113 protein-coding genes, 1 tRNA gene and 3 pseudogenes (1 of these 117 running past the window's edge) are annotated in these 115343 nt (G+C 46.3%); 78 read left to right on the plus strand and 39 right to left on the minus strand.

The genetic code is table 11. The features are described from left to right. The 5 genes from GCWU000321_RS06440 to GCWU000321_RS09600 form a co-directional block, all read left to right on the plus strand. Nucleotides 1-403, plus strand: the 3' portion of a protein-coding gene (locus GCWU000321_RS06440) for a coiled-coil domain-containing protein (RefSeq protein WP_169303247.1). Its footprint begins 80 nt before the window's first position; only the last 403 of its 483 coding nucleotides appear in the window; the start codon falls outside the window, past its left edge; its stop codon occupies nt 401-403. 274 nt (nt 404-677) lie between these two features. Beyond that, nucleotides 678-953: a hypothetical protein gene (locus tag GCWU000321_RS06445; RefSeq protein WP_007070340.1), complete on the plus strand. Its 276-nt coding sequence runs from the start codon at nt 678-680 to the stop codon at nt 951-953. Nucleotides 954-981: 28 nt separating this feature from the next. Beyond that, nucleotides 982-1182: a hypothetical protein gene (locus GCWU000321_RS06450; RefSeq protein ID WP_040381433.1), complete on the plus strand. Its 201-nt coding sequence runs from the start codon at nt 982-984 to the stop codon at nt 1180-1182. Nucleotides 1183-1198: 16 nt separating this feature from the next. After that, on the plus strand, nt 1199-2071 hold the full coding sequence (locus GCWU000321_RS06455; RefSeq protein WP_040381436.1) for a hypothetical protein: 873 nt from the start codon (nt 1199-1201) through the stop codon (nt 2069-2071). After that, entirely contained in the window at nt 2071-2247 is a 177-nt protein-coding gene (locus GCWU000321_RS09600; RefSeq protein ID WP_007070343.1) for a hypothetical protein, read from the plus strand. The genes GCWU000321_RS06455 and GCWU000321_RS09600 overlap by 1 nt, the downstream gene beginning before the upstream one ends. A gap of 428 nt (nt 2248-2675) precedes the next feature. On the opposite strand, the gene GCWU000321_RS06460 is transcribed toward GCWU000321_RS09600, so the two are convergent. The 3 genes from GCWU000321_RS06460 to GCWU000321_RS06465 form a co-directional block, all read right to left on the minus strand. Then, the gene (locus GCWU000321_RS06460) at nt 2676-3230 is read right to left on the minus strand and encodes an SHOCT domain-containing protein (protein WP_007070344.1); all 555 of its coding nucleotides are present in this window, start codon (nt 3228-3230) and stop codon (nt 2676-2678) included. Between the two features lie 273 nt (nt 3231-3503). Beyond that, entirely contained in the window at nt 3504-3632 is a 129-nt protein-coding gene (locus GCWU000321_RS09860) for a hypothetical protein (RefSeq protein WP_007070345.1), read from the minus strand. Between the two features lie 161 nt (nt 3633-3793). Continuing rightward, nucleotides 3794-5131 carry an MATE family efflux transporter gene (locus GCWU000321_RS06465; protein WP_007070347.1) on the minus strand — a complete coding sequence of 446 codons (1338 nt, stop codon included), beginning with the start codon at nt 5129-5131 and terminating at the stop codon, nt 3794-3796. 271 nt (nt 5132-5402) lie between these two features. On the opposite strand from GCWU000321_RS06465, the gene GCWU000321_RS06470 reads away from it, so the two are divergent. Then, nucleotides 5403-6116 carry an NAD(P)H-dependent oxidoreductase gene (locus GCWU000321_RS06470; RefSeq protein WP_040381439.1) on the plus strand — a complete coding sequence of 238 codons (714 nt, stop codon included), beginning with the start codon at nt 5403-5405 and terminating at the stop codon, nt 6114-6116. Nucleotides 6117-6338: 222 nt separating this feature from the next. On the opposite strand, the pseudogene tnpA reads toward GCWU000321_RS06470, so the two are convergent. The 5 genes and pseudogenes from tnpA to GCWU000321_RS06490 all read right to left on the minus strand — a co-directional run. Continuing rightward, nucleotides 6339-6692, minus strand: a pseudogene (tnpA, locus tag GCWU000321_RS06475) (IS200/IS605 family transposase); the annotation flags it as partial. A gap of 40 nt (nt 6693-6732) precedes the next feature. Beyond that, nucleotides 6733-7773 carry an IS30 family transposase gene (locus tag GCWU000321_RS06480; protein ID WP_007070269.1) on the minus strand — a complete coding sequence of 347 codons (1041 nt, stop codon included), beginning with the start codon at nt 7771-7773 and terminating at the stop codon, nt 6733-6735. Between the two features lie 94 nt (nt 7774-7867). Continuing rightward, a pseudogene (locus GCWU000321_RS09395) lies at nt 7868-7989 on the minus strand (transposase); the annotation flags it as partial. A gap of 185 nt (nt 7990-8174) precedes the next feature. Next, complete coding sequence (gene larAH10 / locus GCWU000321_RS06485; RefSeq protein ID WP_040381441.1) at nt 8175-9479, minus strand: NPN-dependent 2-hydroxyacid racemase, LarAH10 family; 1305 nt, start codon at nt 9477-9479, stop codon at nt 8175-8177. Between the two features lie 39 nt (nt 9480-9518). Continuing rightward, nucleotides 9519-9848: a cupin domain-containing protein gene (locus GCWU000321_RS06490; RefSeq protein WP_007070352.1), complete on the minus strand. Its 330-nt coding sequence runs from the start codon at nt 9846-9848 to the stop codon at nt 9519-9521. A 257-nt stretch (nt 9849-10105) separates the two neighbouring features. Between GCWU000321_RS06490 and GCWU000321_RS06495 the strand changes: the two genes are divergently transcribed. Continuing rightward, nucleotides 10106-10723, plus strand: coding sequence for a nitroreductase family protein (locus tag GCWU000321_RS06495; RefSeq protein WP_007070353.1), 618 nt, complete (start codon nt 10106-10108; stop codon nt 10721-10723). Nucleotides 10724-10867: 144 nt separating this feature from the next. On the opposite strand, the gene GCWU000321_RS09720 is transcribed toward GCWU000321_RS06495, so the two are convergent. The 10 genes from GCWU000321_RS09720 to GCWU000321_RS06540 all read right to left on the minus strand — a co-directional run bounded on the left by GCWU000321_RS09720 (nt 10868) and on the right by GCWU000321_RS06540 (nt 17439). Next, nucleotides 10868-11158 (minus strand): GNAT family N-acetyltransferase, encoded by a 291-nt coding sequence (locus GCWU000321_RS09720; protein ID WP_007070354.1) that lies wholly within the window; start codon nt 11156-11158, stop codon nt 10868-10870. Then, on the minus strand, nt 11155-11352 hold the full coding sequence (locus GCWU000321_RS09725) for a hypothetical protein (RefSeq protein ID WP_007070355.1): 198 nt from the start codon (nt 11350-11352) through the stop codon (nt 11155-11157). Before GCWU000321_RS09725 ends, GCWU000321_RS09720 begins: the two co-directional genes overlap by 4 nt. 31 nt (nt 11353-11383) lie before the next feature. Beyond that, nucleotides 11384-11563 carry a CD1845 family protein gene (locus GCWU000321_RS09815; protein WP_007070356.1) on the minus strand — a complete coding sequence of 60 codons (180 nt, stop codon included), beginning with the start codon at nt 11561-11563 and terminating at the stop codon, nt 11384-11386. Then, a complete protein-coding gene (locus GCWU000321_RS06505; RefSeq protein WP_007070357.1) occupies nt 11538-11669 on the minus strand; it encodes a hypothetical protein in 132 nt (43 codons plus the stop codon). The genes GCWU000321_RS09815 and GCWU000321_RS06505 overlap by 26 nt, the downstream gene beginning before the upstream one ends. Next, complete coding sequence (locus GCWU000321_RS06510; protein WP_007070358.1) at nt 11659-12528, minus strand: BRO family protein; 870 nt, start codon at nt 12526-12528, stop codon at nt 11659-11661. The genes GCWU000321_RS06505 and GCWU000321_RS06510 overlap by 11 nt, the downstream gene beginning before the upstream one ends. Nucleotides 12529-13125: 597 nt before the next feature. After that, the gene (locus GCWU000321_RS06520) at nt 13126-13830 is read right to left on the minus strand and encodes an amino acid ABC transporter permease (RefSeq protein ID WP_007070361.1); all 705 of its coding nucleotides are present in this window, start codon (nt 13828-13830) and stop codon (nt 13126-13128) included. Then, nucleotides 13827-14525 carry an amino acid ABC transporter permease gene (locus GCWU000321_RS06525; RefSeq protein WP_007070362.1) on the minus strand — a complete coding sequence of 233 codons (699 nt, stop codon included), beginning with the start codon at nt 14523-14525 and terminating at the stop codon, nt 13827-13829. The genes GCWU000321_RS06520 and GCWU000321_RS06525 overlap by 4 nt, the downstream gene beginning before the upstream one ends. A gap of 38 nt (nt 14526-14563) precedes the next feature. Further along, complete coding sequence (locus tag GCWU000321_RS06530; RefSeq protein WP_040381984.1) at nt 14564-15319, minus strand: amino acid ABC transporter ATP-binding protein; 756 nt, start codon at nt 15317-15319, stop codon at nt 14564-14566. A gap of 362 nt (nt 15320-15681) precedes the next feature. Beyond that, the gene (locus GCWU000321_RS06535) at nt 15682-16389 is read right to left on the minus strand and encodes a hypothetical protein (RefSeq protein WP_007070364.1); all 708 of its coding nucleotides are present in this window, start codon (nt 16387-16389) and stop codon (nt 15682-15684) included. A gap of 15 nt (nt 16390-16404) precedes the next feature. Further along, the gene (locus GCWU000321_RS06540) at nt 16405-17439 is read right to left on the minus strand and encodes an NAD/NADP octopine/nopaline dehydrogenase family protein (protein WP_007070365.1); all 1035 of its coding nucleotides are present in this window, start codon (nt 17437-17439) and stop codon (nt 16405-16407) included. Nucleotides 17440-17529: 90 nt separating this feature from the next. On the opposite strand from GCWU000321_RS06540, the gene GCWU000321_RS09510 reads away from it, so the two are divergent. Together GCWU000321_RS09510 and deoC are read left to right on the plus strand one after the other, a co-directional pair. Next, nucleotides 17530-18303, plus strand: coding sequence for a helix-turn-helix domain-containing protein (locus tag GCWU000321_RS09510; protein WP_007070366.1), 774 nt, complete (start codon nt 17530-17532; stop codon nt 18301-18303). A 188-nt stretch (nt 18304-18491) separates the two neighbouring features. Further along, entirely contained in the window at nt 18492-19151 is a 660-nt protein-coding gene (gene deoC / locus GCWU000321_RS06550; protein WP_040381986.1) for a deoxyribose-phosphate aldolase, read from the plus strand. Here deoC and GCWU000321_RS06555 read toward each other — a convergent pair. The 5 genes from GCWU000321_RS06555 to GCWU000321_RS06575 all read right to left on the minus strand — a co-directional run bounded on the left by GCWU000321_RS06555 (nt 19127) and on the right by GCWU000321_RS06575 (nt 24711). Then, nucleotides 19127-20242 carry a metal ABC transporter permease gene (locus GCWU000321_RS06555; protein ID WP_040381445.1) on the minus strand — a complete coding sequence of 372 codons (1116 nt, stop codon included), beginning with the start codon at nt 20240-20242 and terminating at the stop codon, nt 19127-19129. The genes deoC and GCWU000321_RS06555 overlap by 25 nt on opposite strands. Continuing rightward, the gene (locus GCWU000321_RS06560) at nt 20239-21153 is read right to left on the minus strand and encodes a metal ABC transporter permease (protein ID WP_007070370.1); all 915 of its coding nucleotides are present in this window, start codon (nt 21151-21153) and stop codon (nt 20239-20241) included. The genes GCWU000321_RS06555 and GCWU000321_RS06560 overlap by 4 nt, the downstream gene beginning before the upstream one ends. A 2-nt stretch (nt 21154-21155) precedes the next feature. Next, nucleotides 21156-21884 (minus strand): metal ABC transporter ATP-binding protein, encoded by a 729-nt coding sequence (locus GCWU000321_RS06565; RefSeq protein ID WP_007070371.1) that lies wholly within the window; start codon nt 21882-21884, stop codon nt 21156-21158. Nucleotides 21885-21969: 85 nt separating this feature from the next. Then, nucleotides 21970-22920 carry a metal ABC transporter solute-binding protein, Zn/Mn family gene (locus tag GCWU000321_RS06570; protein ID WP_007070372.1) on the minus strand — a complete coding sequence of 317 codons (951 nt, stop codon included), beginning with the start codon at nt 22918-22920 and terminating at the stop codon, nt 21970-21972. Between the two features lie 351 nt (nt 22921-23271). Continuing rightward, nucleotides 23272-24711, minus strand: coding sequence for a class I adenylate-forming enzyme family protein (locus GCWU000321_RS06575; protein WP_007070373.1), 1440 nt, complete (start codon nt 24709-24711; stop codon nt 23272-23274). Nucleotides 24712-24836: 125 nt separating this feature from the next. On the opposite strand from GCWU000321_RS06575, the gene GCWU000321_RS06580 reads away from it, so the two are divergent. The 4 genes from GCWU000321_RS06580 to GCWU000321_RS06595 all read left to right on the plus strand — a co-directional run bounded on the left by GCWU000321_RS06580 (nt 24837) and on the right by GCWU000321_RS06595 (nt 29061). Further along, nucleotides 24837-25355: a hypothetical protein gene (locus GCWU000321_RS06580; protein ID WP_007070374.1), complete on the plus strand. Its 519-nt coding sequence runs from the start codon at nt 24837-24839 to the stop codon at nt 25353-25355. 218 nt (nt 25356-25573) lie between these two features. Then, entirely contained in the window at nt 25574-27454 is a 1881-nt protein-coding gene (gene mnmG, locus GCWU000321_RS06585) for a tRNA uridine-5-carboxymethylaminomethyl(34) synthesis enzyme MnmG (protein WP_007070376.1), read from the plus strand. 204 nt (nt 27455-27658) lie between these two features. Further along, nucleotides 27659-28204, plus strand: coding sequence for a hypothetical protein (locus GCWU000321_RS06590; RefSeq protein WP_007070377.1), 546 nt, complete (start codon nt 27659-27661; stop codon nt 28202-28204). A 119-nt stretch (nt 28205-28323) separates the two neighbouring features. Next, entirely contained in the window at nt 28324-29061 is a 738-nt protein-coding gene (locus GCWU000321_RS06595) for a hypothetical protein (protein ID WP_156777752.1), read from the plus strand. Between the two features lie 545 nt (nt 29062-29606). Here the strand turns inward: GCWU000321_RS06595 and GCWU000321_RS06600 are convergent. From GCWU000321_RS06600 to GCWU000321_RS06610, 3 genes are all read right to left on the minus strand, one after another. Next, nucleotides 29607-30509 (minus strand): prephenate dehydrogenase, encoded by a 903-nt coding sequence (locus tag GCWU000321_RS06600; RefSeq protein WP_338131587.1) that lies wholly within the window; start codon nt 30507-30509, stop codon nt 29607-29609. A 126-nt stretch (nt 30510-30635) separates the two neighbouring features. After that, nucleotides 30636-31709 carry a 3-dehydroquinate synthase family protein gene (locus tag GCWU000321_RS06605; RefSeq protein ID WP_007070380.1) on the minus strand — a complete coding sequence of 358 codons (1074 nt, stop codon included), beginning with the start codon at nt 31707-31709 and terminating at the stop codon, nt 30636-30638. A gap of 174 nt (nt 31710-31883) precedes the next feature. Beyond that, a tRNA-Arg gene (locus tag GCWU000321_RS06610) sits at nt 31884-31960 on the minus strand. Between the two features lie 921 nt (nt 31961-32881). On the opposite strand from GCWU000321_RS06610, the gene GCWU000321_RS06620 reads away from it, so the two are divergent. From GCWU000321_RS06620 to GCWU000321_RS09220, 22 genes are all read left to right on the plus strand, one after another. Beyond that, nucleotides 32882-33784 carry a DUF2156 domain-containing protein gene (locus GCWU000321_RS06620; RefSeq protein WP_007070384.1) on the plus strand — a complete coding sequence of 301 codons (903 nt, stop codon included), beginning with the start codon at nt 32882-32884 and terminating at the stop codon, nt 33782-33784. A 7-nt stretch (nt 33785-33791) separates the two neighbouring features. Beyond that, nucleotides 33792-35045 (plus strand): GNAT family N-acetyltransferase, encoded by a 1254-nt coding sequence (locus tag GCWU000321_RS06625; RefSeq protein ID WP_007070385.1) that lies wholly within the window; start codon nt 33792-33794, stop codon nt 35043-35045. A 616-nt stretch (nt 35046-35661) separates the two neighbouring features. Continuing rightward, nucleotides 35662-35931, plus strand: coding sequence for a GIY-YIG nuclease family protein (locus GCWU000321_RS06630; RefSeq protein ID WP_007070386.1), 270 nt, complete (start codon nt 35662-35664; stop codon nt 35929-35931). Beyond that, the gene (locus GCWU000321_RS06635; protein ID WP_007070387.1) at nt 35928-36551 is read left to right on the plus strand and encodes a DUF2232 domain-containing protein; all 624 of its coding nucleotides are present in this window, start codon (nt 35928-35930) and stop codon (nt 36549-36551) included. Before GCWU000321_RS06630 ends, GCWU000321_RS06635 begins: the two co-directional genes overlap by 4 nt. Nucleotides 36552-36576: 25 nt before the next feature. Next, entirely contained in the window at nt 36577-36756 is a 180-nt protein-coding gene (locus GCWU000321_RS06640; protein WP_007070388.1) for a hypothetical protein, read from the plus strand. A gap of 16 nt (nt 36757-36772) precedes the next feature. Beyond that, the gene (locus GCWU000321_RS06645) at nt 36773-37936 is read left to right on the plus strand and encodes a glycosyltransferase family 9 protein (RefSeq protein ID WP_007070389.1); all 1164 of its coding nucleotides are present in this window, start codon (nt 36773-36775) and stop codon (nt 37934-37936) included. Continuing rightward, entirely contained in the window at nt 37914-38906 is a 993-nt protein-coding gene (gene rfaE1, locus GCWU000321_RS06650; protein WP_007070390.1) for a D-glycero-beta-D-manno-heptose-7-phosphate kinase, read from the plus strand. Before GCWU000321_RS06645 ends, rfaE1 begins: the two co-directional genes overlap by 23 nt. 42 nt (nt 38907-38948) lie before the next feature. Then, a complete protein-coding gene (gene rfaD / locus GCWU000321_RS06655; protein WP_007070391.1) occupies nt 38949-39935 on the plus strand; it encodes an ADP-glyceromanno-heptose 6-epimerase in 987 nt (328 codons plus the stop codon). A 237-nt stretch (nt 39936-40172) separates the two neighbouring features. Continuing rightward, nucleotides 40173-41072 carry a VirK/YbjX family protein gene (locus tag GCWU000321_RS06660; RefSeq protein WP_007070393.1) on the plus strand — a complete coding sequence of 300 codons (900 nt, stop codon included), beginning with the start codon at nt 40173-40175 and terminating at the stop codon, nt 41070-41072. 88 nt (nt 41073-41160) lie between these two features. Beyond that, a complete protein-coding gene (locus GCWU000321_RS06665; protein ID WP_040381449.1) occupies nt 41161-41922 on the plus strand; it encodes a glycosyltransferase family 2 protein in 762 nt (253 codons plus the stop codon). 10 nt (nt 41923-41932) lie between these two features. Further along, entirely contained in the window at nt 41933-43060 is a 1128-nt protein-coding gene (locus GCWU000321_RS06670; protein ID WP_040381450.1) for a glycosyltransferase family protein, read from the plus strand. Between the two features lie 13 nt (nt 43061-43073). Continuing rightward, nucleotides 43074-44297 (plus strand): O-antigen ligase family protein, encoded by a 1224-nt coding sequence (locus GCWU000321_RS06675; protein ID WP_007070396.1) that lies wholly within the window; start codon nt 43074-43076, stop codon nt 44295-44297. Beyond that, nucleotides 44297-45475: a glycosyltransferase gene (locus GCWU000321_RS06680; RefSeq protein WP_007070397.1), complete on the plus strand. Its 1179-nt coding sequence runs from the start codon at nt 44297-44299 to the stop codon at nt 45473-45475. The genes GCWU000321_RS06675 and GCWU000321_RS06680 overlap by 1 nt, the downstream gene beginning before the upstream one ends. A gap of 161 nt (nt 45476-45636) precedes the next feature. Continuing rightward, entirely contained in the window at nt 45637-47649 is a 2013-nt protein-coding gene (locus GCWU000321_RS06685; RefSeq protein WP_007070398.1) for an LTA synthase family protein, read from the plus strand. Between the two features lie 3 nt (nt 47650-47652). Next, nucleotides 47653-49554, plus strand: a complete 1902-nt coding sequence (locus tag GCWU000321_RS06690; protein ID WP_007070399.1) for an LTA synthase family protein — start codon at nt 47653-47655, stop codon at nt 49552-49554. A 142-nt stretch (nt 49555-49696) separates the two neighbouring features. Then, the gene (locus GCWU000321_RS06695; RefSeq protein WP_007070400.1) at nt 49697-50590 is read left to right on the plus strand and encodes an aldo/keto reductase; all 894 of its coding nucleotides are present in this window, start codon (nt 49697-49699) and stop codon (nt 50588-50590) included. 1020 nt (nt 50591-51610) lie between these two features. Continuing rightward, on the plus strand, nt 51611-54493 hold the full coding sequence (locus GCWU000321_RS09215; protein WP_007070402.1) for an ESPR-type extended signal peptide-containing protein: 2883 nt from the start codon (nt 51611-51613) through the stop codon (nt 54491-54493). 554 nt (nt 54494-55047) lie between these two features. Continuing rightward, the gene (locus GCWU000321_RS06710; protein ID WP_007070404.1) at nt 55048-55257 is read left to right on the plus strand and encodes a DUF2922 domain-containing protein; all 210 of its coding nucleotides are present in this window, start codon (nt 55048-55050) and stop codon (nt 55255-55257) included. Between the two features lie 51 nt (nt 55258-55308). Then, the gene (locus GCWU000321_RS06715; RefSeq protein ID WP_007070405.1) at nt 55309-55524 is read left to right on the plus strand and encodes a DUF1659 domain-containing protein; all 216 of its coding nucleotides are present in this window, start codon (nt 55309-55311) and stop codon (nt 55522-55524) included. Between the two features lie 263 nt (nt 55525-55787). Continuing rightward, complete coding sequence (locus tag GCWU000321_RS06720; RefSeq protein ID WP_007070407.1) at nt 55788-56021, plus strand: DUF739 family protein; 234 nt, start codon at nt 55788-55790, stop codon at nt 56019-56021. 15 nt (nt 56022-56036) lie between these two features. Further along, nucleotides 56037-56540: a phage holin family protein gene (locus tag GCWU000321_RS06725; RefSeq protein WP_007070408.1), complete on the plus strand. Its 504-nt coding sequence runs from the start codon at nt 56037-56039 to the stop codon at nt 56538-56540. Between the two features lie 47 nt (nt 56541-56587). Continuing rightward, nucleotides 56588-57139, plus strand: a complete 552-nt coding sequence (locus GCWU000321_RS09220) for an N-acetylmuramoyl-L-alanine amidase (protein ID WP_169303248.1) — start codon at nt 56588-56590, stop codon at nt 57137-57139. Nucleotides 57140-57338: 199 nt separating this feature from the next. On the opposite strand, the pseudogene GCWU000321_RS06735 reads toward GCWU000321_RS09220, so the two are convergent. The 8 genes and pseudogenes from GCWU000321_RS06735 to udp all read right to left on the minus strand — a co-directional run. Further along, nucleotides 57339-58979: pseudogene (locus tag GCWU000321_RS06735) on the minus strand (malolactic enzyme); the annotation flags it as partial. A gap of 339 nt (nt 58980-59318) precedes the next feature. Continuing rightward, a complete protein-coding gene (locus GCWU000321_RS06740; RefSeq protein WP_007070411.1) occupies nt 59319-59990 on the minus strand; it encodes an energy transducer TonB in 672 nt (223 codons plus the stop codon). Further along, nucleotides 59991-60812: a metal ABC transporter permease gene (locus tag GCWU000321_RS06745; protein ID WP_007070412.1), complete on the minus strand. Its 822-nt coding sequence runs from the start codon at nt 60810-60812 to the stop codon at nt 59991-59993. Then, nucleotides 60809-61516 (minus strand): metal ABC transporter ATP-binding protein, encoded by a 708-nt coding sequence (locus GCWU000321_RS06750; RefSeq protein ID WP_007070413.1) that lies wholly within the window; start codon nt 61514-61516, stop codon nt 60809-60811. The genes GCWU000321_RS06745 and GCWU000321_RS06750 overlap by 4 nt, the downstream gene beginning before the upstream one ends. Then, nucleotides 61516-62583: a metal ABC transporter substrate-binding protein gene (locus GCWU000321_RS06755; protein ID WP_007070414.1), complete on the minus strand. Its 1068-nt coding sequence runs from the start codon at nt 62581-62583 to the stop codon at nt 61516-61518. Before GCWU000321_RS06755 ends, GCWU000321_RS06750 begins: the two co-directional genes overlap by 1 nt. A gap of 49 nt (nt 62584-62632) precedes the next feature. After that, nucleotides 62633-62947 carry a hypothetical protein gene (locus GCWU000321_RS09615; RefSeq protein WP_007070415.1) on the minus strand — a complete coding sequence of 105 codons (315 nt, stop codon included), beginning with the start codon at nt 62945-62947 and terminating at the stop codon, nt 62633-62635. A 73-nt stretch (nt 62948-63020) separates the two neighbouring features. Further along, entirely contained in the window at nt 63021-63413 is a 393-nt protein-coding gene (locus tag GCWU000321_RS06765; protein WP_007070416.1) for a Fur family transcriptional regulator, read from the minus strand. Between the two features lie 95 nt (nt 63414-63508). After that, complete coding sequence (gene udp, locus GCWU000321_RS06770; protein ID WP_007070417.1) at nt 63509-64321, minus strand: uridine phosphorylase; 813 nt, start codon at nt 64319-64321, stop codon at nt 63509-63511. A gap of 437 nt (nt 64322-64758) precedes the next feature. Here udp and mnmE point away from each other — a divergent pair, with 437 nt between their 5' ends. The 4 genes from mnmE to GCWU000321_RS06790 all read left to right on the plus strand — a co-directional run bounded on the left by mnmE (nt 64759) and on the right by GCWU000321_RS06790 (nt 68622). Then, nucleotides 64759-66138: a tRNA uridine-5-carboxymethylaminomethyl(34) synthesis GTPase MnmE gene (gene mnmE / locus GCWU000321_RS06775; protein WP_040381995.1), complete on the plus strand. Its 1380-nt coding sequence runs from the start codon at nt 64759-64761 to the stop codon at nt 66136-66138. 176 nt (nt 66139-66314) lie between these two features. Continuing rightward, entirely contained in the window at nt 66315-66734 is a 420-nt protein-coding gene (locus tag GCWU000321_RS06780) for a DUF4418 family protein (protein ID WP_007070419.1), read from the plus strand. Next, complete coding sequence (locus GCWU000321_RS06785; RefSeq protein ID WP_007070420.1) at nt 66724-67926, plus strand: ABC transporter permease; 1203 nt, start codon at nt 66724-66726, stop codon at nt 67924-67926. Before GCWU000321_RS06780 ends, GCWU000321_RS06785 begins: the two co-directional genes overlap by 11 nt. Further along, nucleotides 67927-68622, plus strand: coding sequence for an ABC transporter ATP-binding protein (locus GCWU000321_RS06790; protein ID WP_007070421.1), 696 nt, complete (start codon nt 67927-67929; stop codon nt 68620-68622). Here the strand turns inward: GCWU000321_RS06790 and GCWU000321_RS09620 are convergent. Next, nucleotides 68613-68951, minus strand: coding sequence for a hypothetical protein (locus GCWU000321_RS09620; protein WP_007070422.1), 339 nt, complete (start codon nt 68949-68951; stop codon nt 68613-68615). The genes GCWU000321_RS06790 and GCWU000321_RS09620 overlap by 10 nt on opposite strands. A 376-nt stretch (nt 68952-69327) precedes the next feature. Here GCWU000321_RS09620 and GCWU000321_RS06795 point away from each other — a divergent pair, with 376 nt between their 5' ends. The 23 genes from GCWU000321_RS06795 to GCWU000321_RS06905 all read left to right on the plus strand — a co-directional run bounded on the left by GCWU000321_RS06795 (nt 69328) and on the right by GCWU000321_RS06905 (nt 90987). Next, on the plus strand, nt 69328-70989 hold the full coding sequence (locus GCWU000321_RS06795) for a WG repeat-containing protein (RefSeq protein ID WP_007070424.1): 1662 nt from the start codon (nt 69328-69330) through the stop codon (nt 70987-70989). Between the two features lie 495 nt (nt 70990-71484). Then, nucleotides 71485-72279 carry a thymidylate synthase gene (locus tag GCWU000321_RS06800; RefSeq protein WP_007070427.1) on the plus strand — a complete coding sequence of 265 codons (795 nt, stop codon included), beginning with the start codon at nt 71485-71487 and terminating at the stop codon, nt 72277-72279. Further along, nucleotides 72276-72755: a dihydrofolate reductase gene (locus tag GCWU000321_RS06805; RefSeq protein ID WP_007070428.1), complete on the plus strand. Its 480-nt coding sequence runs from the start codon at nt 72276-72278 to the stop codon at nt 72753-72755. The genes GCWU000321_RS06800 and GCWU000321_RS06805 overlap by 4 nt, the downstream gene beginning before the upstream one ends. Nucleotides 72756-72822: 67 nt before the next feature. After that, complete coding sequence (locus GCWU000321_RS06810; RefSeq protein ID WP_007070429.1) at nt 72823-73188, plus strand: hypothetical protein; 366 nt, start codon at nt 72823-72825, stop codon at nt 73186-73188. Next, the gene (locus tag GCWU000321_RS06815) at nt 73185-73727 is read left to right on the plus strand and encodes a hypothetical protein (protein ID WP_007070430.1); all 543 of its coding nucleotides are present in this window, start codon (nt 73185-73187) and stop codon (nt 73725-73727) included. Before GCWU000321_RS06810 ends, GCWU000321_RS06815 begins: the two co-directional genes overlap by 4 nt. Next, nucleotides 73727-74137 carry a hypothetical protein gene (locus tag GCWU000321_RS06820; RefSeq protein ID WP_007070431.1) on the plus strand — a complete coding sequence of 137 codons (411 nt, stop codon included), beginning with the start codon at nt 73727-73729 and terminating at the stop codon, nt 74135-74137. Before GCWU000321_RS06815 ends, GCWU000321_RS06820 begins: the two co-directional genes overlap by 1 nt. After that, on the plus strand, nt 74134-75594 hold the full coding sequence (locus tag GCWU000321_RS06825; protein WP_007070432.1) for a PilN domain-containing protein: 1461 nt from the start codon (nt 74134-74136) through the stop codon (nt 75592-75594). Before GCWU000321_RS06820 ends, GCWU000321_RS06825 begins: the two co-directional genes overlap by 4 nt. Beyond that, on the plus strand, nt 75591-76145 hold the full coding sequence (locus tag GCWU000321_RS06830; RefSeq protein WP_007070433.1) for a hypothetical protein: 555 nt from the start codon (nt 75591-75593) through the stop codon (nt 76143-76145). Before GCWU000321_RS06825 ends, GCWU000321_RS06830 begins: the two co-directional genes overlap by 4 nt. Continuing rightward, nucleotides 76096-76602 (plus strand): shikimate kinase, encoded by a 507-nt coding sequence (locus GCWU000321_RS06835; RefSeq protein ID WP_050754528.1) that lies wholly within the window; start codon nt 76096-76098, stop codon nt 76600-76602. Before GCWU000321_RS06830 ends, GCWU000321_RS06835 begins: the two co-directional genes overlap by 50 nt. A 67-nt stretch (nt 76603-76669) precedes the next feature. After that, the gene (locus tag GCWU000321_RS06840; RefSeq protein ID WP_156777753.1) at nt 76670-77032 is read left to right on the plus strand and encodes a four helix bundle protein; all 363 of its coding nucleotides are present in this window, start codon (nt 76670-76672) and stop codon (nt 77030-77032) included. Between the two features lie 96 nt (nt 77033-77128). After that, the gene (locus tag GCWU000321_RS06845) at nt 77129-78124 is read left to right on the plus strand and encodes an ATP-dependent 6-phosphofructokinase (RefSeq protein WP_007070436.1); all 996 of its coding nucleotides are present in this window, start codon (nt 77129-77131) and stop codon (nt 78122-78124) included. A 617-nt stretch (nt 78125-78741) separates the two neighbouring features. Then, on the plus strand, nt 78742-80199 hold the full coding sequence (wbaP, locus tag GCWU000321_RS06850; RefSeq protein WP_244835079.1) for an undecaprenyl-phosphate galactose phosphotransferase WbaP: 1458 nt from the start codon (nt 78742-78744) through the stop codon (nt 80197-80199). Nucleotides 80200-80362: 163 nt separating this feature from the next. Further along, nucleotides 80363-81061: a nucleotidyltransferase family protein gene (locus GCWU000321_RS06855; RefSeq protein ID WP_007070440.1), complete on the plus strand. Its 699-nt coding sequence runs from the start codon at nt 80363-80365 to the stop codon at nt 81059-81061. After that, nucleotides 81058-82026, plus strand: coding sequence for a GHMP family kinase ATP-binding protein (locus GCWU000321_RS06860; RefSeq protein WP_007070441.1), 969 nt, complete (start codon nt 81058-81060; stop codon nt 82024-82026). The genes GCWU000321_RS06855 and GCWU000321_RS06860 overlap by 4 nt, the downstream gene beginning before the upstream one ends. Before the next feature lie 6 nt (nt 82027-82032). Further along, nucleotides 82033-82563: a D-glycero-alpha-D-manno-heptose-1,7-bisphosphate 7-phosphatase gene (locus GCWU000321_RS09410; RefSeq protein ID WP_007070442.1), complete on the plus strand. Its 531-nt coding sequence runs from the start codon at nt 82033-82035 to the stop codon at nt 82561-82563. After that, entirely contained in the window at nt 82560-83534 is a 975-nt protein-coding gene (gene galE, locus GCWU000321_RS06870; protein WP_007070443.1) for a UDP-glucose 4-epimerase GalE, read from the plus strand. Before GCWU000321_RS09410 ends, galE begins: the two co-directional genes overlap by 4 nt. After that, the gene (locus GCWU000321_RS06875) at nt 83506-84132 is read left to right on the plus strand and encodes an SIS domain-containing protein (protein WP_007070444.1); all 627 of its coding nucleotides are present in this window, start codon (nt 83506-83508) and stop codon (nt 84130-84132) included. Before galE ends, GCWU000321_RS06875 begins: the two co-directional genes overlap by 29 nt. Nucleotides 84133-84145: 13 nt before the next feature. After that, entirely contained in the window at nt 84146-85252 is a 1107-nt protein-coding gene (gene glf / locus GCWU000321_RS06880) for a UDP-galactopyranose mutase (RefSeq protein ID WP_040381456.1), read from the plus strand. Nucleotides 85253-85262: 10 nt separating this feature from the next. Further along, the gene (locus tag GCWU000321_RS06885) at nt 85263-86024 is read left to right on the plus strand and encodes a DUF4422 domain-containing protein (protein WP_007070446.1); all 762 of its coding nucleotides are present in this window, start codon (nt 85263-85265) and stop codon (nt 86022-86024) included. Between the two features lie 154 nt (nt 86025-86178). After that, nucleotides 86179-87261 (plus strand): glycosyltransferase family 2 protein, encoded by a 1083-nt coding sequence (locus tag GCWU000321_RS09230; protein ID WP_156777754.1) that lies wholly within the window; start codon nt 86179-86181, stop codon nt 87259-87261. A gap of 267 nt (nt 87262-87528) precedes the next feature. Next, nucleotides 87529-88320 carry a glycosyltransferase family 32 protein gene (locus GCWU000321_RS06895; RefSeq protein WP_040381459.1) on the plus strand — a complete coding sequence of 264 codons (792 nt, stop codon included), beginning with the start codon at nt 87529-87531 and terminating at the stop codon, nt 88318-88320. A gap of 61 nt (nt 88321-88381) precedes the next feature. Then, the gene (locus GCWU000321_RS06900) at nt 88382-89416 is read left to right on the plus strand and encodes a glycosyltransferase (RefSeq protein ID WP_007070449.1); all 1035 of its coding nucleotides are present in this window, start codon (nt 88382-88384) and stop codon (nt 89414-89416) included. A gap of 32 nt (nt 89417-89448) precedes the next feature. Further along, nucleotides 89449-90987 carry an O-antigen ligase family protein gene (locus GCWU000321_RS06905; protein WP_040381461.1) on the plus strand — a complete coding sequence of 513 codons (1539 nt, stop codon included), beginning with the start codon at nt 89449-89451 and terminating at the stop codon, nt 90985-90987. 532 nt (nt 90988-91519) lie between these two features. Here GCWU000321_RS06905 and GCWU000321_RS09885 read toward each other — a convergent pair. Continuing rightward, complete coding sequence (locus GCWU000321_RS09885) at nt 91520-91657, minus strand: plasmid partitioning/stability family protein (protein ID WP_156777795.1); 138 nt, start codon at nt 91655-91657, stop codon at nt 91520-91522. 109 nt (nt 91658-91766) lie between these two features. Here GCWU000321_RS09885 and GCWU000321_RS06915 point away from each other — a divergent pair, with 109 nt between their 5' ends. The 9 genes from GCWU000321_RS06915 to GCWU000321_RS06955 all read left to right on the plus strand — a co-directional run bounded on the left by GCWU000321_RS06915 (nt 91767) and on the right by GCWU000321_RS06955 (nt 99855). Then, complete coding sequence (locus tag GCWU000321_RS06915) at nt 91767-93017, plus strand: flippase (RefSeq protein WP_007070452.1); 1251 nt, start codon at nt 91767-91769, stop codon at nt 93015-93017. A 57-nt stretch (nt 93018-93074) separates the two neighbouring features. Continuing rightward, the gene (locus tag GCWU000321_RS06920) at nt 93075-94115 is read left to right on the plus strand and encodes an acyltransferase family protein (RefSeq protein WP_007070453.1); all 1041 of its coding nucleotides are present in this window, start codon (nt 93075-93077) and stop codon (nt 94113-94115) included. A gap of 411 nt (nt 94116-94526) precedes the next feature. Beyond that, the gene (locus GCWU000321_RS06925) at nt 94527-95678 is read left to right on the plus strand and encodes an AAA family ATPase (protein ID WP_244835082.1); all 1152 of its coding nucleotides are present in this window, start codon (nt 94527-94529) and stop codon (nt 95676-95678) included. Between the two features lie 58 nt (nt 95679-95736). Beyond that, nucleotides 95737-96297 (plus strand): hypothetical protein, encoded by a 561-nt coding sequence (locus GCWU000321_RS06930; RefSeq protein WP_244835084.1) that lies wholly within the window; start codon nt 95737-95739, stop codon nt 96295-96297. Between the two features lie 29 nt (nt 96298-96326). After that, nucleotides 96327-96548: a hypothetical protein gene (locus tag GCWU000321_RS06935; RefSeq protein ID WP_007070456.1), complete on the plus strand. Its 222-nt coding sequence runs from the start codon at nt 96327-96329 to the stop codon at nt 96546-96548. Between the two features lie 44 nt (nt 96549-96592). Further along, complete coding sequence (locus GCWU000321_RS06940; protein ID WP_007070457.1) at nt 96593-97507, plus strand: HAD family hydrolase; 915 nt, start codon at nt 96593-96595, stop codon at nt 97505-97507. A 12-nt stretch (nt 97508-97519) separates the two neighbouring features. Continuing rightward, nucleotides 97520-98338, plus strand: coding sequence for a hypothetical protein (locus GCWU000321_RS06945; RefSeq protein ID WP_040381462.1), 819 nt, complete (start codon nt 97520-97522; stop codon nt 98336-98338). 62 nt (nt 98339-98400) lie between these two features. Next, nucleotides 98401-98967, plus strand: a complete 567-nt coding sequence (locus tag GCWU000321_RS06950) for a flavin reductase family protein (RefSeq protein WP_040381463.1) — start codon at nt 98401-98403, stop codon at nt 98965-98967. A gap of 411 nt (nt 98968-99378) precedes the next feature. Continuing rightward, the gene (locus tag GCWU000321_RS06955; RefSeq protein WP_007070460.1) at nt 99379-99855 is read left to right on the plus strand and encodes an MlaD family protein; all 477 of its coding nucleotides are present in this window, start codon (nt 99379-99381) and stop codon (nt 99853-99855) included. Nucleotides 99856-99909: 54 nt separating this feature from the next. On the opposite strand, the gene GCWU000321_RS06960 is transcribed toward GCWU000321_RS06955, so the two are convergent. Further along, nucleotides 99910-100893 carry a YitT family protein gene (locus GCWU000321_RS06960; RefSeq protein ID WP_244835086.1) on the minus strand — a complete coding sequence of 328 codons (984 nt, stop codon included), beginning with the start codon at nt 100891-100893 and terminating at the stop codon, nt 99910-99912. A gap of 325 nt (nt 100894-101218) precedes the next feature. Here GCWU000321_RS06960 and GCWU000321_RS06965 point away from each other — a divergent pair, with 325 nt between their 5' ends. The 5 genes from GCWU000321_RS06965 to GCWU000321_RS06985 all read left to right on the plus strand — a co-directional run bounded on the left by GCWU000321_RS06965 (nt 101219) and on the right by GCWU000321_RS06985 (nt 106411). Beyond that, nucleotides 101219-101668: a Fur family transcriptional regulator gene (locus tag GCWU000321_RS06965; RefSeq protein ID WP_007070463.1), complete on the plus strand. Its 450-nt coding sequence runs from the start codon at nt 101219-101221 to the stop codon at nt 101666-101668. A 296-nt stretch (nt 101669-101964) separates the two neighbouring features. Further along, nucleotides 101965-103284 carry an SPFH domain-containing protein gene (locus GCWU000321_RS06970; RefSeq protein ID WP_007070465.1) on the plus strand — a complete coding sequence of 440 codons (1320 nt, stop codon included), beginning with the start codon at nt 101965-101967 and terminating at the stop codon, nt 103282-103284. A gap of 116 nt (nt 103285-103400) precedes the next feature. Continuing rightward, the gene (locus GCWU000321_RS06975) at nt 103401-104510 is read left to right on the plus strand and encodes a TFIIB-type zinc ribbon-containing protein (protein WP_040382008.1); all 1110 of its coding nucleotides are present in this window, start codon (nt 103401-103403) and stop codon (nt 104508-104510) included. A 12-nt stretch (nt 104511-104522) separates the two neighbouring features. Then, a complete protein-coding gene (locus GCWU000321_RS06980; protein WP_007070468.1) occupies nt 104523-105308 on the plus strand; it encodes a TPM domain-containing protein in 786 nt (261 codons plus the stop codon). A 74-nt stretch (nt 105309-105382) separates the two neighbouring features. Further along, the gene (locus GCWU000321_RS06985; RefSeq protein ID WP_007070469.1) at nt 105383-106411 is read left to right on the plus strand and encodes a M48 family metalloprotease; all 1029 of its coding nucleotides are present in this window, start codon (nt 105383-105385) and stop codon (nt 106409-106411) included. A gap of 283 nt (nt 106412-106694) precedes the next feature. Here GCWU000321_RS06985 and GCWU000321_RS06990 read toward each other — a convergent pair whose 3' ends face one another. Together GCWU000321_RS06990 and trkA are read right to left on the minus strand one after the other, a co-directional pair. Beyond that, nucleotides 106695-108143 (minus strand): TrkH family potassium uptake protein, encoded by a 1449-nt coding sequence (locus GCWU000321_RS06990; RefSeq protein ID WP_007070470.1) that lies wholly within the window; start codon nt 108141-108143, stop codon nt 106695-106697. After that, nucleotides 108140-109492, minus strand: a complete 1353-nt coding sequence (trkA, locus tag GCWU000321_RS06995) for a Trk system potassium transporter TrkA (RefSeq protein ID WP_007070471.1) — start codon at nt 109490-109492, stop codon at nt 108140-108142. The genes GCWU000321_RS06990 and trkA overlap by 4 nt, the downstream gene beginning before the upstream one ends. Nucleotides 109493-109764: 272 nt before the next feature. Here trkA and GCWU000321_RS09630 point away from each other — a divergent pair, with 272 nt between their 5' ends. Next, a complete protein-coding gene (locus GCWU000321_RS09630; protein WP_156777755.1) occupies nt 109765-109929 on the plus strand; it encodes a hypothetical protein in 165 nt (54 codons plus the stop codon). A 762-nt stretch (nt 109930-110691) separates the two neighbouring features. Further along, on the plus strand, nt 110692-114894 hold the full coding sequence (locus tag GCWU000321_RS07010; protein ID WP_007070475.1) for an ESPR-type extended signal peptide-containing protein: 4203 nt from the start codon (nt 110692-110694) through the stop codon (nt 114892-114894). The last annotated feature ends 449 nt before the right edge of the window (nt 114895-115343 follow it).

Consider the following 115343-nt stretch of genomic DNA (forward strand, 5'->3'; position numbering starts at 1 on the left):
ACCTCAGGTGACGGAAACGGTAACGATGCAAAGGACGCAGTACGATGGGCTCAAGAGTATAGCAAGCAATCAGCAGATGCGGTTAGATCAGCTGGAAAGCAAATTAAATCAGCTGGAGAGCAACTCGACAGAAGCATCTCAAGAGTTGACCGAGCTGCAGAATCAGCTGACAGAGTGCAGAAAAGAATTGATAGAAACGCAGAAACAATTGCAGAGTGCAGAGATATCATTGCAGACAGCAGAAGAGAACTTGATGAAGCTGCAGATATCTTTAGACAAGTTGACGAAGAAAATCGATGACCTGACGCATGACCTGAAGCTTGCTAAGCGGCAAAGAAACCTCTGGTCATACATCGCAGGAGCTGTGGCAACGGGCTGGTTGATAGACAAATTAAGTAATTGACGGGGTGGGAAACTGCCCCCTTTTTTTATTGCATAAATTAATTTATAGTGGTATTATATAGACGTCAGAGGGAAACCTCTGTGGGTTTAAATAATCTAAAAAAGGAAAAGGAGCAGGGAGAAATCCTTGCTCTTTTTCTGTTGCACTATATAAAAAATAATTATAACAAAACATCTTGAAAATGTATTGACTAATCAAAAATGATATTGTAATATATAATCAAGAAAGGGCGAGAGGTCCTACAGATTATTTAAACCCACAGGAGGAAAATGAAATGGCTAAATTTTACGACGGGAAAGAACTTATTGAAATCAGAATGGTAGATAGCAATAGCGGTGTCAATTTTGAAGATGATTTTTTCGAAGTAGGAGGACTGAAATACAATGAAGCTCTTGAAGCTTATATTGTCGACGACATCTATTACCTAATTGATTACGCACAATCTTATGCAGACGGGAGTAATACTGATATAGATTATGAGATTGATGATGCCGGAAATGTAATTCTTCCGGATGTTGATGTCTTCGTAAGCGATGCAGAAAAAATATAAATTTAAGCAAAACAAGGAGGAAAACAAAATGATTAGAAACATCGGAATTGAAGAAGGCGGAAGAATTTTAACAGATGGAAACCGGACAATAAAATTTGAAAGAGTAGACCGCGGATATGAAATGTATGAGCTAAGCGGGAACAGATATACCCGCTGCGGCATAGTAAATGCCGACGAAGAGACAGAAAATGAAGATTTGTGGGCAATGGCCACAGATGAATTATATTAAGAGGGGAGAAAGAAAAATGAAAGTAAGAATGTATAGAAACTATGATAAATTCCCGTACGAGAGTGATCATCACGGGAACTTTAACGGAAGAATGATATTCACATTCTTCCGCCCGATTGGAAGGGAGTTCGACTGTATACTGGTCGAGCTCACGGAAGGATACAAACCACTATCGCTGGAAAAGTACGAACACTACAGCGGATGGCAGATGGAGTTAGATCAGGTCGTAAAAAAAGAAGAAGACGGAATGTACAACACTCGCGGATTAACTATGAGGTTTTTCGATGAGAAAAACTGGGACTACGTAAACGTTCCCAAAGGGTGGCTCGATACTTATGCAAAGGAAGATACGGTGCCGGAACTTTGCGGTCGTGAAAATATACCGATTAAATTTATCAGAGTTGAATATTCAACGGTAGAAGAACTCGCTGAAAAATTTAATTGCGAATATATAAAACCGACAGATGAGTTTTATGCCAGCTTCCGAAAAAGAATAAATGAATATATAAGCGCTTATAAAAAGTGGAAAGATGTGAAAGAAGAGGTTAACCGCAGATCAGTTACGACATTCGAAACTCTAAAAGAAAGAGTTGAACTCAAATCAAACTGGCACGAAAAAACATACATCGGAAACCCTGGCGATTACGTATTAAATATAGGAGAGAACCGGTATCTTATACTCGGAGTTATAGCTGCAGAAGACACTTCACCGAGCAGCGAGCATATGTTGCTCAATGTACAATCTTTTAATCCGGACGACCGGGAAACTCGTTTACCCGCGGTAGGACTTCCGGAAAACACACCTGCGGAGATAATTGACATGATAGAAAAAGAATCTACACGCCGAGACGTATTAATAAGCAGTCATGGAGAGGAGGATTGGGGCTAATGGCGGAAAATAAAAAAATCAGTGCGAACTGGGGCGGGCGCCGTAAAGGGTCCGGCGCTAAAAGAACACTGCCGCCGGGCGCCAGAACACGGTCTGTCAGGATGACCGACGAAGAATGTGAAAAGGTGAAAGACTTTTTGAAAAAAATGAGAGAAAAAAATGAAAACGGTAGATAAAATAAAAAGAGCGATATCATTATCGCTCTTTTTAATTTTGTGACTCATATTGCTTTTTTAATAAGCGGAATTTTGAAATGTAGAATAAGTGGCAATCTACATGATTTCCCTTGGGTCACCAGAATATGTTTATCCGAACCCCCCATTTTACAGAATTTTGTAAGATGGGGAGTTCGTTTTTATAATTGTACGGTTATGCTCTAAAAAGCTTTCCTATATGAAGTCCGGTCTTCATTCAATAGATTTTTATGCTGCTGATCGGATGAATGCCGAGCATGGATAACGGCTTTTGCTGTATTAAAAAACAGCCTCCTTTAAAAAGTAGGTCGGCTGTGTGCTATTCTCATAAACGTAATCAGCTTCGGTTGGAGTATTACATTCCCGCTGTCGTATTAACGGTACAATAGCGGGATTTTTTTATATTGCAATTATAATTTCTCTATTAACTTTTCTCGTTTTCCCGCGTACTCCTCTTCAGTTAGAACCCCTGCATCGTAAAGCTGTTTTAGCTTCAGCAGAGTCTCTGCCGCAGTGGCCGCATTCGCTACGGCTTCTTTTTCTGCAGCTTCTTCGGCTTCTGCCATCTCTACAAGTTTTGCTGCCTCGGCCCGGATACTTTCGACATCCGACCCGGCAGGGGCAGCAAACTGGAAGGTGGTAAATTCTTCCGGAGACATTTCAATAGCGCATCGGCGGCTTTCCGTAAATACGCAAGCCACTGTACACTGTTTTGCTCGGCCTTTGAGAAGAATACCGGCAATAGCTCCGATAGGGCCGAGGATAACAGCACCTAAGAACCCCCACCCCATCGATGGGCCAAATTTAAATTTATTTTCTTCAGTGATTCGTTCCCAGACTTCCAGATCCTTGTCGACACGGATAACGCGGAACTTCCCGCTTTTATCTGTATAACCTAAAACTATATTTTTACCGGTATTATTAATTTCAACTTTTTTAGCGAAATTGGCACCTATTACTTTCATACTTGTTTCTCCTCAATAAAAGTTATTGAATATCAGATTGCATAGAACGGCTAATCCTAAAATTCTAATACTTTGGCAGTTAAACCGATTGAGTTGTATCGGTATGCATCTTGGATTTTCCGATACAAGCATTATACCGCCTGCCGATTATAAAATCGTTTCAAACAGACTTTTTTATTATTAATTTCCACGCAGACGATTTTGCCGTTTGGAGCGTATAGTGCTATAAATTGATTTCTCCTTTATAAAACTAATGAGTTTTGAAAGGATATATTATTCGGCAGCCAGTCCCAAGATTTTTACACTTTTCAGTTTAAACCGGGTAAGGACAGGTGCTTCAAAGGGGTGTACTTCGGTAATTATTTTTTGATTGAAAGAAAGTTCTTCAGAAAAATTCATCATTGTCTCCGCAAATAAGAAAACTTATTTTAACGGCTGCCATTTAAATTATAATACAGGAAAAAGCAAAAGAATATTTTCTCGTGATTTCGTGGCCGGAAGTAAGAAATATTTCAAATATATCTGCCGGTAAAAAACCGCCATCCGATGGACAGCGGGCATATTTACGCCAGTTTTTCAATCATTTTATTCCATCCGGCTTTTTGGAGGCGGTGAAGCAGGACAGTCGCGCAAGAGGCGCGGATGCATTGGTCAAGTAAAAGGGCGCACCATGCGCCGACAAGGCCCCATCCCATGACAAAAAGGAAGAATGCTGTCATGATAGGACGGAGAATCGTGATGCTTACGAAAGCATACGCCGCAACAGAAGCGGTCTTTCCGCTGCCGCGCAGGATACCTGCACAGACGAGGGCATGTCCTGCCGGAAAATTCACAACAGCGCAGATAAGCATAGCGATGCCGCTCATAGCAAGCGCTTCGGGATCGGAAGAATAGAAGGAAAAGATTTCTTCTCTGAAAACGGCAGTGAGGGTGAACGCGGCGGTGGAACAGATCAGAGTCCATTTAATGCCTGCCCGTTTAAACGCGTGCCATTCGGTTTCCGATTTTTTGCCGATAGACTGCCCTGCGGTGACCATGCTCGCTTTGCCGAATCCTACGATGTAGTCCCAGTAAATATCGGCAATATTCATACAGATACTGTGGACGGCAAAGGGAATCGTGCCAAGGCTCGCAGCCATGCGGGTGAAAAGAACCATGCCTATACGCTCAAAACCCTGTTCACTGAAAACAGAAAGGAAAATAGGTGTGACTTTTTTGAAATACGCTTGGTCGGGAATGAAAGAACCTCCTTCAAGAAGGTGGTCTTTTTTCATAAGATAAATCGTCCAGCACAGACTGAAAATGGTGCTTATGACCGTGCCGATTGCCGCGCCGGCGACACCCATGGCAGGAATCGGCCCCATGCCGAAGATCAGGATGAAATTCATGATGACATTCACTATATTTCCCAGAATATTTGTCTTCATGATGATTGCTGTCTGGCCGAAGCCAAGCTGGACTGCCTGGAAAAAGAGGGTGAATGAAGAAATAAAAACGGAAAGCAGCGCAATATTTCCATAAGCGAGAGCTTCCGCCATATATTCTGTCTTTGCGCCCATAAGGTAGAAAATATCTTCGAGGAACAGATAAAAGATACTATGGATGAACAGAAGGACGATGGCTCCGATGAAAATAGATTTCTTCAGGATATCGGAGGCGTTTGTCCTGTCATTCCGTCCGGCGTCCCGGGAAACAAGAAGAGTCACGGAGGAAGCAAGAGAACGGGTAAAGCAGAGAATGACGAGCCGCGGCTGGAGGAAAATACTGACCGCCGCAATGGAAACAGCCCCCAAGGTGCCGACCATGATTAAATCCGCGGAAGCGAGGAGAATCATGAAGAGACCTTCTAGCGCCGCAGGCAATGCGATCTTTAAATATTTTTTATCGTAACTCCGAATCATATATGCCCCATGATTAAATATTTTTAAAATTGTCGATTTAATATATGTACATTTTACTTCTTTTGTTCAGTATTTGCAAATGATAGAATACTTTTCTCCAGAAAAACTAAAGAAGCGGTAAAAAAATATATCCTTATACTTAATACTTATGGGATGCTAACTGGGATGGGTATGAAAAAAGAGAAGAAATGAAATCTATATTGACAAAATTCGAAAACGAAGATAATCTTAGGGCACAAACAGTATTATAACAGTTATGAAGGAGTGCCTTATGAATCATGGAGAATCAACCGTTATTGAAACGGTCAATGCGGCAAAACCAAATTTTAACAAAGAAAAACTGCTGAACGCTATGAAGTACCGCTATGCGACAAAAAGATTCAGCGAAAAAACTATTCCGCCGGAAGACTTTGAAGTGCTTTTGGAAACGGCCCGTCTGGCTCCGACTTCTTTCGGACTGGAAACGTGGAAAATACTTGTCATTCAGGACAAAACGCTTCGTGAAGAAATGAAGGAATTCGGATGGGGCATTAAGGACAAACTGGATGCCAGCCATTTCGTGGTATTCCTGGCACGGAAAAAAGCAGATATCACTTTCGGCTCGGATTACATCAGGCATATGCTGAAGGACGTCCACCAGGTACCTGATGAAGTCTATGAATTTTACAGAAACGCTTACGGTAATTTCTCAGAAAATGATTTCAAAACGCTGGAAAGCGAACGGAGCGCTTTTGACTGGGCGGGGAAACAGGCGTACATCGTCATGGCACATATGATGGCCGTGGCAGCGCTCATGGGAATTGATTCGTGCCCCTTGGAAGGATTTATACCCAAGGAGATGGATAGGCTTTTGGGAGAAGAGCACGGCCTTTTCGATACGGAACATTTCGGGATCGCCGTGATGGCAGCTTTCGGATACCGCGGAGAAGATGTTCATCGGAATAAGACCCGCCGTCCGCTCAGCGAATCAGTTCTTTGGAAGTAATATCAGTATGCTTTAGATCACTGTGGATTTATAGAAGTCCGGCGGTCTTTCTACAGGAATGAAAGAAATATAGCAGTGCCCTTGTCTTTTAAATTTTGTCAGGACTCATATTCGTGCATCAAAGAGAAACCCACCGGCATAGCCGGTGGTTCTTCTTATGCGGCCCAAGGGCCTATCTTACCAGCGGCGCGTCTACGCGCTTGCGGCCTGTTCACTTGCATCCTACTTCTTGCTACCCGTAAACGGGTCTTCAAAATTCAATGTTAATTCCTCACTCATTGCATCTTCTTTTAACTGGTTTTCTATATATCTTTCTATCACTTTCTCTTGTTTCCCCACCGTACTCACATAGTATCCTCTACACCAAAACTGTCTATTCCTATACTTATACTTCATGTTTCCCCATTTCTCATATATCATTAAGCTGCTTTTCCCTTTCAAGAATCCCATAAATCCTGAGATGCTATACTTTGGCGGTATTTCTAACATCATATGTATATGATCTGGACAAGCTTCAGCCGATAATACAGTTACTCCTTTCCATTTACAAAGTTCACGTAGTATTTGTCCTATTTCACTAAATTGCAATATCAAATCGGACAGTCACACAGAAAAATTATGTAGCGGATGAAAATCGGGCAATCTGCTCCTTGAAAAGCTCTTCCGGTGTGTGATAACCAAGTAGACGCCGTGGAAGTCTGTTAATCCAATCTTGCACTTTTTGTACCACGTATTCTGGTACAGCACTTATATCCTTCCCTTTGGGGATGAAGCGGCGTACCAGGGAGTTATGCTTCTCATTCGTTCCACGCTCCCCTGAAGAATATGGATGGGCAAAATAGACTTTTCCTTCCTTAAATAATTTGCTTAAACCACTGAACTCACTTCCGTTGTCGCTGGTAATACTCCGGAATACTTTGGGGAATAAGCTGCCGTATTGGTGTCGCAATATTTCAAGTCCTTTCCTAACACCTTCTTTTGTCTTTCCCGATATTTTGATGACATGGCGGCAGCGTGTCATCCGTTCGTCTAGGGAAAGAAGGACTTCCCCTGCTTTGCGTTTTCCCACAATGGTATCGATTTCCCAATGGCCGAACTCCTGCCGGCCATTAACGACTTGTGGGCGTTGCTCAATACTGTCTCCCAGGATACGCCGGTTCTTACGGCAATGGTGTTTCTTTGGTCTCCGCCTTATACGAAGAGGGAGATCGATATTTTTGATAGAAATAAGGCCAAGGTCGATATAGTTGTAAATCGTCTTTGTGCAGAGTATAACCGGGAACATATTTTGAAGTTTGGCCCTGCCACAGATGGAGTCAGGAGAAAATTTGTTTTGCAACACTTCTTTTTCAAGATATTTGAGAAAAGGTGCGGTTGTCGATAATTTGAAAGGTTTGCGGGAAGCCTCTCGACGTCTCATGTAGACGAGTTGTCCCGTATCAGCAAAGTATCTCTTGTAGTACGTCAGGTCACTGCGCATCTGGTCTACAGTACCGCGTTTCAACTCTTCGTATAGGGTAGAACGAGCAATCCCAACTTGCTTTGCAATATGGACTTTGGGAATTCTTTGTTCTATAAGAGCCTGGATTTGCCCGCGCTGATAAGGCGTCAAGTGTTGGAAAGAACGTTTCTTTGTGTTAGAATGCTGTTGAGACATGCAGGATACCCCTTTCAGTAGATATATTGGTCAAATTCATCTTACTACAGGTTTTCCTGCTTGTCTTTTTATGTGTCCGATTTCATTTTACAACTAACCTTTGTCCTATTTCATATCTTTTCTGTCCATAAAATACCTTCCTCCGATATTTAGGGGCAAATACTACGTGATACTTACAATCCATTTTGTATGTGCTAAACTATGTTCATATGACATGTTGAAAAGCCTCCTTCTATTAATTAAAACTGCAGTTTACAGGCCGCAATTTTATATTAATACTTAGGAGGCTTTTTTATATCAAAGACTCAACGCTAAAGCTCAACTGAACCCCTGGTCTAACCAGGGGTTTTCTTTTTTCAAAAAAGAGCAGATTTTCAAAAGGCTGCTCCTTTTACGTGGGATCATTCCAGGAAAGGGACGACGGCGCTGCCGTGGGGGATGATATTGATGGTGTAGTCCGTCTTACCTTCTTTCTCTAATTGTTTCTTTGCCAGTTCCCAGGCTTCCTGTACGGTGGCGACGGGGATCTGCGGCGTTTTTTTCCGGATGATGTCGAAATTTTCCGGTTTTGTTACGAAGTAGATAGTATGGGTCGTAGCGGTGATGAGGTTTTCAAAAGCGACAAAGAAGGGGATAGTAAAGCATTTACGGAGAGCTTTTTCCATGTCTTCCAGATTATCGTATTTGAAACTGTCCAGGTAGACCGGCGGTTCCATGATGTCATCCGCTTCGATCATAGTGATGATGATGCCGCCCTTTTTTGTTGCCATGTCGGATGACGTGTAGCACTTCGTTCCCTGGTAAAGATTGGTGTCTTTCGGGTAGCCTCCCGCGCTGACGATGGTCACGTCGGCTTTCTGTTTCATGGGAACTTTCTGCATACGGTATGTTTCTTTTGCGCCTGCCGCCCATGCTTCATAGGGGTCTCCGCCGACCATGCCCGACACTTCGCCGTCAGCGTTGATAAGGGAATGGACGAGGAAACAGGGGTGGAGCATGTCGCAGCCTTCCTGCATATCTTCGCTGACCGGATTTCCTTCGGTTTTAAGGACATGGGAATCGGGATTCAGGCCGGAGCCGACTTCGTCGCCCAGGGCGTGGCAGTGGTTCTGCTGGATGGTATCCCACCCTGCTACGCCGGGAAGGACAAGTTTGCGTCCGCCGCCGAAGCCTGCTATGTCATGGGTGGAAAGAGCGTTCAGGAGAATGACTTTGTCCGCTTCCGCGACGCGTTTATTCAGCCATACTTCCGTGCCGCGGGTGGTCACGCCCATATGGGTGAGCATGTTTTTATCCCGGCAGTCATGCTGGTACATGGTAATGCGTCGCGCCACTTCTTCTCCCACACATTCGATATTTTCCGCTTCGCTGTGCGCCCTGTGGGTACCCTGGGCGAAAACGATGAAAATGTCTTCATCAGGAATTCCTGCGAGGTTCAGTTCATTGACCACATGGACGGTGAAATCGCGGGCATGGTTCCACGCGCGGGTGATGTCGGCGATGATAAGGCAGACCTTGTCGCCCTTTTGTACTTTTTCGGCAAGCGGCGCGGAGCCGATGGGGCGGCGCATACATTCGACAGTCGCTTCTTTAATATCGCAGGCAGCTGTCGGTACACCTTCCAATACGTCGGATACATGCTCTTCAGGGAGCATGACCGTCTGGAACCCGCGGCCGAAAGGAAGTTTGTATTCTTTTAAAGCCATAATGAATCTCCTTTATTAAACCATATTTTTACAGCAATTTCACGACGGAATGATGAGCGCCATGAATTTCAGGTCGCCGTCTCCCGTATTTTCAAGCCCGTGGCAGTGGCCATCGGCGCAGTATGTCGTGTCACTCGCATGGACTTCATAGGTCTTTCCGTCGTCGGTGTAAAGACCTGTTCCGGCAAGGATGTAGTAGGACTCTGCATTTCCCCTATGCCAGTGGATGCCAAGCGAAGCGCCTTCAGGAATGGTGACTTCCGCATACATTTGAATTTTTTCATTTTTCTGTTCATCGGTCAGAAGCGGCCGGAGAGTCACTTCGCCTTTTCCTCCGAAAGCGTTTTTGCGGATGATCGGTTCAAGCATGGCAGTTCTCCTTTCCAATGATAAGTTTCTTTTATTATATGACAGAACGCGATGTAAAAACATATAATAATAAAAAGAAATCAAGGAGGATTGGAGTACCGCGGAGAATATGGCGCTTATCACTGGGGGACCGGGAATCGGCAGCAAAACATGTTTCTTCTAAACCGTCCGGGGGTCACTTGCAGTATAAATCACATTTGTTTATAATAAAACGCATATATGAGAAGAATATGTAATAGAAAAAGGAAGTCGGAAACGTGATACATGAAATAAAAGCGCGCCGCAGCACACGGCGTTTCATCAAAAAGAACATCCCAGAGGAAGATCTGCATGCTCTTTTGGAAGCAGCCTCCTGGGCGCCGTCGGAGCATAATGAGCAGCCCTGGCGCTTTGTGGTCGTCCGCGGAGACGCGCGGAAAGAAGTGGTCCGCGCTCTGAAGGAAGGCATCAAAAGGAACCGGAGCGATAAAGAGGCCATTTTCGGAAAAGGGTATGAAAAATATATCCCCGCCGCGATTTATACGGCCCGCGTACTGGAACAGGCGCCGGTCATCGTCTTCTTTATCAACAGCAAGGGGAAAGACTACTACGGCGAATTTCCCATAGACGAGTATCTGATGGAAATGGCGGACATCCAGTCGGTGAGCGCGGCGATCCAGAATATGTGCCTGGAAGCGACGGCGAGGAATATCGGGACGCTGTGGACCTGCAATATTTTCTTTGCTTATGACGAACTGAAAAAATGGCTGAATGTGGAAGGGGAAATGGTGGCGGCCATCGCCCTGGGGTACACAGACAGAGAAATCCAACCGCTCCCGCGGAAACCGCTTTCCGAAACGGTGACCTACCGCGGTGAATATCCGAAGGAAGAATAAAACAGCGGCCATATGTCATGCCTGTGAAGCATCTCGAAAGGGGTGCTTTTTTTGTGCTACCTCATAAATCTTTCTGTTAAGCTGCCAAAGCTTGAATTTGCGTTATCTCAGTATTCAGTTTTATTCAGCTTGACAAACTGGGAGTTATCGATTTTCAATCATCAATTCTTTGCATTTCCATTCTTCTCCCAAAACATAATATGTTTCTGTCTTATCAAGAATTACATCATCAAAACCAACTGATTTGTAACAGAAATATGCAGATTCATTATTTTCAAAAACACTTAGTGAAACCTTTTTTGCGCCATAAATTTCAAATGCAAACTTTAAACCTAACTGAAGCATCCTTTTTCCATATCCTTTGCCACGCTTTGAAGGGTCAACAACTATAAAGCCAAACCTCAACTCATCAAAGCTTTCTGAAAGTCTTCTCATTGAAAAAAAACTACGATCTTATCATCTTCAATAGCTGTAAAAGCCATTAGATTATTAACAAAACTAAATTTCTCTTTTGTTATCGGATATTTGCCCAAAATACCCGCTGACCATTTATAAAAAGCTATTTCATCTTTACTCCAAGAAAGAATTATATCTGTATCGTTTATATTATAAGGCTTTAATCTCAACATTATTACTTATCCCCGTCAAATTCAAATTTGTCTACACCGCTTTAATCTTCTTCTCATTTATCAATTCAATAAATGCTATCACAGTTGCTCCTATCATCGGTAGTTCATAAGGATTTAGTAAAAATCTGATGATTAGTGCTTCTATTCCTGCTTTTGTATTGTAGCATGAAGAAATGAACCTTATGCTACGAATTCTCTGTATCAGGATCATTTTTACAGTTGGATTTTTCTTTATCTTCAATCAGAATCCTTGGTTCTATTTTTATCTCTTTATCTTTGCCAAGCCAAGTTAGTTCCAGTTTTTGTTTACTTGCCATTGTTCGTATCTCCTTTATCTATGGTCTTTGTGACACCATCAATCAGCTTCCCGAAGTCTATGGCATTTTTTGAAGTGATGACAGGTTTTCCCGTTTCCGCTTCTATTTCCCGTCTGGCATTTCCGGCAATTTTCCCACCGCGTTTTGCCACTTTTTTATTTTCTTCCAAACCTTGTGGATTGGCGGATTCTGCGATATCCTTTGTGGCGGTTTCAGCCAGCATATTTAATATCAATTCGGTAGTGGACATATTGTCCCGCAGGTTTTCCTTTTTTAAACCTTTCAAATCTTTATACTGCCTTGTGGTCATTCCGCTCCAGGCCTTTGAAATTTCATTGGTAAGAATCGCATATTCTTTGCCTTCTGTCACGCCGTGGTCTTGCCAGGAGTCGGTCAGTTCTTTTCTGACCTGGATCGCCTGCAGTCTTTGATTGATCCATTCTCTTGTGTACCCTTTTTTCAGGTAGGTTTCTAAAGCCCTGTCTATTGTAAGTTCAGGATCGATGGTTTCATCCACTCTCTCTTTTCCTACTTCCGCCAGCCACATTTTGAAGGGCTCCGCTTTAGGTGAGGGAATCGACTGGATGATACGGAATAGACCTTGCATATCAGCGACATCTGTTTCGCGCATTTTTCCATCCGGTGCTTTCAATTTTAACTGTACGATATTCTCGTACAGTTGGTCTGCACCCTCTTCCTCTTTCATTTTTCTTTTAAGATCACTCCAGTATCTTCTTGGATTTTTGCTATCAGTCAAAACGTTCACTACATCTATGATGCTGAAATACCACTCTTCTTTTTCATTGTTCCAGATAGAACGGATCCGGTTTCCTTCAAATAATTTTACGTCATTACCCATGATTCATCATCCTCCGGTATGAATTCCAAAACATCATTAGGTGTACGGTCCAAAGGGATACAAGTACATTTCAGTTTATCCAAAGCAATATTATCTATTTCGTAATTGGATAAGGGCATTGGAAGAAATTTTTGTATCACGCATTGCATCCTGATTGGTCAAATCTTTTTCTATCATCCAGTGTAAAAGTTTTTGTGACTAATTGCCAGAGCATTCTTCCATCCATCGTTTTATATATTATGTCACGCTTATATGATTTTATCTATCATGTCCGGTGGTGTACTTATATAAAACACGATAGACTTCATAATTTTTCGAGACGGCTTAGCAGAAGAATGCAAAGAGAAATTCTCTTTTACCGGGGCATGCCCGATCGGGGATCTGTGAAGCATCTCGAAAGGGGTGCTTTTTTGTGTGTTGAAACAGGGCGATATTTTTTAGAATGGTATCGGAACATGAATTTATGAAAATAGCGAAAGATAAAAAACTTGCAACAGAATAAAATAAAAAAAGAATGAAGATTCCTTTTTGGGGATTTCCATTCTTTTTCATTGAAAGCAGTATATTTGGCTGCAGTCCTTTGATTTCCTGCCGGATCTATTTGTTGAAGCCTTTGCCGCGGAGTTTCTTTTCCCACCGGTCGAAGAGGAAGGTGAGGAGTATGGCCAGTCCCCAGTAGGCGATGGCGTCCGCGATGTACGGTTCCATGCGCCGATTGTAGAGGGCAGAGAAGATATCCGCTTTGGCGAACATGTCTACGACTTTGACTGTGAAGACAAGGGCGAGGAGTTTGATGGTTTTCAGATAGTATGTGAAGAAGGCGGGAAGCGCCACGACAAAGGCCTGGGGAAGGACGATTCTTGTGAAAGCGCGGAAAGAGGTCATGCCCATGGCGACGGCTGCTTCATACTGGCCGTGGTCTACGGAACGGAGAGCGCCGCGGATATTTTCTGACTGGTAGGCGGTGTTATATAAAATGAAGCAAAGGTAGACGCTCCAGTAGGGGCTTACGTCAAAAGGCTTTACTTCCGTTCCCGAAAAAGCGCTGAATACGGGCGCAAGGAGATAGGGGAGGGAGTAGTATACGATGAAAAGCTGGACGATGCCCGGCACGGCGCGGAAGAAGGAAACAAATACGGCAAAGAAAATGTTGATAAACATATTGTTTCCCAGACGGAGCACAGCGATAAAAGAACCGAAGAGGATGCCGAAGAAAATACTCACGAATGCCATGAAAAGAGTATTCGGTACGGCGCCTGCTATGAAGAGGAGTGCTTCGGGAAGGACTTTAAAATCGATCATGCAGTCCTCCTTATTTCTTTATGGCCCTGTTTCTGGAAGAGCCAGAATGCCGCTTCGATGGCAATGACGATGGCCCAGTAGATCAGGGCGACGGCGGTGTATGTTTCCAGACGGTGCTGGCCGAAGGCGGCGTTGATGATGAGGTTGGCGCGGCCCATGAGGTCGATGACGCCGATGAAGAACATGATGGATGTGTCTTTCAGTATATTGATGGATTCGCTCACCAATCCGGGAATGGCGATAGGGAGCGCCTGGGGAGCGATAATGCTGAAAACGCGCCGAACCGGAGAAAGTCCGAAAACGATGGCCGCTTCATGCTGTCCTCGGTCGACAGAAAGGTAAGCGGGGCGGAGTATTTCTGAAATAACGGGGGCGTAGTGGAAGGTAAGGGAGACTAAGACGTATACGGTAAGAGGCCAGCCGTCGGGATTGATGCCGAGCCCCCGTATGATGGCGGGAAGGCAGAAATAGACGAGGTAAAGGTCGAGGATAAAGGGCATGCTCCTGTTATAAGAGAGCCATATGTCGCAGAAAGGCGCCAGCACGGGCACACGGGCGATCCTGATGACGGCGATGATCGTGCCGAAGAAGAGACAGAGCAGGATGGACGCGATGATGACTTCCACCGTGAAAGGAAGGGCGGAGATCAGCCGGGGAAATACGCCTATGAAAAAAGAGGGGTCAAAAGTAAGCATGGAATCATTCCTTTATAAAACAAGCGGGACGGGGAGAGTTACGCCTCTTCCCTTTTCAGCATGCGCCGGAGAAAGGCGCGGGTCTGCTCCTCTTTCGGATGGGAGAAGAATTCTTTCGGATGTCCTTCTTCCACAATGAGGCCGTCCGACATGAATACGGCTTTTGTGGATATATCCTGAGCGAAATGCATTTCATGGGTGACGATGATCATGGTGATGCCGAGGGTCGCGACGGAGGCGATGGTATCCAGAACTTCCCCTACGAGTTCGGGATCAAGCGCCGAAGTGGGTTCGTCAAAGAGGATGACATCAGGTTTCGGCGCAAGAGCTCTGGCGATTCCCACGCGCTGCTGCATGCCGCCGGAAAGTTCCGACGGATACATGTGGGCGTAGTCTGTCATGCGGACGCGGGAGAGTTCTTCCATCGCGATCTCTTCCGCTTCTTTTTTTGTTTTTCCGTAACCGTAAATCAGCCCTTCCGTGATATTTTCAAGGACATTCTTGTTGCGGAACAGATTGAACTGCTGGAAGACCATGGTGGATTTCCGCCGGAGTTTCTGCACTTCCGTTTTGGAAATATGGGAAAAGTCCACAGACACGTCGTCAATGGAAAGACGGCCGGCTTCGGGTTTTTCCAGATAATTGAAGCACCGGAGAAGCGTTGTCTTTCCCGTGCCTGACGGGCCGAGAATGGAAATAACATCGCCTTTTTCTACGGTGAGAGTGATATCTTTTAATATTGTGTTTTTACCAAATGATTTCTTGATATGTTCTGCAGTGAGTATGCGGGACATGGCAGCCTTCTTTCCGTAAAACCGCGAAAATAAAAAACCGCCCCTGTGCAAAGGGACGGTAAATTCCGTGTTCCACCCAATTTCGTTTCCACGTTGCCGGAGAAACCTTGGAAAGTCGTATGACTTAAGCGCTGTATCGGGCGCGCCCGGTTTTCTTACTCGGGAAATTTTCTTTTCGGAAAACCGCTCGGAGAGGCACTTCAGAAAAATCACCGTACCCGTTTCCATCATCAGGGCTTTCTGAAACGGTTCTGTTTCCCTACTTTCTCCCGTCATCGCGCAGTTAAGGAATATGAAACACTATAACACAAAATTTCGGCAGGCGCAAATATCAGAGGGAGCTGATATGTCTTCCTCTTTCGTTACAAACGGCCGCTGTCGATTTCATCTTTCAGGTATTCAAAAACTTTTTCCACAGGAGAATCGTTGGGAATGTTTTCCTTTGCACCCTCTGCGGCAGCATGGAGACGGATTTTTCCGGCAGCGTTGTACTCCGTCGCGGAAAGGGTCATCACTTTTTTGTAGGCCATATTTATTCTTACTCGATAAATGATTTGGGATAAATCCTTTTCCTGATCGGGAAGCGTCACGGCAAGCCAGAGGTCGGCATAGCCGTTTTTGTAACGGAGAGAGTTTGTATCAATGGAGAAAGCTGTGCCTCTGTTGTCTTTGTAAAGTTGTTTCCACTTCGCGTCAGACGGGGGCAGGGGCGTTTCCACATAATGCCTGTACAGATTCTTTCCATAGGTGCCGGGCATGAGCTTGTTCCAGCCGTCGTCAGGATTTTCTTTCTTTTCCGCGTGGAGGACTTTTCCGTCTTTGTCACGGGTGACAAGCGCGGCGGTGCGCCAAGTGTTTTTCGAGGTGTCGAACTCCATGGTGGATACGACGGTGAAATCGGAGGATTCCAAACGCATGTCAAAGGAGGAGATGGCCTGCTCCTGACGGATAGAGTCGGTGTCGATCCATGAGGGCGAGCCGTCGGCGTTTTTTATCCAGTTTTCTGCGGAAACCTGCATACCCGCAAGGGCAAGGCAGAGTATAAAAGCAAGAGGGGAAATTTTATTCATGGGACATCCTTTCCGTTAATCAGCATGCAGTTTTTTCAGAATCCGCAGGTCTTCTTTTGTGAGGAGGGGCGTGTAGGGCTTTCCCAGGTAGAGGGAGGCCGTCTGCACGAGGGTGCGGATGTAGGGGCAGGGAATATGCATCAGCTCCGCCAGATCAAGGACAGGGCCGAGGCCGCAGGGCAGGTCTTCCGTGAAGTAGCGGTACTCCGTAGAGGACGGGCCTTTTACGGCGCGGTAGGAAGGATTCCCTTTCAAAGTCTCTTTCAGCGTATTTTTCTTTTCGGGCCAGAAAGAGTTAAGCACTTCCAGCAGGGGAGACAGGCGGATACCCAGTGCTTTTCCCACGGCAAGGCGTTCTTCGTCGCAGTGTTCCATGAAGGAAATGACGCGGTCAGTCATGGGGTCACCGAAGAAATAGAAATCTTCTTTGTTCTCTATACGGGTCACGTTGAAGAGAGAGGCGGTGACATGGATGACAGGGTTTGTTGCCGAAAGGGAAGTGGACGCGAAAGAAGCGGTTTTCACTACCCGCGGCGCAAGGCGATGAAGGAAGGCGCTGACGGCTTTATCATCACCGGCAGCGGAGTAAGCGATTTCTTCTTTGATTCCTTTGATGAGGATTTCAGAGCCGTCCTGCGAGAGCGCGGCGATAAAGGGCATATTGGCCGTTTCCCCGATGGTCAGAGGGGGCATATCCTGTCTTTTTGAAAGAGCGCGGTATGCTTTGAGGGCGCCCCAGCAGCCGTTGAAAAAGAGAATGGACTGGTGCGCCTGCAGGTGGGGCGCGATTTCAGAAATGACCGTTTCGTGATCTGCCGCCAGCGTGCAGACGAGAAGAATGTCGCCATAATGCACGGCAGTTTTCAGATCCGTCGTGCTTTCCAGTGAAAATGACCCGGTGCAGGCGCCGCTTGCTTTTACGGGAAATTGATTCCACTGTTTTGCCCGTTCTTCACGGCGGGTATAGATGAGGCTCGAAAGACTGAGCGTTTTGAGAAAGCAGGCGGCGGCGACGGCCGTATTACCGGCTCCTATAATTGTTATTTTCATAAGGCTCTCCTTTATTTCTTATTTCATTATAAACGGGAGAAATATTTCTTCAAGCGGAGAATTGGTATAATAAGAAAATGGAGGCGTATCATGGCGGAAATTTTGACGGATATGGAAAGCGCGGAAACTTTTAAGGCCTACGAGAGCTATCTCCTGGGACAGCCGGCAAAGGCGGGAACCGTTTTGCGGCAGGGCGCTTTTCTCTATATATGGAAAGAAAAATTTGAGACGGACGGCACTGTTTTGCAAACTTCTTACGGAACGGTGGTGACCACGCTGGATTCGGAAAGCAAAACTCTTTTCGCATGCCGTGAATTTTTGGGCGCCCGCCGCTTGCCTTCCGGTGTCTCCGCGGCGCTGTCGGAGAAAGGCATATACATTTTTCCGGATGAACTTTGGACGCCCCGGGAAGACTTTGCGGAATGGAAACGGGAAATCGATTTCACGATGTACACGGTGACTGCCGAAGAAGCGGGAACGCTTTACGGCATCAGCGGAAAGACGGTGGCGTCCGATTGTGAGAAGGGCGCCTTTAAGAAATCGGAAGCAAGAAAATCAGGAAAGAACTGGCTCATTACGAAACAGGCGGCCGATTTTCGTTATGGCGGCGGCAGTGAACCGGCTGCTCCCATGAATCCGCTTCTTCTCGTATTTACGACGTTGGAAGCGGCGGAGCTGTGGAACCGCGACAGCGGCGATGTGCGTTCGGCGGCCTCCGGCGCGGGCCATCGGGCGGCGCGGATGGCGGACGGTGACCGGCGGAAATCCGGACGGAGCTGGATTGTCACAAGAGATGCCATGGAACGTCTTTATGGCCCGCCGGTCTTTGAAAAAATGCGGGAAGCGGTCCGTACCCTGATATAATACGGATTTCTCCTGCCGCTGGATTCTGCTACAATAAATAAGCGTAAGGAACAATTACGGGCAGGCATGATCATGACAGGCATGAGTGCAGGAATGATCATACGGAAAGCGTATGAAAAACGGCTGCCTGATTTTCAAAATGATTTGATATGATGAAATCACCGGAAAACGGAAAGGAGAATGAACAGATGAAAGTTGAAGACATTATAAGCCATGTGGATCATACGCTGCTGAAAGCGGCGGCAAGCTGGGAGGAAATACGGAAATTGTGCGATGAAGCCGTGAAATACCATACCGCGTCCGTCTGTGTGCCGTCTTCTTATGTAAAGAAGATCCGGGAAAATTATCCCCGCCTTACCATCTGTACGGTGGTCGGGTTTCCTTTGGGCAACGGGAACAGCGAATCAAAAGCAGAAGAAACGATTCATGCCCTTGATGACGGCGCCGATGAAATTGATATGGTCATCAACATAGGGGCGGTAAAAAATAAAAATTATGATTTGGTCACAGAAGAAATTGCCGTCCTGAAAGAAATAGCGGGCGACAAAATTCTGAAAGTGATTGTGGAAACCTGTTATCTGACAGAAGAAGAAAAAATCCGTCTTTGCGAATGTGTCACGAAAGGCGGAGCGGACTATATCAAGACATCCACAGGGTTCGGTACGGCAGGCGCTTCTTTGGCGGATATCGCACTTTTCAGAAAACACATCGGGAAAAATGTAAAAATCAAAGCGGCGGGAGGTATCCGTACAAGGGAAGATATGGAAGCTTTCCTCACGGCAGGTGCGGACCGCATAGGCGCCAGCGGAGCGGTCAGGGCGTTTTACGCCCGCACATTTTCTCTGTAAAAAAGGTTATGGGCCTTTCCCTGTTCCGTGGGGAGAAGGAGGCCGTTTCTTTCTGTGATGTACCCGTCTTTTAAGAGGGAACGGCAGATTTGCCGGGTGAAGTTTTCCGGCCATTTCATGTGGACGGAGAGGGTGGAAAGAGCGTTTTCCCGTGATTCCTCTTTCGTACCCGCATGGAAAAGAAGATGCTGGAGAAGCGTTTCCCGTCCGAAAGCGAACCGCTGTTTTTTTCGCTGGCGGAAAGCTGCCAGAATACCTGTGGCGGGAGCGAAAATCAGGGAAATGATGAAAAATACGCCGAGAACGGCGGCCATCATGCCTGCCAGAGACGAGTCTGAAACAATCGCGCCGATGATGCCGAGTACCGCGCCGGCCGTACCAAGAAGACAGCTGAGCACGAGGCGTCCTGAAAGCGTCCTTGTCCACAGAGCGGCAGTCATGGCGGGAATGATCATAAATGCGATGACGAGAATCGAGCCGATGGACTGGAAGGACGTGACCGCCACGAGGGAGACGAGGCTCATCAGGCCGTAGTGGATAACGGCGGGAGAAAATCCCAGTACACCTGCCAGGACGGGATCAAAAGTAGCTAATTTTATTTCTTTATAAAAAAGGGAAATGACAGCGATGGAAAGAACAAGAACTGCACCGCCCGTATACAGGCCTTTCGCGCCGAGATCCATCCCGTTTATGATCAGGCGGTCGAAGGGGGCAAAAGCAAGTTCTCCCAAAAGAATGCAGTCCGTGTCCAGATGGACATTGCCCGCGTACCGTGTCACGAGGATGACGGCGATACTGAAGAGCAGGGGAAATATGAGGCCGATAGCGGAATCGGAGGCGACGAGCCTGCTCTGGTAGAGGAGTTCAATCAGCCACACTGTAAGGACACCCATGAGGGACGCGCCGATAATGAGGAAGGGCGAATCCAGGCTGCCGACGGCAAGGAAAGCGAGTACGATGCCGAGGAGGACGGTATGGCTGATGGCGTCAGTCAGCATGGACATGCGCCGGAGGACGAGGAAGTTCCCCGGCAGGGCGCAGGCGGCTGACATGAAGATGGCGATAAGAAGTATTTCAGCAAAAGAATTCATAAGTGGTCTCCTTCTATGAGGGCGGCCATTTTCTTTTTATGAAAAGACCGGGAAAGAATCCCCCGCTGCGGCGCCAGCAAAAGGCCGGGAATAACGAAAAAAGATAATGCCACGACGATGGCGGGGCCTGTGGGCATTTTGGGAATGAGAGAGCTTGCCGTCGTACCGATGGCGGAGGACAGCGCGCCGATGACGGCAGACAGAAGGATCATCGGTTCAAGACGCCTTGTCCACTGCCTTGCGGCAACGGCAGGCGCGATGAGCATGGCGCTCATGAGGATAATGCCTACGGCCTGGATGGAAAGAAGGACGGTGATCGTGGCAAGGAAGGAGAGGAATACATTCAGCTTGCCCCGCGGAAATCCGAGAACTGCGGCATAGTCCGGATCAAAAGCCATAAGTTTTAATTCTTTTCTGAAAAGGAAAATCAGGAAAAGGGTAAAAATAGAAATAGATCCTGTGAGAAGGACGTCGCGGTAAAGAATAGTGGATGCCTGTCCGAAAATAAATTGATTCAATCCGGACTGGTTGGCATTTCCTGTATGCTGGATGATGGAAGACAGAACGAGACCCGCGCCGAAAAAAGAGGAAAGAATGGAGGCAAGGACGCCGTCAAAAGGAAGTTTCGTATAGTGGCGGGCAAGAAGGATAAGGGACAGTGCGGCAAGGGCGGACAGAAAAGCGCCCAATAAAAGGCCCTCCAGTGTTTTCACGCCGAGAAATAGAAAAGCCAGCATGATTCCCGGATAGGACGAATGGGAGATACCGTCCCCCAGAAGCGCTTCCCTGCGGAGGACGATAAAAGATCCCACCACGCCGCAGAGCACGCCTAAGATAGTCGTTCCTGCCAGGACGATTTGAAAGGTATAGTCCCGCCATAAAGGTAAAGCAAAGAAAACGGCCGGTTCCATGGTCAGACTCCTTTCGACGGAGAAAAAGTTTTTTCGATATTTTCTTCCGTGAAAACATCCCGTACGGATCCTGCCGCTATAAGGCGGCGGTTGATCATGGCGACGTGGTCAAAATAAAGAGGGACGGTGCGGAGCGCGTGGTGGACGACAAGGATCGTCTTTCCGCGGCTCTCCATTTCTTTTAAAATGCGGACGATGATTTTTTCCGTCTGCATATCCACGCCTTTAAAAGGCTCGTCCAGAAGATAGACAGATGCTTCCTGCGCAAGGGCCCGGGCCAGGAAAACCCGCTGCTGCTGTCCCCCGGAAAGCTCATTGATCTGTCTGTCTTCGTAACCGTCCATGCCGACGCGGGCAATCATTTCTTCCGCAATCAGACGGTCGCCCTGTGAGGGAGTGCGGCACCAGCCGATGTGGCCGTACCGTCCCATGAGGACGATGTCTTTTACTGTGGCGGGAAAATCCCAGTTGACTGAACCATTCTGCGGGACATACGCAATTTTCCGCCGTGCTTTTTTCGCATCGGTTTCGCCGTCTATGGAAAAACGGATCCGCCCTGAAACGGGGGAAAGCAGGTTCAGTATAATTTTTAAAAGGGTAGACTTGCCCGCGCCGTTCGGTCCGACGATTCCCATAAGTGAACCTTTCGGGATATTCAGATCCAAGTCCCATAAGACGGGCTGGCGGTCATAGGCAGCGGTGATGTCTTCCAGTTCGATAACGTGTTCCACGATGACACCTCCAAAAGATATTTCATGAAATGAAAGCGCACGGAACGAGGGGATCCCCGATCCATGCGCCGGAAATTCAAAATGTTCAGCGGAGCGCTTCCGTGATTGTCTTTATGTTGTGCTCGTACATGCCGATATAAGTGCCCTCTTTCGTGGACTCGCCGCCAAGAGAGTCGGAGTACAGTTCGCCGCCGATGGAAACATCGAAGCCCCGTGCTTTGACAGCAGCCTGGAGAGACTCGATGGTTTTATGGGGGACGGAAGATTCCACGAAGACCGCTTTGATTTTATGATCCGCGATGAAAGCGGCCAGCGTGCTGATGTCGGAAGTGCCTGCTTCGCTGGCAGTGCTGATTCCCTGGATGCCTTTGACCTCAAATCCATAATCTCTGGCGAAATAAGCAAAAGCGTCATGGGCGGTGACGAGGATACGGGAATCTTTCGGAACAGATTCCACTTCCTTTCTGATGTATTTGTCCAGGTTGTCCAGTTCGGCGAGGTAAGCGTTCAGATGATCTTCATAGTATGATTTGTTCTTCGGATCTTTTTCCGAAAATCCTTTTGCTACTTCTTTCGCGGCGGCTTTCCAGTTCTTTACAGAAAACCAGATATGGGGATCTTTCGTTTTTTCACCGTCCTCTTCAAAGTCGAGGAGTGTTTCGGAAGGAATGCCGTCGCTTACCCGGATCGTGGGTTTTTTCTGCGCGTGGAGATTATCGAAAATCGCGCCCATTTTCCCTTCCAGATGGACACCATTGTACACGACGATATCCGCTTTGTTCATGGCGTCCACATCGCCGGCACCGGCCTGATAAAGATGAGGATCCACACCGGCTTTCATGAGGCCGGATACTTCCACTTTATCCCCGCCGATCTGCCGGGCGAGGTCGGTGAGCATCGTCGTGGTGGCGACGACTTTCATTTTGCCGGCAGAATCGGAAGCGGGTGCAGATTTTCCGCAGCCTGAAAAAGACAGGGCCGCCGCGCCGAGGATGGCGAGGGGAATACAGAGACCGAAAACTATTTTCTTTAACATGAGAAATTCTCCTTTGTATTTATTTAATAATGACCCACAAATTATTTGAGAGTAATTATCATATAAGGTATAGTAGCATACAAGTCGGCATATGTAAATATTTAAAATTGGTATATCTAATATTTAAATAAAGTATGTCATATAAAATAAATAATATATTCCGAATAAAAAGAACAAAAGGAGTCTTGAAATAATGGCACACGGAAAGAATGCATAGGGGGAGACTCATTTCAAAAGACAGGAGGCAGGGGATTCTGCAGACCTTTGCGCATTTCCCGCATGAAAAAAAGACGGCAGGATCCGAAAAGCGGAATTGCCATCTTTTTTATGTTTGTACATGTATTTTATATCTCAGCTGTCACGGAGGGCGCGTTTCAAAATTTTGCCGGTCGCGTTTTTCGGAAGAGCGTCAAGGGGAATAAAACGTCTCGGTATTTTGTAAGATGCGATGTTTTTTACCATGTGCTTGCGGATCTTGTCTTCGTCAAAGGCAAAGCCTTCCTTCATGACCACATATGCCCATACCGACTGTCCGCGGAGCGGATCGGGATGGCCTACGACAGCGCATTCGCCGACGCCTTCCACTTCATAGATGCAGTCTTCCACTTCGCCGGGATAAATATTTTCACCGTTCATGATGATCAGGTCTTTGATGCGGTCTACAATGTAAATGTATCCGTCAGCGTCCATGTATACCAAGTCGCCGGTACGGAGCCAGCCGTCTTCATCGAGTACTTTCTTTGTTTCTTTCGGTTTTTTCCAGTAACCTTTCATCACATTGTCCCCGCGGACGACGAGTTCGCCGACCGTGCCCGGAACGTAAGGACCTTCCTTATCAGTGATGACTTTTACCTCTACACCGGGGAGCGCGGGGCCGGAAGTGAGGTACTTCGGCTTAGCCGTGGGGAGGATGGAAACGACGGGGGACGCTTCTGTCAGGCCGTAACCCTCCTGCACGGGGTGGCCGAACCGTTCATAGAAAGATTGTGCCACAGGCTGGGGAAGGGATGCACCGCCGGAAACAAAGGTGTGCACCGTTTTCATGCTGCTCGGTTCGCCGCGGCGGGCAAGCAGGTTGTAAAGCGGCGGCACCATAATCGCGATGGTGACGGAGTATTTCATGATCGTATTGATGATTTCCGTTGGGCTTTTGGAGCGGAGGATGACGATGGTGGAATGGTGGTACAAACTTCCCAGCACCACGGTGGTCAGACCGTAGCAGTGGAACATGGGGAGCACGCAGAGCACTTTGTCCTCCGGTTTGAAACGGACTACGGCAGTGTACTGCTCCACATTGCGCACCTGGTTCTTGTGGGTGATCATGGCGCCTTTTGGGCTTCCTGTCGTGCCTGATGTATAAATTAGGGCGCATACGTCATCTTCTGTCAGATCTGCCGGGAAGGCAGGAGCCTTCGGCGCGTTTTCCGTGGATGCGCGGTAATCCAGATCATGGATGTCGATGAACGGCATGGAAACGGTAAGGGGCATATCGGAAATCAGGAGCTTCGACTCCGCGTCGCGGAGAATGAAATCCACCTCGCGGCCGACGAGGGAATTATTTACCGGCACGATGATCGCGCCGAGGCTGACGACTGCCATGTATACATACACGAACTCTGCGCGGTTTGCCGTGTATAGGCCTACCGTATCGCCGCGGCGGATGCCCATGGCATACAGTGTGTTCCTGTAATTTTCCACTGCTTTTTCAAGCTGGCCGTAAGTGATATTGGATTCGCCTGTCATTGCAAGCCTTTTCGGGTCTGCATTTTTGAATATTTCATGAATAAACATAGATCCACCTCTTTGGTAAGAATGCGTACTTATTGTAGCAAAAATCGACCGTCCGTTCAAATAGGACAGAGGGTATCGAAATTGTGCTATACTGTTGTAAAAGAAATCATGATCAGGGAGGCTCTATGAAAGCAGCGCAGATGACAAGAGAAGACGAAATCCGTTCCATCAGCCAAAAGTATGAAATGGATAAAGAGAAAGTGCGGGACATACTCGAAAGAGGTGTTCGCTATGCAGATGCGGACAAAGCGGCGCTTTTTGCCTGCATGACGGGAAAGGATATTGAGGAAGTACTGGCGCTCCGCAGGGAAGAGCCCTGGGGCCGTGTGCAGGTCAGGCTGGGCATCACGGGAGACAGGTATGATGAAAAATATTTCCGCCACCGTGCCTGCCGGCTGCATCGTTTCTATGGCGTGGAAGAAGACCGTGCGTTTAACGCCTTGAAGGAAGGATACCCGAACCATTGGATCCGCCTTGCTTACCTTCTCGAAGTGAAGACGGGAAAGAAGATGGAAGAAATTCTGGCGGTAAAAAAGAAAACGATGAAATGGAAAGAGTGGGCGGAAATCAATCTGGGAGTAAAGCCTGAAGATTTTTCGCAGTGGATCCTGGAGACGAGGAACCCCGCTTTGAAACCGAAGTAAGCAGGAAAACAAAGTCCGACAAGATAAAGAAGAGAATATAAAAACAATAAGCAGGGAAAAGGAATAAAGATGAACGAGGACCATCGCTGATGCGGTGGTTTATTTTTTACGCAGTACGTACAGCCCCATTTCTTTTTTGAAAAAAACAAAGAAATTCGATATAATAAATCAGTTATATCAGGAAAAAATTCTCCGGCAGATAAAGAAAGAAGGATAAAATGTATCTCATTGATACTTATGATGTGATTGTCGTCGGCGCGGGACATGCGGGGTGTGAAGCGGCTCTGGCTGCTGCCCGCATGGGATGCCGTACGCTTCTTACGACGATTTCACTGGACAATGTGGCCATGATGCCATGCAACCCCGCTATCGGCGGGCCGGGCAAGAGTCATCTTGTAAAGGAAATAGATGCTCTCGGAGGGGAAATGGGTATCGCCGCTGATGCGACCGCTGTCCAGATGCGCATGCTGAACCGCGGGAAGGGACCGGCGGTATATGCCCTCCGCGCCCAGTCAGATAAAGGCGCCTATCACCGGTACATGAAAAATGTGGTGGAAAATACGGACAACCTGGATCTGAAACAGGTGCAGGTCATGGACATCATTGTAGAAGACGGAAAGTGTGTGGGCATTACCACCGAACTGGATGAAGAATACCGGGCAAAAGCTGTCATCTTATGTACGGGTACGTACCTGGACAGTATGATCATCATCGGCGATACCATGTATTCCGGCGGTCCAAACGGTATGCGTTCTTCTGTGGGGCTTTCCGCCAATCTGAAAAAGCACGGCCTGGAAATCCTTCGTTTCAAGACGGGGACGCCCTCCCGTGTGGACAGACGGAGTCTTCATCTGGAGGGGATGGAACTGGAAGAGGGTGACCCGGAGAATCATGCCTTTTCCTTTATGAGTGAACGGAAAGACAGAAATAAGCGGAACTGCTGGCTTACTTATACCAATGAAAAGACCCATGACATCATCAGGGAAAATATTATGCGCGCCCCCAAGTATGCAGGAAAAATTCATGGCATCGGCGCCCGTTACTGCCCTTCCATTGAAGACAAGGTCGTCCGTTTTGCGGATAAAGACCGCCACCAGCTCTTTGTTGAGCCTGAGGGACTGGACACCACGGAAATGTATGTGCAGGGCATGTCCACCTCCATGCCGATCGATGTGCAGTATGCTTTCCTCCGCACTATCCCCGGGTTTGAAGATGTGAAAATGATGCGGCCCGCTTATGCTATCGAATATGATCTGCTCGACCCTCTCCAGCTCTATCCCACGCTGGAAGTAATCAAACTTCCCGGCCTTTATTCCGCGGGGCAGTCAAATGGTACAAGCGGTTACGAAGAGGCAGCTGCCCAGGGACTCGTGGCGGGGATCAATGCCGCGCTCAAAATACAGGGAAAAGATCCGTTTATCCTTGCCCGCCATGAAGCATATATCGGATCTCTCGTGGACGATCTCGTCACCAAGGGCGCTGACGAACCGTACCGCATGATGACGAGCCGCAGCGAATACCGCCTCATTCTGAGGCAGGACAATGCCGATCTCCGTCTCACCGAAAAAGGACATAGTATCGGTCTGGTGGGAGAAGAACGGTATGCCCGTTTCCTGGAGCGGAAAAAGAAATATGAAGAAGCTATGGACTATATCCGTACACAGCGTTTTACCCCGAAAGAAGAGATCAATCGGGCCCTGGAGAGCATGGGAACCGCACCTCTGACGACAGGTACCGGGGCCGATCAGATTCTGAAACGGCCTGAAATGACCTATCGGAAAATGATGGAAACGCTCGGCTGTCCCTCTTTTGATGAGGAAGCTGTGGAAGAGATGGAAATTACCGTGAAGTATGAAGGCTACATCGCAAGGCAGGAAGCCGCCGTGCGGAAAGCTGCCCGCATGGAAAATGAAAAACTTCCCCTTGATATGGATTACCTGTCCCTTGACGGTATTTCCACAGAAGCGAGACAGAAAATGGATAAAATCCGCCCCCTCTCTCTGGGGCAGGCGGCGAGAATTCCCGGCGTTTCCCCGGCGGATATATCGGTGCTGATGGTGTATGTGAAGCAGCGCAAAGGAAAGAAAGGCGCGGAATAAAAAAATATTAAAAATAAAAACGGCAGGTCCTGTTTTGGGAATGAGGAATATGATTTTCCGGGCGGATACTATTTCTGCTTAAACCGTTTTTTTCAAAGGATGGGAACTATGTTATACTTGAAACCGGAAACGGTATCCGCCTGCCGGCGGAAGTTTTTGCATCATTGCTTGAAATATATGAATTGAAGGAAGGAATGTGTGCTAATGGATTCTATTTTTATCGTTGTGGCTTTTTTTATCGCTGTTTCACTTTTGAGTATCCCTTGTATGATGTATTATAAGAAAAAAGAGAAGAAGGAACATCAGCTTATCAGTGAAAACAGAGATCAAGCCGTGCTGCAGATCTATGGGGATCCCATCCGGATTGACGGGAAAATTTTTTCCGAATATGAACACATGGGAAGTAAGCTTTCTTACTATACCGTAGTGCTTCCGGAAGGCCGACATACGCTGGAGGCGAAGTTCCAGACAACATCCGCCGGTGTTTCGGGCAATCAGAATTATAAGACGCCGGAACCGATTCCCTGTGATTTGTTTTTAGAGAAAGGTTTTGTTTATACGGCGGGTATTTATTTCTATTCGCCCAAGAGCCGGTATGAGTATTACAAAGGGGAAGTAGGGGAAGCCGTTTTTTCAAAAGAATTGTCTGTAACAGGATCGACTTCTTATGGAACAGCGTATGTCATCGTATATAAGGATAAGGATGCGGACGGCAACTTGATCAAGGCGCCTGCCTGTCCTGAAGAATAAACAGGGCGCGGATCGGGTAAGCCTTTGCTGTAAACGGCAGTTCTTTTCGGTCCGCTGCTGAAACGGAGTAGAGTAATCTATTCCGTTTTTTATTACAGGAATATGATGGTGAGAATATCGTGGAAACAGAAATGATTGCAGTGCTTGTGCTGCTGGCGGCCATGGGATGCCTGGTGCTGAGTATATATAAAGTAAAAGAATGGTACCGGAAGAATACCCGGACCGCAGATTCGAATGCCTGCGAACAGGAAAAAGTGAATTTGAAAATGCTGGAACAGGCGAGACGGCGGGAGCAAGTTCTCAAGCCTGAACCGACGCCGGACGGATATACGGAAATTGCGGCTCCTTTTGGAGGACATGCGTTGATGGATTTGAAAAATATGCTTTTGGCGGTTCTGCTGTTTGTCTTTTACGGGCTGGCAGTGGAATATGCAGGTACTCATCCGTTTTTGAACGGCGGAGAAAAGCTTTTTATAGTATTTCTCCTTACGGTTCTTACGTGCTGCGCGGCCATCCGGATATATCGCAGGGTGTATTTCGGGTATCGTATATACCTGCCGGAAGATTCGACGGGCATGGTGGTGTACAATTGGTACTGGGGGCGGCGCTTTTTTTCTCTGTACCGGATCCCGCCTTACAGAGGCTGCGTATCCGTGTGTTCCGTAGATCGGTATGAGGTGCGGGATGATGAAATCCGTATCTACGGAAAGTTTGTTCATACCGGAACCGATGTCACCATACAGGGCTTTAATGATAAAGGGCTGCCCGTTGGGCGCTTCTTTGGCGAAGAGGATGAAAAACAAATTTTAAATAGGCTGGAAGCGATGCGGAAAACAGGTACGGGAAGCGAGATATGAGATAAGAAAAAGCTGTCAGAAGGCGAAAGTCGGATTTTTGACAGCTTTTTCATTTGCTGATGAAAACGGCGCTCATGGCAAGGCGTCATCCGAAGCGAATGTGAAGGATCTGCTGCCATAATGAGGGGAACGTTAAACGTCATCCTGAACGAATGTGAAGGATCTGTTGCTGTGGTGAGGAAGCCGGTAAGAAGATAAAAGCTATCAGCTGTGAGCTGTCAGCTGTCAGCTATAAGCTGTTAGCCGTTAGCTGTGAGTTAAAAGCCGAAGCATATGATTTCCGTTAGGTGTCATACGAAACAACAGCAAAGGATCTGCTGTTGTAGTGAGGGAAACGTTAAGCGTTATCCTGAACGAATGTGAAGGATCTATTACCGTGGTGAGGAAGACGGTAAGAAGATAAAAGCTATCAGCTGTGAGCTGTCAGCTGATAGCTAAATATTCTTTTACGGTTTGAGTCACTATGGAATGCGAGTATCCTCCATTACTGATGCGGACAGCTGGTTCACAATTGTCGGTTTTAGGAGCCGGCAGCTTACGTCCGATCATATTTTATCGGCGGCTGTCAGGTTCCGTTTTCTTTTTCCTGCTTTTTCAAGAAGTTCATGAAGGGTATTTTTATCTGCCCTTTCCAGTGCTGTTTTTATTGCAGAAAGGCTTTCTGTAAAACGGTCGATTTCAAGAAGCAGGTTTTCACGGTTGGCAAGGAATAAATCTGTCCAAAGGGGGCTGTTGATATCCGCTACTCTTGTTTCATCACGGAATGATCCGCCTGTAAAGTACTTTGTGTCTTCTTTCAGGGAAGTGCTGTTTATCAGCGCCGCCGCAAGGACGTGGGTCAGGTCGCTGGTGTAGGCGATGTGGCGGTCGTGTTCTTCCGGTGTGATTGACGGTACATGGCGGCAGCCGAGAGCCAGCGCCATGTTTCGGAGCAGTTCCACACTCTCCGGGCGGTTCGTTTTATCGGGAAGAAGGATATAATTTGCTCCGCGGAAAATGTCCGGATCCGCCCGGGAAAGTCCTTCACCTTCATGTCCGCACATAGGGTGGGATGAAATGAAATCTATGCCCGGCGGAAGTATTTGCCGGATATCATCGGCAAGGTTTCCTTTTACGCCGGCGATATCGGTCATGATCGCGTCGGAGCGGAAGTCCGGCAGGTGATTTTTCACAAAGGCGAGTGTCGCTTTGGCAGGTGTGCAGAATATAACAATGTCCGCGTGTTTCAGGTCACTGATATCGATGGAATCCACTATGCCCTGCCGAAGGGCGGCCTCTGCCGTCGATAATGTCCGATTGATACCGATTACTGCCGCTCCGAGTTCCTTCAGTCTCATGGCAAAGGAACCGCCCATCAGACCCAGGCCAATAACGGCCGCTGTTGTTTTGCTGAAATCCATTTTTATACTCCTGTTTCCGGTTTGAAATAGTATACCTTTCAGGCAGATCGTTTTATTATCTGCATTATAGCATAGCGTCCCATGGGGAACAGGTTTTACAGGTTATGAGAAACAGGGCGAAAAAAATACCGGAAGTTTGTTTTTACTCCCGGTATTTCTTCCGAAGGTTCGCAATTATTCCATTTGTATATATTTCTTTAAGGTTTCAATTTCTCCCGTATAAATATATCCTTTTCCGATTTCCAGAACGAGGGGTGTTTCTATTTTTTCATCTTTTACATTTTTTCCATGTTCCAGAAGGGAGACAAGAATATCACGGGGGACGTCAAGATTGGTGGGAAGGCCGATAGACTGGAGGACGTACTTGATCCGTTCCGCTGTACCCCGCTTGGTGAGTCCCAGAATTTCAGAAGCGCTCGTGATCATGTACATGCCGGCCGCCGTCGCTTCACCGTGGGTCAGGCGGAGATCATTGAAACGGTAGTATCTTTCTGCCGCGCCGCCCAGTGTATGGCCGAAATCAAGGATACGGCGCTCGCCTTTGTCTTCGGGATCGATTTCCACATAGTGTGCCTTGATGGTAATGCAGCGGCGGATGATTTCTGGAAGAACACGAAGGATATCCTGGTCAGAGGCGGCTTTTTCAAATATTTCAAAGAGGTCCTTGTCTGCCACGCAGCCGATTTTAATCGCTTCGCCGAGACCGTTATGGAAGAAACGGGCAGGAAGCGTGCGGACCATGGCAGGATCTACATACACGGCTTTGGGCTGGTAGAATGTACCGATGAGATTTTTTCTTCCATTGATATCGATGGAGATTTTCCCTCCGATGGCGCTGCCGATCTGTGCCAGGAGAGAAGTGGGCACCTGCACGTAGGGAGTCCCTCTCCGGTAAGTTGCTGCAACAAAGCCTGTCACATCGCCGACGACACGTCCGCCAAGGCCGATAAGCAGATCTCCTGCACAGAACCCGAAGTCTGCCAGCGCCTCGCATACACGGCTCACGACAGAAAGGCTTCGGCTCTTTTCGCTTGAAGAAAGAACGATCTGCTGTACGTTCAGGTTCTCTTTTTCCAGCTGGCGTTTCAAATCCTGGCCATACAGTTCGTCAATTCCTTCTTCCGTGATAATGACTGCGCGCCCGTGACCCGACAGGGGGGCGGTTTCTTTTCCCAGGCGGCCGATGATGCCTGAGTCGATTATCACATCATAAGAATCATTCCCTAAATTGATATGTACCGTATCCATGATTTGTCTCCCCGTAAAAAAGTATTTATAAAGTATTTACCATATATATTATATCATTTTTTCTCTGAAAGACTCCACCGGCGGCGACATGGGGCGGAAAAGAGGATTTTATCCCGATAGGAAATACATTTTGAAGGCAAATAAAAAAGCCGCCTTTTGGCAGCTGTGCATTTCTGGTGCGCCCAAAGGGATTTGAACCCCCGACACACGGTTTAGGAAACCGCTGCTCTATCCAGCTGAGCTATGGACGCGTGTACATGTCATATTTTAGCACAAAAAAGGCAGAAATGGGAGTTTGCAAATAAAATGGAATGAAAGAGACAAAACGGAAAAATGATTTTCATTTCTGCCGATGTCGGAACGGAAGGAAATCATTTTTTCTTTTAGAAAGTTTTTATTTCTTGTGTACACAGCAGGCGGACAAATAAAGGGGTGATTTGAAATGAATTCTTTTATTCGCTTTTTTTCTTTCTATTTTGCACGTATTCGTTGTCAAGAGGGGAAGAAAAATGGATGATTGGAAGAAAGGGGGACAGATGGAGAGAAAGTTATTCACATGCATATCGGGGGTATCCTGTGAGAGTGAAAGTGAGAAAGGTATACGATAAATACGGAATGTTTTCCATTCTCATTTACAGAATGGCAAAACGGTTATGCACAGTTATGCACAGTTCGTGTGTCTGTCTGGGATGGACAGGCGGAAAAAAGCTTTGATTTATCGCGAAAAGAGAAAAAACAGATTGTTTTCATCCACATGATGTGAATAGTTGTGAATAAGTTTGTGAATAATGTGAATAAGTGTAATTTTTATCGAAAGAAAAACGCAGCGAATGAAGTTTCGGGGAAATCATGTTCGCCGCGATGAAGCTTGATTTTATGGGAAATCGGGAAAAGCCAGATCTGCTGTTTCTGATAATATCGGTTTTCTCATTATCAAGAAAGAGGCTTAAATGAGAGTGGGAAAGAATTTCTTTATTTTTGTAAAAATTTTTGTTTACTGCTTTTGCGGCGGATTTATTTTCCTGCACCGGAAAAATGACGGAGCCGGTGTTTATCTGTCTTCTGATTTCAGCAGCATGCCATGTTGTGGCTTATAAAGTCCGTTCCGGCTTTTGCCAAAAGGAATAAAAAAGGATAGAATATTTACAATATAGTTGTTATTTTTTAAGGAGATGTTCATCATAGACTTCAAACCGTTTACAATTGAAAAAAGAGAGTATATCGACAGCTTTTTTCATGTCCATCATTATGAGGGGATCGACTGTTCATTCAATACACTTTTTTTATGGCAGGAAGCGTACCATACGCAGTGGGCGGTAGAGGAGAATATCTTATTCGTCCGTGCGGGGGAAGGGCAGAATACGTTTTTTATGCCCCCTTTTGCCGGTGAAGGGGCGTCTTTCGGCCGCGGCATGGAGATTATCCATGAATGCCTGGAGCGCGAGGGAAAACCGTTTATCATTAAGGCTGCTTCACCCTGGGTGCTGGAACAGATCAAAGCCCATTGCCCGAACCGGTATGAATTCACTGCGGATCGGGATAATTGGGAATATGTATACCGTACGGCAGACATGATCAATTTATCGGGAAAGAAACTCCGGATGAAGAAAAATCATCTGAACGCTTTTCTCCGCCAGTACGGTGATTATACATACGAGTCCATCACGTCGGAAAACAGGGAAGACGCATGGCAGGGGATTGAAGACTGGTTTGAACGGCATGGAGACATTGCGGAAGAAAAAGAAGCGCTGCAGCGGTGTTTTGCCAATTGGGACGCTTTGAAATTGAAAGGCGCTATTATTCGCATTTATGGAAAGGTAGAGGCCTTTACGAACGGAGATTTGGTCAATCCCCGGGTGGCGCATATTTTCTTTGAAAAGGCAAATCCGAATATCCGCGGGCTGTATCAGGCGATCAACCGCGATTTCCTGATGCATGAATTTGCGGAAACAGAATTTGTAAATCGTGAAGAAGACATGGGGCTGCCTGGCCTGCGTCAGGCAAAAATGGAATACAATCCTGATCATTTCGCGGAAAAGTATGATGTCGTCGTAAAAGACGGCAGTTGTTTCTGAGGCGGTTATGAAAATACGTAAATGCAGTCGAACGGATGAAAAGGATATACGCGCGCTTTGGTCGTACTGTTTTGAAAGAGAGGACGACCCGTGGTTCCGCTGGTATTTCAGGGAGCTCTACCGCCCGGAAGATGTACTGGCGGGAGAAGAAGCAGAGAAAATAGCGTGCAGTCTTCACCGCCGCCCTTATGAAATATGTGTCCGCGGCGCAAAGATGCCGGTGGATTACCTTGTCGGGGTAGCCACCCATCCTGCTGCAAGAGGGAAGGGGCTTGCGACTGAACTGATCCGCGGCGCGTTCCATATGGCGCGGATGGAAAATAAGGGCGCTGTCATTCTTATGCCCTCGGCGGCATCGTATTACTATCCTATGGGATTTTCATTTTATGCGCACCAGTGGAAACGAAGCGCCGCACCTGAGCAGGTAGGCTTTTTAGGAAAGCGGGCGCATTCCGCAGGGCTTATTACCTCGGCGGATGAATGGAAAACTCTCGCCTCTGTCTATGACAGGTATGTAAAAGGACGGAACGGATGGGCTTTTCGGGATGAAGCGTCATGGAAGAAGCACATCGGCGCCCAGTTCTGTGACGGCGGTTATATCGCTGTCGTCAATGACCGGAACGGCGCAGCCGGATATATTTTCTACCATCTGGCCGAAAGGAAATTCATGGTATCGGAAATGGCGTATGCCTCCGATGCGGGACGGAAAGGGCTCTATGCTTACATGGCGGGCCACCGTGGTTCTGTGGACGAATGCGTGTGGTATGAACCTTTTGATGACAGGGCATTTTTCTACTGGCAGAATGGCGCGGAGCATACCTATATACATAATGCCTCTTTCCCAACCATGATGGGACGCGTTACGGATCCGGTCATGGCATTTGACGGGCTTCCCTGCAAAGAGATGAAAGGCTTTCTGTCTTTCCGGCTGGCGGACGAGTTCCTTCCCGAAAACAGCGGCATCTACGTCCTTTCCGCCAAGGAAGGAAAAATTTACGCTGTGAAATATGATGTATTTTACACACTGAAGCTTCATATCGAAGATATTTCCGGCGTGAAATTGGGAAATAAAATTCCCGAACCGGATTTTACCATGACCGCAGGTGCCCTTGCCCAGCTTTTTTTCGGGGCTCTGTCTTTGAGAGAGTTGTCGGATCTGGGGCGCATCGAATGGCTGGAAGGTGCGGAGCGTGAAAAAGTTCTTGAAACGGCGGAAAACATGCTTCCCTCTGAAAAAAATTGGATCAATGAATGGTACTGAGCCTCCGGCCGTCGGTTTTTCACCTGTCTGATACCAGTTTGTGTATTAGTTCCATATAAGTGCAGCAAAGAGAAATGCAACATTTCCCCTGCTGCACTTTTTATTAAAGGGAAGCAGCAATAGGACACAAAGTGAAGAATCTATGACTCTCATGACATCTTACCGCATTCCTCACCACAGTAACAGATTCTTCGCTGGCGCTCAGAATGACGTTTAATGTTTTCTGTCATTATGATGCTTAGCGTCCCTCTGTCATTATGATGCCTTACCGTATCCCGTCATTCAGAACGGGGGTAAAGATGCTTTGTGAGAAAGACGGAAAACGGAACAGTGACACGGAGTGAAGAATCTATTACGCTGGTGAGATTCTACCAATTTCCTCACTATGTCAGTGAATAATCTGTTATCGGAATGACATGAAAAAACGTGGAAATAAAAAAGAAATGCCAGCTGCTATCAATGCAGCTGGCATTTCTTTTATTGTTTGTATACAATAGAGGGGTAATAAAACAGCAGTCTGGAGACGGGGACAGTGGCATGCGTGACCATGCGGAGACCATACACCTAAATGTAAACAGTCCTGTGCCCTTTTGCCGTCTGCGGCTAAGAGAAAGAGATGGAAAAGAAATATTTTACTTACATGGTACGCTGCCAAGACGGCACACTCTATACGGGATTTACCGTGGATGATCTGGAAAAACGAGTGGCTGTCCATAACGCGGGGAAGGGCGCGAAGTATACGAAAGGCCGGCTGCCTGTCCGTCTTGTGTGGTACAGGGAATGGAACAACGGTCATGATGCCCGGTCCTGTGAATTCTATTTGAAACGGAAAACAAAACAGGAGAAAGAAGCATTGGCAGCTTCTTTTGGAAAGGATACAGATTGAACGAATCAGTGAGAAAAACAAAGTATCTGACAGAAGCGGCGGCAGCAGCGGCTATCGCGTCACTCCTGGTGCTGCTGAAACTTTTGGCGCCGTTTTTCGTGTTCGTCACTATGATCGCGTCCCCCATCCCGATTGCCGTCATTTGCGATTTCCACGGGATGAAGTGGGGATTCGGCACATCGGCGGGCGTGGTTATTCTCGTTGCCATGATCGGAGGGCCTGAAATCGGACTGACGACAGCCTTTTATGCGGGTGCCCTCGGCATGGCCATGGGCTATGGATTTCTTCATAAACTGTCCTACGGGAAAACGCTTTGCCTTACGATTCTTGCATATATACTTGAAATGTCTTATAAAATCATATTTTCCATTTATGTTCTCGGCATTGCCGATGCCCTTACCGGTGCGATTGACCGCTTCACCACATTCCTTCGCTGGATATGGACACCCTTGTCATCGGTCTTCGGGTTTAATCCGGATCCGGGTAAAGCGATGTTTACCACATCAGGCATGGTGATGCTTGGAATTGTCTTCATTTTAAATGCATACTGCTATGCGTACCTGAATATGGAAATCGGCGGCAATGTGCTGAAACGCTTAAAAGGCGGAATAAGGGGATGAAGCGGATGGAAAGGAAATCTGCTCTATGAAAAGAGGCTTTATTAATTTAATGTGTACCGCAGAAACCACAGTAGAAATAAATGTTATAATTGATGAAATAATAATGGAAAGAAATACAAGGGTGGGTATGTGGCTCAAACAGATTTATAGAAAATATTTTGCAGGCAGCAGCCCGGAAGAAATGGAGCGGTTTATTTCCCAATAGAATAAGAAAGGGTTTCATGTATCAGAATATTCTCGTTATCAATACCATGCATATTGGTGACCTTATGCTCATTACACCTGCATTGAGAACCTTGCGTACGAATTATCCGCAGGCTCATATTGCATTACTCACTGATCGGCCTTTAGGCGACCTTGTGCGGTGCAATAAAAATATTGATGAATGTATTCTTATTGACAAGCGCGGCAGAGATAAAGGAATTCTGGCGCTCCTGCGTCTTATCAGAAAAATCCGCGGCCGTCATTTTGATCTGGTCATCAATTTTCACCGCAATGAAAGAGCCTCGGCTATCGCGGCTTTTTCGGGCGGAAAGCACATTGTGGGTTACTCGCAGCCAGGATTCAAACGATTTTTTAACAAGGTCATGCCAAACCGTGCCATGGCCGATACGCCCAAGGAACTTGCGGAGCATCAAGTGGCCTGCCATTTGGAAGTGCTGCGGGAGGCTGCCGGTTGCAAGATTATGGATGATCGCGGTCTTGAAATGTGGTTGCCGGAGGAAGAAGAAAAAAAAGCCGCCGCTCTGTGGAAAGCGGAATTTACTTCAAAGGATAGGGTGATTGCGTTCAATATCGGCGCAAGCTGGCTGACAAAACGCTGGGTTGACACATACTTTGCCGCCTGCGCGGACCGTTTTATCCGCAAAGGGTATGATGTTGCTTTTTTTGGCGGTCCGACCGATGTGCCCATCGTTGAAAAATGTCTTGCCTATATGAAGGAAAAGGAGAGTCCTCGGATCCATGTATTCACAGGGAAAGTCAGCCTTACGGTTCTTGCGGGGCTTCTCAGGCGCTGTTCCCTGTTTCTTACCACAGATTCTGGCCCCATGCATGTGGGCGTGGCCATGCATGTACCGGTGATCTCCATGTTTGGCGCCAGCCCGGTTCCCACGTTTTATCCTTATGACAGCAGGGACATTGCCATCAAGTCACCGGAGTACTGCCATCCGTGCGGACTCCACGAATGCCCCCGCAAAGGAGAGGGCTATATGGGATGCATGAAGCATATTCCTGTGGATATTGTCATGAAGTATGCGGAAGAGTTGCTGTCGGCATATCATGGAGAACCGGCTTTCCGGCTCCCGGCTGATACAGGCAGCCATCAATGCCGGGTCATCAGTCATTGGGAGGGGGCACAGAATGGATACGAAACATCTATATGATTTTGTAGACCGGTGTACATCGAAGTGCAGGATTCTCGTTGTCGGTGATGTTATGCTGGATAAATACTACTATGGCGAAGTAAACCGTATTTCGCCGGAAGCTCCGGTGCCTGTTACCCATGTGCTCCGTACGGAGGAAACTCTGGGAGGGGCAGCCAATGTGGCGCACAACCTCGCGCTGCTTGGCTGTGAAACGAGTATTGCCGGCTTCGTGGGGGAGGATTATCACTGCCGGAGTCTGAGGGATCAATTTAAATCCTGCGGCGTCAATTGCCAAGGTCTCATTACGACGGATCGCCCCACGACGACAAAGCTGCGTGTCATCGGCGGACACCAGCAGATGATACGTCTTGATTTTGAGGAATCCGCACCGATTGCCGGTTTTGACGCGGATCGTTTTTTTCGGTATATCAGCCGAAAACTTGATGAAGATCTTGACGTTGTCATTATTTCTGATTATGGAAAAGGAGTCTGCACAGAGGAAAATTGCCGCCGAATGATTGAGTCTTGCCATACTTATGGTGTACCGGTTGTTGTGGATCCCAAGGGAACAGACTGGACAAAGTACGCCTATGCGGACTATATTACGCCGAATCTTAAAGAAATCAATCAGGTGCTTGCGGAACCGATTCATAATGAAGACAGGGCTGTCGAGGTTGCGGCACATTATGTGATGAACCGATTTAATATCCGCAATGTCATCGTTACCCGCTCCGAAGAGGGATTGTCCCTTATCCGTGATGATGAGAACGTTCATATCCCCACAAAAGCACAAGAAGTTTTCGATGTGTCCGGAGCCGGTGATACGGTGATTGCTGTTTTTGCCATGGGATTGGCAGGCGGCATGAATCCCGCCGACAGCGCTTACATGGCTAATCTTGCCGCCAGTGTTGTTGTGGCGAAACTCGGCACCTATGCTGTCAGCCGTGAAGAACTTATGGCTGTACTCAAGGGAGAAGCAGAGAAATAAGGTTGTAATTGACAAGGTGATTATTGATAAAGGAGGAATTTTATGATTATCGTAACAGGTGGTGCCGGCTTTATTGGCAGTAATATTGTAAAAGAATTGAATCGCCGCGGCCGCAGGGATATCCTGATTGTGGATGACCTGAAAGATGGGTTAAACTACAAGAACCTGCGCGGGCTGCAGTTCGTGGATTATCAGCATAAGGATGATTTTCTTCAGTCTACTGAGAATGACGACTTCGACGGCACGGATATTGACGCCGTCTTCCATGAGGGTGCCTGCTCAGATACCATGGAGTATGATGTCAATTTTATGATGCGCACGAACTATGAGTACTCAAAGTCACTGCTCCATTTCTGCCTGCGCCATCGCATTCCCTTCATGTACGCTTCGTCTGCTTCCACTTATGGCAGCGGCAAACATGGTTTTCGTGAAGGCGATGAATGCGAAGATGCGCTGAATCCCTATGCTTTTTCAAAACTCGCTTTTGACCGCTATGTGCGGCAGATTATGCCGGAAGCTCACAGCCAGGTGGTGGGGCTCAAGTATTTTAATGTTTATGGACAGCAAGAGCATCATAAAGGGAAAATGGCATCCATCTTCTATCAGCTTTACAACCAAATCAATGAGACAGGCAAAGCGCATCTGTTTCGCGGCTGGGGAGATATTCATGGAACGCCGGTGAAAGACGGTGAGCAGCGCCGCGATTTTATTTATGTCCAGGATGTTGTAAAGGTCAATCTTTGGTTCTGGGAAAATCATGCGCCGTCAGGCATCTATAACTGCGGCACCGGTCATGCCCACAGTTATATTGAAGTGGCAGAGGCTGTCATTAAAGCTATGGGCAAGGGGGAAATTGCGTTCCGCGACTTCCCGGAAGTCCTTAAAGGGAAATACCAGAACTTCACGGAATCTGACCAGACACGTCTTTTAGCGTCCGGCTATAATCAGGGATTCACCGATATGGAAGAAGCTGTCAAAGAATATGTGGACTTTCTGGATCATGGCGGCTACTATGAATATGGTAAATGAAACCGTCTTTTCCGGCGGCTATGAAATACGGAATTCCCGTGGTCGTGACAGGCAACGGGATTTATGACAAGATCATTGAGTCATCTATGAGGGGGCTGCAGCAAAACATTTCTGTGTTTTGTCACAGCCTCTTTGTGATTTTGCTATTCTGATAGAGATAGAGTAAAATTAGGAAATAAAAACGAGTGGAAATTTCGGGCGGAAATCTTTCCGCGGGCATATTGAAGGATACATGGGATGATAAACTATATCAGACTGGGGAAAAAGATTTACAATACGAAGAACACAAGTGAGACCAGACGGATGCTGGTCTTTATTGTGCGCTGCCTGCTGAATACAGGACGTATGAATCGTCTGCACCGGTTCTTTATGAAAGACGATGTGCGCCGCCGGATCGCGGCGGAATATCCTTTTGTTTACGAACAGCCGACGAGAGCGTTTTTCTATAATCAATCCACCTTTGATGAACGGGCAAGACTGGTAGAGCAGCATATGGAATATCTGGAAAAGCACATAAAGGAAGATGTATTTCTTGGCCTTTACAGCGGTAAAAGGTATGTCCTCTGGGAAAGCAGTGGTGAAATTGGGCATCTGCGTTTTGAGCTCTCCTATCATCCGGGGCAGCGCAAGGAAGGGATTCTATCTGTTGTTATGCGCCTCGATGAGGACGACCTGTACCAGATGATGTTCTGGATTGCGCCGGACAAAGCCGGAGAATGGGCGCTCTGGATCGGCGCCATGCAGGGACCGAATATGGAAAATGCCAGGGATGTGGTGAAGAAGGTCACGAGACGCTGCTATTCCTACCGCACGAAGAATTTCATCCTCCATGCGACCCAGGAAGTGGCCAAAGCCCTTGGGCTTACACATATCTATGCGGTCACAAATTATGGCTATTATGCGAATAACCATGTCCGCCGGGACCGTAAGCTCAAGACGAGTTTCAGCGACTTCTGGGAAGAATCGGGCGGACATCCCTGCGAGGACAGACGCTTCTATGAACTGCCCATGACAGAATACCGCAAGGCCATGGAAGAAGTGCCTGCACACAAACGCAATTACTACCGCAAACGCTATGCCCTGCTCGACGAAGTGGATGCGTCTATTGCTGAGAATATAAAAGCATTATCAAAATGATGTGAAAACTTGTCATATAGAAAATATTCAGTTTCATATGACGCTAATAATATTTATTGTGTATGGTTATAGGAAAAGAGGAAATTCTGTGGCAAAGATCTCGGCACTAATCCTGGCGAAAAATGAGGAACGAAATATCAAAGCCTGTATCGAAACCTTGTCCTTTGCTGATGAGATATTAGTTATTGACGATTTCAGCACAGATAAAACCAAAGAGATTGCTGAAAGTCTGGGTGCACGTGTGATACAGCACGGCATGAATGGCGACTGGGGCAAACAGCAGACTTTTGCTATTAAAAATGCCAGATATGAATGGGTCTTATTTGTTGATGCGGATGAGCGGATTTCCAAGCCTTTGGCAAAAGAAGTCTGTTCAGTGGCAGAAAAAGGTGATAAAAAGGCCTATTGGATTCGGCGGGAAAATAAATTCTACCATCATCATGCAACCCATGGCGTTTTGCGGCCGGACTACGTGAACCGTCTTTTTCCGGCAGAGGGATCCTATGTAGAAGGATATGTTCATCCTCGGATTGTCACACCATACCCGAATGAGAAGCTTCATGAGATCATGTATCACTATACCTATGATTCATGGAGCCATCAGCTGAACAAACTCAATAATTATACGACCTTAGCAGCTGCAAAATATAAAAAGAATCACAAAAAATGTAATTTCTTCTTTGATATTATGTTGCGCCCCTTTTGGGCCTTTTTTAAAGTTTATGTTTTAAATTTAGGATTTCTTGATGGGAAAATGGGATGGATTCTTTCGACAAATCATTATTTTTACACAATGAATAAATACATAAAGCTGTATTTCCTGTATCAGGATAAAGATGGACGTTTATAGGAGTGAAAATATGCGTATCGCCATCTTAGAATCCATCGTCATGCCGGCTGGACATGAGGTCGAATTTGACCGGATTCTTGTGGAAGAACTGAAAAAGCAGGGACATGAACCGGTTTTCTTTGTACCGGAACGGTTCCCATTTAAGCTGGATTATCATTGTGATGTGGATCACCTTGATGGCGGGGAAGTCGTCACCTATGCCGGAGCGGGAAAATTAAAAAAGATATTCCTATCCTTACGCAGAGAAAGACGGCGCATTGCCTGGTTTAATTCCGCTTTTGAGAAAGCGCGTGCGTACCATTGCGATGCCATCATTATTCCCACCGGAACATGGCGGTATATCCGTACCTTGCTGAATAGCCGATTGAAAAATTCACCGGTTCCTGTTTATATGGTTTTCCATGGAATCAATCCTCACGAGCAGCTGAATTTTGAACGGCAGGCCCGCAGAGTGATGCCTTATGAGCAGATTCATCTCAAGGTTATTACCCTGCGTGATGATTTTAGGAACAGCGGATTAAAAAATCTGGATCTGATTGCGCCTCCTGTCTTTACACCCTATGATTTGCCAGTCAATAAGAAATTAACTTTCACACATCCCATAAAAATAGGCTTTTTTGGGCAATTCAGGAAAGAGAAGAATCTGGGATTCTTTCTGGAAGCATTTACCAAAGCCCATTTTTCTGTCCCTGTACAGCTCATTGTACAGGGTGCCACGGCGAAACCGGAAGATGGGGAACTGTTTGAACAGTTTGCCCGGGAATACAAAGACTATAAAAATATCACATTTTGGCATAAAAATCTCATTGGGATCGAATGGCAGAAAGCGCTTCTCCGTGTGGATGCTATTATGATGCCTTATGCAGCGGAACGGTACAGGTATCACTGGGGAGCCATGCTGTTTACTGCCATAGGATTTTACAAGCCGGTTTTGGCATCGCCGGAACTGAATCCCGAGGTATTGCAGCAGTTTAATATTGGAAAGGCTGTCGACTTGACATCCATACCGGCTTTTACGAAGCAGCTGGAAGAATTTATTGACGATCTGGTTCAGAATACAGATGTATATCAGAGAAACCTGGATGCAGCCAATAAAGCTTACAGCCAGGAGAATTTGATTCAGAATATTTTGCGATAATAAGGAGAGTAAAGTGGAAAATAAACTGGATTCGAGAATCACATGGCTGATAGCCTTTTGCTTGGGCGCTTTTTCCTGCGTAACACGTTTATCCATTGCGGTTGGCTCCATATTGCAGGGAATTGCGGTTCTCTGTGGTGTGATTCTGCTCTGGCGGCAAAGGAATTCAGTTCAATTAAATAAAGAGACCAAAGGTTATATGGCAGCTGCTGGAATTTTCTTTTTATGTACTCTGCCCAGTGCATTATTCGCCGGGCATGCAGAAGAAGGATTGGGGCAGTTTCTGGATATGTGGGTCTGGCGCTATATGATTTTTCTTTTAATTGTATTATTCGTGCGAAAACGTACCTATTTAACCAATATGCTGTTTGCATTTCTTTTGTTTTTTGGGGCAGATAGTTTATTGACATTTATTCAGGTTTATATTCTCCACTTAACTGATCGCGGATGGGGATTTGGCAGTAATATGCTTGCTATAGCCGGTATTATGTGTATGGTACTGCCTCTTTGTTTTGTCGTCTTGTTTGACCAGCGGTTTGACAGGAAGTTGAAATATGCTTCTGTCTGGACCATGCTTAGTATTTTTGTGGGTTTATTGTCTAATAAAAGCCGTGCTGCATGGCTGACCTGTCTGATTACGACTCCGGTTGTAACAGGAAAGTATATACGGGACAATATCAAATATCTGGCCGTGGTGGGAGCCATTATGATAGGATTTTGTGGTTTTTTCTTTGCCAATCCGAGTTACATCAGTCGTTTTAAATCAGTGACAAATACAACTACTAATACATCGAACACCGATCGGCTGCAAATGTGGCAAGGCTGTCTCACAATGTACAAAAACCATCCGGTGATAGGCGTTGGGCTAGGCCGGTTTAAGCCTGAGTATAAAGAATATGCAAAATCTCATCCCGAAATAGTACGTACATATAGTCATGCTCATAATAATTTCATGCATCTTCTGGCAGAAACCGGGACAATTGGTATTGCAGGGTATTTAATCTTTATATTTTATTCTTTGGTGCACAGTTTACGCAGCTGGTTGAAGAGTAAAAGCCCGTATGATCTCCTGATTTTTACAACAATACTCAGTTTTATGTGCCTTTTCGGTCAGGTTGAATATATTATAGACAACTCTTCTGCGGTACGCCTTTTCTGGTTCCTTTTTGCAATCATGCTGCAGATGAAGACCATTGAACAAGAGAAGAATCAAAAAGAGGAGTCAGGCAGAAGCTAATGAACATTGCTATTCTTTGTTTTGGGATTTCTACTATTGCCAATCCGGCCGGGACAGAAAAAGTGTTTGTGGAAATGTCCAATGCTTTTGCCGTCCGGGGTGCTAATGTCTATGCGGTATGGAATGATGAACCGGGAGTGGCCCCTTATTTCCCTTTCGAGGGAAGAGTCCATCAGGTGAATCTGGCTTTGGGGAAAATCAAAGTACCGGGGAAATATAAAATCATCAGGGAAATCGCCAAGGGGCTGCATTTAGATATTTCTAACCGTGTAGATGCGTATAAGACAAATCAATTAGGTAAGGCATTGAATGAAAAGATTGACGTCAGCCTGCTTGATATTATTATCTGCTATGAATTTAACAGTATTATGGTGGCTAATCGACTGGCAGACGGGAAAATTCCCGTAGTGGCTATGTGTCATAATTCAGTGGAAGATCAGATTGCTTCTTTAACGCCTTTGCAGAGAAGAGAAGCAGACAAAGTTTCCATATATCAAGTACTCCTTCCCAGCTTTGTTTTAGAGGCCCGGAAATATTTATCGACAAAAATCTGTACAATTCCTAATGCTGTTCCTCAGATTTCTGATTCCCAAGTAGCGGATTTATCATCCCCAAAAGATTCTTATACGATTGTTATGCTGGGCCGGATCGAGGGGTATCAAAAAAGACCATTCATTACAGTAAAAGCTTTTTTAATGCTGGCGCATGAATTTCCCAAGTGGCAGCTTCATTTATATGGCCCTGTCACAGATGAAGAATATATGGAAAAAATCCAGGAATATTGCCGGGAACATGATCATGGACATCAGGTTAAGTATATGGGGGTTACTAAAGAAGCGGTCAGTGTACTTAGAAATGCGGATATATTGGCGTTCCCTTCTGCATTCGAGGGGTTTAGCTTATCTTTAACGGAAGCAAATGCTGCCGGATTGCCTGCTATTGGTTTTGCAGAGGCTCCTTCTGTGAATGAACTGATTCAGGATGGAGTGACCGGATATCTGGCTGCCGATGAGAAAGATTTTACGCATAAATTACAATTGCTTATGAGTGATCAGCAAGAGCGAGTGCGCATGGGGCAAAATGCTCACAAGGCTATGAAAGCCTATGCGCCGGATATCGTATGGGGGAAATGGGAACAATTATTAACTGATCTTACCCATAAAAGATTTACGGAATAAGAGTATAAAAAGATGGCAATTTATTTTAATATAGAAAGCTTTGTGATTCTTTAAAAGCGTTCTATATAGATTGACATGCTGGCCGATGGGAGTCTTGGGAAAAATACTGATTACAAATTTCGAAGGGAAAGAAATTAGAATATAAATAAGGAGCTTATTGCATGTTTTCATCTTTTTTTGAAGGAACGCAGCAGGATTGGAAAATAATGATTGTGGCACCTGTGATTTGTGCTGTTTTTCGATTGGCTTTTATCTGGGTCTATGCACCGGATAAGGGATTTAATGGCTGCAGGAAGAAATGGTATGAATGTTTTCGTTATGGTTTCTGGTGGGGCATGGATTACAATGCCTATGTGTTTTTAATTTCCTGGCTGGGAATCAGTTTGCCGGGTGCCTTTTTTGAACGTTATTTTGAAATTGGCGACAGTATGCGGGTTATATTCATTACGATATATGCTGCCATACTTTATTTTGCTTTCATGGGAAAGATGATTTTTTATTATCATTTCCAGGATATTTATAATCCGCTCATGAGGCTGGGAGGGAAAGCTGATAAAAGGAATCTTCTGGATATATTTTTTCACCAGAATCATGGGGGCTGGATCCTGGCAGGATATATTCCCTTTTTAGGTTTTTGTGCTTATGTTACGAAAAAGCTGCTGGATACACCGGTATTGGCTTATCCCCCGTTTCCGTCTGCCTGGATGCAATATGCTTTTAATATCTTTTTCTGTGCTGCTATGATTTTATTATTCTACTATTTCCGTTATGGCGGGCATCTTTCTCATCGGACGAAACCGGAATGGGATACGGTTCCGGATATAGTAAAAAAAGATATGTTTTTTGCTAAGGCTACTGTAGATGATCTGGTGGCCATTGAAATGGTTATGAAACGCCCTGTCCAAGCGATTTTAGAGCATGATGATGCAGAATCCGTGAAAATCATGGAACCGGATATTCCTGTTGACCGGAATAAGAGCATCTGGCATTCTTTTGTGCGCCATGCCAAAGGTTCCCGGATTACAAAGCCAAAACATATCTTTTTAATTGTTGGCGAGAGCTACACACAGGCTCCTTTCGATCCCTGCTATGGACAGCTTCATCTGGTAGACGGCGGTAAAATTTTCAGATCCAATCCTCATACCATGTGTGTCAATCATTTTCTGCCGGCAGGCATGGTATCCCAGCCTGCGATTACCAGTCTCATTGCAGGGATTTTTGATGACAACCTTGAAATCAATGAAAAACGGGAGTTTTGGGAAGGGCAGACATGGACTTCTTTACCCAGGCAGTTAAAAAGATTGGGCTATAGGACAGCTTTGTGGTATGGAGGGAGTTTATCATGGGCCAGTATCGGATTGTTTGGGAGATCCATGGGGTTTGATAAAGCCTTTGGCGGACCGGATATTTGTCCTGCCGGCTCTCCGGCAACATGGCTTGGGATTTATGATCATATATTTCTGGAAGCAGCATTCCGGAACATCATTGCCATGGAGGATGATTCTCCTGCTTTTCATTTGGTTTATACCACTTCAAACCATGGACCGTATACGATACCTATTGAAAAATATGGTTTTCAACCTCAAAGTGCTATGAAAGATTTGCCTGATGATATGCGCAGAGATAAGGCGTTAATGGCCGATTTGGGGACATATTGGTATACGGATCAGGCTTTGTCAAAATTTGTGTCTGAGATACAAACAGCTTATCCGGACAGCTTGATTATCGTGACTGGTGACCATTCACGAAAGATCATTCCTTTTGGCAGCTCTCTGTATCCCGGGGCCAAGTCTACCATTCGGGAGAAATATTGCACATCGTTTGCCATGTATCATCGGGAATTTACTCCTGAATTATTTGGCCGGCTGCACATTGGCGGCCATATGAATATCATGCCTACTATTATTGAATCTGTCGCGCCCGCCGGATTTGAGTACTATTCCATGATGCCTTCTTTCTATGAGCCGATTTCACATGTAGTTACACCTTACCATTGGCTGAACCATGATGAGGTTGGATATTACGGAGATAAGCTGACGCAGAGCTTAACCGACAGAAATGCGGATATTGAGCAGAACAAAGAAAAATACCGGAAGGAAAGAGATGCTTTCTGTGAGGTTACGGGTTGGGTAGTGCGTCATGCGGATGTTTGTTTGGAACGGAATGTGAGGTGAGCTATGCGCTTTTTACTATCATTACAGCAGGATGCGAAGCTGTTTATATATATTCATGCTTTACTCATGCTTTTTCGTTGTGCTTTTTTAGTGATTTATTCCGGCCAGCTGGGAAATGCCGGGGCGGAAGATGTGGCGGAAGCCCTGTGGCTGGGGGCCAGGATCAGTTTGAAGACCACCGCTTTTCTTGTGGGGTTTCCTTTTGTCTTTGGAACAATTCCTTATGCTTTATGGAAAAAATGGCCGGCCGGCGGTATCCGAAAAATCCTTGGCAGTGTGGCCGTCGGATTGATGACGCTTCTTTTTATGGTGCGGATCCCTTATTATGAGATTTTTCATCAGGGATTCAATATCATGCTGTTCAACGGCATGAAGGATGACAGGATGGCCATATGGCAGACAGCTGTTCAGCAGTACCAGCTCTGGCCCCGCCTGTTTGGCGCTCTGGCGCTGATGGCCTTCTTCATCTGGGGGCTGATAAAATTTCTGGAAACGCCAGTATATTATCCCCGACATCATGTGCGGATTCTGGACATGGCGGCGGTTGTCATGGTTCCGGTTTTTGCGGTTTTCTGCCGATTTGGCGGAGCTTTTCATTCAGACAGCGGTGTGCCGTGGGAGAGCGCTGCCCGCACACATTATACGGTGCTGAATGAGGCGGTTCTGGATGACGGGCAGGCAATGTATCGCGCCTATCATACCCATGCCCGGGCTACGCAGCGGGCCATGCGCTCCATATCGGATGGGGAGCTTTATGAGGCCATTGCAGCTTTGGGAGGAAACCCGGACGCCGGAACACCGATTACAGCTTTTGAGCGCAGGACGACAGCAGCGCCGTTGGAACGGCGTCCCCATCATGTGGTGGTGATCCTTGGAGAAAATTATGCTCTTTGGCCGCTTCTGCCGGAATATGATAGTTTGGGACTGGAAAAGACGGGGAAATGGCTGGAAACCCATGGAGCTCATATATACCATTTTCTGGCAAACGGGAATGGGACCATGACTTCACTCAATGGTTTTCTGACTGGGCTGCCGGATATTGGGCTTTATGTCAATTACACGATGGGGCTTCAGGGGAAAGCATCGCCCTTTGGCATCGGTGAGACCATGAAGAGACTGGGGTATAAGACCGTATTTTGGTACGGCGGGCTCCGAAGCTGGCAGGAAATTGATCATTTTACTCTGCGCGAGGGGTTTGATGAATTCCATTGCGCCGATGAGCTGCCGAACCAAGGGGAAAGTTCGTCCTGGGGCGTGCCGGATGGTATCCTTTTTGATGGGATTCGCCGGCAGATGCAGCAGGATACAGAGGATACCTTCTATTTCATCCTCACCACGAGCAACCATCCGCCTTTTGCTTATGATGTGGATGCCTATGGATTCCCCAGGGAAGAAGTTACATCGAAATTACCGCCGTCTATCCCCAAAGATAAGGCGACAATCGACCAACTGGGACATATCTGGTATGCTGATCAGGTCATGGGGAATTTTATCCGCCAGGTGGAACAGGATGATCCGTCTGTTTTATTTGCAGTGACGGGAGATCATGCAGAACGCTTTAATTTTGCGGCAGATGTGTCTCTTTGGGCATTGAGCGGTATTCCCTGCTATTTCTATGGCGATGGTATACCCCAGGATTTTTTTGATGAACAGACGGCAGGCAGTCATCTGCAGATTGCCCCGACTCTCGTTGAACTTATCGCACCAACGGGCAGCAGTTATATTTCCTTACTGCCGCCGTTGCTGCACTCGGATCGTGCTTTTAATCACAGGCTGTACATTGAAAACGGCGAAATTGGTGAACAGAAGAATCTGCAGGATGGGGAGTTCCGGAAATATATGGAAGCGGCGCGGACGGTGGCTTCATGGATGGTTATGCATGATCAGAAGTCCGGGACTTCATAAATCAGACGGCGGAGAGCAGTAACTTTCAGGGAGGATCATGTCATTTTCAAAATTCTGAAACTGATAGAAATCGGTGCATTACGGTGATTTATTTTGAATACTTGTTATTCTGTAGGAGCAATGGTTTATAGAGGAGGCAATTATGATTTTTGAGGAAAGTTATACGCTGCATAACGGCGCAGCCATTCCGAAACTGGCACTGGGTACCTGGTTTATTGATGACGACAAGGCGGCGGAGGCTGTGCGGGCGGCGGTGGATATCGGATACCGCCATATTGATACGGCACAGGCGTACGGCAATGAACGCGGTGTCGGAGAAGGAATCCGCACCTGCGGCATTGACAGGAAGGATATCTTTGTCACATCCAAAGTAGCGGCTGAAAATAAAAGCTATGCGTCCGCCATGGAATCCATCGACAAGACACTGGAAACGATGGGACTTGATTATCTGGATATGATGATTATTCATTCACCCCAGCCCTGGGTGGAGGTAAACCAGTCGGAGGACCGCTACTATAAAGAAAACAGGGAAGTATGGCGTGCTCTTGAAGATGCTTTGGAAGCCGGGAAACTGCGGGCAATCGGTGTTTCCAATTTCCTTGAGGGAGATCTTGAAAACATCTTTGCCGCTTGCCGTGTGAAACCCATGGTGAACCAGATTCTCTGCCATGTGGGAAACAGTCCGCTGGATTTGATTGATTACTGCCGGAAGAGGGATATCGTAGTGGAAGCCTACTCTCCCGTGGCGCACGGCGAAGCGCTGAAAGATGGATGCCTTGCGGAAATGGCAGAGAAATACGGGGTCACGATTCCTCAGCTCTGCATCCGTTATGACTGGCAGCTGGGGACGGTTGTGCTGCCGAAAACGGCGGATCCGGAGCATATGAAAGAAAATGGGGATATTGATTTTGTGATTTCCGATGCCGATATGGAACTGCTGAAAAATGCGGAGCCTGTGAAAGATTACGGCGAATTCAGTTTCTTTCCTGTTTATGGAGGCAAGCTGAAAAAGTATCGTGTGGAAATTAAGAGGTAAACGCAGAAAAAATCTGCCGCAGGAAAAAAGCGGCAGATTTTTTTGCGTCAAGTTCTCTATGGTAGGGCAATGAAGGCTGTCTCATTTCCAAAGGTTATTAGCTGTTGGCTGTTGCCCGGTAGCTGTTAGCTGATAGCCGTTAGCTGTCAGCTGCAAGCTAACTATTCTTTTACGATTTAAATCATTACGACAAGCGAGTACCTCAATCGCACTGCGTGCGCCAGCAGCTCCTTCTGACGGCCGACCCCATGATCCTTGTATAAGACGTTAAACGTCATCCTGAACGAATGTGAAGGATCTGTACCCGTGATGCGGGGAGACGGTAAGACGTCATCCAGGGTAATAGATTCTTCGCTCCGTATCACATAGCCGTCTCCCTGTTTTCTCATACAGCATTCTTACTTCCGCTCTGAATGACGGGATACGGTAAGGCGTCATTCAAAGCGCCAACAAAGGATTTGCTGCTGTGTTGAGGAAAGGGATTCTAACGGGAAGAATAGGGATTGGGCAAGCCTCCTTGTTTATAAGGAGGTGGCCGGCGAAGCCGGACGGAGGATACTGGCTTGGGTGGAATGACGCAAAAGAATAGAATGAAGATTCTTTTTCTGCCCCCGTTCTGAGTGATGACGGACGGTAAGAAAATAAAAGCTATCAGCTGTTAGCTGTCAGCTGCAAGCTAACTATTCTTTTACGATTTAAATCATTACGACAAGCGAGCATCCTTAATCGCACTGCGTGCGCCAGTAGCTCCTTCTGATGGCCGACCTCATGATCCTTGTATAAGACGTTAAGGCGTCATCCTGAACGGAGGTGAAGGATCTGTACCCGTGGTGAGGAAGCGGTATGAAAGGGTAGAATGAAAGTCCCTTTTCTGCCGGTATCTTGCCGGCTTCTGGAAGCTGAGAGCCATTTTCATTTTTTACTTCGTTGTTTGTAATAAACGTGCTATAATAAAATGATAGTTTAAGATGACTTAAGTGTCGTCTGTTTTTGGTTAGATGCAACAAGGGAGAGTGTAGCATGAATAAAATTTACAAGATTGTATGGAGTAAGGCAAAACATGCCTATGTCGTCACTTCTGAAGTGGCAAGGAGCCACACGAAAAGCGCTTCGGGAAAAGCGGTGAAAGCCGCTCTGGCGGCAGCTGTGGGGATGGGAGTCCTCATGGGCGGTTATGCGGCTGATGCGGCGGATACAGCGACAGGTTCCGGCAGCGGCGTGGCATATGGCACGGGCAGTAGTGCACCGAAAGAGGAAAATGTGGCTGTCGGAAAAGGGGCAACAATTAAGTATTCTAATGGCGCAAGCACCGCTACCGGTGATGTAGCTGTGGGCAGTGGGGCTGTCATTGATAACTATGCCAGCCAGGGCGGCAGTATTGCTATCGGGAAAAATGCAAAAATAGAAAATATGGCTGGGAAGCAGGAATCGCTATTTGCCTTTAATCAAACTACGTATACGCCTCAGTATGATCCTTCCTACTACTTTGGGTTCCTTCCATTTGCTTATATACCAACAGATCCATCCAAAGTTGTTGGAAGCATAGCTATTGGTGAAAACACCTATGTTCGTACAGGCGGCTTAATGATTGGCACACATAATTACAAGGGGAAATTAGGAGATGTTGATGTAGATAGCGCGGCGACAGACAAAAATGCTAAAAATGTATTTACCACGACTTTAGGGACAAACAGTTTCAATTCTGGTGCATTCTCTACGATTACCGGTGCTTATTCCATTGCTTCAGGAAATTATGAAGGGGGAAATAATACAGCTGCTGCAAGCAAAAACTTTGGCGCCACGATTACCGGTTCTCTAAACAGCATTGAATCCGCCACTGCTTCTTCTGGGTATTCCGGCGTGGCGAACAGCATCGTCGGTACGGCAAACCGGACCTTTAATTCCAACGGCTCCCTGATTTTCGGCGCCGGCAATGAAATTACCAATTCCGTGAAAAATATCAGTGCACCGACTGACGGCGGCGCTTCAGCAAAAGATCTGGCAGATACACTGCGCAGCGCTGTAAGAAATAGCGAAAGCGGCGGCGCTACCCTTGCTATCGGCGGCGGCAATAAAGCCGATTACACACAGAAGACATCCATCATCGGCGTCAACAACACCGTGACCGGTACCAGCCGTAGGCCAAGTACCTACAACTCTATTACTGGTTTCAAGAACGCCGCTGCTAATGTCAATCACGTATCTGTCATTGGGTCTGAAAATGAAATAGAGAATACAGATGACGCTCTCGTGCTGGGCAATAAGCACAAGCTTGCCGGGGCAAACGGCAGTGTTATCCTCGGTTCCGGGGATAGTGTGATTACGACAAGTGTAGAGAATGCCGTGTCCATCGGACATAACGCAAACGTGCAGAAAGCGGGCGGCGTAGCCCTTGGCAGCGGTTCTGTGGCGTCCACGGAAAAAGGCAAGGTCGGTTATGATATTTCCGGCGCCGATCATTCCAATGACAACACGGGCGTATGGAAATCTACGCAAGCAGCTGTTTCCGTAGGCGATACGTCCAAAAACATCACCCGTCAGATTACCGGAGTTGCAGCCGGAATGGAAGATACCGATGCCGTCAATGTGGCACAGCTGAAGAAGGTGGCAGCTAAGGCGGCAGAGGAAGCTGCTAAGCATACCACTGTGACAGCTGGAGATTATGTGACTGTCACGGAGACAGAAACTAATGGACAAAAGAACTATACTGTCAGCGGGCCCAAGATAGAATCTACGGATGGGACAGTAAGGATTACGGATAAAGTGGAAAACGGCAAGAAAGTCGGATATAACCTGTCCGTCGATACAAGCAGTCTGGGAATCGAAAAGACAAAGGTAGAAGAGGGGGACAATGTAACCGTAACTTCCAAGAAAACCGGGAATACGACGACGTATACCGTCAGTGCCAAGGACACGGTAGTAACCGGCGGTACGGCGACCTATGCCTTGAACGGTACAGGCACCGCCACCTTGACGAACAACGACGGAACGACAGCGACCATTACCGGACTGCAGGACCGGTATACTTCGTCTGCCTCACTCAGCGGTGATACCTTGAACTTCACCCGTAATGACGGCAGCACTTATTCCGTTTCCGGCATCGCTTCCACGCAGGATATAAAAAATGTAACCAATAAAGTAGGCGAATTGGGAACCCGTGTGAACCGTGCAGGAGCGGGAGCGGCAGCACTGGCGGCTCTCCATCCGCTGGACTTTGACCCCGATGACAAGTGGGATGTGGCAGCCGGCTACGGCAACTACAAAGACGCCCATGCAGTATCGGTAGGCGCATTCTACCGTCCCAATGAAGACACCATGTTCAGCGTGGGAGGCTCTTTCGGCGGAGGAGAAAACATGGTGAATGCCGGAGTCAGCGTAAAGCTGGGACAGGGCAACCATGTGTCCACATCACGGGTGGCTTTGGCCAAGGAAGTGGAGGACTTGAAAGCGATTGTCAAGGCGCAGAGTGCTGAGATTAAAGCTATGCGCGGAGCCATGCAGTCAGGAGCATCGGTAATGAAGGATGTTGATTTCCCCGATGTGCCGAAAGACCACTGGGCATATTCTTATGTGAAATCATTGGCGGACAGAGGTCTTTTGGAAGGGTATCCGGATGGAGAGTTCAAGGGGGACCGTTCCATGACCCGCTATGAATTTGCGGCCATTATTTACCGTGCCCTGCAGAACGGCGCGCCTATTGACGGCGACATGGCAAAGGCCATCGGCGAATTTGAACCCGAGATCAATCGGATAAAGGATCTGGATCGTACCCGTGTCGACCGTATTTCCGGCAAGGACAATGACCGGCATAAGGTAGAACGTGTCCGTGTCAATAATGAAAGCAATAAAGAAACAGGTGATTACCGTGATGTGTACGGTTCTCATATTTCACCGGAAGCATAACCCGGAATGGTAAACAAAACAGGTGTAAGGAAATAGTATAAGAAATAGAAAGTACGGTATCCGTCAGATGTGACGGGTACCGTATTTTTATGTAAGCGGGGATAAGCGGACGGTCATAGATTCTTCTCCGTGTCACTGTCCCGTTTTCTGTTTTTCCCTCAAGGCATTCTTATCCCCATTCAGAATGACGACGGACGGCAAGCGTCATCCTGAACGAATGTGAAGGATCTGTGACTGTGGTGAGGGAAATGGAAAGAGCCTCGTGGGAAGTTATGAGCGGAATAGAGTCATTACTCCTCATCACATAGATGCGTTCATGTTTTATCGGCAGCGGACATGCTGTAAATTTAACTGAGAAGTGCCGCTTAACAGCGGTATTTTTTATTGCATTGCCGGGATAAAAATGGAAAAAATGGGAGTACGGGAAAAGTATTTCAAAAAAATTTCAAATTATTTTTCCTGTTTCAGCAAATTTAAACTCGAAAGGGATACTATAATGGCAGCGCTAAGGACTGTTCCTTTCCGGAGAGGGAACAGGGAAAGGAGAAAAGAGTATGGCTAAGAAATTGGAACTTAAATTCCTGACTTCCGCGAATACGGAGCTTATTGTGAGCATTGCCGATCCGAAGGACGGGCTCGCTTTGTCCGCCGTGCAGGCGGAGGCCGCGAAAATCATGCCGGTGCTGGCAAACGGCAAGGGCATCGGGGCGGCTTCTTTCGCTAAGGCGGTCATGGTGACCACTACGGAAGAGGAAATTCATTAATTTTGAAAGAGAACTATAAGGAGAAATATATTGAAAAGGAAAGGAGGGATAATGATGGCAGTTTCCAAATCTGTGGAAAAAACAAGGCTTCTGGTACGTGTTGAAAATACGGACGGTTCTTTAAAGAATCTGGCTTTTAACAATATCAGGGAAAGCGCGTCTGATGAAGAGCTGCTTCATGCGGGGAAGGCGATCGCCGGACTGCAGGTGAAGGCGCTTGATTCTCTCCGCCGCTCTGATGTGGCTGTTCTGACTGACGGCGACTAATCAGCCGGAGACGGGCAGGGAAGGGCCCGGGGTACGTTCCCGGGCTTTTCTTTTTAGGATAGGACGCTCTCCCGTCCGGTTTTGAAAATAGGGTTCGCAGGGCTGCGGAAACGCCTATTGACAGACGGGGGAGAAAGTTCTATTCTTAAATTAATATAGAACATATGTTCTATAAAAAGGAACGATATTTTATAAAAGATGCAAAAACGAGGAATTTCTTGTAACGGAAGTGGATATTTCTTAAATGAAAGTGAGGATTGGGAATGCATTTTGATTATATCAGGCTTCGGGCACGGATCCGTGAGAAGCTGGGGTCTGACGTTGTTTTTGCGGCAAGGCTGGGGATCAGCAAGACATCTTTGTCTCTGCGGCTGAATAATCAGCTTCATTTTTCCCAGCGGGATATTTATAATTCCATGCGGATTTTGCAGATCAGGCCGGATGAGGTGGGGGCGTATTTCTTTGAGCGGCCCCGTTGTGAGGAGTTTTATTTTTGACGGAAAGGAGGGTCTATGGATGCAGGTTCGTGGATGGAAGCTTTTGAACGGGCTTCGGAGCGGCTTGTGGAGGACTGGCAGGTGAAGCTGGTGACGACGGGTCTTTTGGCGGAAGGGGTTTTTCCCGTGGAGCTGATCAGTTTGTTTGCGTTGGCGGTGTTTATTGATCTGGTGACGAAGTGGATGGCGCTTGCCCACAAGTATCTGGCGGCGAAGGGGGAAGCGGATCGTGATATGGTATCGTGCATTCTGGCGATTCCCGCGGCGCATCGGGCCGGAATGATTTCCAGCAGGCAGATGAAGCGGCAGTTTGCCGGAAAGATGGTGCTTTACATTCTGCTGACCGTCGGCGGCGGTGCAGCAGACCGGCTTCTGGCAAGCGTGGGACGGCCGGGCCTGTTTATGGAAATGTGTGTCAGTTATCTGGCGGCGTCGGAGATGCTGAGTATCGTGGAGAATCTGAATGATGCCGGTGTCGGGGTGCTGTCGGGGCTGGTAAGGAAGTTGAAAAGGAAGTGATGAGGGGAAGGAAGTATTTCTTTCCGTAAAATATGGATAAACGGATTATGACTTTGGATGAAATAGGAACACGCCTGGAGGCCGCCCGCGGTAGGATTGACCGGATTTACTGCCACTGGACGGGGGCGCCGTACCAGCTGGTGGAGTGCCTGGCATATCATGTGGTGATTGACCGGGGCGGGTACTGCCATGTGATTCATGAGGATTTCACGGAGTGCCTGGCGCATACATGGCACAGGAACAGCCGGTCGATCGGTGTGGCGCTGGCGTGCTGCCGTGACGCATGCTGCTACTATGACGCGCCGAGCGGTGTGGATCTGGGGTGTGAGCCGCCAACAGAGGCGCAGGTGGAAGCGCTTGCGATGTTCTGCGCGAGGGCTGTGGAAGAACTTGGACTGTCGGTGGCAGATATTTACACACATGCAGAGATGGCCGCTTTTGACGGGTACGGGATCGGTAGCGGTGATCCGGATATGCGCTGGGATCTACTTTATGTCCCCGATTACGGTGACGGCGGCCGGCTGGTTCCCGGCGGTGAGCTGATTCGGGGGAAAACGAAATATTACAGGAAGCAGAGGAGCGGGCTCCTGTGTTTATGAGGAAAGACGCTGTCTTGGCAGGAGACGGCGTTTTTACGTGGGCGTAAAAGAAAATATGGAAATGAAAAAGAGTATCTTCTCCGCGCAGGAGTGAAGATACTCTTTTCTTTTGTCATATATCCCGCCGTGGAAAACAGGCGGTATTTATTTTTCGGTATTTACACAAGACTTGAAATTTGCTGTTTTATTGGTCCACATATCAGTAATTTCTGTAAACAGGCTTCCAGATCACTGATTTCACGGCTTTTTTAACATCATTCGTCTGTACTCTGTTCAAGCCCTGTTTTACGGCACATTCTGCTACCGCGTTAGCCACTGTTTCAGAAAACTGCGTTAATTTAGACACCGGCGGCAGAACGGCAGCCCCTTTCACATTGATTTCAAGAAATTCACTAAGAGAATGTGCGGCGGAGGAAATCATTTCATCCGTAAGCAAAGAAGCATTAACGGCGATGCTTCCAAGTCCCAGCCCGGGATATATCAGGGCATTATTTGCCTGCCCGATAATATAAGTCACCCCATTGTATTCAACAGGTTCCGCAGGAATACCGGTTGCGACCATTGCTCTGCCATCAGACCATTTGATGATGTCTTCTGCGGTTGCTTCTGCCAATTCCGTTGGATTACTAAGCGGGAAAATAATCGGGTGGTCACACCATGATGCCATGGCTTTTACTATTTCCTTGGTAAATGTTTTCGGAGCGGTTGAGGTTCCCACGAGGATCGTAGGTCTGACAGCCATCACTGCTGCAGTTAAATTATTCAGTTTTTCCGGATTATCGAACTCAGAACGTGCTCTTGCAAACGGTTTTTGCTCAGGTGTCAAGTCATCCATATCGTCAAAAAGCAATCCCTGTTTATCCACCATATAAAAGTGATTTCGTGCTTCTTTTTCAGATAATCCCTGTGCGACCATTTCCCTGAATATACGGTCGGCGATACCGGCTCCGGCCGTGCCCGCTCCAAAACACATGTAGGTATGATTTGTAAGTTTCTCTCTATTGATTTTCATTGCTCCAAGAATACCGGCTAATGTTATTATGCCGGTTCCCTGACAATCATCATTAAAAACAGGATAGGTTTTTTGATACTTCTTCAAGATGGTTGCAGCATTAGACCGTCCAAAGTCTTCAAAATGCAGATACAGATCGGGAAATAGATTTTCAGCCGTTTCAACAAATCGATTCACGAAATCATAATAATGATCACCATATATCCTCTTGTGACGGTTTCCAAGATAGAAAGGATCTTTTAATAAGGATTCCCGATTAGATCCGCAGTCCAAGACAACCGGAAGTACTGTCTGCGGATCTATACCGGCAGCGGCAGTATAGACCATCAATTTTCCGACAGAAATATCTACACCATTGGTACCCCAGTCACCAATGCCAAGAATGCCTTCTGCATCAGTAACAACAATAAGACGGATCTTTCTGTCTCCGGCAGCCTGTTTAAGCGAAGTTTCAATAGATTCCGGATGATCGATGGAAAGGAACGCTGCATACTGTGGGTTGATAAATTGTTCACTATACTGTTCGATGCTCTCCGCAATAACCGGATCATAAACAATTGGCATTAACTCTACCAGATGTTCACTGAATACATGAAAGAACAGCGTTCGATTGAAGTTAAAGACTTCCATCAGAAAACGTCTTTTCTCAATCAAAGAAGTTTTTCTTTCCATTTGGCGGTAGATACGCTGTGCCTGCGTTTCTATATCTTCCACACAAGGCGGAAGCAACCCCTCCAATCCAAGTTTTTTTCTTTCCGATTCCGTAAATGCGGTTCCCTTGTTCAGGAATGCATCGTCCAATAGCTCAAATCCTGTCTTCATCGCATTCGTCTCCTTTTTATATTTAAAAACACGTTGCCTTTAATATAAATATCTTATCATGAGGCTATATTTTTGTGAAATAATGGTATTTGCAGAGTTAAGATTGTCCGGATAATCAATAATTTGTAACATCCATCAAAAAATTTAATATTTTATCCGGGGTTTTCTTCTGTTGTAATTGCTTTCATAAGGGATGCTTCTGTGGTTATGTTTTTGTCCAAAACGATTTTAACAAAAAGGTTTTCTATTTCTGATTTCTATATGCCGTTCCATGAATTACAATTTTAAAATATATAAAAATAAAAAAGTAAGGGGAAAACAGAATTTCCTACCTTACTTTTTCTTTTAATCTGTGATGGTTCCGATTCCCGGCTGATCCATTTTTTCCACTTTTACCGCTTCCAGATGGTAGAAGGGGGCGGTGAGATGGTCGTTCAGATGGACAGTGGCTTCGCGGAGGATGCCATACACTTTGATCCATGTGACGCCGTCTTCATAGCCGGTGAAGTCGCCGTCAGAGGTAAATTCAAAATCCACATAGCCGCCTGTACAGTAAGGACAGGTGGGGCCGTTTCTTCCTACGAAGTAGTGGCCGTTGATGGAAATAAAATAGCCTTCGATGAGGACAGTTTTGTCTTTGTAGTCGCGGAAGTTCATGAACCAGTCGTTGATCTGTGTCATATACCGCTTATCGCCGACGACGATGTCTATGTTGTTGTAATCAAAGTTTTGCCGGTCCGTTTCCAGATTGTAGGGATATTCAAAGACAGGATACTTCGATTTTTTCCCTTCAGGAGCAGCCGGTTTAGGCGCCGGCTGTTCTTCTTTCTGCGGAGCCGGCTCCGGTGTTTCTGCCGGCGCCGGTGTTTCCTTGGCCTCCGGAGGAGTTTCCGCTTTTTTTGCTTCCTGCACGGTTTTCCTGGTAATGATCTGCGGCGGATCCTGCGCTTTTTCCTGTGTGCCGCAGCCGCCTAAGAGAAGAAGCGGCAGGCAGAGAAGCCATATTTCTTTTCTCATTCAAAAGCCTTCTTTCATTTTTCGTATGCCCGCGGCGATAAAGAGGAGGACAATGTCAGTGACGACGATAGATGCTCCTGTGGGAATCGAGCCCATGTAGGAGATGGTGAGTCCTGCCATGAATGTGGCCACGGAGAAAACGGAGGAGAGGATGATCGTCGTCTTGAACTGCCGGCAGAGCTGCATCGCGGTGAGCGAAGGGAATACGATCAGGCTGGAAATAAGGAGCGCGCCCATCATGCGCATGCCAAGGACGATCGTGATGGCTGTGAGAAAGGCGATGATCATATTATAGAGCCTTGTCCGTGTGCCGGTGGCGGAGGCGAACGGTTCATCAAAGGTGACTGCAAATATACGGTTATAAAACAAAATGAAAAGGAGCACGACGGAGATGCCGAGGATGACGGAAAGGCGCACGTCATTGGCGCTCATGGCAAGGATGCTGCCGAACATGTAGTTGCACACGTCGGTATTCATTCCCGTACTTAAGGAAATCGTCATGACGCCGATGGCAAGAGCGCCGCTGCAGAGAAGAGCCGTGGCAGAGTCGCCTTTGATCTTCGCGCTGTCTTTCAGCTGGAGAAGGAAAAAGGCGGCGGCGATGCAGGCAGGGATGGAAATGGTGAGGGGCTCTGCGTGGAAAGCATAAGCGATGGCGAGGGCGGCAAATCCCACATGGGAGAGTCCGTCGCCGATCATGGAGTACCGTTTCAGTACAAGGCTGGTTCCTAAGAGGGAAGCGCAGAGGGAAACAAGGCAGCCCACAATGATGGCACGCACCATGAAGGGATAGCTGATCATTTCAATAAAGATATCCATCATAGCCCGCCTCCTGCAAATCTCTGCCCCACGGGGCTTCTGAGATACTCTTCCGTCGTCCCGAAGAACTGCTGTGTCCCGCCGGACAGGTGGAGAATACGGTTTGCCTGTCCCAGTGTGCCGCGGATATCGTGGGAAACCATGATGACAGTGACGCCGTACTTCTCTATGCAGTCCTTGAAAATATGGTAAAGCTCACCGGTCATGATGGGATCAAGGCCGGTCACCGGCTCGTCCAGGAGCAGGAGTTTTCCCGTGGCGCAGAGTGCCCGCGCAAGGAGTACACGCTGCTGCTGGCCGCCTGAAAGATCGCGGTAGCACCGTTTCTTCAGATCGGCGATGCCGAGCATTTCCATTTTTTCTTCCGCGTCTTCTTTATCCGATTTTCGATAAAAAGGATACATGCCGCAGCGGTTCAGACGGCCTGAAAGGACGACTTCCCAGACACTGGCGGGAAAATCTTTCTGCACGGGGGTCTGCTGGGGAAGGTATCCGATTTCCGTAGGCTTGAAGCCGTCGGCAGTTACGATTTCCCCGCCCGATATTTTTTTCAGGCGCAGAAGCGCTTTCACCAGTGTGCTTTTTCCTGCGCCGTTTTCACCAACGATTCCAAGGTAGTCCCCTTCATCGACGGAGAAATTCAGGTCGGAAAGAACCGCTTTTCCATCATAAGATACGGAAAGATGGCGGCATGTAAGCAGACTCATCAGTTGAGCGCCTCCTTGAGAACTTTCACATTATGGTTCATGAGGTCAATATAAGTTACGCCTTTTTTGAATTCTTCATCGCTTACGTTGTGGACGGCGTTCAGAAGCTCATTTTTTGCGCCTGTGGCTTCCGCGATGGCTTTGCTCATCTGTTCATTGGACATCTCGATGTGGAATACGACGGGAATATGGTCTTCCTTCACCTTATCCACGAGAAAAGCAATAGTTGCCGGATTGGCTTCCGTATCGGTGGAGCAGCCGGGGAAAGCGGCGTAGTAGGTCAGGCCGAATTCTTTGGCGAAATAAAGGAAGGGGAAACGGTCACCGACGATGATTTCTTTTCTCTTCGCGTGATCAATGACGTCATGGAAATCCTTATCCAGTTTTTCCAGTTTCGCAATGTAAGCCTCAGCGTTTTTCTGATAAGTCTGGGCATTGTCCTTGTCGAGACCGGAAATGGTTTCGGTGAGGGCTTTTACGATCTGGATAGCGTTGGCGGGAGAGGTCCAGACATGCTCATCCATTTCAGGGCCTTCTTCGCCGTCATGGTGGTGGTGCTCCTTGTCATCATGATGATGCTCTTTATCATGGCTGTCCTTGTCATCGTGGTGATGGTCCTTATCTTCATCATGGTGATCTTTGTCGTCGTGATGGTGTTCATGTTCTTCTTCCTGCATGCCTTCAGACATTTCTTCTTCATACAGTTTGACGGTATCCATCATTTTGAGTGTTTTGAGCTTGCTCTTGTCTATGGAGCTTAACATGCCGTCCACCCATTCATCGGAGTCGCCGCCGGTGTAAACGAAAAGATCGCTCTTGCCGATGGCCTGGATGTCTTTCGGAGACGGTTCATAACTGTGGGCTTCCGCGCCCGGTTTGAGAAGCATCGTGACCTCTGCTTTATCGCCGACAATCTGGCGGACAAAGTCGTAAGAGGCGAAATTGGTACAGATGATTTTCAAAGGTTCTTTCCCCTTGGAATCGGGAGTGCCGCTCTTGTTTAATGAACAGGCGGCAAAAGCAAAGACGGCGAAGCACGCCATCAGGCAGGCAATTATTTTTTTCATGGAAATCCTCCTAACTAATACAATGGAAATAAAAATGCAAGCGCCGGGTTTAATCGGTGAGCTTGACACGGAGGGTGACCAGCGTGGAGGAAACGGTGAGAAGAGAAACGGCGGAAAGGGAAAGAACGGCGGAAAAAAGATGGGGGATGGAAACAGATCCTCCATTGTCCGCCGGGATCGTGACAGACGAACAGACGGAAAGCGTCCGGAGGCACAAATCGATCTTTTCGCAGATCGGGCAGGGATCGCTGCCATGGCCGTGGTCATGGGACAGTTCTTTTGCAATGAAAAAGAAGGATAGAGCCAAAGTAAGAACGAAAGCAGCACTGATGAAGAGCGCTGCCAGTTTTCTGCGGTATGCCATGATTCCTCCTTTTTAATGATGGAAAATAAAAAAGCGCACGTTTTAAAGGCGGTGCGCAGTCCCGTAAAGTTTCTCAGCGGCAGTCTTTGCAGACGCCGTAAACCGTCGTTTTTGATAAATCAATGTCAAACTTGTCGCCGCGGAGGACGTCCCGGAGCAGTTTATCGGAAATTTTCTGTGTCATATGGGTCGTCCGGCCGCATTTCAGGCAGGTGATGTGAAGCTTGTCATCACAGGTTTCCGATGAGACATAGCGGTACACATTTTCCCGGTTGTTCTTGCCCGGCGATCGGAGAATAAGGCCTTCCCGCTCCAGCATGGCGAGATTCCGGTACACTGCGCTGACGCTGATTTTCGCGTGCTCTTCCGCAACAAGCTGCGCCGCCAGGTCCCGCGCGGAAATGGTCATGTCAGGGTGGCTTTGGAAAAATTCAAATAATTTTTTTCTCTGTTCGGTCATATACATGGGAGCACACTTTCTAAATATGCGATTTTCTCGCAAATTATTATAACACAGTGGAAACGAATGTCAAATAAATAACGGAATGGAAAAAGAATTTTTTAAGAAATATTTTCGCCGGATCGGGAATGGGAAATCATTTTTTCCAGTGCCCTCTTCACCACCTTTTGGAAGCGTTTTTCCGCTTTTTCATAAGCCTCATGAGGAGCGACGGATTCGCTGTCCGTCCGTTTGGCGACGACGCCGCAGATGGAAGCGGCTTTCAGTCCCAGCACGGCACAAAGTGTAAAAAGGGTGGCGTTTTCCATCTCATAATTTGTGCATCCCAGATGCTGGAAATCTTCCAGAGAACCTTGCAGCCGTTTCAATACATAGCCGCCGAAGCTGTCATACCGTTCCTGTCCCGGCCAGAAGCTGTCGGTGCTGATGGAAATCCCCGTTTTGAAAGGGATGCCCGATTCCTCTGCCGCTTCGCGGAGCGCAAGGACAGTATCCATGTCAGCTGCTGCAGGAAATTCGATGGGGGCGTATGCGCGGGAAGCGCCGTCCATGCGGACCGATGCCGTATTGATGACCACATCGCCCAGATGCAGATCCTCCTGAATGGAGCCTGTCGTGCCGACGCGGATGAATGTTTCCGCGCCGAGGCGGGCCAGCTCTTCTACGGCAAAGGTGACGCAGGGGCCGCCCATGCCGGTGGACATGACAAGGACAGGCGCGTTTTCTATCCGGGCGAGCCATGAGGTATAATCCCGGTGCGAGGCGATGAAGAGGGCATTTCTATCCAGCGCTTTGGCAAGGCCTTCCACACGGCCCGGATCGCCTGGGAGAAGGGCGTATTTCGCGCCGCGGATCATGCCGGCAGAAAGCCCCGTGTGGTACATGATTTCTGCGGGACCAGCGTAATTTTTCACAGGGTACTCCTTTCATAAAACCTGTGCTTTTTTCTATTATAGCACTCATCAGGCATATAAAATAAGAAAAATAATTATAAGGTTTGAAAGGTGACGCTGGCACACATAGTGCGATTGAGGTACTTGCTTGTCGTAATAATTTAAATCGTAAAAGAATAGTTAGCTTGCAGCTGACAGCTCACAGCTGATAGCTGATAGCTGATAGCTTTTATCTTCTTACCGTCTCCCCTCATTACTGTAATAGACTTTCACATTCGTTCAGGATGACGTTTTACCGTTAGTGACATTTTTATCAGCCGATAAAAAAGAGCATCCGTAGCAGTGGGAGAAAATGCTTTTCTGTTTCACCGCACTATTCTGTGTCTATCGTTTTCGATGCAGAGGGGGATGTATGGTACAATGGAAAAAATACCCTTTATTTCATGAAGGAGCAGAGTATGTACGAAGAAACAACGATTGCCGCCATTGCTACTGCACCCGGCGAAGGGGGAATCGGCATCATCCGCCTGAGCGGCGTTTCCGCGGCGGAGATCGCGGACAAAATATTTCATACGGGAAAAATTAAAACGTTTAAGGAAGCCGTACCGTACATGATGTATTTCGGCCATGTGACGGACGGCGAAAAGAGGATTGACGAAGGTCTTGCGGTGTACATGAAAGCCCCTCATTCCTACACGGGAGAAGACGTGGTGGAAATCCAGATCCACGGCTCGGCGGAGGCGCTCCGGGAAACACTGGCCCTTGCTTTGCGCAGCGGCGCAGTTCCCGCCATGCGCGGCGAATTTACCAAACGGGCTTTTTTGAACGGCCGTCTTGATCTGGCGCAGGCGGAAGCCGTCATGGACATTATCAGCGCGAAAGGGGAAGCGGCACTTACCCAGGCGGAAAGCCATCTGTCCGGCGCGCTTTCCGGTTTTGTCCACGGGGTCATGGAAGAACTCAAAGACCTCATTACGAAATTGGAAGTGACCATCGACTATCCCGAAGAAGATCTGGAAGACCTTACCATGGAAGAAACAGGGGATGCTTTGGAGAAAATTGACAAATCCCTGTCGGCGCTTCTGAAACGGTCCGAAGAGGGACGGGTTATCAGGGAAGGACTCCGCACCGCGATTATCGGGAGACCGAACGCGGGGAAATCATCCCTGCTGAATGCCCTTCTGCAGGAAGAACGGGCGATTGTCACCGATGTGCCAGGCACGACGCGGGACACCATTGAAGAGGCGGTTCGCATATCGGGAGTTTCCCTCCTTCTTATGGATACCGCTGGTTTGCGGGAAACAGACAATAAAGTGGAACAGATCGGGATCGAACGGGCGCGGGCATCCATGGAAAAAGCAGATCTCATTCTTGCGGTCATTGACGGTTCGTCGCCTCTGGATGAGGAAGACAAAGAGATTCTTCACAGCCTCGTCGGAAAAAAGGCGATTGTCATTTTAAATAAATATGACCTCACGCCGGAAGTCAAGGCGGAAGATATATGGGAAATCGCGGGACATGTTCCTGTCGTTTCTCTTTCTGCCCGTTACGGGAGCGGGATGGACGAACTGCGGGAAGAGCTGCGGAAGATTACCGAAAAACAGGATACCGACGCGGGTCGTATTCTCTTCCTGACCAATCTTCGCCACGTGGAATTGGTACGGAAAGCGCTGGACAATGTTCTCCGCGCGAGAGCGTCCGTCCGTGAAGGCCTTCAGGCGGACTTCATCGTCATCGATCTTACAGAAGCCTGGAAAACGATGGGGGAAATCACGGGCGATACTATGGATGATGAACTGATCCATTCCATTTTCAGCCGCTTTTGCGTGGGAAAATAAAGTACTTCCATAAATCATGGGGCAGAGAATCAATCGGATATGTTTGGATAAGGCGGCGGAGCTGCCGGGCGTTTTCCGGCGGGCTGCCGCTTTTTACATTGACTTTTATTTTTTCTTATGGTAATAATGAAAACATCTATCATTATCATATTTTACCTGAAACGGGGTGCTTATAAATGAGAAAATATGCGGGAGGGTTCATTCTGCTTATCTTGAGCCTTCTTTTTGTCATCGGGGAGCAGACGGTGGCGGGACCATGCCCTGTTATGCCGGACGGCAGATTTATGGTGTGCCATTGGGCGGGGCAGGCGGTTCTCGGCGTGGGGATCGTGCTTGTGGTTCTTTCGCTGCTTCATCTGGCCTTTAAAAATGACGGTATGAAATTGGGCTTAGATCTGGCAGTCATTGCCGATGCCGCCCTTTTGATGTTTATTCCCAACCGCCTTATTCCGCTTTGTATAAAAAACCATATGCGCTGCCATACGGTCATGGAGCCTTTTGTTCTGATTATGGGGGTATTGATGATCGCGGCGGCGCTGGGTGATTTCTTTTTCCGGCGCCGCGTCGTGAAGAAAGAGGCTGCCCATGGATCTTAACCGGCTGCCCTGGAGGAATCTGTCCCGCAGGCCGCTGCGGACGGCGGCTCTCCTCGTGCTTACCTTTTTCCTTTCCTTTGTCATTTTTGCCGGATCCATGACAGTCGTGAGCCTTCAGAACGGTCTGGAAACATTGGAAAATCGTCTTGGCGCGGACATTATCGTCGTACCGAATACAGCAAAACGGAAAGTAGATCCTAAAACGATGATACTGGACGGGACACCGGGCTATTTTTACATGGAACGGGAAAAGATGGTGCTGATTTCCCATATCGAAGGCGTGGAAAAGGTGTCACCCCAGATATTTCTCGCGTCCCTTTCCGCTTCATGCTGCTCTGTTCCGGTGCAGATTATCGGGTTTGAACCGGAAACGGATTTTATTATCCAGCCGTGGATCCGCGAAAGCTACGGCAGAGAACTTGCCCATGGCGATGTGGTGGTAGGCTCGGCGGTCAATGCGGACGTGGGGGATACAATCCGTTTTTACAATAAAGACTGCCGCATCGTAGCGAAACTGGCGGCGACCGGTACGGGGCTTGATACCGCGGTCTATACGAAAGCGGAGACCATACGGACGCTCATCGAGGCGTCGTCGAAGATGGGGCTGAATCCGCTCTTTGAAGGCGATGTGGAAAATGTTATTTCTTCCGTTTACATCAAAGTAAAAGACGGTTATGACATTAAAAAAGTGACGGAAAATATCAATCTCCGTGTACGCCGTGTGAAGGCGGTCCAGATGAAAGATATGCTTTCCGAAATAGCGGGCAGCCTTTCAGGGGTTTCAAAAACGATCACCCTTCTTTTCGCGGCGGTCTGGGTGATGGTGTTCATCGTTCTGGTCGTTTCCTTCTCCGTCCTTGTGGGAGAAAGGAAAAAAGAATTTGCCCTGCTCCGCGTGATGGGAACGTCACGAAGAAAACTGGCAGGGATTTTATTGAAAGAAACTCTTATCCTGAGCGTTTCCGGCGGCGCGGCAGGCGTGATCATGGGACTCCTTGTGGTGATTCCTTTCAGCGGGCTTATTGAAACGGGACTGAAACTGCCCTTCCTTCTTCCCGGGATCAGGGAAACGGGATGGCTGGCGTTTGCCGCGATGGCGGTCATCTGCCTGGCGGGCCCCGCGGCATCGGCATATGCTGTGCTGCGCCTGTCTCGTGTCGATCCTGCAACGATTTTAAGGGAGGGTGAATAAATGCGTCTGGAAGCGGAACAGGTAACGAAACAATACCAAACGGATCCGAAAAAAGCACGGTTCACTTATGCCCTTTCCGGAACCGATCTGGTGGTGGAGAGCGGAGAATTTGCCGTCATTACAGGAAAATCGGGAAGCGGGAAATCCACGCTCCTCCATATCCTTGCAGGGCTGCTTCAGCCGACATCGGGCTACGTGCTGGCGGGAGGAAAAGATTTGTATCGCATGGCGGACGGTGAATTGTCAAAGTTCAGAAATGAAAATATCGCCGTCATTCCCCAGGGCGGCGGAGCGATTTACAGCCTGACGGCGGAAGAAAATATCCGTCTGGCCCGGAATATCTATGGAAAGAAAGAAGAGAAAGACATTCTGCCGCTCATGAGAGAATTGGGGATCGAACTGCTGAAAGACGCGTATCCCTCTGAACTTTCCGGCGGCGAGCTGCGCCGCGTGGCCATCGCGAGAGCGCTCTTTCAGGGCACAGGGATCCTTCTTGCCGACGAGCCGACTTCTGACCTTGATGAAGAGAATACGGATATCGTTGCAAAGCTCCTCCGCCGGGCGGCGGACAGCGGGAAAACGGTTTTTGTCGTCACCCACGAGATGGATATGCTGCCTTATGCCGATTCCCACTACATTATGAAAGAAGGCGTTCTGAGGAAGGCCGATGATGAAGATAAAAGCTATCAGCTGTGAGCTGTCAGCTGATAGCTAAATATTCTTTTACGATATGATCCTTGTATAAGACGGTAAAACGTCATTAGAGTAATAGCTTCTTCACTCTGCGTCACCATCCCGTTTCCTGTCTTTCTACCACAGTATTCTTGCCTCCGTTCAGAATGACGATTTTGGGAAAGCGCGTCATTATCAATGGGGAACAGAAAACGGCATGATGACGAAGACCGAAAGACATTGCCCAGAGCGATAGCAAAGAATCTGCTGCCGTGGTGAGGGAAACGGGAAGGTGTCATCAGAGTAATAGATTCTTCGCTCTGTTCCACTGTTCCGCTTCCCTGCTTTCTCATACAGCATTCTTACTTCCGCTCTGAATGACGGGATACGGTAAGGCATCATAATGACAGGGAATATTAAACGTTATCCTAAACAAACGTGAAGGATCTATACCCGTGGTGAGGGAAGCGGTAAGGCATCATAATGACGGAGGGACGCTAAGCATCATAATGACAGAGAACATTAAACGTCATTCTGAGCGCCAGCGAAGAATCTGTACCCGTGGTGGGGAAAGCGGCAAGGCGATAAAAGCTATCAGCTGTTAGCTGTTAGCTGTCAGCTGCAAGCTAATATTCTTTTACGATTTAAATCATTTGTGATGCGGGAAAAGAGGAGTTTTTGTATAATATGTTTATTGAGAAATAGATGTGTTGAAGGAGGACTCATCGTATGTGTGGCGGATTGAAGAAAAGATACATTTTGACGGCATTAGTGTGTTTCGGCGCTGTTATGTCCGGCGGGGGTTTTGTGCAGGCGGAAAGCACAACGGCGGAAAGCCGCAGTGAGACGCGGACGACAGTGGACAGGAATGGAACGATTGCCGAGCGTGTCCGGCGGACAGAATCGCGCACAACGGTTTCCAGTGAGACAAAGGACAGTGATGCGATTCGGAATATGGCCGCGGAACAGCGCCGGCAAATGGAACGTATGGGATTGCCTCATACGGGAGACCGGGCATTTAATGAGAAGGTGGAATATCAGTATGAGTCCGGCGTGGTGCTGAATGAGCTCCTGGCGCCGCTTGTGGTACCTAACCGAAACGTTCCCAAGTCGATTGGGACATGGGCAGGAATGACTTTCCAAAATGATAGGATTATAGAGCAGGGGATCCTGGCAAAATGCAAATCCGGCGGCAAGTGGGGTATTCTTGGCACAGACGGGAAAGAGCTGATTGCTCCTGCTTATAAGGAAATCCTGGATGTGAATGACCGCACCGGTGTGATTCATGTCATGGTGGATAAGAAAACCACCCGGTTCATTTCCAAAACAGGCGAACAGTTGACACCGGAGGCCGCCGATGAATCGGACCGCCGGAGCAGGACGGATGCTGCCGGGCAGGAAGACAGCCGGGAGTATTATGACAGCGACGGCTATACGTCCTTTAAAGAAAAAGGGAAATACGGTTTCAAAGACGGCATGGGGAAGGTGGTCATCTCGCCGCGGTATAAGGATGTGATTGCCGAGTTCAGTGAAGACCGTGCTTTCGTGAAGAATGAGAAAGGGAAAATCGTTGCTGTTGACGGCAGTGGCAGGGAACTGTTCCAGGCGCCGTCCAATCAAATGTATGCGTATGAAGGCGGTTTGGCCGAGTACCGCCGTAAAGTAGGGGGCTTCAATGTGGGCAGTCTGCTGGGCTTTGTGACCGGCGGCCTGATATACGGAGGATTCGGCTATAACGGCATCGGTCTTGGCGGTTTTACCTATGACGGAGCCAAGCGCGGTTACATAGACCGTGACGGAAATATCGTCATTGACAGCAAGAATGATAAAGTATGGCCCATGACCTGGTATGGTACAGTCATTAAAAATGACGGGAAAACCGGCTTTGTAAATCGGAAAGGAGAGTACGTTATCCGTCCGGGAGATTATGATGTAGGTGATCTGGACGAGATTAACGGTCTTTTGGTATTGAAAGACGGAAAGACCGGAAAAAGCGGGATTTTCAGTGTGGAAACGGGACAGCAGGTGATTCCTTTCCGGTATGATGGTATCACCTTTGCCGGTTCCGACCGTCTGGTTGTGGAGAAAAATGGGGTCCGCAGCTTATACAATATGAGAACAGGGTATTCTGTATTTTCCGTATCTACCGACATGACGATCGATCCTTTCCTTCATGACCGGCTGACATGGGTGCACCAGGGAAGCAGCAATTACGAGGTCATCAATGACCAGGGACAAATCCTGTTTGCCGATAAAGAAGGCCTTATTGAAGAGGCACGCCCGTTCAGCCACGGATACAGCGCAGTGAAAGCCAAGGGAAAGTGGGGAATCATGGGCGCTTCCGGAAAATGGCTTGTACAGCCTGTTTATCAGGATCTCGATATATTATAGAAAAATAACTTTATATAAAGAATGTTTGTCAGAATGACAGCGGACGGCAAGGCGTCATAGTGAGGGAAACGGTAAGGTGTCATCAGAGTAATAGATTCTTCGCTCCGTATGACATAGCCGTCTCCCTGTTTTCTCATACAGCATTCTTACTTCCGCTCTGAATGACGGGATACGGTAAGGCGCTATAATGAGGGAGATGTTAATCGTTATCCTAAACAAACGTGAAGGATCTATACCCGTGGTGAGAAAAGCGGTAAGAAGATAAAAGCTATCAGCTGTGAGCTGTCAGCTGCAAGCTAAATATTCTTTTATGATATGATCCTTGTATAAAACGTTAATCGTCATCCTGAACGAACGTGAAGGATCTGCTATTGTGGTGAGAAAGCCGATAGGATCACTTCCTCCATTTGGGAGTCTTGGAAAATTCTTCACGCCGTCCGTAAATGACATGGTATAATAAAAATAAATTTGCAATGGAAAAATCAGGGAGGACGCATGAGCCGGGCAGATACACAATACCTTGGAATTATAAAGAATATACTGGACGCAGGGAGCTTAGGCGATAACCGCACGGGGATGCCGGCGTATAAACTGCCGCACCAGATCATGCAGTTTGATTTGGAAAAGGAGTTTCCGATCCTGACCACCAAATTTGTAGCATTCAAGACATCGGTGAAAGAAATCCTTTGGATATGGCAGAAACAGTCCAATGATGTGCGTCTTCTCCAGCAGTGGAACTGCCATGTGTGGGATGAATGGATGCAGGAAGACGGCACCATCGGAAAGGCTTACGGCTACCAGCTCGGCAAGTATCATCAGGTGGATACGCTTCTGGAAACGTTGAAAAAAGATCCTCAAAGCCGCCGTATGGTGGTAGATCTGTGGAATGTGAAGGATCTGCCCGATATGGCGCTGTATCCCTGTGCGTTTCTTACGATGTGGGATGTTTCCGACGACGGCCGCTTAAATTGTATGCTCGTCCAGCGCTCGGGGGATATGGGTCTTGGCGTTCCTTTTAATATGGCGCAGTACGCGGCTCTTGTCCACATGATTGCCCAGGTGAGCGGACTCCGCGTCGGACTTTTTACGCATGTTATCAATAATGCCCATGTATATAGAAACCACGTGGATGCTATGAAGACACAGCTGGCCCGTCTGCCGAAGGCTTACGACGCGCCTGTCCTGAAACTGAATCCCGATGTTCATGATTTCTACGACTTCAAGCCGGAGGATATCGTGCTGGAAAATTATAAGCACCATGAAAAGATTGCCATGGAGGTTTCCGTATGAGCCTGTCCATCATCGTTGCCCGCGCGGCGAACGGTGTCATCGGTAATGATAATAAACTCATCTGGCATTTGCCGGACGATTTGAAAATATTTAAATCCCGCACGATGGGACGCCCCATCATCATGGGAAGAAAGACCTTTGAGAGTCTGCCGAAAATGCTTCCCGGCCGTGTCCATTATGTACTGACAGGAAACAGGGCATACAGCGTGCCGGAAGGGGTTTATGTGTTCCACACTGTAAAAGAATTGCTCTCTGCTCTTCCTGAAGGGGAGAACTTTATCATCGGCGGGGAAAAGACGTACGAAGCCATGTTTCCCTATGCAGATAAAATGTATATCACGGAAATAGAAAAAGAGTATGACGGCGACGCGGTATTTCCTTCTTTCCGCAAAGAAGAATGGAAAGAGACGGAATCTGTCATGGGGAAGGGAGATCCGGTCCATCGCTTTGTCACTTATGAAAGAGTGAGGGGATAAGCGCTGCGGCAGCGGAAAGATATAAATTTGATCAAGAGTGGTTGCGGTTTGTAGACGGGGAGGATGTATGCGGAAACGTCAGGGGTTCGCCTTGCTTTGGGCGGTATCGGCGGTAAGCATCGTATTTCTTCTCGGAGGGACCGCTTTTTTTATGCTCCGGGCAGCGCTGCGCTCTGAACAGGCCATGGAGATTGAGGCGGATGAAGCTTTTCTGGTACAGGAAGTTATGGAAACAATCAAGTATAACAGCCGCCTGCAGGGCGCGCTCCCTGTTCCTTCCGGAGACCTGGAGCGGAACGGACGGCGGTACCATATTTTAATAGAGGAAAATCATCGAACGATAGAGGGCGTGGAAATGCGGGAGGTCTCCTGCACTGTCACCGATAAGACAGGCACGTCCTTTTCTGCTGTCATGCTTTTGGAGGCGCCATGAAGCGGAAAGGGTTCATTTTTATGGAAGTCCTGCTGGCACTTCTGCTCTTGTCAGCGCTGGCGGCGGCTGTTTTTCCGATTCTCGGGCAGACGGCGGGAGCCATGGCATTTATGGACCGGCGGAGGCGGGCAGTGAACGAAGCTGTTTTTGTTGCCGATTTCATGATAGAGAAGATACGGAACAATCTTAGGGAAAGCGCGGCGCAGATGAGCGGGAACGTGTACAGGTACGAAGCGTATATATGGGTGAAGGATGGCAAGGATAAAAAGAAAAAAGTACGGGCTCCTTACAGCTTTTTCGTAGAGGGAGAAAAACTCAAGGTCCGTCTTCATAACGGCATGAGTGAGCCCGTGACAGGAGAGAATACGGGGAGTACGGAAATGACGGCGTTTCTCCCGCCGGAAGAAGGATCCGTATTTCAAGTGCGGCCGAAAGGGCTGGTGAACGTATCTTTCCGGATGGAAAGCCGGAATCCGAAAGAAGTATATGCTGTGAAAACGGCGATCCTTCCTTATCGTGACTTTTACGGGGTGCAGTAATGAGCAGGCGGAAAGGATTTATGGCGGTATCGCTTCTGCTTCTTCTGTCGGCGCTCACGGCGGTGCTGGGAGGGCTTCTCTTCTCCCTTTCGCGGGGGCGCGGCGGGAGCCTGGCATATAGAAACGGACTGTCTGCCATATACGCGGCGGAGAGCGGAGCAAACTGGGCGCTCGCCTCTTTAAAACAGGGACCTGTAGAAAATAAAGAAATAACCATCTCTTTAGACGGCAGAGAAGCGCGGGTCCGTATTTCTTCCGTGACGAAAGAGGGAAATACATGGAAAGGAAAGATTTCTTCCGACGGCGTGGATTTACAAACGAAAGTGATGCGCTTTGTGAAAATTACTTTTACTGTAGAAGATGAAGGGGAGCGGAAAATCATGGTGGAAAGCGTGGCGAGTGACCGATGAAGTTGTGGACAGAAGATGTCATATCACGGGTGAAAGCTTTCCTGCCTGCAGGAGGACGGAAAACCGTGGTCATGGCGGCGGCAGGGCGGTTGTGGCTGACGGAAATGGAAAAAGGAAAGTACCTTGTAAAGAAAAGCGCAGCGCTTCCAAAGATAACGGAAGAATCCCTTGCGGAAGCGTTTTCCTCCCTCAGCGGCATAGGGGAACGTGAGATAATCTTGATTTATAATTCTCCTGATCTTCACACGGCGTGCAGAACATTTCCCGCTATGGTAGAAGAAGAACTGGCGGAAACCATGTACTGGGAGCAGGACAGGATTTTTGGCGTCCGCGAGGATTTACGGCTTTCATGGAAAGCGCTTTCGGAAGATGCTGCCGGCTGGACAGTATCGCTGGCAGGGGTGCGGGAAGAGTCGGTGGCATGCTGGCAGTCGGCGGCGGAAAAAGCGGGGAGAAAAATAACCCGGTGCATACCTGTGACGGCGGTTGAACTTCCGCGGCCGCGGCGGCCGCTGTATCTGTATGGGAGAGGGAAGTCCGCGCTCTTTCTCTTCCGTGAAGAACATGTGCAGGAATTGCGGATATTGAATATGGCCGACGCTGATAAAAAATTACAAGTATTTCTCCGGCATCTCTCAAAGTCCTATGATATGGAAGGGCGGGACATCATTTTCATTCCCATGAGCGGCGGAATGAAGGAAATCCCTTTCTGGAAAAATTTGGCGGAAAAATGGCGGGAAAAAATCAAAACTTTATCCCTGTCGGACGAAATAGAACCGGAACCGGATGATTTTACGGATCCGGCTGATGAAAGAGAAGCCTTTTCTGAGGAAAGCGGAGAAGAGGATCATCTTGTAAAAACTTTTGCTTATGGAGAAGAAATGGAAGAGGGGTTGTGGACGATCCTTCTTCCTGTCATGGAAGCGGCGGACGGAGCAGAGATGGATTTTCTTGCCGGGAAAAAGAGGAAAGTACTTCCGGCCGGTGAAATGAATTGGCTCCGCGCAGGCCAGGGGATGTCGGCACTCTTTGCCGCTGCGGGGATTCTCTGTTTTATTCTTCTCGGATATACTTTTCTTGAAGAAAGGGAGGCGGAAGCGAAACTGGCGGGACTGTCCGCCGTACGCATCGAAATGGATGCGGAACGGAAAAAACGGGAAAAAGAAAATCAGCTCCTGTCGGAATTGAAATTCCTGGAAGAAAATGATCTCCGGTGGGAACAAAAATTGGTAGCACTGTCGGAGTGCACGCCGCAGGGGATCGTCCTGTCCGAAATAAACGCCGGCGAAGGAACGGTCCATATCACGGGTACGGCGGATTCCCCGGTGACGGCCATGCGGTTTCAAAAGGAACTGGAAAAGGCCTGGGGCGGTAAAATATATATCGAAAAGCAAAAACGGGAACCAAACTTAAAAATGGCGGCGTTCACTCTTTTGTGGAAAGGCGGTCAGCCATGAGCCTCAATGAATTTCTGAATGATAAAAAATACACTGCCGCCTTCTTTCTGCTGGCGCTGTGTTTCTTTCTCCTCGACTGGTATCTTTTTGCTGCCGTGGGGGAAAAGGAAGAACACATCCGCCGGCTGGAGACAGAAACCGCTCTTCTGGAAAACCGGGCCAAACTTCCGAAAAGAAGCAGCTGGATGCCCTTTCTGGAAACTCTTCTCGAAGATACTGCGGCAGACACGGTTCTCTCCGCCTTTGTGGAAAGCGGCTGCGCTGTGGAAGAAATAAGGGAAGAAGAAAATGAAAAGTTCCATATATTTCATGTAAAAGGGGAAGGTTCTTTTTCACAAATCACCGCGGCCTTTGGTATAATAAAAAGCAAAGAGAGATGGTCGGCGGCGGAGCTTTGTACCCTGAAACGGGAAGGAAACCTTCTTGCTTATGAAGTGGAAGTCCGCGCCGTCCGAAACCGAGGTACGTATGAAAAAGAGAAATATAGTCCTGATCGGGCCTATGGGGACGGGAAAGAGCCGGGCAGCCAAAATACTCGCCGACGGCTTTGACTGGCAGCTTGCCGATACCGACCGCATGATGGAACGGGAAACAGGAATGCGGATTGCCGACTATTACCGCACGGCAGGCGCTGAAGCCTTTGAAGAAAAGGAAATGGCGCTGATTAACCGCGTCCGGTACTACCACGAGGCTGTCATCGCCATGGGCGGGAATTATCCCATGACGGAAAAGAAATTCAGGCTGCTGTCCGAGCATGGCCTTGTGATTTTGCTTTTTGCCAAACCTTACCGTCTGGCAGAGCGGGTACGCCGCCGTGTCGGGAAACGGCCGACTATGGACTATTCCGACGTCGATGGTTACGTTCGGCAGATGCTCCGCAAATGGACAAAATGGAAAGACCGCGTCGATCTCGTCATCAACACGACAAATACCCATCCCGAGCAGACCGCACTCCTCGTGGCCAGATACATTGACCGCCATCATGTGGAATTTGTAGAAAGAAATTAAACAGCATACAGAAATCAGCTGACAGGTTACAGAAAAGGCTCCAGATATCTTATTAATGAGGGGATTCATGAATTATCGAAATCTTGAAGTTTGGAAGAGATCTTTAGATTTAACTGCAGATATCTATCGTTTAACTAAACAGCTGCTTAAGGAAGAATTGTTTGGGTTGTCGGATCAGATGAGAAGAGCAGTCGTATCGATTCCATCAAATATTGCAGAGGGAGCAGGCAGAAACTCTGACAAAGAATTCAAAAGATTCCTGTTCATTGCAAATGGTTCAATTGCGGAATTAGAAACGCAATTACTTATCTGTGAAAAACTCGATTTTGCAGATCAAGCAGATATATATAGTTTATTAAGACGAACAGAAGAAATACGAAAAATGATATTTGGTCTGAAGAATCGGATTGATCTGAAATCTGATAGCTGACAACTGGTAACTGGTAACTGGTAACTAGTAACTGGTAACTGATAGCTGACGACTGAAAGCTGACAACTGACAACCATCTTTATCAAAGGAGAAACTATGAAAAAAATAGCTGTGCTTACCTCCGGCGGGGACGCGCCGGGCATGAACGCGGCCATTCGAAGCGTGATACGGATGGCGGGTTTTCTGCATTGTGAAATCGTGGGTATCCATCGGGGATACTCGGGACTTTTGGAAGAAGATTTCCGGCTGCTCACGAATCGTGATGCCGGCGGGATCGTCCTCCGCGGCGGTACGATGCTGAAAACCGCCCGCTGTCCCGCCTTTTTTGATGAAGACAATCAGAAAAAAGGCGCGCGGATCTTAAAAAATCACGGGATAGAAGGGCTTGTCGTCATCGGCGGTGACGGTTCCGTCCAGGGGGCAGCGGCCTTGTCCAGCCTTGGCATCCCCACTGTAACCATACCCGGCACCATAGACAATGATATGCACGGCACGGATGAAACCATCGGCCATGATACGGCGGTCAATGCCGTGGTGGGTGCGGTCAGCCGTATCCGTGATACCGCATCTGCCCACGACAGGGCAGCCATTATCGAGGTGATGGGACGGTTTGCCGGAAATATAGCCCTTGATGCGGGAATTGCCTGCGGTGCCGAATACATCCTTGTTCCCGAAGTTCCCTTCAGCCGTGAAAAGCTGGCAAGGAGCCTGATCGGGCAGATGAAAGAAGGCAGGACAAACAGCATCATCATCTGCGCGGAAGGCGCCGACGATGGCAGAGCTTTGGGAGACTGGCTGAAAGAACGGACGAATATAGATATCTGCACCACCATTCTGGGATTTATCCAAAGAGGCGGACGTCCCAGCGCCAGAGACAGCATCCTCGGCTCCCTCCTCGGTGCGGCAGCCGTGAAAGCCCTCTTAGACGGACAAATCACTTCTCTTATCGGGATGAATAAGGGGGAAATCCGTATTCTGCCGTACAGCGAAGCGGCCAAAGAAAAAAAGATATTCAAAAAAGGACTCTACACCCTGGCCGGTATACTGGGCGCCGCGCAGGAAGATGAGGATATAGCGGAAAGCGGACTGTAAAACATAGCGGAGAGTAAACGGTGATTGATAATGGTTTTACCGCTTTCCGGGAAATTATAAAAAGTACACATGTCCTGTTTTGTAAAATGCTGATTCAGCGAAAAGGATGGTGTACTTTTTATGTACGATATACCGTCTTTTTTTTATTCATGAGTATTTAAAATTTATTTCATGTTATTTTCCTTTGATAAAGCGGCTTTTAGCCTCTATCTTTTAGATGCTGGCTTCTAGCTTCTAGCCGCTAGTAGCTAGTTACCATCTCTTAGCTTCCTGTTCACGATTTTATTTTTCACATTAACATCCAACATTTTTGAAAAATAGGGGAACGGACTTCTTATATTAAACAAGCCGGTATAATGCACAAGAAGAGAGAGGAGAGCAAAAACCTTTTGATTAAGGCTGCTGTTCGATAGATACTTCTTCTGCAGCATCTTCGCGGCGTTGGTATCTTTCAGTGAATGCCGGAGCAGATACAAGGAAGCGGCAATCCATTCGCGGAATCCGATTTTATAAGAGACAGCTTTGGCGGTACATTAGTAGCGTGTGTGAAGCAGATACGTTATACTGTAAAAAATGTAAAATTTATAGTGATACAAGATTATTCTTTGAGGCAGAGGATGAAACAGGAAAACAGTCAGCCTGTAAAGCAGCATAAAAAAATGAACGGATTTGCGGACAGGAAACTTCTGGCAGGCCTTGTCTTTGCTGTGGGAGACTATATGGCATTGACTCTTTCAGCGTGTTTGGCACTGTATCTCAGAAACATTGTGATGACTTATAACGTATATCACATCAATTTATCCTATATATTTTTCTGGGTTCCTTTGTTTTTTATGCCCTTTATCCTGTACAGCGGGCTGTATACCAAGCGGATGCTTACTTATAAAATGACAGAGAAACTATTCTATGCCTCTTTGTATGGAACGGTGTTTTCCATTATCCTTATGTTTATCGCCCAGGTGGCGGGGGAAGTATCACGGCTTTTCGTGATTTTTTTTGTATTATTTAATTTTATACTTCTCTGTTTCGTTCGTTTTCTGACAAATAAGATCCTTCGTAAACTCCGCCTTCTTCAGATTCCTATCCTTATTCTCGGCGCCGGACTTTCCGGAGAGGCCATTACAAAGGAAATACGGAAGGATTCCGGCATGGGGTACAAAATCATCGGATTTCTGGAAGATAATAAACCGAAAACACAGTATGTCAGCCGTTACCCTATCCTTGGCGGATTCGGTGATTTAGAAAAAGTAGTGCGGGAAACAAGTGTGGAATCCGTCTTGATTGCCGCGCCCGGATTGTCCCAGTCCGCCCTGTCGGATCTCATTTACCGGGCCCAGTTTTTAGTGAAAGACGTGGGTGTCATCCCGAACCTGGTGGGGGTGCCGATGTCCAACATAGAAGCGGAGTCTTTTTTCGATGCCAAAATCATGGTGCTCCATATCAAAAATAATCTGGCAAGGAAATCGAACCAGATAGTCAAGAGGCTTTTTGATGTCGCAGCAACCATAATCGGCGGCATATGTATTCTGCCGGTCCTTTTCATAGTGGCTGCCTGGATATACCATGATTCGCCGGGACCGGTCATTTATAAGCATCGGCGGATTGGGAAAAATGGGAAAGAATTTGACTGCTATAAATTCCGCAGCATGTGTGTGAATTCCCAGGAAGTGCTTGAAGAACTTCTGGCATCGGATCCTGCGGCAAAAGAAGAATGGGACAGAGATTTCAAGCTGAAAAATGACCCCCGTATTACCAGAAGCGGAGCCTTCCTTAGGAAAACAAGCCTTGATGAACTTCCGCAGCTGATCAATGTATTAAAAGGGGAAATGAGCCTTGTAGGACCGAGGCCGATCGTCCGAAAAGAAGTGCCCCGCTATGAAAAATTTATCAAAGAGTACTACAGTGTCCTTCCCGGCATTACCGGTGTGTGGCAGGTAAGCGGGAGAAGTGATATAGACTATCCTGAGCGTGTCCGCATGGACAGCTGGTATGTCCATAACTGGAGCATATGGCTGGATATAGTCATGCTCTGGCGGACAGTCAGTGTGGTTTTGAAGCGTAAGGGAGCGTATTGAGATAGGATGATTAGATGAATTGGCTGTGCGGATAAAAATTGGACTGCTATCCGATCGCTAATGAGATAGATAATTACATAGAAGAACAATATCGTGAGATATGGTCACGGAAAAGCAGTTTTGTTATTGAGTTGTTTTGTGGTGAATAGTTGGAAGGTGACTTATGAAAGCATTCTTATTGGCCGCAGGTTTGGGAACTCGTCTGCGCCCTCTTACTTGGACGGTTCCTAAGTGCTTGGTGCCTATCCAAGGTCGTCCATTGCTTGCATGGTGGATGGACTTATTCGAACAGCATCGTATTTCAGAAATTCTTATCAATACTAATTATTTACCCGATCCAGTTCGAAAATTTATTAAAGAATATAATCAAACACGAGGAAAGGTGAAATTGGTGGAGAGCTATGAAAAGGAACTATTGGGCAGCGGTGGGACCGTGTTGATCAATCGTAATTTTGTAGAGAATGAAGAAGATTTCTTTATCTGCTATGCGGATAATCTGACTAATGCCGATTTATCTTCGATGATGGATTTCCATAAAAAAAATCATGCTCTTCTAACGATGGGTCTGTTCCATACGAATAATCCTACAGGCTGTGGCATTGCTGTATATAATAAAGAGGGAAAAATTACGGAGTTCGTGGAAAAACCGAAATATCCCAAAAGTGATTTAGCAAATGCGGGAATTTATGTAGTCAATAAGAAAATTTATGATTACATTCCGAACAAATCATTTGTTGATTTTGGCGGGGATGTTCTTCCTGAATTGGTGGGAAAAATGTATGGTTATCCAATTAAAGAGTATCTTTTAGATGTAGGCACATGGCCTAATTATGAAGAAGCACAGGAGAAATGGCGTAAATGATTATAACAAAAACCCCTTTACGAATCAGTTTTATTGGCGGGGGGACTGATTTGCCCGCTTATTATGAAAATGGCTATGGTGCAGTAGTAAGCACGACTATTAATAAATATATATACATAACTCTCAATAAGAGATTTGATGATACGATTCGACTGAGCTATTCACAAACAGAAAATGTTGATCATGTTGAGGATTTGAAGCATGATATTGCTAAAGCTTGCCTTAAGATGGCTGGCATTACAGGGGGAGTTGAAATTACTTCCATTGCCGATATTCCTTCCGGTACGGGGTTAGGATCATCCAGCAGCTTTACGGTGGGGCTTTTGAATGCTCTTTATACATATCAGGGTGAACGTCTTTCTTCAGAAGAATTGGCTGAGAAAGCCTCCCATATTGAAATTGATATACTGCATCATCCAATTGGAAAACAAGACCAGTATGCAGCTGCATTTGGTGGGGTGAATTACTTCTCTTTTGAGCGCCATGGAGACGTGACAAGAGACAAGATTAAGCTCTCCGATTATGATATCCGGAATATGGATCGTAAATTCATGATGTTTTATACCGGCATCCGTAGAAGTGCAGATGGTATTCTTGCAAAACAGAGTGAAGAAACCCACAATAAATTGTCGGTTCTTGATTTCATGCGGAATCAGGCTAACACGATGCGGAACTATTTAGTCACGAAAGGGTTTGATGAAAGTTTTGCTGATATGCTTGATGAAGCTTGGAAGAAGAAAAGAACTATTACATCTGGTATTACTAATGGAGAAATTGATACACTATACCAGAAAGCATTGGAAGCGGGAGCCAAAGGTGGAAAGCTGCTGGGAGCCGGTGGTGGCGGATTTATTCTGCTTTATTGTGATGAACAGTATCAGGATCAGGTCAGACAGGCACTGGGGCTTAAAGAAGTTGATTTCGAACTGTCGACCTATGGCAGCCGAGTAGTTTATTTCGAGTAAAAACCGATGAATAAAGGGAAAAAGACCGTCTTTCTTGATAGGGATGGAGTTATAAATGTACAGGCTGCACCATATGACTATATTAGGAATTGGAGTCAGTTTTATTTCTTGCCTCATGTGGAGGAATCTGTTAAGAGACTTAATGACCATGGATTTCAGGTTATCATAGTGACTAATCAGCGTGGAGTCGCTCGCGGACTTATGACTCTGGCAGACGTGGAAGACATACATAGCCATATGCAAGAATGTTTGAAAAGGAACGGTGCCCATGTAGATGGTATTTATATTTGTCCGCATGAAGAGGGAACTTGCCACTGCAGGAAACCGGATATTGGGCTTTTTCTTCAGGCAGAGAGGGATTTTTCTGTAGATAAATCTTGGTCTTATATGGTTGGTGATAGTGAAAGTGATATTATTGCAGGAAAGCGTTGCGGTATAAAAACTATTGCTGTTAATAAAGAATTACTGGGTGCAGATTTTCGCTGTGAATCGCTTAAAGAAGCGGCAAACAAGATTTTAGAGGAGGAACAAAAATGAACGTACTTATTACAGGAGGCGCCGGTTATATCGGCAGTCATTGCAATCGCTATTTCAATGAAAAAGGAATTTATACGGTGATTGTGGATGATTTGAGTGATGGCCATGAAGAATCTGTAGTAGCCGGAAAATTCGTGAAAGGCAGTTTTGGTGATAGAGCTCTTATGGAGAAGATCCTTAAAGAGGAAAAGATTGATGCGGTTATTCATTTTGCCGCTTTTGCTTCTGTGCCGGACTCCGTAGCCCGGCCATCCCGTTATTATCATAATAATGTTTCCAACATGCTGAATCTTCTGGACGCCATGGTAGCGACAGGGGTGAAGTACATCGTATTTTCTTCTTCTGCTGCTACTTTTGGTGAACCGGTATATACACCGATTGATGAAAAGCATCCGCAGAAGCCGATTAATCCCTATGGCATGACAAAACTTATCGGTGAAAAAATGCTGCTGGACTATGAACAGGCCTATGGCATCCATTCCTGTGCGTTCCGCTATTTCAATGCTTCCGGCTGCTCCCATGACTCCCTTATCGGGGAAGCCCATAATCCTGAATGTCATCTGATTCCTCTTGTTATTCGGGCGGCCATTCATGGTGAACCCCATCTCAAAGTATTTGGCGATGATTATGATACTCGCGATGGTAGCTGTCTCAGGGATTATGTCCATGTTGAAGATCTGGCAGAAGCTCATTATCTGGGGCTCAAATATATTATGGAACATAACTGCTCTGAACAGTTTAATCTGGGCAGTCAGACAGGTTTCACGGTATTGGAAATCATCAAATCCTTTGAAAAAGTCAGCGGACTTAAAGTGCCCTATGAGATTGCTGGTCGCCGTGCGGGGGACCCGGCCGTTCTTGTGGCTTCCAATGAGAAGGCAAAGAAACTCCTTGGCTGGGAACTGAAGCAGAGTTCTTTGGAAAATATCCTGAGGACTGCCTATGGATGGGAAAAAAATAAACGGTATTGATAATAGCGGAGAGAAACCTATGAATTATATTGCAGGCATGAAGAACTATTTCGAAAAAGAAAAGGCAGCCATTGATTCCCTAAATCTGGAAGAAATGAATCGGGCCGTGAATGCCGTGTATGACACATGGCAGAAGGATGGAATCATTTATACCATGGGTAATGGAGGCAGTGCAGCCACTGCAAGCCATATGGTTTGTGATTTTAATAAAGGCGTTTCCATGGAAACCGGAAAACGCTTTAAGATGATATGTCTTTCTGATAATACGCCTATTATCACGGCTATTGCCAATGACATTGCCTATGATGAGATATTCCGCGTCCAGCTTCGTGATGTAGTAAAGAAGGGAGATCTCCTTATTGCGGTCTCCGGCAGTGGTAATTCTGCGAATGTACTGGATGCTGTTACCTATGCAAAAGAGCAGGGTGCCCAAGTCATAGCGATGACAGGGTACAATGGGGGAAAGCTCATGCAGTTGGCTGATTATAACCTTCACGTTCCTGTAAATGATATGCAGATAGCAGAAGATATCCATATGGTTTTTGTCCATTTGATGATGCGTCTGTTCAATGATGCCTATGGTAAGGGCAATAAATAAGGTGGGGAAAATAATGAAAAGATATGATTATCTTATCGTAGGCAGCGGTCTCTTCGGTGCTGTATTTGCCCATGAGGCCAAAGAACATGGTAAAAGATGCCTAGTTCTGGAAAGGCGCAGCTATAAAGGCGGCAATATATACTGCGAGAATAGGGATGGAATCAATATACACGCCTATGGTGGACATATATTTCACACATCCAATAAAGAAATCTGGGACTATGCCAGTCAGTTTGTAGAATTTAATAATTACGTAAACAGTCCTGTTGCTAATTATAAAGGGGAACTGTATAATCTGCCCTTCAATATGAATACTTTCCATGAAATGTGGGGGGTCATTACACCCCAGCAGGCCGCGGATAAAATTGCCGAACAGCGGGCGGTCATTACCCATGAGCCTCGGAATCTAGAAGAGCAGGCTATTTCCCTCGTTGGTACCGATATCTATGAGAAACTCATCAAGGGATACACTGAAAAGCAGTGGGGCCGTCCATGTACAGAACTTCCTGCTTTCATTATTCGCCGCCTCCCTGTGCGTTATACCTATGATAATAACTACTTTAACGATCGCTATCAGGGCGTGCCCGTTGGTGGTTACAATGTTCTGGTTGATGGGCTTCTCGAAGGAATAGAAGTGAAGACAGATATAGATTATCTGAAGGACAGACAGCATTGGAACAGTCTTGCTGATAGAATTATCTATACCGGTGCCATTGACGAGTACTTTGATTATTGTTACGGTGAGCTGGAATACAGAGGTCTGCGCTTTGAACTGGAACGGCATGAGATTTCTAATTATCAGGGCGTGGCAGCGGTAAACTATACAGATAGGGAAATTCCATATACCCGTATTATTGAGCACAAACATTTTGAATTTGGTATCCAGCCTGTAACCTATATTACAAAAGAATATCCAGCATCCTGGAAGCGGGGAGAAGAAGCTTACTATCCTGTCAATGATAAGAAAAATCAGGATCTCTATCAGAAATATGCAGAACGGGCCAGAGGTGAAGAGTCTGTTATTTTTGGCGGGAGACTTGGTGAGTACAAGTATTACGATATGGATAAAGTCATTGCTTCTGCACTGAAATGTGCAGCACAGGAATTGGAGAGGAGATAACATTCGAAATATGGACATCAAGATTCTTATAGCCATGCATAAGCCGTACTGGCATCCTGATGATCCGGTATATATGCCTATCCATGTAGGGAAAAAGGGAAAGGCATCCATTGGACTTCCAGGAGATGATACTGGAGATAATATTTCGGACAGGAATCCGGCCTATTGTGAACTGACCGGAGTATACTGGGCCTGGAAAAATCTCAAAGCCGATTATGTTGGACTTGTCCATTATCGTCGATATTTTACTCACAAGGGATTTTTTTTGCGGTCTATTCTTGAAAAGAGAAAAGATATTCTTACGGGAAAAGACTGGGAAAAAATCCTATCTTCCCATCCGATTGTAGTAGCGGATAAAAGAAAATACCGCATCGAAACAAATGAGGCCCATTATCTCCATGCCCATCCAAGAGAGCAGCTTGATGTGGCACTGAATGTTATCCGAAAAAAATATCCGGAATATGAAAAAGGCTGGAATATACTGATGAATCGTACCTGGGCTCATATGTTCAATATGTTCGTTATGAGGAAAGATTACTTTGACGAATGGTGCGCTTGGTGGTTTAGCGTAATGTTTGAGGTTGAAAAACAGGTAGATTTGTCCGAATATCCAAAGCCGGAGCAGCGATGGTTTATTGATGAGTTACTTTTGGATGTGTGGCTCGAAACAAAAGGCTATCCATACTATGAATGTAATGTAGACTATTTCGAAAAACAAAACTGGCTCAAGAAAGGATGGAGCTTCATAGGCAGGAAGTTGGGTAGCAAATAATCATTTATCTTAAGAGGGGGTAACTACAAGTAATTCAGGTTCATCATATTTGTAAGAAAGAATTTTCTAAATTGCAATTAAAGATTGCTTCAATAGCAAGAGGAGATCTTTTATTATATATTTATATTAGGTGGTTAAGCTGACAGGTATAAAGATGGAACGTAAGTTTGCAAGTGAAGAGACGAAGCAGCTATTATTTAGTGTTATTATGCCTGTTTATAATGTTGAAAAATATGTATCACAGGCGATTGAGAGTGTATTACACCAGGAATTTATAGACTTTGAACTTATTATTGTGAATGATTGCTCACCGGATGGAAGCCTTGCTATTTGCAAGAAGTATGCAGAAAAAGATCACCGTATCACCATTATTTCACTTGATAAAAATGGTGGATTATCGAATGCGCGTAATGTCGGAATGAGTGCTATGAGAGGTCGGTATGTATTGTTCTTGGACTCTGATGACTGGTGGGATGAGGATTTACTGCAATCTGTAGCCGATGTTATAGAACAGGATGAACCAGATATCGTTTTTTTTGGATATAGGGATGAATGGTTTTCCATGGATGATAGGCAATTACAGACAGTACACAAAATTCCTAAAGCAATATCTATAAAAAATAACCATCTGGAAGTCCTTAGGATGTCTATTATTTTACAGGCTCAGGACAATGATATGTATTCCTGGTCAGCAAATAAAGCAATAAAAAATAAAAAGAAACCCTCCCGGTTCATCGATGTACCATTAAGTGAAGATAAAGAATATATTGGTAGATTGTGGGAGAATGCATCGTCCCTTTCTGTAATTGCTAAATCGTTATTACATTATCGTAGGAAAAAAGCCGGTAGTTTACGGAGTAAATATCAGCCCCATTTTTTTAAAATTCATAAATTGATTTGGGATTATCGTTACAATCAACTTTTGGAAGCGGGACTGCTTGATGAAGGTGCGGATGTATTAAAAAAGCAGTATTTGCAAATTGTATACTTGACAGTCCAAATGATGTGTTATCCCGAGGCTCATAAAAGCGTAGCTGATAAAATTCAATTTATTCATACTGCGGAAAATGATAAACATTGGGATGCTATTCGTGATAAGTCTATGAGGGGAGCCTTCCAGTTTCAAATTATGGGTTTTTTCTTCTCTCATAATATTTATCCGGCTGTTCTCTTTTTAGGGGAGATGATTTATTTTATTAAAGTACATTCTTTTTGGCTATGGAGGCATTTGCGGTAAAGAGTCGAATATTTCAGATTATATTGCTGACGAGAGTTCTTTTCCAATTGCTGCTTTGTTACAGGAATTTATTTTTGCTTGAAGAAGATAAGACTTAAAAGAATCTGACCTGTGGGATTAATAAAATGGTGAATGATATGTTGGGTATGAAATTCAGATATCTAAAACTGAAAAAGTCAAAGGATATGCGGCATTGTAGTAATGGTTTAGTTTGAATGTAGTGGTTAATAATTGCATTTATATTACATAAAAGTCGGAGGAAATCGAGTGATACCTAGAATTATTCACTATTGCTGGTTTGGCGGTAATCCTATGCCGGTAGATGTAAAAACATATATAAATTCATGGGAAAAATATTGTCCGGACTATGAGATACAGGAATGGAATGAATCAAATTTTGATGTTAGTGAAAATAATTATTGCCGTGAAGCCTATGAATCTAAAAAATGGGCATTTGTTTCTGACTATGTAAGATTGAAAGTTTTATATGAATATGGTGGTTTCTATATGGATACTGATGTAGAAGTGGTAAAATCATTGAATCCACTTCGCATCTATGATGCGGTGTCTGGATATGAGTCGAAGACTCATATCCAGACAGGCACTTTAGGTGCCTGTCGGAATAATGAGTGGATTGGCATGCTACTGAAAGATTATGATGAAAGACATTTTATTCGTAAAGATGGAAGTCTTGATTTAAAAACGAATGTACAGAGTATTACTAAATTAACGTTGAAGAGATATAGAATGAAACTTCTTGGTCAAAAGGTAACTTTTGGAAAAAATATGGTTATATTACCTTTTGATTACTTATGCGCAAAGCATTGGGATACAGGTGTGATTGATAAAACATCGAACACATTTACCATTCATCACTTCAAAGGATCATGGGTTACTGATGAAATGAAAAGATATAACAATTTATTAGATAAATATTATAAAAAATATATTAAGATGGGGATTCCGGCAAATATTGCATTTTATTTGTGTAGAATTAAAGCAACTTATGAAATGTATGGCATGCATGACGTAATTCGAAAAATAGGGCATAAGATTTAGATTTATTAATAAAGATATGCCTACTTCAAGCATTCGTTTAGCCTAAGGAGTATTTATAGCAATGTCACGAGTAGTATATATACGTGAGAAAGCCCCCAACCAGCAGCATGGGGGAAATAAAGGTGTTGAGGATATCAATACTGTTCTGGGAAAAAAATATGATGAAATATCCGAGTTATATACTTTGCCAGGACGTAGGCACTTATTTGATTATGCAAGATTTTTTACCAGAAATTGGAGCAATTTAAATACCATCAGGAAATCTGTTAAAAATGATGATATTTTGATTATTCAGTATCCACATTATAATTTTCATGCGCTTGGGGAAAAATTAATAGATCTTTTTAGAATAAAAAATACAATTTTACTGGTCCACGATGTAGATTCTGTAAGATATCAAACTGGGATAGATGAAGAAATTAAGCTTTTGAATTTAGCAAAGGTTGTACTTTTGCATAATCAGAAGATGTCGGACTATTTAGTAAAACATGGACTGAAAACAAAAACCGTTAATATCAATATTTTTGACTACTTGCTTTATAATACTCCATCACAGGAGTCGTTTTCTTTCGGAAAACAAATCGTATTTGCAGGGAACTTGGGAAAAAGTCATTTTCTTAATCTAATGGGGCAGGATAGTTTGGGACTATCATTGTCTCTTTTTGGTCCTGGCTTATCTGAAGAGATGAAAGAAAGCAGCCATGTCCATTGGATGGGGAGCTACAGCCCGGACGAAATCCCATTTAAATTAAAGGGAAGCTTTGGACTTGTTTGGGATGGTACATCTCTTGATGAGTGTGATGGGTTTATGGGAAGGTATATGAAAATCAATTTCCCGCATAAACTGGCATTGTATATAGCAGCAGGTATCCCGGTTGTTACCTGGAGCCAGGCAGCTATTGCTGACATTGTAAAAACATATAAAATTGGTTTTGTGGTTGATAGTTTGCGTGAGGTGAGTAACTATATTGACTCAATTAATGAAAAGGAGTATGCGGAGTATAAAAAAAATATACTGAAATTACAGAAAAAGGTAATGTCTGGATATTTTACAGCGTTAGCGTTTGAAAAAGCAGTGACAATGATTTCACGATAAATTAAATGGACGGCATGAGGAACTTAGCAATTATGAAATCTATGAGTTGGAGTATTTCCTGGCAGTTCTTGCAGAGAGTATTCTTTATTGTCGGACTTGCTACTATGCCAGTTATGACTGGAAAATTTAAATTTCCGATAGCGGGTAATCATATTGGCCTTTTATTTTTTACAGCAGGCATACTTATCTGGGGTATAGAAATGTATTGTACCCGTAAAAGTTTAACAGCGGGAGAGAAAAGGGGATTCCTGTTTTTAGGGCTCATGTTTCTATGGGCGCTAATTTGTACGGTGGCGGGAGTCTTATTTTATCCGTCTTTTGCCAATATGAATCTAAATCAGATGGTCAATTTTAGAAATTTGTATTATAACGTAATTGGAATATATCCTGAATTAATAGAATTAGATTTTGTTAGGGGGGTTCTTCTATATAGAGGTATTCGTAGTACTTTTGCCTCGGTACTATCAACTTATTTTATTTCCTTATGGATATATCATGTTTATCAGAAAGATTGGAAGATGGGGGTTAGGGATCTCCAGCGTGCACTTGTTGGAGCAGGAGTTTTTCTAATTTGCTATTCCAGTATTGAACTTGGATTTTTGAGCGGTAATTATACTTGTAAAACACTATTGGCGATTATAAATAATCGGATTTTTGATGTTGCTTCTGGAAATGGATGGTATCCGCCTCTATTTTGGGATTTTTTGCAAATGAGAAGCTTATTTTTGGAGCCTGCGCATTTATGCATTTTCCTGATTATGGCAATACCTGTACTTTACCTACCTAGTTTTGAAACGAAGACAAAGTCAGATCTTATATTCATTGCAGTTAGTTCCATTTTTTTAATGATGTTATTCATGACAAAATCTCGGACTGGTGCAATCGCTATTGGAATAGAAATAATAATTACTTCGTTTTGGATTTCTTTTACACAAAGCAAGAGATTTAAGAAAATTATTAAATTAGCTCTATGTATTTTAGCCTTATTCTTATTTTCCCTTGGTATCATGGCTAACTTTCATTCAATAGACCCAAAAGTGAATGATAGGCATGATGCAGTATCAGCCATGAATTATCTTGAATCAAATGTAACTTCTGTAGTTGGAGATAAGCGCAGTAATAGCACTCGAAAAATAAATATGTTGGCTACGGGTAAAACTTGGTTAGACCATCCCATCATGGGAGTTGGGGTCGATTTGCATAGTGAGTATGTTGGTGAAAAGTTCTTACCATCAGATATGGGAAACAAAGAAGCGATTAACTGGATCAAAGATATGAATAAAGAAGGTCCGATAAAAAGTGGGGTTCCAAATATAAATCATATCTTAAATATTTTAGTAGAACAGGGGCTTATAGGAGTGATTTTATTTTTGATTCCTTTTGGGATAGTCTTAATGAGGTGCATTAATAATCTATGTCTAATTAACGATGCAGAATTTACTTCTCTTTTAATTTCTCTAGCTGGCTCAGTTTTTGTATTATTAGTTAGTTATGATCATATTTGGCTTTTTATTATTGTTGGTCTCGTGTTCAGTGCTCTTTACGCACGAAGGGATGGGAATAATATATGATGGATGGTTTTTCTAAAAATATACGCAAATTCTCACGGAAATTTTTCTTCCTTGTAGTTATTTTTGCTATATTCTGTGGTATTTCTGGGGCTGGAGTAAAATATATGTTTTCCGATACGGCTATACGTACAGGTGACTACTTATTTATCAAAGTAATTTCATTGCAGAATAAAAATGGGAATATAGATAGTAATTTCGACTATGCAGGATTCTGGCGCTCATCTGCCAATATTGATAAGTTTATCAGTAGTGTGTCGAAAGAAGATTTCGATTTTACTAAAATTGACAGCGCTTGGAATAGAAAAAGTCGTTCGCAGCAGATTGACTGGATTAGGAATTACATTATGGTTTCTTCTTTCCGGGGAAATGTTTATGAGATAGGATTTAAATTTGATGGAAATATTACACCGGATACTGTATACATGAATTCTCATTTGGGGATTTTATGTGATCAATTGGTAAAGCAGAGTGAAAAGGCACTGAAAGAAGCAATGACGGAAGTTTCTTTTCAAACAATCAGTACCAGCGATATTTATCCATCTGTTGTGCCTGTAGATCGGAGGAAGGCTGCTATTAAATATGGGATTCTTGGGTTTGTGGTAGGGATAATTGCTGCAGAGATTATGGTTGCCCTGACAGTTTTGCGTCGAAAAAACTCTGCGTAAATCAGACAAGTGTATTTTTAGAATGACTTTGCTTAAAATAGATGTTCAAATGATACTTACACAGGTAAAACGTGTATAAGCATTTAATCTGTAAATTGCATTTTGAAAAGAGGTATGAGGTTGAAGGAGATTGGGCGGCTCTGGGAAAATATTTTTTCTATGGTCACGTTACGTGGTATGGAGTATATCCTGTCTTTTCTTTTGGTGCCATACCTTCTTCGCACACTTGGACCTGCTAATTATGGAGCCATTGCTTTCATGCAGGGAATTGCTGCATACTATAACCTCTTTATTGATTTCGGCTTTAACCTGACAGCACCGAGAAAATTGGCCCGTTCACCGGTAGAGGGAATCCCCCGTATTTTCTCTATATTCATGTGGTCAAAGGTGTTGTTGCTGGTTATTGTTACTGTTGCTTTTGGTATTCTCCTATGGGGAGCAGATAGAATTGGTATTATTTCATTGAATCCGTACTTATTTGCTGCTATATATACTGCAGTTATTGGGAATGTGCTGTTTCCTGTCTGGTTCTTTCAGGGAATCCAGGAGATGAGATATATCACCACTATTAATCTTCTGGGTCGTTTTTTCTGCATTTTGGGGATATTTACATTGGTAAACACGGAGGCTGATTTTGTATTAGCAGCTTTCCTGCAATCCTGCACACCATGTATTGCGGGTTTTCTCTCTCTTATTTTGATTTCTCGTAGGTATCGGGGGGCGTGGAGATGTCCTGCTTTTCAGGAGATTAGGTCTGCAGTCAAGGAGGCCAAACAAATCTTCATCTCCAATTTAGCCATTAGTTTATACACAAATACGGATATCATAGTATTAGGAATTCTGACTAATGATACTGTGGTTGGTTACTACAGCGGAGCAGATAAGCTTTTGAATTGTATCAAACGAGGGGTCAGTGCTGTCAACGATGCGGTTTATCCCTATATCAGTCAGACGTTGACGGTAGATAGAAATCAAGCCATCCGTTTCTTACGAAAGCAAATGATGGTTTATGTTGCTGGTGGTATTGTTGGCGGAATGATTCTTTTATTTGGTGCACCCCTCTTTATTCCATGGCTGTTGGGGTCGAAATACGTGGCTTCTATCCTCCCACTGCAAATCATGTCATTTGTACCACTCATGGTGGCACTTAGTAATATTTTTGGGTATGAAACGATGCTTCCATTTGGAATGGAAAAGATTTATAGTCGTATTCTTGTTCTTGCATCTTTTGTAAATTTGGTCATTATAGGACCTTTTGTGTGGATATATCAGGAAAGTGGGGTATCTATGGCTATGTTTATCACAGAAACCTTTATCACAATAGTACAGGGATATGTCCTTCATAAAAGAGGGATTTTACTTTGATATTTGTATCTATATCGTGTAGTATCGATTTAGTATTACATTTGGAGGTCTCACAGATTGGAAAAATTGGATTCGTTACAGGGACTCCGTTTTCTTGGTTTCTTTCTTATTTTTCTAAATCATGCCGGATGGCTGCTGTGGAAGACGAAGTACTTTGATTTTGGTGCCAGAGGCGTTGAAATCTTTTTTGTGCTGTCCGGATTTTTGGTGGCCTATAACTACCAGGATGCAGACTTTGCCTATGACCTGAAGTCATCTTTTAAGTATATGTGGTCCAAGCTGCAGAAGTTCTATGTGCTTCATATGCTTACTTTTCTTGTGGTTCTCTGCTACATGGAGCGCCATGGATTCAAGTATCCCGACGGAGTTCATGGATTTATCCGTGATGTATTCCTGAATATAACGCTTCTGAAAGGCTGGTATGATCCGGCTAAGTTTACCTTTAACGGGGTGACCTGGTTTCTCTCCTGTATCCTTTTTATTTATTTCTGTGTACCCCATATTATTGATTTCTTTAAATCTAAAAAATGGAGGGGTACTGCCCTTCTTTCATTCCTTATCCTGTTTATGCTGAAGATGACTTTTGATACTATGGGATACAAAATGGGTATGAACCCCTGGTCCGGTGTCTTTGGCTGGTACTGCAATCCGGCCTACCGTCTCTTTGATTTTCTCTTGGGCTATACGGGCTTTTTGGTACTGAGCGGATTTTCTGGAGAATTGTCAAAGAAGAAGGCTTCGTTGCTTCAGGTCAGCATGCTTATCTTTTACTTTGCAGCCTGCAGGCTGTTTGATACGCAGTGGGTACCGGCACCATTTATCCTGCTTACGGTTCTATTGATTTTCACGTTTACATTGTCCGGAGGGATCTTTGACAAACTGTTTGGTAATAAGCTTCTCATCCATCTTGGTAATATTAGTTTCGAATTGTATATCGTACACCAGGTCAATATTAATCTGATGAACCATATATTGGATGAGCTGCTGGATCATAATCATCTGGCTGTATTCCTGATATTGCTGGTGATATCTATACTCATGGCAGAATTTTTTTATTGGAAACCTGTGAAAGAATTTATTACAAAGACTATTTGGTGAGAGAATTAGGGAGAGAGGGGGAAATGGTCAATTTTGGTTGGTACTTTTCACACAAAAAAATTAGCGTACTTATGCGACCTTAGGTAATGACTCATAGTAGCGTCTGCGTTTTACAGCAGGAGAATCCCCTCCATTGGCGGGAGCAGATTCGCCTGTTATTCCAGCAGCTTATGAAGTATCTCTAAATCAGAATTTTGACTTCGTCTGCGGTCATTTTTTCTGTGTTATATCTGCCATAGAGAAGTTTTAATTTCATTTTCGCCTATATCGACTTGCACTTCGCATTTTTATCAACTTAGTTTACATGATCAATCAAGAACAACATTCTTGAGGAATATAAACGAATTTTTCGCTTATATTATTGACTGTAATCAGGCTGATTTGATATAGTAGTGACAGGAGGTGGTAGTTATGATTACATATTTTTCTATGGAAGGCTTTCTTTCTATTAAGAAAAAGGTGGAGCTTTATTTTGTTCCCAAACCTCATACGCGGATTACAAATACCCGTTTTGAAGATAATTTTATCCATACGCCAAAGTATAAATTAATGAAAGCGGCTGTTCTCTTTGGAATGAATGCATCCGGAAAGTCTAATGTGCTGCTTGGCATGAAGCATCTTATTTCAATGATTAATCACGGATTGAATTTAGGTGCTGTTGATGATATGCGTCGAAATCTGATTAATTTTGATTGCAAAACAGTTGCTTTTGAAATCGGTTTATATGATGTGAAAAGTGATCAGGATTATGTGTATCAGATTGCCTATGACTGTGAGAAAATTGTTTCCGAAAAATTGGTTTTAAACGGACAGGAAATTTTTTCTTTTTCTGGCGGGAAATTATCTATCACAAATCTGAGCGGTATAAAAGAGCGGGACGCCCTTATCCGGTTATTTTCCGGTGTTTCTACGGAATTATATCTGCTGAAGCTGAAAGACTACATGGGGGAGTATATTACTTCTTTCCAAAAATTGGCCGCCGCCGTAAAAACAAATATCCGGGATATTGTACCTATGCTGGATAGGGATAACATCAGAGTTGTGAATGAAGAACGCAAGGGCTTTTGGGAAAATAATAAAAAGCGTATTTTATCTGTTTTTCATATGCTGGATGGAACGATTACGGATATCGGATTTGAAAAAATCCAGGCGGACAGATATGAAGTTCTTATTTTCCGGGGAAAAAATAAATACCATTTGGGAATAGAATCCAAAGGGATTCAAAAGATATGTCATTTAATGGATGTTTTGATAACCAATATGATCAATGGGGAGGTACTGGCTGTTGATGAGTTGGACTCTTCCATCAGCACGGGTTCTTTGATTGAATTATTTAATGACTTGATAAATACGAAGGAAAATAAGGGCCAGTTTATTATTACTTCTCATAATCCTTTTTTGATGAATCAGAATATTTTTCATCCCCAGCAGTTGTACATTGTGAATAAAAAATCTGATTTGTCATCGGAAATCTATTCTTTTGATGATTTTGATCTTCGTAATGATAAAAATAAATTATATGAAGATTATCTTAAAGGAAGGTTTGGTGGGGCCGGTGAGTAGATCCATTCGGAGGCTTGCTTCGCCCAAAAGGAAACTTAAGACAAAGGTTCTATTCCTGGTGGAAGGGAAAACTGAGAAAAATATCATTTTCCATCTTTTTGATCAAAACGATTATTCGAATATATCGTTTAGTGTAAAAGAATACCAGGGCGGTGGATATGCTGATATAAGACATTGGGTGGCAAAGCGAAGAGATAGCCTTGATATTGTTTTTGTTATTTGTGATTTGGACCGGGCACAGGAAGACACGGAAAGGAAAAGTCTTATTACAACGATTAAATTTTTAGAGAATGCAAACAATAGGAACAATATATTCTTGTCATGTCCTGATTTTGAACAATGGATGCTCTGCGGGTTGCCCGGCAGTAATAACAAGCCGTTATACCGCTGTCTCGGATATGCTAATAAAGAAGAGCAAAAGGCGGATGAACATTTGTTTTCCAAGTATACAGGTGCGGGAGGCAGCTTTTCCACAGCCGAAAGATACTTTTCCGGAAGACCTTTATTCTATATGAAAAAGAATTTCTCCCAAGGAACTATTCAGAACGAATACGTTAATGCAGAACAAAGTTCATTATATTATTTAAGGGATTATTTACAAATACTGGATCATGCATGATTTATTGTATTTTGTTATGGAGGGAATAGATGGAACCCTATCAAAATGTAAATGGAAATTCCGGTATAGCAGGATATGAGATCGGCGATACCTGTATCGAGGTGGAATTTGCAGATACAGGAAGGGTATATTGTTATTCTTACAAAAGTGCCGGACGGGAGAATGTGGAGGAAATGAAGCGTCTGGCGGCACAGGGGCATGGACTCAATTCGTTTATTAACCGGCGGGTAAAATATTTATATGAAAAGTGAGAGAGTCTTGTTTTAAAGGGCTCTCTTTTTTGTATTGCAGTATAATGATTTTAAAAGACAGGGATAGAAAGGAAGTGTACATCGTGAGAACAGCGCGCAGGGAAATAGAAGGCAGGCCTGTGCTGGCGGTCTGCTATGATTTCGACCGGACGCTTTCCCCTGAAAATATGCAGGACGGATATATCCGTGCCGTGGATTATGATGTGGACAGCTTTTGGGCGGAATCGAACCGGCTGGCGGAAGACCACTGCATGGATCAGAATCTGGCGTACATGTATAAAATGCTTCAAAGCGCCAGAGGGAAAGAAATACTGAACAAGGAACGGCTGAAACAGTACGGCGGCAAAGTCAGGTTGTACGACGGCATTAAAGGATGGTTCCGCCGGATTAATGCCTATGGGGAAAAACGGGGTATCCTTGTGGAGCATTACATCATTTCCTCCGGGCTGCGGGAAATCATAGAAGGGACAGCGATTGCGAAAGATTTCACCCATATTTACGCCAGTTCCTTTTATTACAATGAGCATGGAGAACCCTGCTGGCCGGCGCAGGTGATCAATTACACGAATAAGACACAGTTCCTTTTCCGCATAGAGAAGGGAATCCTGGATATCAATGACAATGCGGTGAATGACCACTTCGTAGAAGGCGAGCTGCGTGTCCCGTTCAGAAATATCGTATACATCGGCGACAGTGCCACAGATATCCCCTGTATGCGCCTTGTCAATTCACTGGGCGGCCATTCTGTCGGCGTCTACGATTTGAAAAATACGGCCAGCAAAGATACGGTGCGCCGGATGATCCGGGACGAACGCATCCGTTACTATGTACCGGCAGATTACACAAAAGGAAGTGAAATGGACACGCTCATGCACCAAATTATAGACAAAACGGCAGCCTACGAGGTGCTGGAGGAGAAACATTTGAGGGACAGGAAAGAAGCGGTAGCAAAGTATTGAGTGGAGGGAAATATGGTAATGGTTGTAGTTGTAGTCGCAGTTGTAATTGGAATTGGAATTTTAGGGGTTTGGGGGATTCCTATAGATTTAGGGGGATTGGGTGCTTCTTTAGAAATAAAAGATAAATTAAGCTATACGATCACATTGATTATCGGTGGATGGACAATCTTTACTTTTTTTATGTCTAAGGAAAATGCAAAAGTTTTGGAAAAAGTTAAATTCTTAAATCAGAAAGATCTTGAGTCGTATAAGATTTATAATTCAAAAAAGAAAGAATTTATTCTTGAGTTTACAGCCGATTTAACAGAGTGCCTTTATATTCTTAATGGATTGGATCCGGTGATAAAACGTATTAGAGACTGGGGAAAGATAGAGAAAGATGAGATTAAGTACATATTACAATTGTATGACATCCATGAATATGATCGAAAATATCTTGTGGAATTGTTCGAGATGAAAAAAACCGAAAAATTGTCAACTGATGAACGAGAAAATTTTAGAAAAGAGTTTGAAATGCAACTATATACTGCTCGCTGGAGGAAAATGTATGATTTATACGAAAAGGCTTATAGAGATATGCAGGAAGCGAAGTTGTTTTTGATAAATGATACATATGAAATGGTATCCCGGTTTATTGCTAATATGGATGAATATCTTAAAAATTGTTCTCCTTATATGAAGTTTATTGCTATTAAAGAATCACATGATTTAGCTTCTTTATCTGGTCATACTGAAAAACAGATGAAAAGGCTTGAAGAACTTAACAAATTATATAATGAAAAAGTATCAGACGCTTTAAAAATTGAATTTGAAGATTTCAAGATAGAGTGATTGATGTAGTAATATATCGCAAATTTAGAGTAAGTTGTGGTATCAAACAAGGAGGATCCATCATGAAAAAGCATTTTAAACCGAATACCTGGCTGTATCCGCAGCCGGTACTTGTGATTGCCTCTTATGGCGCGGACGGAACGGCGGACGGTATGGTGGCTGCCTGGGGCGGGATTTATGATACGAACCGGGTAGGATTCATGCTGGATCATACCCATAAGACTGTGGCGAATCTATTGGAAAAGAAAGCCTTTACCGTAAGCATGGCGACCGTTTCTACGATGGCGGAAGCGGATTATCTGGGAATCGTATCGGGAAATCGTGTACCCGATAAGGTGGCGCGCGCCGGACTTCATGCGGTGAAGAGCGAGTTTGTTGACGCGCCGGTGCTTTCGGAATTTCCTTTGACCCTGGAGTGTAAAGTGTCCAAGGTGACGAAGGTAGGCGAGGATTACCATTTCGTTGGGGATATCGTGAATATCTTGGTCGATGAGGACATTCTGACCGATGGAAAGATTGACGTGAAGAAATTACAGGCGATTACCTTTGATCCGGCCGGCGGGAAGTATATTGCTCTCGGTGACGCGGTAGGAAACGCGTACCGGGAAGGCAGAAAGTATATGGAGTGACAGAAATTATCTATCGTGGCAAGGAAAGAAGAATCCTATGAGAGTCAGGGGTGTAATAGATTCTTCACTTTGTGTCACATTGCCGCTTTCCATCTTTTTCACAAAGCGTTCTTACCCCCGCTCTGAATGACGAGGGATGGTAAGGCGTCATCCAAAGTGCCGGCGAAGAATCTGTCACCGTGGTGAGAAAGCCGGTAAGAAGATAAAAGCTATCAGCTGTGAGCTGTCAGCTATAAGCTGTTAGCCATTAGCTGTGAGCTGTCAGCTGTCAGCTAAAAGTGCTGAATGACGGCGGACGGCAAAGCGTCATAATGAGGGAAACGTTAATCATCATCCGAAGCGAATGTGAAGGATCGGCTGCCGTGGTGAGGAAGGCGGAAGGTGAAAAAGAAGTCAGGAAGGAGGCGGGTTATGACAAAAGAAGTAAAAACCGGCATGATGGCGTTCATTATTTTGGTTGTTGCTATGGCGGTGTTTCTTTTTGTCCGTCCGAAAGATTGGTTTGACGGGAATTATTTCCGCATGACAGCATCCTTTTCCAGTGTACAGGGGATCAAAAAAGGAAATGAAGTGCGTTATGCCGGTGTCCGTGTGGGGGAAGTGTCCAAAATTTCCACGGAAGGAAATGAAGGGATTCTTGAGATGCGTATAAAGAAAGATGCGCAGATTCCTCTGGACGCGGAGTTTACCGTTTCGCAGAGCGGAGTGATTGGTGATTATTATGTGGATATCCGTGGCGGTCATTTTGACGGTAGTTATTTCGGGGAGGGGATGCGTGCCGGAGAAAAAAGATCGAATCGTTTGGATCAGATGATGGAAAGAGCGAAGAAGCTGATGGATTCCGCAGCGCAGATGAAAGAGAATATAGGGAAGATGGAGGGAAAGTAGGCAGCTGAAAAGCCGCTTGGCATGCTTGGGAAAGTATGGCCGGCGGCTTTTTCTTTACTTATGGGATTCCTGTTCCATTTCCCAGCTCCATGAGCGGGTGGGAGTCATCTTTCCGTCAGCACCGAAGGTGTACCTGGTGGTGCCGGGGAGTTTCGGCGTGAGGGGGCTGGTGAAGCCGCGGCCGATGACGTCGGTGGTGTTCATGATGAAGAGGAAGGCGTGGGGGTCTATGTCCTCGATGAAATGGCGCAGCTTGGTGACTTGCGTCAGATCCACGATAGCGAAAACGATTTTTTTGTCTTTTCCGCTGAACCCGCCCTGTCCGTAGAGGAGGGTGGCGCCGTGATGAATATTTCTTAGAATGGTGTCCGCCACTTCAAGCGGTTTGTCGGAAACGATGAAAGCCGCTTTCCTTTGGGCGAAACCGATGACGATACGGCTGGAAACGGTGGCGTTGATGTACATGGCGATGAGGGTGCAGATGGCAGGTTCCAGTGTAAAGATCCACGCGCTGGACATGATGATGATGAAGTTCAGGCCGAAGACGACGTAGCCGATTTCCAGATTGTAAAATTTTTTGATAACCGCGCCAATGACGTCGAGGCCTCCGCTGTTTGAATTATAGCGGTAGAGAAGTCCCAGGGCGGCGCCGAGGACAACGCCCCCCGATATGGCAGCGACAAGAGGATTGCTGATGACACACCAGTCCGCCATGAAAGCGGTGAGGTCGATGAAGAGCGACAGACTCACTGTGCTTAAAATGGTGACGACCGTATAAAATTTTCCCATGAATTTCAAGGACAGAATGAGCACAGGTATATTCAGTACCAGATTGGACAGGCCGATGGGAATGTCCATGAGGTAGTAGAGAATCATGGCGATGCCTGTGACACCGCCTGCGAGGAAGTGATGGGGAACAAGGAATATATTGAGTCCGGCGGCATAGATGAAAGTGCCGATGAGGGTGATGACAAGTATGAAGAGAACGCGCTGTATGCAGACAGGATCGTTCCAATGCTTACGGATATTGGCGCCCACGATGATCTCCTTTGGGATGTGCCCATGGAATAAGGGAGTTCTCCCTGTTTAAATGTGAACACATTATATCACTATTTTCTCTTTAATGACACCAAAAGGAATTGTGGAAAATATATTTTTGATGGTATAGAATAAGATTAAGATTAATTTCTTATTATAAATGCAGGAGCAGATGAATCATATTTATTTTGAAATGCCGGCGGGACGCACGGATTGAAAAATGATTTCCATATATTTTCCGATATGATATAATCTAATTGAAGTTACAACGTATACTATGTAATTTGCCGTGGGGGCAAAGAGCGGTTTCAAGGGGAGCAGACGAATGGACAGTTTTGAGGAAATACTTCAAAAGAAGCATTTAAAACGTACGAAAGCGCGTGTCATGATCTTGAAGGTGCTCCAGAAGAGCCTGCCGATGACCGCGGGGGATGTATATGAAGCGGTGCGGAAGAGAGATACTAAGCTCAGTCTTTCTACGGTGTACCGTAATTGTGAAGCGCTGGCAAAAAAGGGACTGCTTCTCCGTTCGACGATGCTTGCTGACGGATTGACGAGGTATGAATATACGCAGGGCGACCATGTGCACCACGCGGTGTGCCTGTCGTGCAATAAGATTTTCCCTGTCGATGTTCGTCTGGAACCGGAGTATAAAGACCGTCTGGCGAAAGAAAACGGATTTGAAGTGACGGAGCATCGTGTGGAAATTTACGGTTTTTGCAAAGAATGCAAGGCGCGGGGCATGGATAAGGAATTTAAAGAACGGATGATTTAAAGAAAGACAGGAAAGGCGGAGCGTATACGATGCGTTTTTTATTCCGTGCGTAACTGAAGACGGGATTTAAAAAGTAAAAGGACATGAGGCGGCAGAGATGCCGTCTTTTTATAGTGCCCGCATTTCAAAAGAGGTGCCGGAAGGAAATCTTATGTGTATTTGTCATGCAATAATGATGAGTAAGATTTTTTCTATATCTGCGGTGCAGAGAATCTGTGGATAAATAAGGTGCTTACATGATAAAATATAAACAGATGTATATATAATTAATTATTTATGAAGAAGGAGGAGAGTGTATGGGTCTTATTAAAGCAGGAATGGGCGCGGTCGGAGGCGTACTGGCCGATCAGTGGAAGGAATTCTTCTATTGTGACAGCATGCCGCCTGATGTCCTCATGATGAAAGGACAGAAACGGACCGGCGGCCGCAGCTCGAACACAAGCGGAGAAGACAACATTATTTCCAACGGATCCGTCATTGCCGTCAATAACGGGCAGTGCATGATGATTGTGGAACAGGGCAAGGTCGTCGATCTCTGCGCTGAACCGGGAGAGTATACCTACGATCAGTCATCGGAACCGTCGCTCTTCACGGGCGGTCTGAATAAGGAAAGCGTCATCGCCGTATTCAAACAGATGGGGAGACGTTTTACCTTTGGCGGCGATACGGGGAAAGACCAGCGCGTTTATTTCTTCAATACAAAGGAAATTGTCGGGAACAAGTACGGTACGCCCAGCGAGATTCCGTTCAAGGTGGTTGATGCGGATACCGGGCTGAAATTATCCGTCCGTATCCGCTGTTTCGGTGAATACAGTTACAAAATCGTAGATCCGATCCTCTTTTACACCAATGTGGCAGGCAACGCGTCGGACAGTTATGAGCGTTCCCAGATTGACGGCCAGCTGAAATCGGAACTGCTTACGGCTCTCCAGCCGGCATTTGCCAAGATTTCTGCCCAGCGCATCGACTATACCGATCTGGCGGGACACACGTTTGAAATTGCCGAGGCTCTGAATGAAGTGCTTTCCAAGAAATGGACGGAGCTCCGCGGCCTTGCTATCGTTTCTTTCGGTGTGAACAGTGTCAAGGCCAATGAGGAAGATGAAGCGAAGATCCAGAAGATCCAGATGGGCATGGCCATGTCAAATCCCGCTATGGGGGCGGGCGTTCTCGTAGACGCACAGTCTGACGCTATGCGTACGGCGGCGGGCAATGAAGGCGGCATGGGTGCAGCATTTGGATTTATGGGTATGAATATGGCAGGCGCGGCAGGCGGTATGAACGCGTCCAACCTGTACGGTATGGCAGGCCAGCAGCAACAGCAGATGCCCCAGCAGGCACCCTCGCCGGCACCTGCTCCCGCTCCCCAGCCGGCGGGCTGGAAATGTGCGGAGTGCGGTACGGGAGGAAATACAGGCAAGTTCTGCGCCAACTGCGGAAAACCCGCTCCTGCTCCTGCAGCTGAATGGACCTGTGCGGAATGCGGTACAAAGAATACGGGCAAATTCTGTGCCAACTGCGGCAAGCCCGCTCCTGCGGCTGATTGGACCTGCAGCGAATGCGGTACGCAGAATAAAGGCAAGTTCTGTGCCAACTGCGGACATCCCCGTCCGTAATGGAACAGTTGAGAAAAGGGCGGCGGGCATAGATTTACTGCTGCCCTGTCCCTATTTCACACTGCCGTTTTGTTTCCTTTATGGAAAAGGCGGCGATTATGGAAAAGGAGGTACTTATGGCTGATACTTCAGTAAGCTTTAAATGCCCCAATTGCAGCGCTCCTCTTGCATATGCTCCCGGTGCGGATCATGTGACCTGCGAATACTGCGGCACGGAACTGTCCATCGCTGATCTGGAAGCGTTCTACGCGGCGAAGGAAGAAAACGCGGCAAAAGCGGAAGAAGCGCGGCAGAAAAAGTGGGATACTGACGGTGCGGGAAAGGAATGGAGCGAAGACGAGGCGAAAATTCTCCGCGCCTTTACCTGTTCTTCCTGCGGAGCGGAAATCGTCTGCGATGAAAATACGATTGCCACGGAATGCTGTTACTGCGGAAACCCGACGATGATTGCCCAGCGTTATGACGGCGCTCTGCGTCCTGACTATGTGATTCCGTTCCAGAAGACGAAAAAGGATGCCCAGGAAGCCTTTAAAAATTTCTACAATGGGAAATTACTCCTGCCGTCCAATTTCGTCAGCCAGAACCGGGTGGATGCGATTCAGGGCATGTATGTTCCTTTCTGGCTCTTTGACTCCAAAGTCACCGCTACCGCCAGCTACAAAGCGAAAAACGTAAATACTTTCGTTGTCGGAAAGAATCAGATCACGGAAGAAAGGGTTTACCGGTGCGACCGTGAGGGAGAAATGAAATTTAACCGGGTACCTATGGACGGCAGTAAGAAAATGGACGATACATGGATGGAAAGTATCGGACCTTTCGATTATTCCACCATGGTTCCTTTTACCACGGCATACCTGGCAGGGTACCTGGCCGATAAGTATGATGTGCCGGCGGAAGAAATGGCGCCCCGCGCCGATGAGCTGGTAACAAATACCGCGCTTGCGCAGATGGACGGTACTGTCACCGGTTATACAAGCTGTAATCGGGAAGACGGTTTCGTGTCCAAAGATGAAAACACCGTTTCCTATGCCCTTGCGCCGGTATGGATTCTTTCCACCACTTATAACGGCACGCCGTACACTTTCATTATGAACGCCCAGAGCGGCAAGTTCGTGGGAAGCCTGCCGGTGGATAAAAATAAAGCATCCATGTACACGGCGGCGGCATTTGTCGTCTTCGTTCCCATCCTTTACTTCCTCATTAAAATGATGTTCGGTTCTTTATAAGGAGGCGGGACTATGAAAAAAATATTTCAGATCTTAGCGATGCTCCTTGCCGTCCTCTTTCTGCCCGTGATGTCTGACGCGGCGGAGATGCCGTCTTTCCATGACGGGGCGGATATCGTGAAAGGCGAGGCGGCCGCGGAAGTAAAGAACGCATTGGAAGCGGTAGAGAAGAAACATAATGTCCGTATCGCTGTTGTAACCCAGCCCTCCGTGAAGGGAATGAAAATCGGCGATTATGCCGATAAACTTCTCGGCACTGTGATCAAAGGCGGGGAAAAAGGGAATATGGTTCTCGTTCTTGATATGCAGGAACGCGACTGGTACATTGCCACCGATCCCAAAATGAAGGCGATGATTACCAATGATATAGGCATCAAACTTATGAAAGACGCCTTTGTAAGCAAGCTTTCCGCAGGGAATTACGCGGAAGCGTTCAAAGCTTATGCGGAGAAGGCAGACTTCCTTATTTCCTACTATGAGAAAGAAGGGAAAGCGTATGATCCTGACGATCAATTCAGTTTTCTCGGACTGGGGATTGCCGCTGTCCTTTCCCTGCTCGGCGCCTTTGGCGTAAGGAACTACCTGATAGGAACGATGAGCAATGTGGCGCCCGGTGTGAACGCTTCCCACTATCTTGACAAAGACAGTTTCGCCGTGACCGGTGAGAATGACTACTACCTCTATACCAACCGTATCGTCACGCCCCTTCCTGAAAAGAAAGATGACGGTGTTGTCGGAGCAGGCGGCTCCATGGGCGGCGGAAACGGAGGCAACGGCGGAGGAGGCGGAAAGTTCTGACAATGCCTGAAAAGAAATAAATTTGTTATTCATGAAAAGTTACCTCACCGGCCGGCGGGGTAACTTTTTTATCCATGAAGAAGAAAATCGAATCGCAGGGAACAGTTTCCATGGACCGCCTTTGCTTTGCCGTTCGTTACAGAAACCACGTTTCATTCCTGTGTTATAATGGGGAAAATCAATCCGTTTATTGGATGATGGAGAAAAACATGAATCTTCTTCTGCTTATTTTTACTTTTATAACCAACTGGATCGTGAGCGCTTCTTTTTGGGCGCTCTATTTTTTATTTACCGTCCCTTTTTTCCATGAAGAGCTGGCAGGAAATTATGAACTTCTGACGGAGCGCATCCTGCAGCTTTCTCTGGCGTGTGTTCTTGTGCCTGCCGTTTTATCGGGAACAAGCGTCATGCAATATTTCTTTGTCCGTGAAAACGGCGGGCGGAAGGCTGCGGGAGAAACGAAAATGTATTTGGAACGTCTGATGCGCGATATCTGCCGTCGGGGCAGGCTGGAATTATCCGATTTCCGTCTTTATACGGCGAAAGCAGATGATTACAATGCCTGGGCAATCGGCGGAAACCATATCACCGTCACGGAACGTCTGCTGAACGAATTTTCCGAAGAAGAGGTAAAAGGGATCCTTGCCCATGAGGTGGGACATCTGCAGAACGGGCACAGCCGCTTCGGTCTTTTGCGCTATGGCATGGAATGGTTCAGCGGTATCATTGTCTATGTTTACAGTGTGGTGACACTGCTCCTGGCATTTTTACGCTGGATTCCGGTCTTGGGGATTTTTATAGGCATTGTCAATTTTTTTATCCTCATACAATATTATTTCCTGAAAATATTTCTGCAGATTCCTCTTTGGTTTTTCACACAGTTCGGCAGCAGGAGAAATGAATATGCCGCCGACGAATATGCCTGCGGTCTTGGACTGGGGATGGAACTTGCCGTCGGACTGGTCCACCTGGAACATATTTTCCGCAGCGGCAGGCGGGACTGGTTTTCCCGTCTTTTTGACGACCATCCCGACATTCCCAGCCGGCTGGAACGGATAAGGAAAATCCTGATGGAAAGAGAACGCGGCTCTTTGGCGGGATAAGGAAACGGGGGAGTGAAATACAAAGCGGGAAGGGAATTTCCTCTTTGCGCTTTTGGCAGGATCATCCTTGCATCGGATTGAAATATATGGTATACTATGCACAGCAGAGGTGACTGTTAGTCATGTTGCTTCTGCGCCTCTTTTCAGCAAATGTTCCCCGACATTTGCAAAAAAATATACAAGGAAGTCGTCCCGGATCCCCATAACCCCCGGGACGTTTTCCTTGCATGAGAAAACGGATATTTCCTGACAGACTTTGGTCTTGAGAAATATCCGTTTTGTTTTACCATCCGTTTTTTCTCCAGAAAGAGGGGAGGAAAAGGATGAGAAGCGTAAAAGATTCAAGCCGGCCCATAAGCATGGACAGGGCGACGACCATTTTTGTCATAGCAGGCATGGCCGACCAGTTGCAGGTGGCGCCGAATTGTCCCAGTGCCGGCCCCGAGTTGCTCATGGTGGCAATGGAAAGGCCCAGGGCGGAAGGAATATCCGCACCGCTTGCGGCGATAAGGGCGGTCCATAAAAAAATGGACATCGTATAGATGAAGAAGAAACAGAAAACCTCGAGGAGCATGGATTCGGAAAAGTTTTCTCCTCCTGCACGGGTCTGTATGACGGCCCGGGGGTGGAGTTTCTGGCGGAGAACGGCGGTCATGGATTTGAAAAGCAATATGATGCGCGTTACTTTCAGGCCGCCCGAAGTCGATCCGCCGCAGCCGCCGATGAACATGAGTATGAGCAATATGACCTGGGAAAAATGGGGCCATGTTTCAAAGTCGTAAGAAATAAATCCCGTGGTGGACGAAAGAGACGCCGAGGTAAAAAGCGCTTCCAGCAGTGCGGAAGGGGCGTACAGTCCGCTTTCCAGCATTAAATTTAAAGAGATAAGGATAGTGGCGGCGGCTACGATGGAAAGATAGACTTTAAATTCCGTATTTTCCCAAAGAACACGGATGCCCCGTTTCCATGCAGCCACATAGATGCCGAAATTGGCGCTGGAAATAACCATAAAAAATATGACGGACAGTTTCAGAGGCGTACTGCCATAAAAAGCGATGCTTTCATTCTTTGTGGAGAAACCTCCGGTGGCGATGGTGGAAAAGGCGTGATTTACCGCGTCGAAAAAGTTCATGCCGAGGAGTGTGTAAATCAATGCGGCAGAAACAGTAAAAAGCAGGTACACTGCAAAAAGAGCTTTCGCCATTTCTTTGATCCGGGGAACGGCACGGGAGGAATAAGGCCCCGTGCTTTCCGCATCAATCATGCGGGCGCTTCCTTTTCCGGCCTGCGGGAAGAGCGCCACAAAGATGACGATGATTCCCAGGCCGCCGAGCCAGTGGGTCAGGGAGCGGAAGAAAAGAATGCTTTTCGGCAGAACGGTTAAATCGGAAAAAACGGTGGCGCCGGTGCCTGTCAGGCCTGAAATGCTTTCTACCAGAGCGTCCAGCGGAGAAAGGAGACCGGACAGGAAATAAGGGAAAAGGTAAAGAATGGAAATACATATCCATGACAGCGCGGTCACCGCAAGGCCGTCGCGGGGATTCAGATTGATGACTTTTTTCTTGCCCTTATACCGCAGGAATGCGGACAGTAAAAAACAAAGCGCCATGGAGTAAATAAAAGGAAGAACCGGTTCTTCCCCGAACAGGGCGGTCAGCAGGGGAAGCAGGAGGACGAGACCGCATCCCGCAGTCAGTTTGGCGATGAGTGCTGAAACGACGGTAGTATTCATAACGGTTTCCTGCCTTTAAAATAAGGAAGGACTTTTGCCGAGCAGGGGGTACGGATCAGGATGATGACCCGGTCTCCTGCGGCAAGGACAGAGCGGCCGTCAGGGATATGTGTCGTTTCGTTCCGGACATAAGCGCCTACAAGACATTCCGCCGGCAGCCCCGCTTTCATGAGAGGAATGCCTTCGGCAGGAGCGCCGCTTTCCAGAATAACTTCCACCGCTTCCACCTGCGCCGATTCAAGAAGAGAGACGGAGACGACACTGCGGCTCCGCACATAACTCAAAACCTCGCCTGCCGCCAGAAGCCGGACCGACAAGGCGATATCCACGCCTACCTGTGTCATGAGATCCGCGTATTCCCCGCGGACGACGCGGACGATTGTCTTTTTCGCGCCCAGGTGCCTGGCAAGGAGGGCGACAAGGAGATTCAGCCGTTCATCTTTCGTCGTGCAGATCATCACATCCGCTTCAGAAACGCCTTCCTGCATGAGAAGATCTATATCCGCCCCGTCGCCGCAAAGGACGATGGACTTTTTTAATTTGGAAGAAATATGCCGGCACTGCTCCGGATCAAGATCAATGACTTTTACGGATATACCGTCGGCTTCCAGCATGGGGGCAAGCGCCGTTCCTGTCCGTCCTGCGCCGATGATGATGGCCTTTTTGATATGCCTGGTACTGCTTTCCGCCATACCCCGGCTGAATTTTTCTATATTTTCCGGCGCGCCGATGAAGTAAGCGTTGTCGTAAGGGAGCAGGCAGTCATTGCCGTGGGGGATAATCATCTGATGATCACGGAAAATCATGGCGGCAAGGATTTCATCAGGCAGTTCCAAATCTTTGAACGGTATATGGATATAAGGAGATTGGCGCTGTATCCGTGTCTCATACAAACGGACGCGGCCATTGGCGAAATCTCCCACATTAAGGGCGGCGGGCGTCATGAGGATGCGCCGTATTTCTTTTGCCGTGACCAGCTCAGGACTCAGAACCAGGTCAATGTCAAAATTTTCCTGGAGATATTCGGTGGATTCCTGAAGGAATTTCGGGTCGCGGATGCGGGCAATCGTGTGGGGGATTCCGTTTTTCTTCGCCAGCATGGAAGCAAGAATATTCACCTCATCCATTTCGGTCACCGCCACGAAAACAGATGCATCCCGTATATCGGGATCCCGTGTGAAATCCGGACTTGTCCCGTTGGCGGTGATCGTGAGTACATCCAGCGAGTCGCGGACTTTGGATAACTTTTCTTCATCAGAATCGGCGACAACCACATCATGCTGCTCATTGGAGAGAAGCTCGGCAATCGTATAGCCCAGATGCCCCGCGCCTAAAATTACGATACGCATGAAAACTCCTTAATCATAAAATGACAGGTAAAATATCTTGGGTAATTCATCTTTTCTTATTTTATCACAGAGAAAACCGCAATGAAAAAATCCCGCCATATGGGGGAGCGGGATTTTTTCGGATCGAGGAGATCCGTATGAATCTGCCGGGGATGGAGGGGGTCCTGTGTACCGTTACCGATTCATCAGACTTTCATTAAATCAGAACAGTGGGTTTACAGTATATTAAAAAATATCTATTGAAAGGCACACAGGAGAAAATCCCCGACACGATGGTGGAAACAGTACTCTGCTTCCACCCCCATTGTACCACAAAAAGAAGAGGAGTCAAACCGGAAGAAGAACCATGCAGCAAGCCGGTTTCCCCTGCTGAAATTGGTACGTATGGTAAGAAGATAAAAGCTATCAGCTGTGAGCTGTCAGCTATAAGCTGTTAGCAGTTAGCTGTGAGCTGTGAGTTAAAAGCCGAAGCATATGATTTCCATTAGGTTTCATACGAAACAACAGCAAAGGATTTGCTGTTGTAGTGAGGGAAACGTTAAACGTCATCCTGAACGGATGTGAAGGATCTATTACCGTGGTGAGAAAAAGCGGTAAGGCGTCATCAGCATAATAGATTCTTCGCTCCGTGTCACTATCCCGTTTCCTGTTTTTCTCATACGGCATGCTTGCCTCCGTTCAGAATGACGATTGGAGGAAAGGACGTCACTAGTAATGGGGAACGGGAAGCGTCATAATGATGGAGAACGAAAGACGTCATCCTGAACGGATGTAAAGGATCTATTACCGTGGTGGGGAAAACGGTAAGACGATAAAAGCTATCAGCTGTGAGCGGTCAGCTGTCAGCTGTTAACCGTTAGCTGTGAGCTGTCAGCTAAAAGTGCTGAATGACAGCGGGAGGCAGAGGCCGTAGAGGAGAAAGCGGTGTGAATAGAGGTATTCGTAAAACAGTACATATTATATAGAAATAAGATAAATCTTTTGTTATAATGAGAACAAAGGTTGTTTAATAAAATAAGTATTGAAAGAAGAGCGGGAGAAACCGGCAGGAATTTTTCTGTTTACGGATTCTGTACCCGGCTTTTCAGGCAAATGAAGTGTCACGGGGAAAGGTGGTGTGAAGGCAGTATCGGCAGCATTGGGGATGGTGCTTCTTTTTATTGCGCTTTTAATTATATTGTTTTTTATGGGAGGAAAAAATGAATCACATTTACAAAGTCATTTGGAGTCGAGTGAAGAACAGCTATGTGGTGGTTTCGGAAATCGCGGGGACAGCGAAAAAAAGTGGGGGGGTGAGAGTCTCTAAAAACGCGCTGGCAGCGGCATTGACAGCTTTTCTGCTGACCTCTTCCGTCGCGGGGGCTGTTGATAATGTAATAGTAGGGAATACGGAAGCGCCCAATGCGGTAACTGATACGACTGACTCTACTGTTGTCGGAATAGAAAATAAAGTCAGCAAGGAAAAGGATGACGTGATTGTCGGCAAGAAAAATACCATTGAAGACAGTGAAGACGTGCGGGTTGTCGGCAAAGGAAACACGGTGACAAACAGTGACCGGCAAAATGTATTCGGTGATAATAACAGTATTACCAATCGGGATGCCGGTACTGTTTCCGGATATCATGGCATAACACGTAACGGCACTTCGGACTTGGTTATCGGCATGGGGAATAAAATTGAAGGCAACGACACCTACATGACAGGGCATGAGAGCCTGACTGTCATCGGGAATAATAACGAAACGGTCAATCCCACCTCGGGTATTGTGATCGGGGATAACCAAACCTTTGGAACGATTAAGGAATCTGTTATTATCGGTTCCATGACACCGGAAGAAAAGGCTTCCGGCAAAAGAGAACAGGGCGATGGAAGTGTCGTCGTAGGGTATAATGCGCAAAGCGGCGTCGGATTGAATGTGGCAGTGGGACACAGCGCGCTGGCTCTGGGCTATGAAGGAACCGTGACAGGGCACAATTCTGTCATTGAAGGCAATGACAACTCTTTTTCGAATGTCTGGTCTTCTATTTATGGGGTGAATAACAAGATCACCTCGGACGGTAACACCTCAAATGGCTTAGCGGGCAGCATCATCGGTACCTGGAACAAGCTGGATAACGCGGACAATTCGATGATATTCGGTTCTGGGAATATCCTTTCCCATGCTACAGTAGATATGTCAAGCGGACTGGAAGGAAATTTTGGGCAGGGCTCTATGACAGAATTGCTTTTCCGCAGCGGGTATCAGGAAGGGTATTCGGATCAGGCGGCAAAAGTAATGGGGGACTTTGCGAATACCAGCGGATCTGTTCTTATCGCAGGGAACGGAAACCGTTCTGATTATGCCCGGCGTTCCCAGATTATCGGAACGGGAAATATACTGAACGGCACGGCAAACGGTACCAGTGCCAACAATACAATGGCGGGATTCCAAAATACAGGAACCAACGTGAACCGTGTGGCTGTAGTGGGAACCGGAAATAAGATATCCGATGGAACATCGGATGTTGTGATTGGCGATTATCATGAAATGTCCGGCGGAACAAATAATGTCATTCTTGGTGCCATGGCAACAAAGGAAGACGTCGTGAGCAAGACTTATACGCCCAGTTTGGGGAGCTCTTCCGGTGCGCCGGGAGGATATACGGGGATACCGATTCCATACAATGTGAGAGCCACCGTTCCGACTAAAACGCATACTGCCAATGTCAGCAATGCCGTCATGCTGGGCTACAATACGGACGTGCAGAAAAGCGGCGGCGTGGCTCTCGGCAGCGAATCTGTTTCTTCTGTGGATGCCGGGGTATACGGTTATAGCCCTGACACAAATCAAAATATTCAAAACGATACGGAAATAGCAAATTTAACCGGGAAAACGGCAAGACTGGCACAGTTGAACGGAGATTTGCCCGGTCTCTCCTCTGCTTACACGGCGAAAAAAGCGGACTATGAAGGAAAAGTCAATGATTTCCTGGCGAAGAGCGCCGCATATACACAAGCCTACCAGACCTATCACAGCTATGAGCATTCCGGCGATCAATACGATTTGGCGCGCAAAAAGGAAATGGACGATGCCAAAACGGTTATGGATACGGCGCAGACGGCTATGAATGCTGCAAAGACCGATTATACGGATGCGGAAACGAAGTATAATTCCGCTCTTGGCGAGAGAAATCTGATTATAGGTACTTGGAAAGCGACGGCCGCCGCTGTTTCCGTAGGCGATGTTTCAAGAGGAATTACCCGCCAGATCACAGGTGTAGCAGCCGGTACGCAGGACACTGATGCCGTCAACGTGGCGCAGCTGAAAACGGTGAATACGAAGTATGATACTAAGCTTAGCCGGGGATTTATCATCAAGAAGGGCGGAGAAGCAGTTGGTGAAACGATTTCTCTTAATGGAGATACGGCGCCGGAAATTACCTTTGACGTAGCGGAAGCCAATAAAGGCCTGACTGTAGACCGTGATGGGAAAACCATTAAATATGGCATTGACGGTTCGAAAATTGACCTCAACGGAAATGATACGATTCCCGGTTGGACACTGGAAGTCGGAGTTAAACCCGGTATTCCGACGAATACAGGCAGTGCGGAGGGCAATAAGAAAGTTATAAAGCCGAATGATACAGTAACGCTTCGTGCTGATAATGGAATCAGATTGAAGCAGGAAAACGGCGTTGTGGATATTGGCTTAAAATACATGGCTGTGGATACTAAGTGGACAAATATCAATGATGCTGCAGCAACCAATGGCGGTATGGCGATCGGCGCGAACAGTAATGCGGATGGAGAAACATCAGTAGCCTTGGGATGGGGTTCGAATATATCGGCATCAAATTATGCTGCCGCGTTGTCTCCCTTTTCTTCTGCTGTGAATTCGGAGTATGGCCTGGCCATGGGCACAAAGGCAGCAGTTAAAACATCACCGTACGGGATGGCGATGGGCGCTCTTTCCTCTGTGGATGATTCAGAATATGGTGCGGCCATAGGTGCTAATTCCACCATAGTTAATTCAAACTATGGTGTGGTTATAGGAACCTCGGCAACTGTAAAAGATGCTGATAATGCCGTGGCGATAGGCGTATCAAGCAGTGCAGCGGTAAAAAATGGCGTAGCCATTGGAGCTTTTTCTAAGGCGGATACAGCAGCGGGGGTGAGCGGCTATGACCCCTCTACCAAGGCGGCTTCTACCGATACGTCTGCCGCCTGGAGATCGACTGTCAGTGCCGCTTCTGTGGGGGACAAGACGAAAGGCTATACCCGCCAGATTACAAACGTGGCGGCCGGTACACAGGACACCGATGCGGTCAACGTGGCACAGCTGAAGAAAGCGGTAGCCGGCGCGGCGGATGGCAATGATACACTGGTAAGTGGCAGCAATGGGCTGTCCCTTAGCGGTAAAACCCTGTCCATGAGCGTAAAGGACACGGCCGGAAATGAAGTGAAGGGCAGCGTGGATCTCTCATCCGTTGCAGACGGCAATGATACCTTGGTAAGAGACAACAATGCGCTGACCCTTAACGGAAAAGAACTGTCCATGAAGATAAAGGACACCGCCGGAAATGAAGTAAAAGGCAGCGTAGACCTGTCCGCCATCGCGGGACAGATTGATACCAATACCACCTATACCATGAGCGGCAAACAAAACGCGGATAATACCACCACCATTACGTTAAAGGGCAGTGACGGAAAAGAAAACAAAGTTACCGTGGCCACGAAAGACACAAAAAACACCGTGAAAGCCGGTGAAAATGTGACACTTGCCACAGCTGCCAATACGTTTGGCGGAACGGAATACACGGTCAACGTGAAGGCCGACGGAAAAGTGGAAAACGGAAACACAAAGATTGTCAGCGGAAATACGGTGTACCACGAAACCCATGTGAAGAATGACGGCAACTATGTGAAGAAAGAGAACAGTGCCGGAGACAACCTGACCATACTGGACAAACAGGTCGGCAAGAACACAACCAACATTACCAACCTGGGAAATACTATCAACAATCTGAACGGAAAGTTGGGCACCCTGGACAACCGGATTAGTAAAGTGGGAGCAGGGGCGGCAGCACTGGCAGCCCTCCATCCGCTGGACTTCGACCCCCATGACAAGTGGGACATCGCGGCAGGCTTCGGCAATTACCGCAACGCCAGCGCTGCGGCGGTAGGCCTCTTCTATCGGCCGAACGAAAGAACGATGATGAGTCTCGGCTGGACCATGGGAGATGACAGGAACATGATTAATGCGGGCGTTTCCGTAAAACTGGGACGCGGCGACGTTTATACCCGTTACTCCAAAGTGGAAATGGCGAATCGTATTGAAGCGCAGAATAAGAGGATCAATGATATGGAATCCGAATTGGAAGAATTAAAGGCACAGATAGCAGCTCTCGCTGCCAAGAAATAAGCAACTTTTAGTAAGAAAGGAGCAGGCACTGCTGATGGTGCCTGCTCCTTTTTCGTTTTCTGGTAAAAGTGAAACTCATGGCAGGGTGTCCGCCAGAATTGTGTGAAAAATCTGTACTCATGGTGGAAAAAGCGGTAAGGAGATAAAAGCTATCAGCTGTTAGCTGTCAGCTATAAGCTGTGAGTTAAAAGCCGAAGCATATGATTTCCGTTAGGTGTCATACGAAACAACAGCAAGGGATTTGCTGTTGTAGTGAGGGAAGCGTTAATCGTCATCCGAAGCGAATGTGAAGGATCTGCTGCCGTAGTGAGGAAGACGGTAAGATGTCATCCGAGTCATAGATTCTTCACTCCGATTCATCGTTTTGTTTCCCGTTTTCCTACAAAGCATTCTTGCCTCCGTTCAGAATGACGTTAAACAGACGGCACAGCTGGGATTCTAACCACTTT

Origin of the sequence: Dialister invisus DSM 15470, from assembly GCF_000160055.1 — a bacterium.
Lineage (GTDB): Bacteria > Bacillota > Negativicutes > Veillonellales > Dialisteraceae > Dialister > Dialister invisus.

What these genes read in the sequence shown, in the direction of transcription:
- GCWU000321_RS06490 (WP_007070352.1), bottom strand. Translation starts at nt 9,848, where the DNA reads ATGCTTGAACCGATCATCCGCAAAAACGCTTTCGGAGGAAAAGGCGAA.
- wbaP (WP_244835079.1), top strand. Translation starts at nt 78,742, where the DNA reads ATGAAACAGGAAAACAGTCAGCCTGTAAAGCAGCATAAAAAAATGAAC.
- GCWU000321_RS06625 (WP_007070385.1), top strand. Translation starts at nt 33,792, where the DNA reads ATGAAAATACGTAAATGCAGTCGAACGGATGAAAAGGATATACGCGCG.
- GCWU000321_RS06855 (WP_007070440.1), top strand. Translation starts at nt 80,363, where the DNA reads ATGAAAGCATTCTTATTGGCCGCAGGTTTGGGAACTCGTCTGCGCCCT.
- GCWU000321_RS06945 (WP_040381462.1), top strand. Translation starts at nt 97,520, where the DNA reads ATGGTAATGGTTGTAGTTGTAGTCGCAGTTGTAATTGGAATTGGAATT.
- GCWU000321_RS06955 (WP_007070460.1), top strand. Translation starts at nt 99,379, where the DNA reads ATGACAAAAGAAGTAAAAACCGGCATGATGGCGTTCATTATTTTGGTT.
- GCWU000321_RS06825 (WP_007070432.1), top strand. Translation starts at nt 74,134, where the DNA reads ATGAAGTTGTGGACAGAAGATGTCATATCACGGGTGAAAGCTTTCCTG.
- GCWU000321_RS06800 (WP_007070427.1), top strand. Translation starts at nt 71,485, where the DNA reads ATGAGCCGGGCAGATACACAATACCTTGGAATTATAAAGAATATACTG.
- GCWU000321_RS06560 (WP_007070370.1), bottom strand. Translation starts at nt 21,153, where the DNA reads ATGGAACCGGCCGTTTTCTTTGCTTTACCTTTATGGCGGGACTATACC.
- GCWU000321_RS06695 (WP_007070400.1), top strand. Translation starts at nt 49,697, where the DNA reads ATGATTTTTGAGGAAAGTTATACGCTGCATAACGGCGCAGCCATTCCG.
- GCWU000321_RS06935 (WP_007070456.1), top strand. Translation starts at nt 96,327, where the DNA reads ATGGAACCCTATCAAAATGTAAATGGAAATTCCGGTATAGCAGGATAT.
- GCWU000321_RS06590 (WP_007070377.1), top strand. Translation starts at nt 27,659, where the DNA reads ATGGATTCTATTTTTATCGTTGTGGCTTTTTTTATCGCTGTTTCACTT.
- GCWU000321_RS06580 (WP_007070374.1), top strand. Translation starts at nt 24,837, where the DNA reads ATGAAAGCAGCGCAGATGACAAGAGAAGACGAAATCCGTTCCATCAGC.
- GCWU000321_RS06985 (WP_007070469.1), top strand. Translation starts at nt 105,383, where the DNA reads ATGAAGAAGAAAATCGAATCGCAGGGAACAGTTTCCATGGACCGCCTT.
- trkA (WP_007070471.1), bottom strand. Translation starts at nt 109,492, where the DNA reads ATGCGTATCGTAATTTTAGGCGCGGGGCATCTGGGCTATACGATTGCC.
- GCWU000321_RS06755 (WP_007070414.1), bottom strand. Translation starts at nt 62,583, where the DNA reads ATGAAAAAAATAATTGCCTGCCTGATGGCGTGCTTCGCCGTCTTTGCT.
- GCWU000321_RS06900 (WP_007070449.1), top strand. Translation starts at nt 88,382, where the DNA reads ATGTCACGAGTAGTATATATACGTGAGAAAGCCCCCAACCAGCAGCAT.
- GCWU000321_RS06820 (WP_007070431.1), top strand. Translation starts at nt 73,727, where the DNA reads ATGAGCAGGCGGAAAGGATTTATGGCGGTATCGCTTCTGCTTCTTCTG.
- GCWU000321_RS06980 (WP_007070468.1), top strand. Translation starts at nt 104,523, where the DNA reads ATGAAAAAAATATTTCAGATCTTAGCGATGCTCCTTGCCGTCCTCTTT.
- GCWU000321_RS09815 (WP_007070356.1), bottom strand. Translation starts at nt 11,563, where the DNA reads ATGATCCTGATACAGAGAATTCGTAGCATAAGGTTCATTTCTTCATGC.
- GCWU000321_RS06630 (WP_007070386.1), top strand. Translation starts at nt 35,662, where the DNA reads ATGGAAAAGAAATATTTTACTTACATGGTACGCTGCCAAGACGGCACA.
- GCWU000321_RS06795 (WP_007070424.1), top strand. Translation starts at nt 69,328, where the DNA reads ATGTGTGGCGGATTGAAGAAAAGATACATTTTGACGGCATTAGTGTGT.
- GCWU000321_RS06620 (WP_007070384.1), top strand. Translation starts at nt 32,882, where the DNA reads ATGTTCATCATAGACTTCAAACCGTTTACAATTGAAAAAAGAGAGTAT.
- GCWU000321_RS09725 (WP_007070355.1), bottom strand. Translation starts at nt 11,352, where the DNA reads ATGTTGAGATTAAAGCCTTATAATATAAACGATACAGATATAATTCTT.
- GCWU000321_RS06940 (WP_007070457.1), top strand. Translation starts at nt 96,593, where the DNA reads ATGATTTTAAAAGACAGGGATAGAAAGGAAGTGTACATCGTGAGAACA.
- GCWU000321_RS09720 (WP_007070354.1), bottom strand. Translation starts at nt 11,158, where the DNA reads ATGAGAAGACTTTCAGAAAGCTTTGATGAGTTGAGGTTTGGCTTTATA.
- GCWU000321_RS06765 (WP_007070416.1), bottom strand. Translation starts at nt 63,413, where the DNA reads ATGTATATGACCGAACAGAGAAAAAAATTATTTGAATTTTTCCAAAGC.
- GCWU000321_RS06540 (WP_007070365.1), bottom strand. Translation starts at nt 17,439, where the DNA reads ATGAAAATAACAATTATAGGAGCCGGTAATACGGCCGTCGCCGCCGCC.
- GCWU000321_RS06810 (WP_007070429.1), top strand. Translation starts at nt 72,823, where the DNA reads ATGCGGAAACGTCAGGGGTTCGCCTTGCTTTGGGCGGTATCGGCGGTA.
- glf (WP_040381456.1), top strand. Translation starts at nt 84,146, where the DNA reads ATGAAAAGATATGATTATCTTATCGTAGGCAGCGGTCTCTTCGGTGCT.
- GCWU000321_RS06830 (WP_007070433.1), top strand. Translation starts at nt 75,591, where the DNA reads ATGAGCCTCAATGAATTTCTGAATGATAAAAAATACACTGCCGCCTTC.
- GCWU000321_RS06740 (WP_007070411.1), bottom strand. Translation starts at nt 59,990, where the DNA reads ATGAGAAAAGAAATATGGCTTCTCTGCCTGCCGCTTCTTCTCTTAGGC.
- GCWU000321_RS09230 (WP_156777754.1), top strand. Translation starts at nt 86,179, where the DNA reads ATGGAACGTAAGTTTGCAAGTGAAGAGACGAAGCAGCTATTATTTAGT.
- GCWU000321_RS06915 (WP_007070452.1), top strand. Translation starts at nt 91,767, where the DNA reads ATGAGGTTGAAGGAGATTGGGCGGCTCTGGGAAAATATTTTTTCTATG.
- GCWU000321_RS06640 (WP_007070388.1), top strand. Translation starts at nt 36,577, where the DNA reads ATGAAAAGAGGCTTTATTAATTTAATGTGTACCGCAGAAACCACAGTA.
- GCWU000321_RS09215 (WP_007070402.1), top strand. Translation starts at nt 51,611, where the DNA reads ATGAATAAAATTTACAAGATTGTATGGAGTAAGGCAAAACATGCCTAT.
- GCWU000321_RS06510 (WP_007070358.1), bottom strand. Translation starts at nt 12,528, where the DNA reads ATGGGTAATGACGTAAAATTATTTGAAGGAAACCGGATCCGTTCTATC.
- mnmE (WP_040381995.1), top strand. Translation starts at nt 64,759, where the DNA reads ATGTACGAAGAAACAACGATTGCCGCCATTGCTACTGCACCCGGCGAA.
- GCWU000321_RS06710 (WP_007070404.1), top strand. Translation starts at nt 55,048, where the DNA reads ATGGCTAAGAAATTGGAACTTAAATTCCTGACTTCCGCGAATACGGAG.
- GCWU000321_RS06455 (WP_040381436.1), top strand. Translation starts at nt 1,199, where the DNA reads ATGAAAGTAAGAATGTATAGAAACTATGATAAATTCCCGTACGAGAGT.
- GCWU000321_RS07010 (WP_007070475.1), top strand. Translation starts at nt 110,692, where the DNA reads ATGAATCACATTTACAAAGTCATTTGGAGTCGAGTGAAGAACAGCTAT.
- GCWU000321_RS06805 (WP_007070428.1), top strand. Translation starts at nt 72,276, where the DNA reads ATGAGCCTGTCCATCATCGTTGCCCGCGCGGCGAACGGTGTCATCGGT.
- GCWU000321_RS06680 (WP_007070397.1), top strand. Translation starts at nt 44,297, where the DNA reads ATGAACATTGCTATTCTTTGTTTTGGGATTTCTACTATTGCCAATCCG.
- GCWU000321_RS06725 (WP_007070408.1), top strand. Translation starts at nt 56,037, where the DNA reads ATGGATGCAGGTTCGTGGATGGAAGCTTTTGAACGGGCTTCGGAGCGG.
- GCWU000321_RS06450 (WP_040381433.1), top strand. Translation starts at nt 982, where the DNA reads ATGATTAGAAACATCGGAATTGAAGAAGGCGGAAGAATTTTAACAGAT.
- GCWU000321_RS09630 (WP_156777755.1), top strand. Translation starts at nt 109,765, where the DNA reads ATGGTGGAAACAGTACTCTGCTTCCACCCCCATTGTACCACAAAAAGA.
- GCWU000321_RS06480 (WP_007070269.1), bottom strand. Translation starts at nt 7,773, where the DNA reads ATGTCTCAACAGCATTCTAACACAAAGAAACGTTCTTTCCAACACTTG.
- GCWU000321_RS06845 (WP_007070436.1), top strand. Translation starts at nt 77,129, where the DNA reads ATGAAAAAAATAGCTGTGCTTACCTCCGGCGGGGACGCGCCGGGCATG.
- GCWU000321_RS06555 (WP_040381445.1), bottom strand. Translation starts at nt 20,242, where the DNA reads ATGAATTCTTTTGCTGAAATACTTCTTATCGCCATCTTCATGTCAGCC.
- GCWU000321_RS06445 (WP_007070340.1), top strand. Translation starts at nt 678, where the DNA reads ATGGCTAAATTTTACGACGGGAAAGAACTTATTGAAATCAGAATGGTA.
- GCWU000321_RS06790 (WP_007070421.1), top strand. Translation starts at nt 67,927, where the DNA reads ATGCGTCTGGAAGCGGAACAGGTAACGAAACAATACCAAACGGATCCG.
- GCWU000321_RS06875 (WP_007070444.1), top strand. Translation starts at nt 83,506, where the DNA reads ATGGATGGGAAAAAAATAAACGGTATTGATAATAGCGGAGAGAAACCT.
- GCWU000321_RS06660 (WP_007070393.1), top strand. Translation starts at nt 40,173, where the DNA reads ATGATAAACTATATCAGACTGGGGAAAAAGATTTACAATACGAAGAAC.
- GCWU000321_RS06905 (WP_040381461.1), top strand. Translation starts at nt 89,449, where the DNA reads ATGAAATCTATGAGTTGGAGTATTTCCTGGCAGTTCTTGCAGAGAGTA.
- deoC (WP_040381986.1), top strand. Translation starts at nt 18,492, where the DNA reads ATGAAAGTTGAAGACATTATAAGCCATGTGGATCATACGCTGCTGAAA.
- GCWU000321_RS06970 (WP_007070465.1), top strand. Translation starts at nt 101,965, where the DNA reads ATGGGTCTTATTAAAGCAGGAATGGGCGCGGTCGGAGGCGTACTGGCC.
- GCWU000321_RS06840 (WP_156777753.1), top strand. Translation starts at nt 76,670, where the DNA reads ATGAATTATCGAAATCTTGAAGTTTGGAAGAGATCTTTAGATTTAACT.
- rfaE1 (WP_007070390.1), top strand. Translation starts at nt 37,914, where the DNA reads ATGGATACGAAACATCTATATGATTTTGTAGACCGGTGTACATCGAAG.
- GCWU000321_RS06715 (WP_007070405.1), top strand. Translation starts at nt 55,309, where the DNA reads ATGATGGCAGTTTCCAAATCTGTGGAAAAAACAAGGCTTCTGGTACGT.
- GCWU000321_RS09600 (WP_007070343.1), top strand. Translation starts at nt 2,071, where the DNA reads ATGGCGGAAAATAAAAAAATCAGTGCGAACTGGGGCGGGCGCCGTAAA.
- GCWU000321_RS06520 (WP_007070361.1), bottom strand. Translation starts at nt 13,830, where the DNA reads ATGATCGATTTTAAAGTCCTTCCCGAAGCACTCCTCTTCATAGCAGGC.
- GCWU000321_RS09220 (WP_169303248.1), top strand. Translation starts at nt 56,588, where the DNA reads ATGACTTTGGATGAAATAGGAACACGCCTGGAGGCCGCCCGCGGTAGG.
- GCWU000321_RS06925 (WP_244835082.1), top strand. Translation starts at nt 94,527, where the DNA reads ATGATTACATATTTTTCTATGGAAGGCTTTCTTTCTATTAAGAAAAAG.
- GCWU000321_RS09615 (WP_007070415.1), bottom strand. Translation starts at nt 62,947, where the DNA reads ATGGCATACCGCAGAAAACTGGCAGCGCTCTTCATCAGTGCTGCTTTC.
- GCWU000321_RS06785 (WP_007070420.1), top strand. Translation starts at nt 66,724, where the DNA reads ATGGATCTTAACCGGCTGCCCTGGAGGAATCTGTCCCGCAGGCCGCTG.
- GCWU000321_RS06645 (WP_007070389.1), top strand. Translation starts at nt 36,773, where the DNA reads ATGTATCAGAATATTCTCGTTATCAATACCATGCATATTGGTGACCTT.
- GCWU000321_RS06885 (WP_007070446.1), top strand. Translation starts at nt 85,263, where the DNA reads ATGGACATCAAGATTCTTATAGCCATGCATAAGCCGTACTGGCATCCT.
- GCWU000321_RS06535 (WP_007070364.1), bottom strand. Translation starts at nt 16,389, where the DNA reads ATGAATAAAATTTCCCCTCTTGCTTTTATACTCTGCCTTGCCCTTGCG.
- GCWU000321_RS06690 (WP_007070399.1), top strand. Translation starts at nt 47,653, where the DNA reads ATGCGCTTTTTACTATCATTACAGCAGGATGCGAAGCTGTTTATATAT.
- GCWU000321_RS06815 (WP_007070430.1), top strand. Translation starts at nt 73,185, where the DNA reads ATGAAGCGGAAAGGGTTCATTTTTATGGAAGTCCTGCTGGCACTTCTG.
- GCWU000321_RS06525 (WP_007070362.1), bottom strand. Translation starts at nt 14,525, where the DNA reads ATGCTTACTTTTGACCCCTCTTTTTTCATAGGCGTATTTCCCCGGCTG.
- GCWU000321_RS06975 (WP_040382008.1), top strand. Translation starts at nt 103,401, where the DNA reads ATGGCTGATACTTCAGTAAGCTTTAAATGCCCCAATTGCAGCGCTCCT.
- GCWU000321_RS06745 (WP_007070412.1), bottom strand. Translation starts at nt 60,812, where the DNA reads ATGATGGATATCTTTATTGAAATGATCAGCTATCCCTTCATGGTGCGT.
- GCWU000321_RS06575 (WP_007070373.1), bottom strand. Translation starts at nt 24,711, where the DNA reads ATGTTTATTCATGAAATATTCAAAAATGCAGACCCGAAAAGGCTTGCA.
- GCWU000321_RS06685 (WP_007070398.1), top strand. Translation starts at nt 45,637, where the DNA reads ATGTTTTCATCTTTTTTTGAAGGAACGCAGCAGGATTGGAAAATAATG.
- GCWU000321_RS09620 (WP_007070422.1), bottom strand. Translation starts at nt 68,951, where the DNA reads ATGAGAAAGCAGGGAAGCGGAACAGTGGAACAGAGCGAAGAATCTATT.
- GCWU000321_RS06835 (WP_050754528.1), top strand. Translation starts at nt 76,096, where the DNA reads ATGGGGACGGGAAAGAGCCGGGCAGCCAAAATACTCGCCGACGGCTTT.
- GCWU000321_RS09510 (WP_007070366.1), top strand. Translation starts at nt 17,530, where the DNA reads ATGGCGGAAATTTTGACGGATATGGAAAGCGCGGAAACTTTTAAGGCC.
- GCWU000321_RS06750 (WP_007070413.1), bottom strand. Translation starts at nt 61,516, where the DNA reads ATGAGTCTGCTTACATGCCGCCATCTTTCCGTATCTTATGATGGAAAA.
- GCWU000321_RS06570 (WP_007070372.1), bottom strand. Translation starts at nt 22,920, where the DNA reads ATGTTAAAGAAAATAGTTTTCGGTCTCTGTATTCCCCTCGCCATCCTC.
- GCWU000321_RS06950 (WP_040381463.1), top strand. Translation starts at nt 98,401, where the DNA reads ATGAAAAAGCATTTTAAACCGAATACCTGGCTGTATCCGCAGCCGGTA.
- larAH10 (WP_040381441.1), bottom strand. Translation starts at nt 9,479, where the DNA reads ATGGCTTTAAAAGAATACAAACTTCCTTTCGGCCGCGGGTTCCAGACG.
- rfaD (WP_007070391.1), top strand. Translation starts at nt 38,949, where the DNA reads ATGATTATCGTAACAGGTGGTGCCGGCTTTATTGGCAGTAATATTGTA.
- GCWU000321_RS06530 (WP_040381984.1), bottom strand. Translation starts at nt 15,319, where the DNA reads ATGTCCCGCATACTCACTGCAGAACATATCAAGAAATCATTTGGTAAA.
- GCWU000321_RS06465 (WP_007070347.1), bottom strand. Translation starts at nt 5,131, where the DNA reads ATGATTCGGAGTTACGATAAAAAATATTTAAAGATCGCATTGCCTGCG.
- GCWU000321_RS06605 (WP_007070380.1), bottom strand. Translation starts at nt 31,709, where the DNA reads ATGGATACGGTACATATCAATTTAGGGAATGATTCTTATGATGTGATA.
- GCWU000321_RS06470 (WP_040381439.1), top strand. Translation starts at nt 5,403, where the DNA reads ATGAATCATGGAGAATCAACCGTTATTGAAACGGTCAATGCGGCAAAA.
- GCWU000321_RS06860 (WP_007070441.1), top strand. Translation starts at nt 81,058, where the DNA reads ATGATTATAACAAAAACCCCTTTACGAATCAGTTTTATTGGCGGGGGG.
- GCWU000321_RS06505 (WP_007070357.1), bottom strand. Translation starts at nt 11,669, where the DNA reads ATGGCAAGTAAACAAAAACTGGAACTAACTTGGCTTGGCAAAGATAAA.
- GCWU000321_RS06965 (WP_007070463.1), top strand. Translation starts at nt 101,219, where the DNA reads ATGGACAGTTTTGAGGAAATACTTCAAAAGAAGCATTTAAAACGTACG.
- GCWU000321_RS06780 (WP_007070419.1), top strand. Translation starts at nt 66,315, where the DNA reads ATGAGAAAATATGCGGGAGGGTTCATTCTGCTTATCTTGAGCCTTCTT.
- galE (WP_007070443.1), top strand. Translation starts at nt 82,560, where the DNA reads ATGAACGTACTTATTACAGGAGGCGCCGGTTATATCGGCAGTCATTGC.
- GCWU000321_RS09410 (WP_007070442.1), top strand. Translation starts at nt 82,033, where the DNA reads ATGAATAAAGGGAAAAAGACCGTCTTTCTTGATAGGGATGGAGTTATA.
- GCWU000321_RS06720 (WP_007070407.1), top strand. Translation starts at nt 55,788, where the DNA reads ATGCATTTTGATTATATCAGGCTTCGGGCACGGATCCGTGAGAAGCTG.
- GCWU000321_RS09860 (WP_007070345.1), bottom strand. Translation starts at nt 3,632, where the DNA reads ATGATGAATTTTTCTGAAGAACTTTCTTTCAATCAAAAAATAATTACC.
- GCWU000321_RS06670 (WP_040381450.1), top strand. Translation starts at nt 41,933, where the DNA reads ATGCGTATCGCCATCTTAGAATCCATCGTCATGCCGGCTGGACATGAG.
- GCWU000321_RS06990 (WP_007070470.1), bottom strand. Translation starts at nt 108,143, where the DNA reads ATGAATACTACCGTCGTTTCAGCACTCATCGCCAAACTGACTGCGGGA.
- mnmG (WP_007070376.1), top strand. Translation starts at nt 25,574, where the DNA reads ATGTATCTCATTGATACTTATGATGTGATTGTCGTCGGCGCGGGACAT.
- GCWU000321_RS06460 (WP_007070344.1), bottom strand. Translation starts at nt 3,230, where the DNA reads ATGAAAGTAATAGGTGCCAATTTCGCTAAAAAAGTTGAAATTAATAAT.